This is a genomic window from Caballeronia telluris, from assembly GCF_001544495.1.
In the GTDB taxonomy this organism is placed as follows: Bacteria; Pseudomonadota; Gammaproteobacteria; order Burkholderiales; family Burkholderiaceae; genus Caballeronia; species Caballeronia telluris.
The window spans coordinates 1-111,791 of record NZ_FCNZ02000019.1; the positions used below are offsets into that span (position 1 = coordinate 1).

Annotated in this window: 107 protein-coding genes and 3 pseudogenes (1 of these 110 running past the window's edge); 51 read left to right on the forward strand and 59 right to left on the reverse strand. The window is 64.4% G+C overall.

Translation table 11 applies throughout. From position 1 onward, the window contains the following. Nucleotides 1-135, reverse strand: a pseudogene (locus AWB66_RS34460) (IS256 family transposase); the annotation flags it as partial. A gap of 119 nt (nt 136-254) precedes the next feature. On the opposite strand from AWB66_RS34460, the gene AWB66_RS34985 reads away from it, so the two are divergent. Continuing rightward, a complete protein-coding gene (locus AWB66_RS34985) occupies nt 255-422 on the forward strand; it encodes a putative Na+/H+ antiporter (protein WP_407642306.1) in 168 nt (55 codons plus the stop codon). A gap of 458 nt (nt 423-880) precedes the next feature. Here the strand turns inward: AWB66_RS34985 and AWB66_RS22920 are convergent, their stop codons facing one another. From AWB66_RS22920 to AWB66_RS35280, 9 genes and pseudogenes are all read right to left on the reverse strand, one after another. Next, a complete protein-coding gene (locus tag AWB66_RS22920) occupies nt 881-2,161 on the reverse strand; it encodes a hypothetical protein (RefSeq protein ID WP_087632355.1) in 1,281 nt (426 codons plus the stop codon). A gap of 147 nt (nt 2,162-2,308) precedes the next feature. Beyond that, a complete protein-coding gene (locus tag AWB66_RS22915) occupies nt 2,309-2,836 on the reverse strand; it encodes a hypothetical protein (RefSeq protein ID WP_087632356.1) in 528 nt (175 codons plus the stop codon). 25 nt (nt 2,837-2,861) lie between these two features. Continuing rightward, complete coding sequence (locus AWB66_RS22910) at nt 2,862-3,806, reverse strand: CsgG/HfaB family protein (RefSeq protein WP_087632357.1); 945 nt, start codon at nt 3,804-3,806, stop codon at nt 2,862-2,864. Between the two features lie 17 nt (nt 3,807-3,823). Then, on the reverse strand, nt 3,824-4,258 hold the full coding sequence (locus AWB66_RS22905; protein WP_235021196.1) for a curli assembly protein CsgF: 435 nt from the start codon (nt 4,256-4,258) through the stop codon (nt 3,824-3,826). Between the two features lie 40 nt (nt 4,259-4,298). Continuing rightward, nucleotides 4,299-4,961 (reverse strand): CsgE family curli-type amyloid fiber assembly protein, encoded by a 663-nt coding sequence (locus AWB66_RS22900; protein ID WP_087632359.1) that lies wholly within the window; start codon nt 4,959-4,961, stop codon nt 4,299-4,301. 306 nt (nt 4,962-5,267) lie between these two features. Then, a complete protein-coding gene (locus tag AWB66_RS22895) occupies nt 5,268-7,673 on the reverse strand; it encodes an ATP-binding protein (RefSeq protein ID WP_087632360.1) in 2,406 nt (801 codons plus the stop codon). Between the two features lie 155 nt (nt 7,674-7,828). Beyond that, nucleotides 7,829-7,999 (reverse strand): annotated as a pseudogene (locus AWB66_RS22890) (tyrosine-type recombinase/integrase); the annotation flags it as partial. 169 nt (nt 8,000-8,168) lie between these two features. Further along, nucleotides 8,169-8,372 (reverse strand): cold-shock protein, encoded by a 204-nt coding sequence (locus AWB66_RS22885; RefSeq protein WP_087632361.1) that lies wholly within the window; start codon nt 8,370-8,372, stop codon nt 8,169-8,171. 383 nt (nt 8,373-8,755) lie between these two features. Beyond that, nucleotides 8,756-8,851, reverse strand: coding sequence for a hypothetical protein (locus AWB66_RS35280; protein WP_456151190.1), 96 nt, complete (start codon nt 8,849-8,851; stop codon nt 8,756-8,758). A 310-nt stretch (nt 8,852-9,161) separates the two neighbouring features. On the opposite strand from AWB66_RS35280, the gene AWB66_RS22880 reads away from it, so the two are divergent. Beyond that, complete coding sequence (locus AWB66_RS22880; protein WP_087632362.1) at nt 9,162-9,656, forward strand: YciE/YciF ferroxidase family protein; 495 nt, start codon at nt 9,162-9,164, stop codon at nt 9,654-9,656. A gap of 79 nt (nt 9,657-9,735) precedes the next feature. Beyond that, nucleotides 9,736-10,245, forward strand: coding sequence for a ferritin-like domain-containing protein (locus tag AWB66_RS22875; protein ID WP_087632404.1), 510 nt, complete (start codon nt 9,736-9,738; stop codon nt 10,243-10,245). Between the two features lie 525 nt (nt 10,246-10,770). Here the strand turns inward: AWB66_RS22875 and AWB66_RS22870 are convergent. Both AWB66_RS22870 and AWB66_RS22865 read right to left on the reverse strand, forming a co-directional pair. Next, nucleotides 10,771-11,691 (reverse strand): annotated as a pseudogene (locus tag AWB66_RS22870) (IS30 family transposase). A 305-nt stretch (nt 11,692-11,996) separates the two neighbouring features. Next, a complete protein-coding gene (locus AWB66_RS22865; RefSeq protein WP_087632363.1) occupies nt 11,997-12,482 on the reverse strand; it encodes a hypothetical protein in 486 nt (161 codons plus the stop codon). Nucleotides 12,483-12,709: 227 nt separating this feature from the next. Here AWB66_RS22865 and AWB66_RS34450 point away from each other — a divergent pair, with 227 nt between their 5' ends. Continuing rightward, nucleotides 12,710-12,988: a heavy metal-binding domain-containing protein gene (locus tag AWB66_RS34450; protein WP_235021197.1), complete on the forward strand. Its 279-nt coding sequence runs from the start codon at nt 12,710-12,712 to the stop codon at nt 12,986-12,988. Between the two features lie 219 nt (nt 12,989-13,207). Here the strand turns inward: AWB66_RS34450 and AWB66_RS22855 are convergent, their stop codons facing one another. After that, the gene (locus AWB66_RS22855; RefSeq protein WP_062640976.1) at nt 13,208-14,113 is read right to left on the reverse strand and encodes a LysR family transcriptional regulator; all 906 of its coding nucleotides are present in this window, start codon (nt 14,111-14,113) and stop codon (nt 13,208-13,210) included. Nucleotides 14,114-14,258: 145 nt separating this feature from the next. Here AWB66_RS22855 and AWB66_RS22850 point away from each other — a divergent pair, with 145 nt between their 5' ends. Genes AWB66_RS22850 through AWB66_RS22840 form a run of 3 tightly spaced genes read left to right on the forward strand, consistent with a single transcriptional unit; the run spans nt 14,259 to nt 18,084 of the window. Beyond that, nucleotides 14,259-15,689 carry a M20 family metallopeptidase gene (locus AWB66_RS22850; protein ID WP_087632405.1) on the forward strand — a complete coding sequence of 477 codons (1,431 nt, stop codon included), beginning with the start codon at nt 14,259-14,261 and terminating at the stop codon, nt 15,687-15,689. Further along, nucleotides 15,679-16,971, forward strand: a complete 1,293-nt coding sequence (locus AWB66_RS22845) for an MFS transporter (RefSeq protein WP_087632364.1) — start codon at nt 15,679-15,681, stop codon at nt 16,969-16,971. The genes AWB66_RS22850 and AWB66_RS22845 overlap by 11 nt, the downstream gene beginning before the upstream one ends. Nucleotides 16,972-17,004: 33 nt before the next feature. Further along, entirely contained in the window at nt 17,005-18,084 is a 1,080-nt protein-coding gene (locus AWB66_RS22840; RefSeq protein WP_087632365.1) for a serine hydrolase domain-containing protein, read from the forward strand. Between the two features lie 127 nt (nt 18,085-18,211). Here AWB66_RS22840 and AWB66_RS22835 read toward each other — a convergent pair whose 3' ends face one another. The 5 genes from AWB66_RS22835 to AWB66_RS22815 form a co-directional block, all read right to left on the reverse strand. Beyond that, entirely contained in the window at nt 18,212-19,420 is a 1,209-nt protein-coding gene (locus AWB66_RS22835; RefSeq protein ID WP_235021198.1) for a CaiB/BaiF CoA transferase family protein, read from the reverse strand. 1 nt (nt 19,421) lies between these two features. Further along, the gene (locus tag AWB66_RS22830) at nt 19,422-20,204 is read right to left on the reverse strand and encodes an enoyl-CoA hydratase/isomerase family protein (protein ID WP_087632367.1); all 783 of its coding nucleotides are present in this window, start codon (nt 20,202-20,204) and stop codon (nt 19,422-19,424) included. Nucleotides 20,205-20,217: 13 nt separating this feature from the next. Next, nucleotides 20,218-21,507, reverse strand: coding sequence for an MFS transporter (locus AWB66_RS22825; protein WP_087632368.1), 1,290 nt, complete (start codon nt 21,505-21,507; stop codon nt 20,218-20,220). A 180-nt stretch (nt 21,508-21,687) separates the two neighbouring features. Beyond that, on the reverse strand, nt 21,688-24,696 hold the full coding sequence (locus tag AWB66_RS22820; RefSeq protein WP_087632369.1) for an FAD-binding and (Fe-S)-binding domain-containing protein: 3,009 nt from the start codon (nt 24,694-24,696) through the stop codon (nt 21,688-21,690). Between the two features lie 4 nt (nt 24,697-24,700). Next, a complete protein-coding gene (locus AWB66_RS22815; RefSeq protein ID WP_087632370.1) occupies nt 24,701-25,921 on the reverse strand; it encodes a pyridoxal-phosphate-dependent aminotransferase family protein in 1,221 nt (406 codons plus the stop codon). A 158-nt stretch (nt 25,922-26,079) separates the two neighbouring features. Here AWB66_RS22815 and AWB66_RS22810 point away from each other — a divergent pair, with 158 nt between their 5' ends. From AWB66_RS22810 to AWB66_RS22800, 3 genes are all read left to right on the forward strand, one after another. Further along, nucleotides 26,080-26,808, forward strand: coding sequence for a GntR family transcriptional regulator (locus AWB66_RS22810; RefSeq protein ID WP_087632371.1), 729 nt, complete (start codon nt 26,080-26,082; stop codon nt 26,806-26,808). 37 nt (nt 26,809-26,845) lie between these two features. Beyond that, complete coding sequence (locus AWB66_RS22805) at nt 26,846-27,751, forward strand: ATP adenylyltransferase family protein (RefSeq protein WP_087632372.1); 906 nt, start codon at nt 26,846-26,848, stop codon at nt 27,749-27,751. 71 nt (nt 27,752-27,822) lie between these two features. Beyond that, a complete protein-coding gene (locus AWB66_RS22800) occupies nt 27,823-28,851 on the forward strand; it encodes a S1C family serine protease (protein WP_087632373.1) in 1,029 nt (342 codons plus the stop codon). Here the strand turns inward: AWB66_RS22800 and AWB66_RS22795 are convergent. Beyond that, nucleotides 28,848-29,090 carry a hypothetical protein gene (locus AWB66_RS22795; protein ID WP_125469769.1) on the reverse strand — a complete coding sequence of 81 codons (243 nt, stop codon included), beginning with the start codon at nt 29,088-29,090 and terminating at the stop codon, nt 28,848-28,850. The two genes, AWB66_RS22800 and AWB66_RS22795, sit on opposite strands and share 4 nt — an antisense overlap. A 336-nt stretch (nt 29,091-29,426) precedes the next feature. Here AWB66_RS22795 and AWB66_RS33505 point away from each other — a divergent pair, with 336 nt between their 5' ends. Continuing rightward, nucleotides 29,427-29,612: a hypothetical protein gene (locus tag AWB66_RS33505; RefSeq protein ID WP_087632375.1), complete on the forward strand. Its 186-nt coding sequence runs from the start codon at nt 29,427-29,429 to the stop codon at nt 29,610-29,612. Here AWB66_RS33505 and AWB66_RS22785 read toward each other — a convergent pair. Then, nucleotides 29,601-29,975 carry a hypothetical protein gene (locus tag AWB66_RS22785; protein ID WP_087632376.1) on the reverse strand — a complete coding sequence of 125 codons (375 nt, stop codon included), beginning with the start codon at nt 29,973-29,975 and terminating at the stop codon, nt 29,601-29,603. The genes AWB66_RS33505 and AWB66_RS22785 overlap by 12 nt on opposite strands. A 265-nt stretch (nt 29,976-30,240) precedes the next feature. Between AWB66_RS22785 and AWB66_RS22780 the strand changes: the two genes are divergently transcribed. Beyond that, nucleotides 30,241-30,699 (forward strand): hypothetical protein, encoded by a 459-nt coding sequence (locus AWB66_RS22780; protein WP_087632406.1) that lies wholly within the window; start codon nt 30,241-30,243, stop codon nt 30,697-30,699. Between the two features lie 18 nt (nt 30,700-30,717). Here the strand turns inward: AWB66_RS22780 and AWB66_RS33500 are convergent, their stop codons facing one another. Next, entirely contained in the window at nt 30,718-30,939 is a 222-nt protein-coding gene (locus tag AWB66_RS33500) for a hypothetical protein (protein ID WP_143328356.1), read from the reverse strand. Nucleotides 30,940-31,367: 428 nt separating this feature from the next. Here AWB66_RS33500 and AWB66_RS22770 point away from each other — a divergent pair, with 428 nt between their 5' ends. Continuing rightward, complete coding sequence (locus AWB66_RS22770; protein ID WP_087632378.1) at nt 31,368-32,291, forward strand: DMT family transporter; 924 nt, start codon at nt 31,368-31,370, stop codon at nt 32,289-32,291. A 30-nt stretch (nt 32,292-32,321) separates the two neighbouring features. Further along, on the forward strand, nt 32,322-32,546 hold the full coding sequence (locus tag AWB66_RS22765; protein ID WP_087632379.1) for a hypothetical protein: 225 nt from the start codon (nt 32,322-32,324) through the stop codon (nt 32,544-32,546). Nucleotides 32,547-32,561: 15 nt separating this feature from the next. Here the strand turns inward: AWB66_RS22765 and AWB66_RS22760 are convergent, their stop codons facing one another. Then, nucleotides 32,562-32,846 carry an XRE family transcriptional regulator gene (locus AWB66_RS22760; RefSeq protein WP_200819042.1) on the reverse strand — a complete coding sequence of 95 codons (285 nt, stop codon included), beginning with the start codon at nt 32,844-32,846 and terminating at the stop codon, nt 32,562-32,564. 530 nt (nt 32,847-33,376) lie between these two features. Here AWB66_RS22760 and AWB66_RS22755 point away from each other — a divergent pair. Next, nucleotides 33,377-33,958: a phasin family protein gene (locus AWB66_RS22755; protein WP_087632380.1), complete on the forward strand. Its 582-nt coding sequence runs from the start codon at nt 33,377-33,379 to the stop codon at nt 33,956-33,958. 67 nt (nt 33,959-34,025) lie between these two features. Here AWB66_RS22755 and AWB66_RS22750 read toward each other — a convergent pair whose 3' ends face one another. Continuing rightward, nucleotides 34,026-34,379, reverse strand: a complete 354-nt coding sequence (locus AWB66_RS22750) for a DOPA 4,5-dioxygenase family protein (RefSeq protein ID WP_087632381.1) — start codon at nt 34,377-34,379, stop codon at nt 34,026-34,028. Between the two features lie 176 nt (nt 34,380-34,555). Between AWB66_RS22750 and AWB66_RS22745 the strand changes: the two genes are divergently transcribed. Further along, complete coding sequence (locus AWB66_RS22745; protein WP_087632382.1) at nt 34,556-35,395, forward strand: transporter substrate-binding domain-containing protein; 840 nt, start codon at nt 34,556-34,558, stop codon at nt 35,393-35,395. A gap of 31 nt (nt 35,396-35,426) precedes the next feature. Here the strand turns inward: AWB66_RS22745 and AWB66_RS22740 are convergent, their stop codons facing one another. Beyond that, nucleotides 35,427-36,851, reverse strand: coding sequence for a cytochrome P450 (locus AWB66_RS22740; protein WP_087632383.1), 1,425 nt, complete (start codon nt 36,849-36,851; stop codon nt 35,427-35,429). 275 nt (nt 36,852-37,126) lie between these two features. Here AWB66_RS22740 and AWB66_RS22735 point away from each other — a divergent pair, with 275 nt between their 5' ends. The 6 genes from AWB66_RS22735 to AWB66_RS22710 all read left to right on the forward strand — a co-directional run bounded on the left by AWB66_RS22735 (nt 37,127) and on the right by AWB66_RS22710 (nt 42,375). Continuing rightward, nucleotides 37,127-37,354 carry a DUF6900 domain-containing protein gene (locus AWB66_RS22735; RefSeq protein ID WP_087632384.1) on the forward strand — a complete coding sequence of 76 codons (228 nt, stop codon included), beginning with the start codon at nt 37,127-37,129 and terminating at the stop codon, nt 37,352-37,354. 294 nt (nt 37,355-37,648) lie between these two features. Next, nucleotides 37,649-37,888 carry a hypothetical protein gene (locus AWB66_RS22730; RefSeq protein WP_087632385.1) on the forward strand — a complete coding sequence of 80 codons (240 nt, stop codon included), beginning with the start codon at nt 37,649-37,651 and terminating at the stop codon, nt 37,886-37,888. A gap of 82 nt (nt 37,889-37,970) precedes the next feature. Beyond that, nucleotides 37,971-40,298 carry an ATP-dependent DNA helicase gene (locus AWB66_RS22725; RefSeq protein ID WP_087632386.1) on the forward strand — a complete coding sequence of 776 codons (2,328 nt, stop codon included), beginning with the start codon at nt 37,971-37,973 and terminating at the stop codon, nt 40,296-40,298. 81 nt (nt 40,299-40,379) lie between these two features. Then, on the forward strand, nt 40,380-40,871 hold the full coding sequence (locus tag AWB66_RS22720; protein WP_087632387.1) for a hemerythrin domain-containing protein: 492 nt from the start codon (nt 40,380-40,382) through the stop codon (nt 40,869-40,871). 45 nt (nt 40,872-40,916) lie between these two features. Further along, nucleotides 40,917-41,522, forward strand: coding sequence for a recombinase family protein (locus AWB66_RS22715; RefSeq protein ID WP_087632388.1), 606 nt, complete (start codon nt 40,917-40,919; stop codon nt 41,520-41,522). Nucleotides 41,523-41,637: 115 nt separating this feature from the next. Further along, nucleotides 41,638-42,375: a 2OG-Fe(II) oxygenase gene (locus AWB66_RS22710; RefSeq protein ID WP_087632389.1), complete on the forward strand. Its 738-nt coding sequence runs from the start codon at nt 41,638-41,640 to the stop codon at nt 42,373-42,375. A 6-nt stretch (nt 42,376-42,381) separates the two neighbouring features. Here the strand turns inward: AWB66_RS22710 and ribA (AWB66_RS22705) are convergent, their stop codons facing one another. Then, nucleotides 42,382-43,068 carry a GTP cyclohydrolase II gene (ribA, locus tag AWB66_RS22705; RefSeq protein ID WP_087632390.1) on the reverse strand — a complete coding sequence of 229 codons (687 nt, stop codon included), beginning with the start codon at nt 43,066-43,068 and terminating at the stop codon, nt 42,382-42,384. A gap of 229 nt (nt 43,069-43,297) precedes the next feature. On the opposite strand from ribA (AWB66_RS22705), the gene AWB66_RS22700 reads away from it, so the two are divergent. Further along, a complete protein-coding gene (locus tag AWB66_RS22700) occupies nt 43,298-44,917 on the forward strand; it encodes an ABC transporter substrate-binding protein (RefSeq protein WP_087632391.1) in 1,620 nt (539 codons plus the stop codon). Nucleotide 44,918: 1 nt separating this feature from the next. Here the strand turns inward: AWB66_RS22700 and AWB66_RS22695 are convergent, their stop codons facing one another. The 3 genes from AWB66_RS22695 to AWB66_RS22685 all read right to left on the reverse strand — a co-directional run bounded on the left by AWB66_RS22695 (nt 44,919) and on the right by AWB66_RS22685 (nt 47,268). Beyond that, complete coding sequence (locus tag AWB66_RS22695; protein ID WP_268811159.1) at nt 44,919-45,716, reverse strand: NADPH-dependent F420 reductase; 798 nt, start codon at nt 45,714-45,716, stop codon at nt 44,919-44,921. A gap of 74 nt (nt 45,717-45,790) precedes the next feature. Then, nucleotides 45,791-46,549 (reverse strand): ATP-binding cassette domain-containing protein, encoded by a 759-nt coding sequence (locus AWB66_RS22690; protein ID WP_087632393.1) that lies wholly within the window; start codon nt 46,547-46,549, stop codon nt 45,791-45,793. Beyond that, nucleotides 46,546-47,268: a hypothetical protein gene (locus tag AWB66_RS22685; protein WP_087632394.1), complete on the reverse strand. Its 723-nt coding sequence runs from the start codon at nt 47,266-47,268 to the stop codon at nt 46,546-46,548. Before AWB66_RS22685 ends, AWB66_RS22690 begins: the two co-directional genes overlap by 4 nt. A gap of 446 nt (nt 47,269-47,714) precedes the next feature. On the opposite strand from AWB66_RS22685, the gene ahpC (AWB66_RS22680) reads away from it, so the two are divergent. The 3 genes from ahpC (AWB66_RS22680) to AWB66_RS22670 all read left to right on the forward strand — a co-directional run bounded on the left by ahpC (AWB66_RS22680) (nt 47,715) and on the right by AWB66_RS22670 (nt 50,613). Beyond that, nucleotides 47,715-48,278, forward strand: coding sequence for an alkyl hydroperoxide reductase subunit C (ahpC, locus tag AWB66_RS22680; RefSeq protein WP_087632395.1), 564 nt, complete (start codon nt 47,715-47,717; stop codon nt 48,276-48,278). An 85-nt stretch (nt 48,279-48,363) separates the two neighbouring features. Further along, nucleotides 48,364-49,947: an alkyl hydroperoxide reductase subunit F gene (gene ahpF / locus AWB66_RS22675; protein ID WP_087632396.1), complete on the forward strand. Its 1,584-nt coding sequence runs from the start codon at nt 48,364-48,366 to the stop codon at nt 49,945-49,947. A gap of 420 nt (nt 49,948-50,367) precedes the next feature. Further along, complete coding sequence (locus AWB66_RS22670; RefSeq protein WP_125469771.1) at nt 50,368-50,613, forward strand: hypothetical protein; 246 nt, start codon at nt 50,368-50,370, stop codon at nt 50,611-50,613. Between the two features lie 7 nt (nt 50,614-50,620). Here AWB66_RS22670 and AWB66_RS22665 read toward each other — a convergent pair whose 3' ends face one another. The 3 genes from AWB66_RS22665 to AWB66_RS22655 form a co-directional block, all read right to left on the reverse strand. Continuing rightward, entirely contained in the window at nt 50,621-52,237 is a 1,617-nt protein-coding gene (locus AWB66_RS22665; RefSeq protein WP_087632398.1) for an alkaline phosphatase D family protein, read from the reverse strand. Nucleotides 52,238-52,309: 72 nt separating this feature from the next. Further along, nucleotides 52,310-53,563: a sensor histidine kinase gene (locus AWB66_RS22660; RefSeq protein ID WP_087632408.1), complete on the reverse strand. Its 1,254-nt coding sequence runs from the start codon at nt 53,561-53,563 to the stop codon at nt 52,310-52,312. Between the two features lie 183 nt (nt 53,564-53,746). Beyond that, nucleotides 53,747-54,700, reverse strand: coding sequence for a LysR family transcriptional regulator (locus AWB66_RS22655; protein ID WP_087632399.1), 954 nt, complete (start codon nt 54,698-54,700; stop codon nt 53,747-53,749). Nucleotides 54,701-54,809: 109 nt separating this feature from the next. Between AWB66_RS22655 and AWB66_RS22650 the strand changes: the two genes are divergently transcribed. After that, nucleotides 54,810-55,730, forward strand: a complete 921-nt coding sequence (locus AWB66_RS22650) for a dihydrodipicolinate synthase family protein (RefSeq protein WP_087632400.1) — start codon at nt 54,810-54,812, stop codon at nt 55,728-55,730. A gap of 97 nt (nt 55,731-55,827) precedes the next feature. Here the strand turns inward: AWB66_RS22650 and AWB66_RS22645 are convergent, their stop codons facing one another. Continuing rightward, nucleotides 55,828-57,363 (reverse strand): sensor domain-containing diguanylate cyclase, encoded by a 1,536-nt coding sequence (locus AWB66_RS22645; RefSeq protein ID WP_087632401.1) that lies wholly within the window; start codon nt 57,361-57,363, stop codon nt 55,828-55,830. Between the two features lie 432 nt (nt 57,364-57,795). Between AWB66_RS22645 and AWB66_RS33755 the strand changes: the two genes are divergently transcribed. Both AWB66_RS33755 and AWB66_RS22635 read left to right on the forward strand, forming a co-directional pair. Then, nucleotides 57,796-59,640: a zinc ribbon domain-containing protein gene (locus AWB66_RS33755; protein WP_159462930.1), complete on the forward strand. Its 1,845-nt coding sequence runs from the start codon at nt 57,796-57,798 to the stop codon at nt 59,638-59,640. 159 nt (nt 59,641-59,799) lie between these two features. Next, nucleotides 59,800-60,918, forward strand: a complete 1,119-nt coding sequence (locus AWB66_RS22635; RefSeq protein ID WP_235021199.1) for a TAXI family TRAP transporter solute-binding subunit — start codon at nt 59,800-59,802, stop codon at nt 60,916-60,918. A 25-nt stretch (nt 60,919-60,943) separates the two neighbouring features. On the opposite strand, the gene pdxR (AWB66_RS22630) is transcribed toward AWB66_RS22635, so the two are convergent. Continuing rightward, complete coding sequence (gene pdxR / locus AWB66_RS22630) at nt 60,944-62,074, reverse strand: MocR-like pyridoxine biosynthesis transcription factor PdxR (RefSeq protein WP_407642308.1); 1,131 nt, start codon at nt 62,072-62,074, stop codon at nt 60,944-60,946. A gap of 10 nt (nt 62,075-62,084) precedes the next feature. On the opposite strand from pdxR (AWB66_RS22630), the gene pdxR (AWB66_RS22625) reads away from it, so the two are divergent. After that, a complete protein-coding gene (gene pdxR, locus AWB66_RS22625; protein ID WP_407642308.1) occupies nt 62,085-63,215 on the forward strand; it encodes a MocR-like pyridoxine biosynthesis transcription factor PdxR in 1,131 nt (376 codons plus the stop codon). Between the two features lie 25 nt (nt 63,216-63,240). On the opposite strand, the gene AWB66_RS22620 is transcribed toward pdxR (AWB66_RS22625), so the two are convergent. After that, entirely contained in the window at nt 63,241-64,359 is a 1,119-nt protein-coding gene (locus tag AWB66_RS22620; protein WP_235021199.1) for a TAXI family TRAP transporter solute-binding subunit, read from the reverse strand. Nucleotides 64,360-64,518: 159 nt separating this feature from the next. Next, complete coding sequence (locus AWB66_RS33750; RefSeq protein WP_159462930.1) at nt 64,519-66,363, reverse strand: zinc ribbon domain-containing protein; 1,845 nt, start codon at nt 66,361-66,363, stop codon at nt 64,519-64,521. Nucleotides 66,364-66,795: 432 nt separating this feature from the next. Here AWB66_RS33750 and AWB66_RS22610 point away from each other — a divergent pair, with 432 nt between their 5' ends. Next, nucleotides 66,796-68,331: a sensor domain-containing diguanylate cyclase gene (locus tag AWB66_RS22610; RefSeq protein ID WP_087632401.1), complete on the forward strand. Its 1,536-nt coding sequence runs from the start codon at nt 66,796-66,798 to the stop codon at nt 68,329-68,331. Between the two features lie 97 nt (nt 68,332-68,428). Here the strand turns inward: AWB66_RS22610 and AWB66_RS22605 are convergent, their stop codons facing one another. Beyond that, nucleotides 68,429-69,349 (reverse strand): dihydrodipicolinate synthase family protein, encoded by a 921-nt coding sequence (locus tag AWB66_RS22605; protein WP_087632400.1) that lies wholly within the window; start codon nt 69,347-69,349, stop codon nt 68,429-68,431. 109 nt (nt 69,350-69,458) lie between these two features. Here AWB66_RS22605 and AWB66_RS22600 point away from each other — a divergent pair, with 109 nt between their 5' ends. The 3 genes from AWB66_RS22600 (at nt 69,459) to AWB66_RS22590 (ending at nt 73,538) form a co-directional block, all read left to right on the forward strand. Beyond that, the gene (locus tag AWB66_RS22600) at nt 69,459-70,412 is read left to right on the forward strand and encodes a LysR family transcriptional regulator (protein ID WP_087632399.1); all 954 of its coding nucleotides are present in this window, start codon (nt 69,459-69,461) and stop codon (nt 70,410-70,412) included. Nucleotides 70,413-70,595: 183 nt separating this feature from the next. Further along, complete coding sequence (locus AWB66_RS22595) at nt 70,596-71,849, forward strand: sensor histidine kinase (protein WP_087632408.1); 1,254 nt, start codon at nt 70,596-70,598, stop codon at nt 71,847-71,849. A gap of 72 nt (nt 71,850-71,921) precedes the next feature. Beyond that, a complete protein-coding gene (locus AWB66_RS22590) occupies nt 71,922-73,538 on the forward strand; it encodes an alkaline phosphatase D family protein (RefSeq protein ID WP_087632398.1) in 1,617 nt (538 codons plus the stop codon). 7 nt (nt 73,539-73,545) lie between these two features. Here the strand turns inward: AWB66_RS22590 and AWB66_RS22585 are convergent, their stop codons facing one another. The 3 genes from AWB66_RS22585 to ahpC (AWB66_RS22575) all read right to left on the reverse strand — a co-directional run bounded on the left by AWB66_RS22585 (nt 73,546) and on the right by ahpC (AWB66_RS22575) (nt 76,444). After that, complete coding sequence (locus tag AWB66_RS22585; protein WP_125469771.1) at nt 73,546-73,791, reverse strand: hypothetical protein; 246 nt, start codon at nt 73,789-73,791, stop codon at nt 73,546-73,548. A 420-nt stretch (nt 73,792-74,211) separates the two neighbouring features. After that, a complete protein-coding gene (gene ahpF / locus AWB66_RS22580) occupies nt 74,212-75,795 on the reverse strand; it encodes an alkyl hydroperoxide reductase subunit F (RefSeq protein ID WP_087632396.1) in 1,584 nt (527 codons plus the stop codon). 85 nt (nt 75,796-75,880) lie between these two features. Beyond that, nucleotides 75,881-76,444 carry an alkyl hydroperoxide reductase subunit C gene (ahpC, locus tag AWB66_RS22575; protein ID WP_087632395.1) on the reverse strand — a complete coding sequence of 188 codons (564 nt, stop codon included), beginning with the start codon at nt 76,442-76,444 and terminating at the stop codon, nt 75,881-75,883. Nucleotides 76,445-76,890: 446 nt separating this feature from the next. Between ahpC (AWB66_RS22575) and AWB66_RS22570 the strand changes: the two genes are divergently transcribed. From AWB66_RS22570 to AWB66_RS22560, 3 genes are all read left to right on the forward strand, one after another. Then, nucleotides 76,891-77,613 (forward strand): hypothetical protein, encoded by a 723-nt coding sequence (locus tag AWB66_RS22570; protein WP_087632394.1) that lies wholly within the window; start codon nt 76,891-76,893, stop codon nt 77,611-77,613. Continuing rightward, the gene (locus AWB66_RS22565; protein ID WP_087632393.1) at nt 77,610-78,368 is read left to right on the forward strand and encodes an ATP-binding cassette domain-containing protein; all 759 of its coding nucleotides are present in this window, start codon (nt 77,610-77,612) and stop codon (nt 78,366-78,368) included. The genes AWB66_RS22570 and AWB66_RS22565 overlap by 4 nt, the downstream gene beginning before the upstream one ends. 74 nt (nt 78,369-78,442) lie before the next feature. Further along, nucleotides 78,443-79,240, forward strand: a complete 798-nt coding sequence (locus AWB66_RS22560) for an NADPH-dependent F420 reductase (protein ID WP_268811159.1) — start codon at nt 78,443-78,445, stop codon at nt 79,238-79,240. A 1-nt stretch (nt 79,241) separates the two neighbouring features. Here AWB66_RS22560 and AWB66_RS22555 read toward each other — a convergent pair whose 3' ends face one another. After that, a complete protein-coding gene (locus AWB66_RS22555) occupies nt 79,242-80,861 on the reverse strand; it encodes an ABC transporter substrate-binding protein (RefSeq protein ID WP_087632391.1) in 1,620 nt (539 codons plus the stop codon). 229 nt (nt 80,862-81,090) lie between these two features. Here AWB66_RS22555 and ribA (AWB66_RS22550) point away from each other — a divergent pair, with 229 nt between their 5' ends. Further along, nucleotides 81,091-81,777: a GTP cyclohydrolase II gene (gene ribA, locus AWB66_RS22550; protein WP_087632390.1), complete on the forward strand. Its 687-nt coding sequence runs from the start codon at nt 81,091-81,093 to the stop codon at nt 81,775-81,777. Between the two features lie 6 nt (nt 81,778-81,783). Here the strand turns inward: ribA (AWB66_RS22550) and AWB66_RS22545 are convergent, their stop codons facing one another. The 6 genes from AWB66_RS22545 to AWB66_RS22520 form a co-directional block, all read right to left on the reverse strand. Continuing rightward, nucleotides 81,784-82,521, reverse strand: coding sequence for a 2OG-Fe(II) oxygenase (locus AWB66_RS22545; protein WP_087632389.1), 738 nt, complete (start codon nt 82,519-82,521; stop codon nt 81,784-81,786). Nucleotides 82,522-82,636: 115 nt separating this feature from the next. Next, nucleotides 82,637-83,242: a recombinase family protein gene (locus AWB66_RS22540; protein ID WP_087632388.1), complete on the reverse strand. Its 606-nt coding sequence runs from the start codon at nt 83,240-83,242 to the stop codon at nt 82,637-82,639. 45 nt (nt 83,243-83,287) lie between these two features. Continuing rightward, entirely contained in the window at nt 83,288-83,779 is a 492-nt protein-coding gene (locus AWB66_RS22535; RefSeq protein ID WP_087632387.1) for a hemerythrin domain-containing protein, read from the reverse strand. 81 nt (nt 83,780-83,860) lie between these two features. Further along, nucleotides 83,861-86,188, reverse strand: coding sequence for an ATP-dependent DNA helicase (locus tag AWB66_RS22530; RefSeq protein ID WP_087632386.1), 2,328 nt, complete (start codon nt 86,186-86,188; stop codon nt 83,861-83,863). A gap of 82 nt (nt 86,189-86,270) precedes the next feature. Beyond that, the gene (locus tag AWB66_RS22525; protein ID WP_087632385.1) at nt 86,271-86,510 is read right to left on the reverse strand and encodes a hypothetical protein; all 240 of its coding nucleotides are present in this window, start codon (nt 86,508-86,510) and stop codon (nt 86,271-86,273) included. Between the two features lie 294 nt (nt 86,511-86,804). Further along, complete coding sequence (locus tag AWB66_RS22520; RefSeq protein WP_087632384.1) at nt 86,805-87,032, reverse strand: DUF6900 domain-containing protein; 228 nt, start codon at nt 87,030-87,032, stop codon at nt 86,805-86,807. A 275-nt stretch (nt 87,033-87,307) separates the two neighbouring features. On the opposite strand from AWB66_RS22520, the gene AWB66_RS22515 reads away from it, so the two are divergent. Then, a complete protein-coding gene (locus tag AWB66_RS22515) occupies nt 87,308-88,732 on the forward strand; it encodes a cytochrome P450 (protein WP_087632383.1) in 1,425 nt (474 codons plus the stop codon). A 31-nt stretch (nt 88,733-88,763) separates the two neighbouring features. Here AWB66_RS22515 and AWB66_RS22510 read toward each other — a convergent pair whose 3' ends face one another. Continuing rightward, the gene (locus tag AWB66_RS22510) at nt 88,764-89,603 is read right to left on the reverse strand and encodes a transporter substrate-binding domain-containing protein (RefSeq protein ID WP_087632382.1); all 840 of its coding nucleotides are present in this window, start codon (nt 89,601-89,603) and stop codon (nt 88,764-88,766) included. 176 nt (nt 89,604-89,779) lie between these two features. On the opposite strand from AWB66_RS22510, the gene AWB66_RS22505 reads away from it, so the two are divergent. Continuing rightward, a complete protein-coding gene (locus AWB66_RS22505; protein WP_087632381.1) occupies nt 89,780-90,133 on the forward strand; it encodes a DOPA 4,5-dioxygenase family protein in 354 nt (117 codons plus the stop codon). A 67-nt stretch (nt 90,134-90,200) separates the two neighbouring features. On the opposite strand, the gene AWB66_RS22500 is transcribed toward AWB66_RS22505, so the two are convergent. After that, nucleotides 90,201-90,782 carry a phasin family protein gene (locus AWB66_RS22500; RefSeq protein WP_087632380.1) on the reverse strand — a complete coding sequence of 194 codons (582 nt, stop codon included), beginning with the start codon at nt 90,780-90,782 and terminating at the stop codon, nt 90,201-90,203. 530 nt (nt 90,783-91,312) lie between these two features. Between AWB66_RS22500 and AWB66_RS22495 the strand changes: the two genes are divergently transcribed. Then, nucleotides 91,313-91,597: an XRE family transcriptional regulator gene (locus AWB66_RS22495; RefSeq protein WP_200819042.1), complete on the forward strand. Its 285-nt coding sequence runs from the start codon at nt 91,313-91,315 to the stop codon at nt 91,595-91,597. A 15-nt stretch (nt 91,598-91,612) separates the two neighbouring features. Here AWB66_RS22495 and AWB66_RS22490 read toward each other — a convergent pair whose 3' ends face one another. Both AWB66_RS22490 and AWB66_RS22485 read right to left on the reverse strand, forming a co-directional pair. Continuing rightward, entirely contained in the window at nt 91,613-91,837 is a 225-nt protein-coding gene (locus tag AWB66_RS22490) for a hypothetical protein (protein ID WP_087632379.1), read from the reverse strand. 30 nt (nt 91,838-91,867) lie between these two features. Beyond that, nucleotides 91,868-92,791 carry a DMT family transporter gene (locus AWB66_RS22485; RefSeq protein WP_087632378.1) on the reverse strand — a complete coding sequence of 308 codons (924 nt, stop codon included), beginning with the start codon at nt 92,789-92,791 and terminating at the stop codon, nt 91,868-91,870. A gap of 428 nt (nt 92,792-93,219) precedes the next feature. On the opposite strand from AWB66_RS22485, the gene AWB66_RS33495 reads away from it, so the two are divergent. Then, a complete protein-coding gene (locus AWB66_RS33495) occupies nt 93,220-93,441 on the forward strand; it encodes a hypothetical protein (RefSeq protein ID WP_143328356.1) in 222 nt (73 codons plus the stop codon). A gap of 18 nt (nt 93,442-93,459) precedes the next feature. On the opposite strand, the gene AWB66_RS22475 is transcribed toward AWB66_RS33495, so the two are convergent. Continuing rightward, on the reverse strand, nt 93,460-93,918 hold the full coding sequence (locus tag AWB66_RS22475) for a hypothetical protein (RefSeq protein ID WP_087632406.1): 459 nt from the start codon (nt 93,916-93,918) through the stop codon (nt 93,460-93,462). A gap of 265 nt (nt 93,919-94,183) precedes the next feature. On the opposite strand from AWB66_RS22475, the gene AWB66_RS22470 reads away from it, so the two are divergent. Next, nucleotides 94,184-94,558 carry a hypothetical protein gene (locus AWB66_RS22470; RefSeq protein WP_087632376.1) on the forward strand — a complete coding sequence of 125 codons (375 nt, stop codon included), beginning with the start codon at nt 94,184-94,186 and terminating at the stop codon, nt 94,556-94,558. On the opposite strand, the gene AWB66_RS33490 is transcribed toward AWB66_RS22470, so the two are convergent. Then, nucleotides 94,547-94,732, reverse strand: coding sequence for a hypothetical protein (locus AWB66_RS33490; protein WP_087632375.1), 186 nt, complete (start codon nt 94,730-94,732; stop codon nt 94,547-94,549). The genes AWB66_RS22470 and AWB66_RS33490 overlap by 12 nt on opposite strands. Before the next feature lie 336 nt (nt 94,733-95,068). On the opposite strand from AWB66_RS33490, the gene AWB66_RS22460 reads away from it, so the two are divergent. After that, nucleotides 95,069-95,311, forward strand: a complete 243-nt coding sequence (locus AWB66_RS22460; protein WP_125469769.1) for a hypothetical protein — start codon at nt 95,069-95,071, stop codon at nt 95,309-95,311. Here AWB66_RS22460 and AWB66_RS22455 read toward each other — a convergent pair. The 3 genes from AWB66_RS22455 to AWB66_RS22445 all read right to left on the reverse strand — a co-directional run bounded on the left by AWB66_RS22455 (nt 95,308) and on the right by AWB66_RS22445 (nt 98,079). Then, nucleotides 95,308-96,336 (reverse strand): S1C family serine protease, encoded by a 1,029-nt coding sequence (locus tag AWB66_RS22455; RefSeq protein ID WP_087632373.1) that lies wholly within the window; start codon nt 96,334-96,336, stop codon nt 95,308-95,310. The genes AWB66_RS22460 and AWB66_RS22455 overlap by 4 nt on opposite strands. Before the next feature lie 71 nt (nt 96,337-96,407). Then, the gene (locus AWB66_RS22450; RefSeq protein ID WP_087632372.1) at nt 96,408-97,313 is read right to left on the reverse strand and encodes an ATP adenylyltransferase family protein; all 906 of its coding nucleotides are present in this window, start codon (nt 97,311-97,313) and stop codon (nt 96,408-96,410) included. A 37-nt stretch (nt 97,314-97,350) separates the two neighbouring features. After that, nucleotides 97,351-98,079, reverse strand: a complete 729-nt coding sequence (locus tag AWB66_RS22445) for a GntR family transcriptional regulator (protein WP_087632371.1) — start codon at nt 98,077-98,079, stop codon at nt 97,351-97,353. 158 nt (nt 98,080-98,237) lie between these two features. Between AWB66_RS22445 and AWB66_RS22440 the strand changes: the two genes are divergently transcribed. The 5 genes from AWB66_RS22440 (at nt 98,238) to AWB66_RS22420 (ending at nt 105,947) form a co-directional block, all read left to right on the forward strand. After that, nucleotides 98,238-99,458: a pyridoxal-phosphate-dependent aminotransferase family protein gene (locus AWB66_RS22440; RefSeq protein ID WP_087632370.1), complete on the forward strand. Its 1,221-nt coding sequence runs from the start codon at nt 98,238-98,240 to the stop codon at nt 99,456-99,458. 4 nt (nt 99,459-99,462) lie between these two features. Continuing rightward, complete coding sequence (locus AWB66_RS22435; RefSeq protein WP_087632369.1) at nt 99,463-102,471, forward strand: FAD-binding and (Fe-S)-binding domain-containing protein; 3,009 nt, start codon at nt 99,463-99,465, stop codon at nt 102,469-102,471. Nucleotides 102,472-102,651: 180 nt separating this feature from the next. Then, nucleotides 102,652-103,941: an MFS transporter gene (locus AWB66_RS22430; protein ID WP_087632368.1), complete on the forward strand. Its 1,290-nt coding sequence runs from the start codon at nt 102,652-102,654 to the stop codon at nt 103,939-103,941. Between the two features lie 13 nt (nt 103,942-103,954). Next, a complete protein-coding gene (locus AWB66_RS22425) occupies nt 103,955-104,737 on the forward strand; it encodes an enoyl-CoA hydratase/isomerase family protein (RefSeq protein ID WP_087632367.1) in 783 nt (260 codons plus the stop codon). Between the two features lies 1 nt (nt 104,738). Next, nucleotides 104,739-105,947 carry a CaiB/BaiF CoA transferase family protein gene (locus AWB66_RS22420; RefSeq protein WP_235021198.1) on the forward strand — a complete coding sequence of 403 codons (1,209 nt, stop codon included), beginning with the start codon at nt 104,739-104,741 and terminating at the stop codon, nt 105,945-105,947. Nucleotides 105,948-106,074: 127 nt separating this feature from the next. Here the strand turns inward: AWB66_RS22420 and AWB66_RS22415 are convergent, their stop codons facing one another. Genes AWB66_RS22415 through AWB66_RS22405 form a run of 3 tightly spaced genes read right to left on the reverse strand, consistent with a single transcriptional unit; the run spans nt 106,075 to nt 109,900 of the window. Further along, nucleotides 106,075-107,154 (reverse strand): serine hydrolase domain-containing protein, encoded by a 1,080-nt coding sequence (locus AWB66_RS22415; protein WP_087632365.1) that lies wholly within the window; start codon nt 107,152-107,154, stop codon nt 106,075-106,077. A 33-nt stretch (nt 107,155-107,187) separates the two neighbouring features. Then, nucleotides 107,188-108,480, reverse strand: coding sequence for an MFS transporter (locus tag AWB66_RS22410; RefSeq protein ID WP_087632364.1), 1,293 nt, complete (start codon nt 108,478-108,480; stop codon nt 107,188-107,190). Beyond that, the gene (locus AWB66_RS22405) at nt 108,470-109,900 is read right to left on the reverse strand and encodes a M20 family metallopeptidase (protein ID WP_087632405.1); all 1,431 of its coding nucleotides are present in this window, start codon (nt 109,898-109,900) and stop codon (nt 108,470-108,472) included. Before AWB66_RS22405 ends, AWB66_RS22410 begins: the two co-directional genes overlap by 11 nt. A 145-nt stretch (nt 109,901-110,045) precedes the next feature. Between AWB66_RS22405 and AWB66_RS22400 the strand changes: the two genes are divergently transcribed. Further along, a complete protein-coding gene (locus AWB66_RS22400; protein WP_062640976.1) occupies nt 110,046-110,951 on the forward strand; it encodes a LysR family transcriptional regulator in 906 nt (301 codons plus the stop codon). 219 nt (nt 110,952-111,170) lie between these two features. Here AWB66_RS22400 and AWB66_RS34445 read toward each other — a convergent pair whose 3' ends face one another. Further along, entirely contained in the window at nt 111,171-111,449 is a 279-nt protein-coding gene (locus AWB66_RS34445) for a heavy metal-binding domain-containing protein (RefSeq protein ID WP_235021197.1), read from the reverse strand. 227 nt (nt 111,450-111,676) lie between these two features. Here AWB66_RS34445 and AWB66_RS22390 point away from each other — a divergent pair, with 227 nt between their 5' ends. Next, nucleotides 111,677-111,791 carry the beginning of a hypothetical protein gene (locus AWB66_RS22390; protein WP_087632363.1) on the forward strand. It continues 371 nt past the right edge of the window, so the window shows 115 of its 486 coding nt (coding positions 1-115); it begins with the start codon at nt 111,677-111,679; its stop codon lies beyond the right edge, outside the window.

The window sequence follows — 111,791 nt, forward strand, 5'->3', positions numbered from 1 at the left end:
CCAGACCTGATTCGCCCAGGACCGACTTAGCATCCTTGCCCTGCACTTGGGCATAAATTGGTCGATCAACTCATCGGGAAACAGCTTCGGTGCCTTCGGGTTCTTGCTCTTCTTTGTCACGGTTGCTTCGGTCATAGAATGTTATTTCCGTTATCGTCTCATGACCTCTGCACACAGAAAATCTGACAGGCTCACGCCCGGTTCGGCCCGCGATGGTTCACGTCCCCGCCTGACAGCGCCGCCGACACAGCCAGATGACGAACGTCGTTATGTGGCTCTCTCGCTTCTTGCCACTGCGCGCAGAGGTTGCCGTGGTTTGGTTCTCGCTGTTTGCCATTCCGCTGCTGAGCTCCTTGCTACCGAACCGGCACGCAATGACGCTCGGGGCGCTTCTCTTGCGAGACAGACTGTCCGCCGCTTAGGTACTCGAACGCTTCAAGTACTTCGGACTCGCATTGCTCTTCGTGAACGTGTCAATCGGCGGCGTCATGACGGCGTAAGCCCCCGGACGCTACTGGTAGTTTGTCACCTCAAGCGACCATCCCGCAGTCCGCTGCGGAAATTGAACCGAACGACGGGATAGTTTTGCCGTGAGCTTCAATGTCGATCTACGAGGCAAGCTCGTTGTCGCAGGGCCACAGGTGCGACGGATGAACGAGAAGACAAGCACCGCTGCATAGCCAGACGGGTACGCATTCGATGTAGTACGCAGCATAGCCTTAAGCACCGAACTGGTTGAATTGGCGGAGGGCGCAGTCTTGAGATCGCACGATTGGACAGTCAATCGCCGCAGGAAAAAGGCGCAACTGACGATGAGCAAACGGGGCGGTGAGCGGGCTGAAAGACCGTTCACCACCCTGATGATGTCGCGCCGTCGAGCTTAGTGCTGTGCGATCGTTGCCTTGTTCGCGACGCCGACTTGCGTCACGGCCGCCGAGTTGCCATAGCCGGCTTGCGTCAGCGACGCGGTGTTACCGAGGCCAGCCTGTGCGATCAGCCCGACATTGCCCGCGCCGCTTTGCGAAGCGGTGGCGATGTTGCCGAGGCCGCCCTGAACGAGCGTCAGCTCTTCACGCGAACCCGTCTGCGATGCGCTCACCGAGTTCAGTTCGCCGATTTGCGTCGACAGCAGCGACGACTCCACCGCGGCCTGTTGCGACAGGTCTGCGTTGTTGTTGTTGCCGATCTGCAGTGCGTTCACGGTGTTGTAGCCACCGAAGCGTTGCGCGACCGAAGCGGTGTTTTCGCTGCCGCTCTGGATCACCGTCGTGTGGTCGTTGGCTTCATACAGTTGGTCGACATAGACCTTGTTGAACGCCGCGCCGCTCTGAACGACGTTGGTCGTTTCGTTTTGCGCGTTGATCTGGTGGACGCTCACGAGGTTCGGCAGGCTCGCGCCGCTCTGGTCGATGCTTGTGTGATTGCCGCCGCCGTTGGTCGACGAGACGTTCGCGATCTCGGCGCCGTCCTGCTTGATCGACACCGTGTCGGCGAGTTCGCTGCTTTGCTGCACCGAAGCGTCCGTGCCGCCGCCCGTCTGCGTGATGGTCGTCTTGTTGAAGCCGCCGCCGTTGGTATTGACCACGGCCTTGTCGTTGCCACGGTCTTGCGAGATTTGCACGTTGTTGCCGATCGTGCTGGTCTGCGTCACCGTGGCGTCGCCTCCATTGATCTTGCCGTAGGCCTTGTTCATGCCCTGATCGATGTTGACGATGTTGCTCGACGCGCCGGTCTGGGTGATCTTCGCCTTGCTGTTCGAACCGTTCTGGTTGATCGAGTCGTTGTCGAACGAGGACGTGGTTTGCGACACGCTGGCCGTCGAATTGCTGCCCGACTGCGAGATGCGGGTTTGCTCGGCATAGGCACCGTCTTGCGTCACCGTCGCGTTCAGGTTCGAATTGTTGCCGACGCCGTTCTGCTTGATGTCGGTCTTGTTGAACGCGCCGGTCGTCGACGTGACCGTGGCGGTCGCGCCATTGGCCGTTTGCTGCACCTTCACGTCGTCATAGCTGGACGCTTGCTGGTCGACCTTCGCCGTGTTGCCGTTGCCGAACTGCGCGACGCTCGCGCGCTCGCCCACCGAGTAGCTGTCCGCTGCGAATGCCGACGTCGATGCCAGTGCTGCCAGACCCATAGCGATGATGATTGCCTTGACTTTCATTTTTGTACGCCTCGTTGATTTGATATTGGAATACTTCGATTGATTACCGCTTACGGATGACAGCCCCCGCTGCCATGCCGGCCCACTCCACTGCGAACTGCCCCGCACCTGCGGTCTCGAAACTTTGCTGCCCTGGTCTCCTCCCACCTACTTCATCAATACCGAAGCTCGCGCGCCGTTGCCGGTCTGCGTGACCGACAGGCCGGCGCCGTTGCGGCTCTGCAGGATGGTGACCGAGTCGTTGGTGCCGAGCTGCGTCACCCGCGATGACATCGACGAACCGATCTGCGTGACCGTTGCTGCGTTGCCGCTGCCGCTCTGCACGGTGACCGAGCGATTGCTCGTGCCCGCCTGGTAGCCGCCGTACTGGTTGCCGCTGCCGCTTTGCGAAAGCGCCATCCAGTTGTCCGTTCCTGTTTGCGCCATGACGGCCGCGTTGGCGACGCCCGCCTGATTCGCCATCAGCCCGTTGTGCCCGGATTGCACGGCGGTCAGGCGGTTTTCCGCGCCGGCCTGCTTGACTCTCGCGACTTGCGTCGCGCCGCCGAAGCCCGGCTCCGACGGACCGAAGTCCGAAACCGGCGACAGGTCCGCGGCGAACACCGCGAGCGACACGCTCACGACCGCGCCGAGCGCCGCGCCAAGCGCGAGCTTCGGGATACGCGGAGTTTTCATGCTGGTCTCCTCCTGTTCGATTGGCTCAACCGCTCACGCCGCTGCCAACGGCCTTGGGCGGATCGACCTTGGCCGGGTCGTAGGGCGGATTCACCGCTTCCATCGTCTGCGCGTAGCCCTGGTTTTCCTGCAGATAGCGCTGCATCGTCGGGTCGTACCAGTCCTTCATGTCCTTGAGCGACCAGGTCTGGTTAGCCACACCCTGCACGATCAGGTGCACGAGCGCGGATTCGATCGCCTCGTTCACGCACAACTGCTGCGGCTCGTTGCGCGTCATTCCGATCTCGGCCTGCAGCAAATCCTTGAAGCCGATGAAGCGGTACACGCCGGTGTCGATCTGGATCGAATAGATGGTCTTGGTCGTCGAGACGCTGTTGAGGATCGTGCCGTTGCGGATATCCACGGCGCGCAGGTTCACCGTCACCTGATCGACGCGATACTGCTGCGACGCCGAGATCCCCAGATACGCGATGCCCGCTCCGCCCGTGCGGATATTTGAGTCGTAGCCGACGATGCCGCCTTCGAGCACGATGCTCGCGGGCGCCAGCGCGCCGATCTGCGGGATCACGCGGTTCTTGTCGTCGGGCGTCTCCAGTGCGCGCATGATCTTGCGTTCGGTCAGCAGGTCCTGAAGGTTCTCGCGTTCGACCGGCGTGAACCAGCCGGAATCGCGCATCGCCTTGACAAGGAACGAGGCGCCGCCCTGCGTCACCTGCGACGAGAACGAACTGTCTGGCGACGGCTTGTACTGGCCGGTCAGGTCGCGAAAGCCGTACACGGCGGCGGTGATCCTGCCCTTGGGCGGCGGCAGGTGCGTGAGGTCCCGCGTGACGCGCGTCGGCGGCGTGAGCGTCGCGTTGCCGGCCGAGGCCATCGGCTGGGTCACGCAACCCGTGAGCAGCATCGTCGAGAAGACCATTGCAGCCAGAGTCGTGCGCATGGCGGTGGTTTTCGCGGCATTCTTGTTCATTTCGTATTGCTCTCGCGTTACTGGCCGTTGCCGACGATGAAAGTGGTCGATGCGCCCGTGGTCTTGTCGGTCGTCGTGACTTGCAGGTTGTTGCCCGAGACCTGCGTGATCGAAATCGAGAAGTTGCCCGTGTTGATCGTGCCCGGATGCAGCGTGCCGTCGGTGCCGACGATCGAACTCGAAATCGACGACGCGACGCGCGAGAGGATCGCCTGCTGCAACTGCGTGTTGAACTGGTCGAGCGTGGACTGGCCGCTCGTGCCGAGTCCGCTCGTCGCCGGGTCCTTGTACTTGTTCTGCGCGTTCGCCTCGTTAAGCAGGTTCGGCCCGTTCAGCGGGTTGCCGCCGAAGTTCGGATTGATCGGCTCGTAAACGAGCGCGGTGGAGTGAGCGGCGACAATCTGAATCGAGAGCGCGCAGGCGAGCGCCGCGCGTTTGACAAGCGCATTCATTTTCATCGTGATTCCCCGTAGCTGGCCGTGTTGCGTTTTATTAGAGTTCGTCCGTCGCCATGTCGGCGTCGCGGAACAGCAGGCGCGTCAGGTCCGCCTGCATGACGTTCTGGAACGCCACCTGCGCCGCGCCTTCCGCGACGGGCCGCACGTTGGAACGGGCGATCGGCAGGAACGCCTGAAACACGCGGCGCTGGCCGTATTCCACCCAGACCAGACTGCCGTAGCGCGCGGAAGGCCGCTCGTGCACCGAGACGATGTAGCGCTCGGAGAGCGGAATCGCGCTCCAGGCCTGCGCGAACCAGTTATAGAAATCCTGGCCCGCGAGCGTGACGGTGTCGGTGGTGACGACACCGCCGAGCGTGGCGTCGAGCGGCTGCTGATTGTTGACGTCCGCGGCGCGGGCGCGCGGCGCGCCGGCGAGCGTTTCGCTCTTGTCAAGCGAGGACGCCGCGTTCAGCGTGCCGCGCGGCGTGAGCGGCGCGCCATTGGCAGCGGGTAGCGGTCCGGTCTTGTTGACCGGGCTTGGGGTCGGCGTGCTCGGCAGCGAGATGAGCGGCTGAGCCTGGTTGGCGACATCGACATGAATGGCCGGCGGCGTCTCCGCGTCTTGCGCCCATGCACTCGTGACGACGGTCGATGCTGCGATGCACACCGCGATGGCCGGCCCTTTGAAGGGCTGATTGTTTTTTTCCCGCTGCATGACTTCCCCGTATGCCCGTGGTCGCTTTGGTGCTGCCTTTGGGCTTGTTCTATTTGTATGACGGGACGAATTTTGCGTAATAAACTGTAACTGTTATGTTGTATGTCCCACATAAAACTGAGGAAGTGCCGAACTTCGAGATGGCGTTCGCCAGGTAACGTCCGAGCAAGGATGCAGGCGAATGACGCTTCTTGGCCGGTTGCCGAAGTTCGCAGTTTGACCGCCGGACATTAGAGGCCACCGCGGAACGGCAAACCACAATGCGCTGCGCACCATCGGCAGGCACCGGTCCGAACGCTAGCCCAGCTATTTCTTTGGCGACGCGATTTCGCCCAAAACCCCAAGCAGCGATTTGAAGTCAAGTGGCTTGACAAAGTGATGATCGAAGCCAGCAGCCAGTGCTTTCTCTTTATCTTGCGGCAAGCCATATCCGGTGACTGCAACCAGGACCACCTTCGCCGTTTCAGCTCTGTTGCGAAGCATGCCGGCCAACTCATAGCCGTCAATATCCGGCAGGCCAACATCGAGCAGGCAGACGTCCGGGCGCCAACGTTCGACTACCTCAAGAGCCGTTGTCGCGTCGGAAGCGTACTGTACGTCGTTGCCCGCGGTTTCGACCAGCATCCCTAGCGCCTCCGCCGCGTCCGCATTATCGTCAACGATCAGCATCTTCAATTCGGCGAGCGAAGACGACTCGCCGGCCGTTGGGTGCTCGGCCCGATAAAGGCCCGCATGCGTGACTTCGAGGTAGGGCAGGCAGACGACGAACGTGCTGCCAAGCCCAGGGCCCGCGCTCCACGCATAGACAGAACCGCCATGTGCCGTTACAAGACTTCGCACCAGCGCCAAACCGATTCCCAGTCCGCCCTGTGACCGGTCGGCGCTGCGCTCTGCCTGTGAAAACAATTCAAACGCATGAGCGGTGACGTCGGGGGTCATGCCAATCCCGTTGTCTGACACGACCAGCTTAACGTTCCCGCTCTCGATGCGCACTGTGAAATCGATCGTTCCTCCCTCCGGCGTGTATTTTGCGGCGTTGATAAGCAGATTGGCCAGCACTTGAATCAAGCGCTTCTCGTCTCCGCGCACCAGCGCGGCGCCGGGTGAAGTATGGAGCGAAAAGCGGTGCTTTTTCCGCTCAATGATGGGTCGCACCTGCTCAATGGCATCCGCTGCCGCTCGATTCAGGTCCAACACCTCGAATTCATATTGCACTAAGCCTTGCGTGACGCGTGAAACATCAAGAAGATCCTCGATCAGGCTCGCCATGTGTTTCGCCTGACGGGCGATGATGGCGCTCGCCTTGCTCACCCGCGGTTCGTCGTTGGGGAACACCCTGATTAGATCGGCCGCCGATGCAATGGGAGCAAGCGGGTTGCGTAGCTCGTGAGAAAGCATCGCCAGGAATTCGTCCTTGCGTTTTGCGGCAACCAGCAATTCCTCCTCGGCCGCTATCCGTTCGGTGATGTCCAACTGGGCGACGACCGCGCCCGTGATCTCGCCGTTTTCGTCCCGGATCGGTGCACCGCTGCTTAAGAGAACTCGCCGGACCGGCGGTTCGTCGAAACTCTCGATCTCGAGTAAATCACCGACTGCCTCTTCCCCGCGAAGGGCTCTTGCTGTCGTCCAATCGGCAAGCTCCAGGGCGTGTCCGTGCCGCGTCGAGTGGTCCGCCCAGCGAGCCCTCCAACTACCGAGATCAGCGAGAGTCGTTCGGGTCGGGTGATGTTGGCCCCACAACTGCGCAAACATTCGGTTCTCGCGCTCGATCGCACCGTTGCGGTCGCTGACGACAATCCCGACGGGCACCACCTCGAGAAGTGCATCGAGACGGCGAGTGGCGGCCTCTGCCAGCAGCGCCGCCGCCCGGGCGCCGCGTTCGCTTCGTTTGCGTCGCTGATCAGCGTTTCGCTGCTCGGTGATATCCGAAAACAGGATGGCCACTTGGTTCGGTCTAGACGGGTCCAGGCGAAATGCGTGCACGTTGTACCAACGGTCGAGCATCGCCGCTTCGTTCTGGAAATGCGCCGGCATGCCCGTTCGCGCGACTTCGCCGTAGGTCTCGAACCAGTGCTTTTCATGATGAGGCGCCAGTTCCAGCATGGTTCGTCCGGTTGCTTTGACCAAGCCGGTTTGCGCCTCGAACGCCGGATTCACGGTGAGAAACCGATAGTCAGCAGCCGTTCCGTCCTCGTGGAATAGCATCTCAATGATGCAAAAGCCTTGATTGATTTGCTCAAACAACGTGCGATACCGAAGTTCGCTGTCAGGAAGCGTCGCGGAAGACGCGATTTCTGCAGCCGCCTTGCACGCGGTGACGGTCTGGCGGACGCAGACGAGTTCACCGCTTTCATCATGCACCGGCGCATGCTCCACTCTCCAACTGCACTTTGCCTCGGTCAGCGCGGCGTGTTCGCCATACTCGGCGGTCAGAATGACGCAGTCCGGTGTTCCGCTCGCCACGACGAGTGCAATTGAGCCTCGTAACGCTTCCCGCGTCGATTCGCATCCAACAAGCGCTAGCTCAGAAAGATCATAGAGACTGACGCCGACGACCGGTCTCGCCTCGACGGAAAACGCATGCGAGAAAGCGTCACTGACTGCAAGCACGATTGCATCGGGACCAGTCGATAGAAGCATGCATGCAGCGGGGGAGGCACGAAACGCGTTCTTGTAGACAGATAGAGATGGCACTTCGTCAGCTTCGCTCATGTCATTGGGGGAAAGACCGTTGGTGGTTGGCTGATGCAATCGCGCTGAAATCTTGCAGCGTCGATACCGGCCCGTTTTTCAGCAATATGCGATCCTCGAACGCAGCCGATAACTGGCTCGAAACGTCGTCGCAAGCGAGGGGAGATTACTCCGCTTCATCTGCGTAAGCGCGCCGCCGCGTCGAGCATGCGTCGGCGTTCAGCGCGAACATAGATGGAGGTCGTTTGCAAGGATGCATGGCCAAGAATGGCCTGCACGACATCGGTTGGCATCTCACGCGCCGCCGCACGCGTGCCGAACGTACGTCGGAAAGCATGCGCCGAGACGTGTCAGGAATCTTGTGTGCTGAGGCCGGTTAGAATCTAAGTGATGGCGCTGGTGAAGCGCTCGCTATTGGTGCTGTCGGCGCCTCCCGGAGGCGGACTTCCGAGCCTCCTCTCTGCTCTGCTGACGCCCCGACGGCATTCGATCGAGGCGCCTTGACGCAAGACTCGCCTACGCCGGCTTGATGTTCGACGCTTGCTTGCCCTTGGGACCCATCTTCTCTTCGTAGCTCACCTTTTGCCCTTCTGCGAGCGTCTTGAACCCCTCCGAACGGATCTCCGAGAAGTGCGCAAACAAGTCATCGCCGCCCGCGTCCGGCGTGATGAAACCAAAACCCTTTGCATCGTTGAACCACTTGACCGTACCGGTTGCCATTTTGATTGACCCTGAAAGTTAAAGACGGCGCCGCCCTCGCGAACGCCCGGCCCTATCTTGACTGGCCGCAGCCGGCAACGCAATTGATTGGTTTTCGGTGGCTCCCGTCACGTGGGTCGTCTGTTGCGCCTTCTTAACGCAGTCAAGCCTGATGAAGGACCCACGACTGCCGCCCCTTCCCTCTCGCTCGAAAACGTGCGACAGACGCCGCAACGCGGGGATCAGACTGGAATCCGGCAACGAAATCGGCGTGCTGGGTAGGGAAACGAGGATAGGCAGAGCATTGCTCTCTGTCCCGCTTAGCGAATGCTTCAGAAAAGTGAGCTCGCGAGCGCGCGTACCCCGGGACCGGAAAGGTCGCCTGCCGAAAGCTCGCATCGGATTCAAGCTTGATCGAGGCGCCATTTTTCCTCACCCGCCGCGCCATCGAGCGCGATAGCGTTCTGATGCAGCGCGCAGAAGAGGAGCGTGCCGTCGATGGCGAGCGGCGTGACTTCATCGGTCGTTTCGACCCCGGATCATTCTGGCCTTTTATTCGACGGTGCGAAAACGCCACGCTTCACCCAGGTCGTGGATACCGCCCTTGCCGATCTCACGAGCGTTACGTAGCGAGTGGCGGCCTGCGTGTTGCGTTATGCGCGCTAGTCGAAGGTGAATTAAGAAACCGCTTCATCCATCGCAAGCCGAGACTTGCCGAGCTGTTCCAACAGACGCAGGTACGGACGCGGCACATTCGTTGCGTAAGAGCCTGTGCCGCGTCGGCGCCCTATCGACCAACCTGGAGAAATCATGCCCACTAAAACACTGAATGACCTTTTCATCCACGCGCTTTCCGACGTCTATAGCGCGGAAAAGCAGTTGACTAAGGCGTTGCCGAAACTGGCGAGAGCGGCGACCAGCCCAGAGCTAGCTGCGGCATTCACTACCCACCTCGAGGAAACGCAAGGCCAGATCGAACGGATCGACCAAGTTGTCGAAGCTTCTCAAATCAGACTGAAACGCGTGAAGTGCGTTGCAATGGAGGGCCTCGTCGAGGAGGGGCAGGAGCAAATTGAAGAGATTGAAAAAGGTCCCATTTTGGACGCGGCGCTGATTGCCGCCGCTCAAAAGGTCGAACACTATGAAATTGCGACCTATGGGACGTTAGCCACCTTAGCGAAGAAGCTCGGATACACGGAGGGCATGAAGTTGCTGCTCGAGACGCTACAGGAAGAAAAGGCGACCGACGAGAAGCTCACCATGCTCGCCAAGCAAGAGCTTTCTCAGGAAGAGGTAGGCAAGTAAGGGCATCGGCGCCGCACGGCCCTCAGGCCGGAGAAGCGACGCATTGCGCACGTAGAGACTTGACGATGGGAGTATGACCATGACTGATCCGAAGGAGCACCTCCTTGACTGGCTGCGGGATGCCCATGCGATGGAGCAGCAAGCAGAGCAGATGTTGCGCGCACAGTCCGGGCGGCTCGAACACTATCCGGAACTCAAGGCGCGAATTGATCAGCACCTGGAAGAGACGCTTGGTCAGCAAAAACTTGTGGCCCAGTGTATCGAGCGGTTGGGCGGCAGCACATCGACTATCAAGGATTTGGCTGCAAAAGCTATGGCGTTTGGACAGGCTGCCGGTGGAATGACAATGTCGGACGAGGTTGTTAAGGGCGCAATATCCAGCTATGTTTTTGAAAATCTCGAGATTGCTTCGTACACGTCGCTGATCGCGGCGGCAGAGGCAAACGGGGACTACGAGACAAAGTCAGCCTGCGAGCAGATCTTGCCTCAAGAAGTTGCGATGGCGCAGTGGCTCCTGGAGCATCTTCCCCAGGTAACGCAAAGGTATCTTGCGCTCGCCGCGACGCCCGGCGCGGAAGCAAAAAAATAGCGGGCTAGAAACTCGCGTCCACGATGTCGTCGCAACGAGTCGTAGTTCAGCAGGGGCAAACGTCTTACGCCGTCCCGTCTACGGGGCGGCGCTCTTCTGGGCCCAGTAGCAATGTAAGCACGGTGTCGCATCGGAGAGGAGGCGGAGCTAGTTGATCGGCACGCATTCGATTCTCACCGACTGGACCCCTTGGACGCTTAGCATAATTTCAGCGAATGTGCGGACGGCCGAGGCTTCCGCCTTTCCAACAAAGGTTAGCCTGTTGGTCGTTTCAGTGAGACATGTCAGGAAGCGCAAACTGCAGTACGCCGCAATCTGTCTGACTGTGTCTTGAGGCAACGCCTCGGATGAACGACATACGATCGTGATTTCGAAAGTCCGCATCGCAGCTCCGCTCAAATCGCCTCGACTATGGCGGGAATAAGTTCAGTGCAATCCGCGGGCCGTGAGCGCATTTTGTCAAGTGCGCGGCTGCAAGGACAAGGTTAGACGTGGGCGGTTTCAAACTGAAGTGCAACACGAGGTTCAGTGTTTAGCGCTTTGTGATTGGCTGGCTGAGGAAAGTGTCGCAGCGAAGACCACGAATGGCGAATGGAATGCGTGAGTTGCGCGCGGCCGGCTGTTCAAGCTGTCGGCGATAGCATCGAGTTCGTCCTGACTTAGACTGAGAGGTCAGAGTCTTTGGGGAGGTACTGGCGCAGCAATCGGTTGGTGTTCTCGCAAGTGCCGCTACCGCGGGCTGTCCGGGTCGCAGAAATACAGGCGCACGCCAGTGGCTGCAGTGAGTTCTTGATGCCGCGACATTTCTTTGCCCTGGTCGTAGGTAAAGGTTTGTCGCAAGGGCGCAGCAATCGAGTTGAGTTTGGCAGGGAAACCCGCCAGCGCTGAAGTGGCGGTGGCGTCTTCCATCTTGGCGAGCAACATCAGGCGGCTGGTCCGTTCGACCAGAACACCAACGGACGATTGATTGCCGGCGCCTTTGATGAAGTCGCTTTCCCAGTGGCTGCAGCAGGCGGTCGTCGATTTCGGGGTGGGCGCACGTGAATACTGACCATGTAGGGAACCTGCCCGCTCCGGTCCGTGCCGCGCGCGCGGGACATGCGGGTGCTATGGCCGTGGCGCAGGCAGGCAATCAACTGGCGGCGTAGTTCGCCGCGTGGCTGCGCGTAAATGGCCGTGTAGATGGTTTCGTGTGAAACCTGCTGGGTCGGGTCAGTCGGGTACATACGCTTGTATGTGCCCGATATCTGCTGGCGCGACCATTTCCTATCGAGCGGGGTGGGACGATGCGCCCGCAGACGTGCCGACGAATGGACGCGCGGCTGCCACGAGCACGTTGCGCTTGCTGCTTTGCCATTCGCCCGCATCTGAGAGCGATTAAGGTTCACGGGAGACTCCCAGTCAATGCACATCGCTCGTAGGATCGACGATGCCCGCCAAGCGCATTCCAGTCACGACGCACCTTTGCCTTTCAGTGCTTCTATCGGTATGCCGGGAGACCGCCCCGCGAGACGCTCGAATTCGCTCGGATCGTGACTGGAAAAGACCGCGACATCGCGGGCGGAAACGTCGTTGCACAGTGCACGCAGCCGTACCTGATTGCGTCGGCGCGCATCGCCGTCCTTGTCCCCCCCGTCATGAGAATAGCAGCGACGCGCAATCGACGCGCCTGCACTCGTAAGATACGGCACAGTCTCTGCATACGCATTCGCCGGCTATTTTACCGACGGAGATATCATGGCTTTCCAGCTTTAAAACCTGCGTGAAACCGCAGCGCCGACGGCAAACCTGGTCTTCGCGTCGTGGATTTTCTTACAATACTCGGCCAGAAGTTCGTTAGCGCATTCGACCGATATCGAGCGCCGGTCGCGGAATACCGGCGCCTTTGTGCCACGAACGCTATGCAACAAGAACTGAAGATTACGTAGCAGCTTTGAGATAGATTCACTGGCATCAGCTATTTCGAGACTTTGCCGCATGACGTATGTAAATGGGGTTGCCCGATAATACAAGTTGAGCCGTCGCAGTGGTAGCTTCTTTCCGATCCCTCTGAAGCATCGATGCCTGCCGCGGATCAAAGGAGGCACGATACAGTTCATAAGCCGCGAGTAAAAGCGGTGGTAGGCCACAAATAGCGTAAAGAATCTCATGGTCCGCAGGTCGACGTCGAGGCGCATCAGCACCGGCGTGGCCGCCGCCGCGATCAGGCCGACCGCGATGGCGTCGCCGTACCTCACAACGTCCTAGAGATCAAGCATGTCGAGTGGGATGCGGACATTCTCGAGTTCGTCGCCATTGGCACGGTCGTGGTCCATAACATGACACCAAGGGCTTCAGGGCCCACGACGGCGGTCCTTCCACCTCGGACCTACCAGGTCAGGATTTCTACACGCTGCTGAATTCCGGCTACCGGCCCATCGAACTGGTGATGGGCAGTTGCGTGTACCACGTCGCACACCGCGGCATGAAGGCGTTTAATCAGGCCGGTCGCAACGCGGAACTGGAGCAGTTCACCCAAGCGATTTACAGCGCGCGCGAACTGGCAATCGAGCGCATGCAGATCGAAGCGCAGACCGCCAAGGCCGGAGGCGTGATCGGCACGATGATCCATGAAAAGTCGCACCGCTGGGAAAGTCACGCGATCGAATTCTTCGCAATTGGCACGGCGGTTGCGCCGCTGAATGTCGAAATCGAGGCCAAGGAAATTCCGGCGCCGACCCTTGTGCTATCCGTGAACGACTGATCCAGCGAGTGGCATAACCGTGAACAAAAGGCAAAAGAATGGGATCACCTCTGATTAAGACTACGCTGAACAAGTATCGAATTTCGGACGCGGCCACATTGCCATAAGGCTTTGGGGGCACGAAAAAGACCTACTGTAAGCGTGAAACCCCGGCCGCACCAATCACGTCGAGACACTTTGAAGACATCGGTGGTTCCCGTCTTTCGATCGCGCGCCGCTTCAGTCGATCAGCGCCGGTTCGTGAATCGCGCGCGTGAGCAGCGACAAAAACGCTTCCACCGCCTGCGGCAAGGTGCGACCGGCCATCGTCTGGACCTGGAGGGTGCGCTGATGCAGTTCGACGTTGCTGATCGGAATGGCGGCAAGCCCGTCCGATTCCAGCCGCCCGCGCACCGTCAGATAACCCGTGAGCGTCACCGCGTCTGTGCGCTGCACGAAGCTCTGCAACGCGGCGTGATAGTTGCTCGTGAACGCGGGTTCGAAGATGAGACCTTCGAGGCTGCACGCGATATCGAATAACTGCCGGATCGTGACGCCCTCGCCGGACATCGCCAGCGGCCACGCGGTGAGATCGGCGAGCGTCACGGACTCGCGCGCGGCAAGCGGATGCCCGCGCCGCATCAGCGCGAAGATCGGCGCGCGCTGCGAATGAACCACCGTCACGTCCTTCTCCGGCGCGAGGCTGAAGCACACCGCGATATCGGACGCGCCCTCGCGCACCCGCTGCGTCGCGACCGACGGCGCCATCACGTCGAGCTGAAAATGCGCGGCCGGATGCGTGTCCAGAAAGCGCGCGAACACCTGTGGCAGGAAATCGCGCGCGACGCCCTCCGAACTCGCAACGCGTATCGTCGCGCGCCCGTCCGCCGTCAGCCCGCGAATCTCGCCGGTCACGCGCTCGTTTTCGAGCAGGCTGCGCCGCGCATGCGCGGCAAGCAGGCGCCCCGCTTCGCTCAATACCATCCCGCGCGGACGCCGCTCGAAAAGCGGCGTACCCAGTTCGTCCTCCAGCTTTGCGATCTGCCGGCTCAACGCCGACACCGCCACAAAAAGCTTCTCGGATGCCCGCGACAGCGACCCGCTCTGAGCCACTTCGAGGAAATAACGCAGCGCGGTGCTTTGCATGTTGATGGCTTCTCCGGTTTGCCTTTTCGGCAACGATATCTGCCAAATATTGTGATTGTCCACAAATATCGGCGACAGCAAGATCGGCGCAACGCTTTTGATTCGAACCCTGCGCGCCACCGCGCGCGCCGCACCGGAGAACGATGTGACACGTGAGTCGGCCATTCAAAACGCGGCGAATCGCTATGATTCCGGCCGCTTTCTCGAAGACCTCGCGCGGCGCGTCGCGTTGCGCACGGAGAGTCAGGAGGCGGACAGCGGCGCGCTGCTGCGCGCCTATCTCGACGACGAAATCGCGCCCGCGCTCGTGCGTCTCGGCTTTCGATGCCGCGTCGTCGAGAATCCGCAGGCGGGCGCGGGGCCGTTCCTGGTCGCGCATCGCCATGAATCCGACGATCTGCCGACCGTGCTGACCTACGGTCACGGCGACGTCGTGCGCGGCTACGACGCGCAGTGGAACGACGGACTCTCGCCGTGGCGCGTGACGGTCGACGGCGACCGCTGGTACGGACGCGGCACCGCCGACAACAAGGGCCAGCACGGCATCAACCTCGCCGCGCTCGCCGCCGTGCTCGAAGCGCGCGGCGGCCGGCTCGGCTTCAATCTCAAGATGCTGTTCGAGACCGGCGAGGAAGTCGGCTCGCCGGGGCTGCACGCGCTCGGCGCGCAACTGCGCGACGAGCTCGCCGCCGATGTGCTGATCGCCTCCGACGGCCCGCGGCTCGCCGCCAAGCGCCCGACGCTCTTTCTCGGCTCGCGCGGCGTCGTGAACTTCCGGCTCGACGTGCGGCTGCGCGAAGGCGGCCATCATTCGGGCAACTGGGGCGGTCTGCTGCGCAATCCGGGCGTGGTGCTCGCGAACGCGATCGCGTCGATGGTGGATGCGAACGGCCGCATTCTCGTCGACGGGCTGCGTCCGCCGCCCGTGCCCCCGGCCGTGCGCCGCGCGCTCGCGGATATCGAAGTGGGCGGCAACCCGGGCGAACCTGCGATCGACACGGATTACGGCGAACCCGGCCTCACGCCGACCGAGCGCGTATTCGGCTGGAACAATCTCGAAGTGCTGGCGTTTCGCACGGGCAATCCGGAGAAGCCCGTCAACGCGATTCCGCCGCATGCGTACGCGCACATGCAGATCCGCTTTGTCGTCGGCACGGACTGGGAAGCGCTCGAAGCGCTCGTGCGGCGCCATCTCGATGCGCACGGTTTTCACATGATCGAAGTCGATGTCGAGCGCGGCAGTCCCGCGACGCGCGTCGATCCCGAGAACGCGTGGGTGCAATGGGCGCGGCAGTCCTTGCGGGAGACCACCGGCCAGGAGCCCGTGCTGCTGCCGAATCTCGGCGGCACGCTGCCGAACGACGTCTTCGCCGACATCCTCGGCATGCCGACGCTCTGGGTGCCGCACTCCTACCCCGGCTGCTCGCAGCACGCGCCGAACGAGCATCTGCTCGGTTCCGTCGCGCGCGAAGGGCTCTGCATGATGGCGGGCCTCTTCTGGGATCTCGGCGACGCCCGCGGCTTGCCGACCAAAGCCATCGCGACGATCGCGAAGGAGCACAGCCATGAGCACTGACTTCGCCGCCGAAGGGCGCTCAGGCGCAACCAGCGCGGGTCATACAAGCATGTCGCGGCTGATTCTCGCGACTTCGATCGGCAATGCGCTCGAGTTTTACGACCTGGTCGTCTACGGCTATTTCGCCTCGACGCTCTCGCACCTGTTCTTCCCGACGAGCGACCGCACCGTCTCGCTGCTGCTCACGCTCGGCACGTTCGCGCTGTCGTATCTCGCGCGGCCGGTGGGCGCCTTCGTGCTCGGCTCATACAGCGACCGCCGCGGCCGCAAGGCATCGCTTACGCTCTCGATCGCGATGATGACGATCGGCACCGGCATGGTCGCGCTGATGCCGACCTACGCGACCATCGGCATCCTCGCGCCGATCGGCATCTTTTTGTCGCGGCTGTTGCAGGGCTTCTCGGCGGGCGGCGAGTTCGGCAGTTCGACGGCGTTTTTGATCGAACATGCGCCCAAGCGCAGCGGGTTCATGTCGAGCTGGCAGTTCGCGAGCCAGGGCGCGAGCACGCTGCTCGCCTCCGCGTTCGGCGCGGTGCTGACCGGCATGCTCACGCAGCCGCAACTCGAAAGCTGGGGCTGGCGCATTCCGTTCCTGTTCGGCATGCTGATCGGGCCGATCGGGCTCTACATCCGCCGTCATATCGACGAGACGCCCGAGTTCGAACGCACCGAACGCTCCGCTTCGCCGATCCGCGAAGTGCTCGCGACGCAAAAGGAGCGCCTGTTGGTGTCGATCGGCTCGCTCGTGCTGACCACGACCGCGAACTACATGCTGCTCTACATGCCGACTTACGCCGCGCGCCAGCTCGGGCTCGCCCCTTCATATGGCTTCATCGCGACGCTCGTCGCGGGCTTCATCGTGATGGTGCTGACGCCGTTCGTCGGCCACTGGTCGGACAAGGTCGGCAGGACGCGCATCATGCTCGGCGCGGGCACGCTTTTCTTCCTCACGATCTATCCGGCGTTCATGTTCATGAACGCGCATCCCTCGCTCGCGACGCTGCTCGCCGCCGTGATCTGGGTGGCCGTGCTGAAGGCGACCTACTTCGCGCCGATTCCCGCGCTGATGTCGGACCTGTTCCCGACGCGCACGCGCACGACCGGCATGGCGGTCGGCTACAACATCGGCACGACGGTGTTCGGCGGCTTCACGCCGCTCGCGGTGGCGTCGCTGATCGCCGCGACGGGCAACAATCTGGCGCCGGGCTTTTATCTGATGCTCGCGGCGGTTATCAGTCTCTTCACGCTCGTGTGGGCGCGCCGGCGCCTGAACGCGCACTGAATTTCGCACTGGATTTAAAAGGAATCGCAAGACATGCAACACGACGATCTGCAACGCGCGGTGCAATTCGCAATCGATCATGAAACGACGTGGGATCGCAGTGTCGACGGCGTGTTCGGCGTGCATCCGAACGACCCGCCGCCGTGGAACCGCCTGCTCGGCCCGGTGCACGACCGCGGACCGGTGTCGGGGACGATCGCGGTCGACGGACGCGTGCTCGCGTCATGGGGTGAGCCGGATCGCGCGGACCTGACCTTCAGCATCGCGAAGACTTATCTTGCGCTGCTCGCAGGCGTCGCGCACGATCGCGGCTTGCTGCCCGACGTCGACGAACCGATTTGCCGGCGCGTGCCCGGCATCGGTTTCGACGACGAACACAACGCAAGCGTGACGTGGGCGCAGATACTTCAGCAGACGAGCGAATGGCAAGGCGCGTGCTTCGGCCTGCCGGATCAGGCCGACCACTATCGCGCGGTCACGTTCGGCGAGCCGCCCGCCGGCAGGAAGGGCGACTTGCGCAAGCTGCGCACGCCCGGCACGTACTGGGAATACAACGACGTGCGGATCAATCAGTTGTCGCTGGCGCTCTTGCATTTGTTCCGCCGGCCGCTGCCCGAGGTGTTTCGCGAGGCGATTATGCGTCCGGTGGGCGCGAGCGAAGACTGGCAGTGGGTGGGATATGACCATGCGTGGGTCGAGATCGACGGACGGCGCGTGCAGTCCGTGCCGGGTGGGACGCATTGGGGCGGCGGTCTTTCGATCAGCGCGAACGATCAGGCGAAGGTCGCGCAGATGCTGCTCGACGATGGCATGGCGAACGGCCGGCGGGTTCTGTCGAGCGAGTGGCTCGCGCGCATGCGCACGCCCTGCGCGATCGCGCCGTTCTACGGCTACCTCGTCTGGCTCAATCACGAGCGACGCGTGTTTCCGAGCGTGCCCGCTTCGAGCTGGTTCGCGATCGGCGCGGGCGGTTCGTTCATGTGGATCGAGCCCGAGCGGCGGATGACGCTCATCGTTCGGTGGCTCAATCCTGAGCATGCCGATGCGTTCTTTGGGCTCGTGTTGGATGCGGCTGACGCTCGTGGTCGGGAGGCGGTCGGGTACGCCGCCTGATGTTTCTCTGCTTCTATGGAACTTGTATTCGCCCGGACAGCGCATTGCTAATAGACCGACGCGAAAGCAAGTTCCACAGAAGCGCAAGCGCATCGGTCCAATCCTGCCGAAAGCGCCAGGCCTCCCCTCACCCTTCCAGAATCGCCCCCTCTTCCTTCAACGCCCGAATGCGCGCTTCGCTGAACCCATACTCGGCGAGCACTTCCGACGTATGCTGCCCCAAGAGCGGCGCAGGCCGCGACGACTCCGCGCGTCCCTCGGAGAAATGAATCGGCAGCCCGATCCCGCGCATGCGCCCCGCGAGCGGATGCTCCGTCTGAACGATCATCCCGCGCGCGATCGCCTGCTCGTGCGCGGCGGCTTCCGGCACTTCGAGCACCGGTCCCGAAGGCAAGCCGATCGCATCGAACGACGCGAGCCACTCCGCCGTCGTGCGCTCGACGAGCCGTGCCGTCAGGATATCGACCAGCGCGCCGCGGTGCTTCAGGCGCCCCGCGTTGGTCTGGAAGCGCTCATCGTCGGCAAGCCCCGGAATCTCCAGCACGCCGACGAGCCGCTCGTAGTTGCTCTGGTTCGCAGCACCAATGTTCACCCAGCCGTCGCGCGTGCGAAACGCCTGATACGGCGCGCTCGTCGGGTTCGCGGAACCGGCCTTCGGCAGCACCGTGCCATCGGCGAAGTAGTTGGCGAACGCCCAGTACATCTGCTGCAGACCCGCTTCGAAGAGCGACGTGTCGACCATCTGCCCGAGCCCCGTCTTCTGCTTGCCCGCGTAGGCCGCGCAGATACCAAGCGCGGCAAGGATGCCCGCGTTGATGTCGGTGACGGGCGAGCCTGCCTTGATCGGCGCCTGTCCCGGTTCGCCGGTCATGCTCATGAGTCCGCTCATCCCCTGCGCGATCAAATCGAAGCCGCCCTTGTCGGCCATCGGTCCGCTGCGCCCGAACCCCGAGATCGCGCAATAGATGAGGCCGGGGTTGTCGCGCCTGAGCGCCTCGTAGCCCATGCCGAGCTTTTCCATCGTGCCGCGACGGTAGTTCTCGGTGACGACATCCGCGGTCGCGAGCATCTTGCGCAGCACTTCGCGCCCGCCCTCGGTCTTGAGATTGAGCGCGATACCGCGCTTGTTGCGATTGACGATCAGGAACGACGCCGATTCGCCGCCTTCGAGGATCGGCGCAAAGCGGCGGCAGTCGTCGCCGCCGGGGACCTTCTCGACCTTGATGACGTCGGCGCCCATGTCGGCGAGCATCATGCCGCAGATGGGCCCCGACATGATGTGCGCCAGCTCGACGACCTTCATGCCGGCAAGCGGTCCTTGTGCGTGGTGGGTCATGTCAGCGTCCCTTGAATTGCGGCTTCACCTTGTCGAGGAAAGCCTGATAGCCTGCGCGAAAATCCTCGGTGCCATAGCAGGCAAAGCCTTCGTCGCGTTCCTCGGGCGAGAGCGGCGCCGGGTCCATCACGCGTCTGACGAACTGCTTGTGCCAGCGCGCGACGAGCGGCGCGCCATCCGCGATGCGGCGTGCGGTCTCGTAGGTCTCGGCGGTGACCTGATCGTCGGGCACGATGCGCGTGACGAGCCGCTTCTCGAACGCTTCGCGCGCATCGAACACGCGGCCTTCCAGCAGAATCTCCAGCGCGACCGCCGGTCCCGCAAGACGCACGAGTCCTTCGATCTCCGCATGCGCCATCACGAGCCCGAGGTTCTTGATGGGCACGCCGAAGCGGCTCGATTCGCCGCAGATGCGCAAATCGCACATCGCCGCGATCTCGAGCCCGCCGCCCACGCAGATGCCGTGAATCATCGCGACGAGCGGATGCCGGCAGTCCTTCAGCGCGCTGAGCGTGCGGTGCATGATCGCGCCGTACTCGCGCGCCTGCTCGACATTCGCGCGGTCGGTGCGGAATTCGGCGATGTCGTTGCCCGGCGAAAACGCTTTCTCGCCTGCGCCGCGCAGCACGATGCAGCGCAGCGAGTCGTCGGCGGAGAGCGTTTCGATGGCATCGCCGAGTGCGCGCCACAGGGGTTTCGTCATCGCGTTCAGCTTCTCCGGCCGGTCGATGACGACGGTCGCGATGGTCTCCTCGCGTTCTATCGTGATGGATGCGTCAGCCACGTTCACTCTCCGTTCAAACAAACTTGCGCGCGTCGCGGGCCGCCGCTTCGCCGCCCTCGACTTCGAGCGCGCGATCCGGGCGCATCGTGAACGAGAGCACGATGCCCGCCGCCATCAGCACCATCGAGACGGTGAACGGCAGGTTCCAGTTGCCCGTGCGGTCGATGAGAAAGCCGCCCATCACCGGGCTGATGATCGCCGCGAGCGCGGAGCCCGAATTCATGATGCCGCTCGCGGTGCCCGCGTGCTTCGGCGCGATGTCCATCGGCACGGCCCACATCGGTCCGATCGTCATCTCGTTGAAGAAGAACCCGCCGGACAGGCACAGCGCCGCCATCGTGATCGAGATGTCGGACACGAGCATGATCGGTGCGAGCGAGAGCAGCGTGAGCAGCATGCACACGCCGACCATCACGTTGCGCGCGAGACGCAGGTTGCCGCTCTTGCGCAGGATGCGGTCGGTGATCGAGCCGCCGAGCCAGTCGCCAAGCACGCCCGCGAAGAACACGCCCGACGCGAAGAGCGCCGACTTGCCGAGCTGCATGTGATAGTTGTGCAGGAAGTACTGCGGAATCCAGCCGAGGAAAAGCCACAACACCCAGCCATAGCAGAAGTACACGGCGGTGACGGGCGCCATGCGTCCGAGCAGCGCGCGCCACGGCACGGGCAGCCGCTCCTTGATGCCGGAATAGTTCGAGAGCGTCGCGCACTCTGGCTCGGTGATCTTCGGATGCTCGCGCGGATTGTCGCGGAAGTACCAGATCCAGGCCACTGCCCACAGGAAGCTCACGATGCCCGTGATGATGAACGCGCCGCGCCAGCTCGTCGCGACCATCAGCCAGACGATGAGCGGCGGCGCCACCGCATTGCCGATGCGCGATGCCGCGTGCGTCGTGCCTTGCGCGAAGCCGCGCTGGTCGGCGGGAACCCAGTTGGACATGGCGCGCGTCGCGGTCGGGAACGTGGCGCCTTCGCCGAGGCCGAGCAAGAGGCGCGCGACGATCAGCGAGACGAAGCCGCCCGCCATGCCCGTCATGACCGTGGCGCCGGCCCAGATGACCGCGCAGACGGCGAGCGTGCGGTGCGGACCGAAGCGGTCGCCGACCCAGCCGCCGATGATCTGGAACACGAGATACGGATAGGCGAACGCGGAGAACACGAAGCCGATCTCCGTGTGCGACAGGTGCAGCTCCGAGGCGAATGCGCTCGCAGCGGTACTGACATTGACTCGATCGACATACGTGATGAAATACATCGCGCATAGCAGCAACAGAACGCGCGTCGTGGCTCGACGGAACATCATCGTCTCCTTGGGGCTGCGTGTTTCGCAGGCGCATGCGTGCGCCCGAAGCGGACTGCTCGTGTTGTGTTGTCTTTAACCGGATGCGGTCATTGCATCCGGCGTGCGATGGTCCGGATTCTCGGTTTGCGCGGTCGTGTCATGGCTTGTCTCCTGTCTTCTGTGCTGCTGGTTTTGGTCGATTCAATCTGCCAGCGCCGCGGCCAGCACCTGCGCCACATGCAGCGCATGCTTTTGCGTACCGTCGGCGATCTGATGCCTGCAACTCGTGCCATCGGCGACGATCACCGCGTCGCCCGCTGCGCGAACCGCCGGCAGCAGGGACAGTTCCGCCATCGCCTTCGATGCCTCGACATGCTCCGCCTCGTAGCCGAAGCTGCCCGCCATCCCGCAACACGACGATTCGACCACCGACACGTCGAGCCCCGGAATCCAGCCGAGCACCGTCTGCACGGGATGAAACGCGTCCAACGCTTTCTGATGGCAATGTCCGTGGACGAGCGCCTTCGGCGTGTCGAGCGGCTTAAGCGAGAGACGCATACGGGCCGCCGCCGTCTCGCGCACGAGGAATTCCTCGAAGAGAAACGACGACTTCGACAGGCGCACGGCTTCATCGCCATAACCGAAGCCTAAGAATTCGTCGCGCAGCGTCAGCAGGCACGACGGCTCCAGCCCGACGATCGGCACGCCGCGCTCGACGAACGGCATGAGCGCGTCGAGCGTGCGGCGTGCTTCCGCCTTCGCTTCGTCGACGAGTCCTGCGGCCAGAAACGTGCGCCCGCAGCAGAGCGGCTGTTCGTTCGGCATCCTATTGAAATGCACCGCGTAGCCGGCCGCTTCGAGCACGCGTTTAGCCGCGCGCGCGTTGTCCGGTTCGATGCAGTTGTTGAACGTATCGACGAAGAGCAGCACTTCCTTCGTGCCGGCGGGCGGCGTCTCCGGCTGTACCGCGCGTTCGAGGAACGACCGTGTGAAGCGCGGAAACGAGCGCTCCGCGGCGAGACCGAGCCGCTTCTTGAGCCACGGCATCTTGTCGATCGCGCCGAAGAGCGACGGCATGCGGCTCGCATACGGCGCATAGCGCGGCAGGAACGCGATGAGCCGCTCGCGCACGCGCAGACCGTGGCGGGCCGTCCAGGCCGCGCGCGCTTCGATCTTGATGCGCGCCATGTCGACGCCCGTCGGACAGTCGCGCTTGCAGCCCTTGCACGACACGCACAGGTCGAGCACGTCCTTGACGTCCTGGCTCGCGAGTCCGTCTTCGCTGAGCTGGCCGGACAACGCGAGCCGCAGCGTGTTCGCGCGGCCGCGCGTCACGTGCTGTTCGTCCTTCGTGATGCGATAGCTCGGGCACATCGTGCCGGCGTCGAACTTGCGGCAATGGCCGTTGTTGTTGCACATCTCGACAGCCTTCGCGAGCCCGCTGCTCAGGTCGCCACCGGAACCGGGGCCGCCTTCTTGGCCCGTCAGCGGATCGCGCGTGACGTTCCATGCCGACCAGTCGAGTTGCGTCTTCAATGCGCGCTCGCGATACGTCGGCGGGAAACGGAAGTACGCTGCGTCGTCCATCTTCGGCGGATTCACGATGCGATCCGGGCTCATGCGATTGTCCGGATCGAAGAGCGCCTTGATGTCGCGAAACGCTTCGTTGATGCGCGGACCGTATTGCCACGCAACCCATTCGCCGCGGCACAGGCCGTCGCCGTGTTCGCCCGAATACGCGCCCTTGTATTCGCGCACCATCGCCGCCGCTTCTTCCGCGATCGCGCGCATCTTCTGCGCGCCGTCGCGGCGCATGTCGAGAATCGGCCGCACGTGCAGCGTGCCGACGCTCGCGTGCGCATACCACGTCCCTTCCGTGCGATGCCTGCGAAACACCTCGGTCAGCCGCCCCGTGTATTCCGCGAGATGTTCGAGCGGCACGGCGCAGTCTTCGATGAAGGACACCGGCTTGCCGTCGCCCTTCATGCTCATCATGATGTTCAGACCCGCCTTGCGCACTTCCCAGAGCGCCTTCTGCGGCGCCGCGTCGGGCATCTCGACCACCGATCCGGGCAGGCCGAGATCGCCCATCAATTCGACGAGCTGCGCGAGCTTCGCCGCCTGCGTGGTCTTGTCCGCGCCCGCGAACTCCACGAGCAGCACCGCCTGCGGCTCGCCGACCAGCGCCTTCTCGATGACCGGACGAAACGCGGGATTGCCCATCGACAGGTCGATCATCGTGCGATCGACCAGTTCGACCGCGACCGGCCCGAGCTTCACGATGTGCTGCGTCATGTCCATCGCGTCGTGGAAGGTCGGGAAGTTCACGACGCCGAGCGTCTTGTGCGCGGGCAGCGGCGCGAGCTTGAGCGTGAGCTGCCGGCTGAACGCGAGCGTGCCTTCCGATCCGACCAGCAAGTTCGCGAGGTTCGGCTCGTCGCCGGCGCTGAATGGCAGCGGGCTCTGGCAATCGAAGAGGTCGATGTTGTAGCCCGCCACGCGCCGCAAGACTTTTGGCACGCGCTCGCGAATCTCGTCGCGCTCGCGCTGTGCAATCCGCGCGACGCCTTCGACGAGCGCGCGCGTGCGGGCATCGGCGGCCATCTGCGAGAGCGCGGCGAAGCGCGCCTCGTGACCGTCGGCGAGCACGGCGTCGATCGCCTCGACGTTGTGCACCATGATCCCGTATTCCATCGAGCGCGAGCCGCACGAATTGTTGCCCGCCATCCCGCCGATCGTGCATTGCGCGCTCGTCGACACATCGACCGGGAACCACAGCCCATGCGGCTTCAGCCACGCATTGAGGTGATCGAGCACGACGCCCGGTTCGACCGTCACCGTCTGCGCGTCCTTGTCGAAGTGGACGATGTTGTTGAGCCACTTGCTCGTATCGACGACGAGCGCCTCGCCGACCGTCTGTCCGCACTGGCTCGTGCCCGCGCCGCGTGCGAGCACGGCGGTCCGGCTGTCGCGGGCGATGTCGAGCGCGAGCTTGAGATCGTCCTGGTCCTTCGGCACCACGACGCCGAGCGGCATGATCTGATAGATCGACGCATCGGTGGCGTAGCGGCCGCGCGCGGCGCGCTCGAACAGCACGTCGCCCTTCAACTCCTTGTGCAGGCGCGCGGCGAGCGGCGTGAGCGCGGCACGCGCGGACGCGGGCAGCAAGTGAATCGGCTTGACGAGCGCTTCGGAGGTTCGGGTCAGCATGGCGTCAGGCGGCGGCCTTCAACTGAGGCTTGGCGGCGTGGCTCGTCAGATAGTCCATCGCGGCGGCCACGCCGCTGCCTTCGAGCTTCACGCCCGCGAGCTTCAGGCCCATCTCGCAGCCGGCGAGCGTCGCCATCAGCGTGAGGTCGTTGCAGTCGCCGAGATGCCCGATCCGGAACATGCGCCCTTTCAGCTTGCCGAGCCCGGTGCCGAGCGACATGTCGAAATGTTCGTAGATCAGCTTGCGCACCGCATCGGCATCGACGCCTTCGGGCGTCATCACGCCCGTCAGCACCGGCGAATACACCGACGGGTCCGCGCACTGGATCGGCAGGCCCCACGCGTTCACCGCCGCGCGGCAGGCCGCCGCGAGCCGCTGATGGCGCGCGAAGACTTGTTCGAGCCCTTCGTCGAGGATCATGTCGAGCGCTTCGGAAAGGCCATACAGCAGGTTCGTGCTCGGCGTGTACGGCCAGTAGCCCTGCTTGTTCATCTCGATGATCTCGTCCCAGCCCCAGAACGCGCGCGGCAGCGTGGCGGTTTCGCTCGCCTTGATCGCCTTCTGCGACACCGCGTTGAAGCTGATCCCCGGCGGCAGCATCAGGCCTTTCTGCGAGCCGGACACGGTCACGTCGACGCCCCATTCGTCATGGCGGTAGTCAGCGGAAGCGAGGCCGGAAATCGTATCGACGAGCAAGAGCGCCGGATGCCCCGCCGCATCGATCGCGCGGCGCACGGCGGCGATCTCCGAGGTGACGCCCGTCGACGTCTCGTTGTGCACGACGCACACGGCCTTGATCGCGTAACCGCGGTCTTCGCGCAAACGTGCTTCGATCATGTCCGGCTGCACCCCGCGCCGCCATCCTTCGATGCCGGGCAACCCGAGGAATTCGGGCTTCAGGCCGAGGTTCTCGGCCATTTTCTTCCAGAGCGTCGCGAAGTGGCCGGTCTCGTACATCAAAACCGTATCGCCCGGCGAAAGCGTGTTGGCGAGCGCCGCTTCCCACGCGCCCGTGCCCGACGCAGGATAGATCACGACCGGCTGCGTCGTCTTGAAGATCTTTTTGATGCCGTCCAGCACCTTCAGCCCGAGCGCGCCGAACTCCGGACCGCGATGGTCGATTGTCGGATAGCTCATCGCGCGCAGGATGCGGTCGGGCACCGGGCTCGGCCCGGGAATCTGCAGGAAATGGCGTCCGGCGGGATGGAAATCGAGCTTGAGCATGGCGCGCGTCCTTTTGGAATTTTGCATGCAAAATACTCTAACGCACCGATGGTCGCGCGCAAAGCCGTTTTGCTTAGGGGAAAACCCCGCCGCAGCAATCGCCGATGTACGCGTGCGGCAGTGCGGTAAAATTGCGAAAAAGAAGCCTGGAGTATTGAATGCAAAATGCTGACCTGCCCGAAGCGCAGTTCGAACTGGCCTTGCCGAAAGTCGAACGCCAGCGGCTGCACGACACGGTCGTCGACCATCTGCGCACGTTCATCGTCGAGGGACGGCTCGCCCCCGGCGTGAAGCTCAACGAGCGCAAGCTGTGCGAAACGCTTGGCATCTCGCGCACGCCGCTGCGCGAGGCGCTGAAGGTGCTGGCCGCCGAAGGGCTGATCGACATCTCGCCGAACAAGGGCGCGTCGGTCTCGCAGATGAGCGAAGCCGAGATTCGCGAAACCTTCGAATTGATGAGCGGACTGGAAGCGTTTTCTGGCGAACTCGCCTGCGAGCGGATCACGGCCACGGAGATCGCCGAGATCAAGGCGCTGCACTACGCGATGCTCGCGTGCCGCCAGCAGAACGACCTGTCCGGCTACTACGCGCGCAATCAGGCGATCCACGACAAGATCAACGAAGCCGCGCGCAATTCGGCCTTGCGGCAAACATACGTGTCGATCAACCGGCGGCTGCAGGCGCTGCGTTTTCGCTCGAACTTCCAGACGCCGAAGTGGGACAGCGCGATCCGCGATCACGAAGAGATGATCCAGGCGCTCGATTCGCGCGACGGCCGCCGCATGGCGACGATCCTGCGCGCGCATCTGCTTTCCAAGCGCGATGCGGTGCTGGCCGAGCGCACCTTGACGACGGTGCGTCCGGCGCCCAATGTCAACGAGCCGTGAATCGAACGCGCGCCGTCGCGGGTGTTACGCTTGACGGATGACGCTGCCCTTCCCCGAACCCGGCTCGCTGTGGCCCGCGATCCTGCGGCAGTCGCGCCGCGCGCTCGACTGCGGCGCGCTGCGCCCGATTGACACGGTCCAGGCGACGATCGACGACGCAGGCATGACGTTTCTCGTGCGACAGGTGTCGAGCGTCGCGCGCAAGGACGAGGACCGCGCGCGGCGCGAGTCCGCGCCGCCGGGCACGGTGCGCGTGAATCCTTTCTTGCCGTGCGACGATGATCTGGTCGTCGCGGATATCGGCGACAGTCACATTCTTCTGCTCAACAAGTTCAACGTGATCGACCAGCATTTGCTCGTCGTCACGCGCCGCTTCGAGCCGCAATCCGCGCTGATCGATCTTGCGGACTTCACGGCGTTGTTCGCGTGCCTCGATCAATTCGACGGACTCGGTTTCTACAACGGCGGCCCCGAAGCGGGCGCGAGCCAGCCGCACAAGCATTTGCAGATCGTGCCGCTGCCGCTCGGGCGGCCCGGTCCAGCGCTGCCGGTCGAACCGCTCGTCGCGGCTGCGCGTCTGCGCGATGGAACCGGTGTCGTGCCGGGCCTGCCGTTCGCCCACGCGTTCGGCCGCTTCGACGTGTCGCGCGGCATGAATGCGCCCGCGACGGCGCACAGTGCGTGGGCGTGCTATCGCGCGCTGCTGGACGCGGCGGGCGTGCCGCCCGTGGACGTCGACGGCAAGGCGCATCAGTCGGCGCCGTACAACCTGCTCGTCGCGCGCGACTGGATGCTGCTCGTGCCGCGCTCCGTCGCGACGGTCGACGGCATCGCGGTCAACGCGCTCGGCTATGCGGGCTCGCTCTTCGTGCGCGACGAAGCGCAGATGCGCACCGCCGAGCGGCTCGGACCGATGAAAGTGCTCGCTCGCGCGGGGCGATGAACCGTCGCCGCTATCTTGAAAACAACTCGTCCGCCCCGCATGTCGGTGTCCAATTATTCCGGAGCCCCACCATGGGAAGCCGTCCCCGTTTCATCGACGATCTGTCGCGGGGCGCGCCGGACGCAGCCGAACCGCTTGCGCTTGGCGACCACGCACTCCTCGACGCCTACTCCCGCACGGTCATCGGCGCGCTGGCACGCGTGCAGCAGGCGGTGGCCTTCATCTCCGTCGAACGACGCCTGCCCGGCGACGCGAACGGCCGCGGCGCGCGCGGCGGCACGGGCTCCGGCTTCATCTTCACGCCGGACGGCTATCTGCTGACCAACAGCCACGTCGTGCACGGCGCGACGCATATCCGCGTGACGCTCGCGGACGGCGCCACGTTCGATGCCGATCTCGTCGGCGAAGACCCCGACAGCGATCTCGCCGTGCTGCGCATCGGCTCGCCGGAGCCGCTGCCGCATGTGGAACTCGGCGATTCGTCGCGGCTTTCGGTCGGCCAGATCGCGATTGCCGTCGGCAATCCGCTCGGGCTCGCGCAGACGGTCACGACGGGCGTCGTCTCCGCGCTCGGGCGGTCTTTGCGTTCGACCTCGGGCCGCATGATTCCCGACGTGATCCAGACCGACGCCGCGCTCAACCCGGGCAACTCGGGCGGGCCGCTCATCAATTCCGCCGGCCAGGTGATCGGCGTGAACACGGCGGTGATCCAGGGCGCGCAGGCGATCTGCTTCGCCATCGCGATCGATACGGCCAAGTGGGTCATCATGCAGATCTTCGCGCATGGCCGCGTGCGGCGCGCGTACATCGGCGTGGCGGGCACGACCGTGCCGGTCTCACGGCGCGTGCAGCGCTATTTCGAACTGAACTCGACGAGCGGCGTGCACGTGATGGAACTCGTCAAAGGCAGTCCGGCCGCACTCGGCGGGCTGCGCAACGACGACCGCATCGTCGCCATCGACGGCCTCACGGTCGACAGCGTCGATGCGTTGCAGCGTGCGCTCGACGGATCGCGGATCGGCCGCGCGGTGAACATCACCGTGCTGCGCGGCGCGCAAAAGCTCGACCTCGTCGTGACGCCCGTCGAGCAAAACGCCTAGCCGCGCGGCCGGTCGGACGGTTCGGCCAGCTTCGCGAGCAACGCGGCCGCGTGACGGACCACGGTCTCGGTTGCATCGGGCGACTTCATCAGCGCATGGATGCGCTTTCGCCAGTATTCGGGCTGCATGACGGGACTGTGCGCCGCCACGCCACGGCGACGCCTCGGCATGCGCTCGAGTTCCGCGATCATCCGTTCGATATGCACGAGTTCCTGCTGCTGAAACGCTTCCGAACTCACGGTCTCCTCCTCGCCGCTTGCGTTCAACGGTCACGCGCATCGGTTTCGGTTTCTTGTTGGTAGTCGCGCCGGGCCGTTCCGCATGATTGCGATGCGCGAATGCCGGCCCATGCATTAAACGGACGAGGCATCGGTTTTATTCCCTGATCGCGGCGCATCCGCGTACGGTGTCACGCCGAAGACGACGCGTTCCCGTGGGCAGCCGCATCCGTATGATCGTTTTGTGTGCGCTAACAGCCGGTTGCGCCCGCGATGCTGCGGCTTAATCCAGTGCAAGCACACCGCGACTGCGTGCCATCGGTCGACGGTGCAGAAGGCCCTGGAAAAAGGATCGCCATGCCGAATCAGACAGACTGCCCGTCGTCGACGCGTGAAGCGTTTCGCTGCACCGGCCCGCAATTCGATGCGATCGTTCGGTTTGCCGAGGAACGCGGACTGGAACATCAGCCATTGCAGTTCGTGGTCGCGCAGTGGTGCCGCCTGCAGCGGTCTTCGTCGTGGACGCCTCATTCATTGCCCTGACAGCACGCGCTGTTTAAGCACCCAGATGGCGGTCGGCACCGCGTAGTAGCCGCTCACGTTTCCGGTGACGAGCTTGCCGGTCAGTTGAATGCGCGAGTTCTCGGCAGGCGTCGTATCGACGATCTGCACGACGTCGATCGAGCTTTGCTGCTTCTGGCCTGCCGCGGTGCCGGGCGAATTCACGCAGATGGGACTCGCGAGCGAGAGTACCCAGACGGATTTGGCCGAGGCTTCGGCGGCGCGCGCGGCCTGGCGCGTGGCGGTGCCCTCGAGCGTGACGACGTCGCCATCGGAATAACAGGGGGCCGCTGAAGCAGAAGCCGTCAGCAGCAAGAGTGCATAAGCGCAGGCCTTCGCTGTCATTCCAACCTCGCGTCGATGCGATGGGGGCTGAGGACGTCTTCATGCAGCTTAAGTGATCGGGCCCTCCCCCGCAACCCGGCGCAGCCCTTGCCCGCTCCGCAACTCACATCCACGACATCGACGATTGTCCGCCCTCGGGAATGCCGGTTGCTTTCGTTCCTCTGACGAAAGACGGCGCATGAGCGCAAGAGACACCGACGCGCCGTATCGGACCGGCCACCGACAGGCCCGGCCGCGCCGTCGCAATCGACGTGGGAGGTCGATGATGAATCAGGTCATAGTGGGTGTATTTGCATCGTATCGGGATGGACACGAGGCTTTACGCGCGTTGCAACTGGCGGGACTCAGGCGCGACGACGCCCAGCTGTATCGCGCGGGACAGCCAGGCGCGCCGCAGATCGACGAGGAGTGCCTGCCGACGACGGATGCGCATCGCGAGGATGAAGCGGAATACGCCGCTCATGGCGAGCACCAGGGCGTGGTCGGCGGCCGGAACCGCTTTACGGCGGCGAGTGCCAGGCTACCCGAGCCGCTGCCGGGAAACGACGATACCGCGCCTGTGGAATACCGCGGACGCACGCTGCTCGTGATCCGCCTGAGTGATGAAATCAAGCCCGGCGCGGTGGGCGAAATGCTGCACGAACACGGCGCCATCGCCGTGAAGGACGCCTCGGGCCACTGGCGCTTCTCGCCCTATCGCGGCGGATCAAGAACGCCGCGATAACCGGCGTGGCCCGCACGATCAGTGATAGCCGGGGCCGCGCTTGACGGCTTCGAGCGGGCGCGCGTCGCTGCTCGTGTCCGGCGCCTCGTGCGTTTTTTCCTGCGACCCGGCGTCTGCTTCGGCTTCCGCCGCGGCGAGGCGCATCGCCTCGTGGGTCGCGACGGCACGCAATGCCCTGCAATGCGCTGCATGCCTCATGTCCGCCAGCATGCGCACCACCTGACGCGTCCTCGTTCTCATCGCTGCCTCCTGCAACAAGCGTCCGACATCCTGAGAAATCACTTTAAGTGTAGGTCGCAAATAGCCGAACGCAAAGCCTCTTCGCGAAATAGCAACGGCTTGCGAATCGCGCTGGTCAATGTACTTCCGATCCCGACCACCCTGGTCTGACGATAGCGGCGCGCGACAGCGGCCGTCGGTGCGCGGGTTCACGCTGCGGTCCGCGCGTGTGTTCGCTGCGGCACACCGGAGCGCATGCCGCTTTGCGCCACCGCCCGCCGCGCCTTGCCTCGCGCACTGGATCACCGGAGAATCGCGTTGACGATGCGCCGCTCGTCCGTAAAATGAACCATTTGGTTAAATCGGACGCGCGGGGCGCGTCCATGCCGGCGATCGGTAGTCGCCATGCAGGATGCTTCGCGGGGAGAAAGCAGAGTGACGGACACGACATGGCAGCACTAGGAGAAGGCCGCGCGCGATATCGCATCGATTCGCAAGGGCCCGGCGCCGGCATCGCCATCATGATTCTGACCACGGCGGCGTTCGCGGCGAGCGATTCCACCGTGAAGCTGATCGGCGTCGCAGTGCCGCTTCTCGCGCTGCTCTGGGTGCGCTATCTGTTCCAGATGATCGTGCTCGGCGTGTGGCTCACGAAGCGCGGCGCCTTCGGGCTCTTTCGCACGGCGAACGTGAAGCTGCAATGCCTGCGCGCGGTCCTGCTGCTCACGAATTCCGCCTGCACGTTCGCGGGGCTGAGGCATCTTCCGCTGCCGGTGACCACCTCGCTCGCGATGCTCGCGCCGCTCATCTCCACCCTGCTCGCCGCGACGCTCCTGAAGGACAACGTGCCGCGTAGCAAATGGGCGATGGTCGTGCTCGGTTTCATCGGCATGCTGCTCGTCGTGCGGCCGGGCGGCAGCGCGTTTAGCTGGACGGTGATTTTTCCGATCGCGGCGGCGACGACCTTTGCGTGCTTCCAGGTGTTGTCGAGCCATCTGTCGCGCACCGAGGATGCGATCACGACGAACTTCCTGACCGCGCTGGTCGCGACCATCGTGCTGTGCGTGCTCGTCTGGATGGACCAGGCCGAGACGCTGCCCGCGCTCGGGCAAGTGCGCATCGGAAGCTGGGCGCTCGTCGTCCTGATGGCGTCGATGGCGACGCTCGGTCAACTGCTGATGCTGCAGGCGCTGCGCCGCACGCCGCTTTCCGTGCTGACGCCGTTCGGTTATGCGCAGCTCGCGTTCGCGTCACTGTTCAGTTGGGCGTTCTTCGGCCAGGCGCCCGACCTCTGGATGTCGATCGGCATGGCCGTGATCGCCGCGAGCGGCATCGGCACGGTGCTGCTGCACGGACGCACGCCGGCGCCCTAGCCGCGCGCGTTTCTCTCGAAGGAGCGTCACATGGACACGCGTTCGATACTCGGCATGCTGCACGCGCAAGAAGCCCTGTTGGTTTCCATCGTCCGGTCGATGCCGCCGGACGTGCGCGACCGCATCGTCGGCGACTTCCACGAGCAGGCCGCGATCGCCGAAACGTCGCATCTGGCGACGAGCGAGCGCGAAACGAGCGACGCCTTCAAGGCGCATGTGAGACGGCTGTCGAACGTGCTCGCGTCGCTGTCCTAGCGAAACGTTACGGCGTTACGGCGCCGCCTGCGATGCTGTCGATTGGCCGGTACAAAGCCAGTGCACGTCGACGTCGAGCGTGCGCGCGATGCGCGTGAAGGCGGCGAGCGGTGGAACCGTGATGCCGCGCCGCCAGAACTGCACGTCGTGTTCGCTCACGTCGAGCCAGTTCGCCGCTTTCGCGGAACTGACGCCGGCCTTCTGAAGGGTTCTGTCGAGGCGCGCGGCAATGGCGCGCCGGAGTGCGTTGTCCTCGTGACTGCGTTCGAGGTGTCCAATGGTTTGGGTATATCGCCCCATGTGCTTCAAGTCTCTCGATTTATATTTTTCACATTGAGCGCTGCGTTTTGCAGCGTCAATGAAATGCTAACTGCCGACGATGACTTCGTCGTGACACAGATTAAATCCTACTAATTACACTTTCTGCGCGTTTTTACGTGCCTTTCTGCGCTTGCTGCAATGCATGAATTTTCGAGATCCGAGCTGTAGCTGTCAACTGTAAAAATAATTTCTAACGATTTTGGCGGTAGGTGTTTACTCGCATTCTTATCGGTTTGCCGACGCACGCCGAATGGCTATCCGGGGAATCCCTGAAATCAGCGCCAAAGACCGTCCAGCAAGGGAAATATGACGAACGACCGTTAATTAATAATCGGCTTCATTCATTTCTGGCGTTCCCTATCAAACTGCCCCGATGCCGGTCAAGCGGGAAAAACGCAGTTGACACACATCGATTAATCCCTAGAATTGATTCCTTCGTTGCGTCGCAACAAACGGCGTGGCAGATCACACTACAAATAGGCCGATATTTTTAACTGGAGAGTTCACAGATGAGCAGTCTTGCCCCGGAACAAATTGTTGCCTCTCAGAAAGCGGGCTTCGACACGCTGTACGGTCTCGCCGCCAAAACGTTCGAAGGTTTTGAAAAGCTGGTCGGACTGAATGTGCAGGCCGTTCATACGTCGCTTGCAGAAAGCCAGGAACTGGTGGGCAAGGCGCTGTCGGTTCGCGATCCGCAGGAATTCCTCGCGTTGCAGACGGGCCAGTCGCAGGCGAGCGTCGAGCGCGTGCAGGCTTACTGGCGCGATGTGTATGCCGTCGTGAACGAAACGCGCAGCGCCTTCGCGTCCGCGGCCGAAGCGCAACTGAAGAAGTCGCAGGACGACGCGCAGTCGTACGTCGAAAACCTCGCGAAGAATGCGCCGGCTGGCAGCGAAGCGGTCGTGACGGCGTGGAAGTCGGCGTTCGGCGCGGCAACGGAATCGGCGAACACGGCTTACGAGGCCGCCAAGAAGGCCGCGAAGCAAGTGGTCGAAGCCGCCGAAACCAATGCGAACGCCAGCGCCGAAGCAGCCAGCAAGGGTGCGACGCAAGTGGTCGCAGCGGGCAAGGCCGCCAGCGCGAAGAAGTAAGCGCGGGCAGTCGCCAGTCGTGAAAAGAGCGAGCCGCCTGGCTCGCTTTTTTCTTTGGCGCGGCCGTTCACGGACCGAGGTTCTTCAGCACGAGTTCGTGCGAGCGCCCGATCCACACCGCGGCATCGCGATGATCGCGCAAGGCATCGCCGGTATTGGGGTGCAGGAAAACATCGAGCAGACCGTGATTGAGCGTCAGCCATTCGACGATCTCTGCGAAGCGCGCGGGCTCGAACGCCATCTGATACGACCACATCGGATGCGGGCCGACCGGCCGCTCGTGAAAGCGCCCCATCGTGAGCCTGCCCGCAAAGCGTGCTTCGATCGTTTCGCGAAGCCGCCACGCGGCATCGCGGCTTGCGGCATCGAAGTAGACATGCGCGTGCCAGCTGCTGATCGCCGATGTGTCTGTCGGGGTCATCGTGAGTCCTCTTTGCGTGCGATGTCAGGCCGCGTGCTGCGTCCCCGAACCGATTCTAACGACGCGCGCCCGCACATCGCCCGGTTTTTTTCGGCGCCGCGTTTCGTGAGATAGTCGGAGCCTGCCGGACCGTCCGGCGGACACAAATCCTCTCCTCCCTCACGTTCAGACGACGCATGAAACCATCGAAGCTCTCGTTGCGATCCAGTGCAGTTGCGTTGAGCCTGTGCAGTGCACTCGGCACACTCGGCGCGCTCTCGTACGCGCCGGCGGCGCACGCCGACACCATCGACGACATCGAAAAGCGCGGCGTGCTGCGCGTGGCCGTCCCGCAGGATTTCGCGCCGTTCGGCTCGGTCGGTCCGAGCATGCAGGTCGAAGGGCTCGACATCGACGTCGCCGCGCTGCTCGCGAAGAAGATGGGCGCGAAGCTCGAACTCGTGCCCGTCACGAGCGCGAACCGCATTCCGTATCTGCAAACGAAGAAGGTCGATCTCGTGATCTCGACGCTCGGCAAGGACGCCGAGCGCGACAAGGTGATCGACTTCTCGCAGCCCTACTCGCCGTATAACAACAGCGTGTTCGGCCCGGCGAGCCTCAAGGTGAACGGCCCAGCGGATCTCGCGGGCAAGACGGTCGGCGTGGCGCGCGGCACGTTCCAGGACCTGCTGCTCACGAAGAGCGTGCCTCCGACCGCGGTCGTCAAGCGTTACGACGACAACAACGGCATGATCGCCGCCTACGTGTCGGGACAGGTGCCGCTCATCGGCACCGGCGACTTCGTCGCGACCAAGCTCGCCACGCTGATGCCCGCCGACGCGCCGAACAAGCCGGTGCTCAAGTACGTGATCCATGAATCGTCGTGCCGCGTCGGGCTCAACAAGAGCGAGCCGAAGCTCATGACGCGCGTGAACGGCATCCTGACCGACGCCAAGAAGAACGGAGAGCTGAACGCCATCGTGCAAAAGTGGCTGCATGTGCCGCTGCCGCAGCAGATGGCGCAGACCTTCGACTGACCTCGAGCGCTGAATATTCCCGGATATTCGATTACGCGCGCGGTTTGAGGTCGATCGGCATCCTGCTCGGCACCATCGTGAAGGCGGAGACTTCCTTGATCGTCGCGGGATCGACGGCCAGCGCGATCTCGAAGTTCGCGGCCAGCATCGACAGCACCAGCCTCATTTCGACGTTCGCAAGATGACGGCCCGGACAGACGCGCGGGCCGCCGCCGAACGTCAGGAACGCGCGCGGCTCGTGCGCGCCCCGCGATTCGTCGTGACGATGCATCCAGCGGTCGGGATCGAACGCCTGCGGCTTGGCGAAGTTCGACGCATCGAGCATCGCCGGCCGCGTGAGAAAAAAGAGCCGCATGCCCGCCGGAATCGCGACGCCGCCGAGGCACACGTCCTCGAGCGGCTCGAACGTCTGGATCGCGGCGACCGGGCGCAGCCGGTTCGCTTCGTTACAGACGGCCTCGCAGAGATCGAGACCCTTGAGCGCGCCGTAGTCCGGACAGACCGCCGACGCCCCGAGCACCGCGCGCGCATGGTCCGCGAGGCGCTGCTGCAGGGCCGCGTCGCCGCTGAGGTACATGAGCGCCCAGTTGATCGTGTTGGCGGTGGTGTCCTCGCCGGCCACGAGCAGCGTAAGCACGTTGGCGGCAATCTGCTGGTCGGTGGTGGCCGAGCCGGGCGCATCGCGTGCCATGAGCATCGCTTCGAGCAGATCGTGCGGTTCGTCCCCCGGCGCCTGCTGCATGCGCTCGCGCGCGCGTCCGATCATCGCGTGGATGTAGCGGTGCACTTCGGTCATCGTGCGATCGAAGCGGCGGTCGCGCGGCAAGCGGACGTATCGCCAGTACGGGAATGGCGCGCTCACGCGACGCATGATCTCGGGCAGGATCAGCGCGAGGTGCTCCTGGATGACGCCGTGTTCCTGTTCGAGCGTGTTCGGATCTTCGCCAAATGCGAGCGCGCTCGTCACGTCGACGGTGTAGCGCTTGAGTTCCTCGGTCATCTCAAGCGTGCGCCCTTCCGATGCCGCGCGTGTCAAACGCCGCTGCAAGCGCTCCGTGATCGCGGCGAGCGCGGGATAAAACGCCTTGATGTTCGGAATCGACAGCGCCTGCATCACGAGCCTGCGCTGCGGCTCCCACGCGGCGCCCTCGGCGGAAAAGAGGCCGTTCCCGCCGATTTCGGCCATCACGGATTCGATCGGCGAAAAGCGGCGATACAGATGCGGCCGTTCGCGCATGACGGTCTGAAAGAGGTCGGCCTGCGTCCAGACCGTGACCACCATCGGACCGAGCCGATAGCGATACGGCGAACCGTACTCGACCGCCCATCGCTCGAGCACGGTGTGCATCGTGCTCGGCGAAACCTGGAGCGAATTGCCGAGGAGCGGCAGCCCCGGCGGCCCGGGCAAATCGCTCACGTGCTTTAGGCAGGCATCGCCGAATCGCTGAACGTCCATCGTCCTTTCCTCACGTGCTGTACGCGTCCGCCGCGTACGCTCGCGCGGAGCGGCCGGCCTTCAACCAGCATAGAACATGCGGCCGAGGGGCGGCCCCGTCCTGTGTTCGGACGCGCGCATCGTGAACATTTTTGCAATTGAATATTCCACCCGACCACGCGTTTGCGCGGCATTCCACCACAGGTTGTTGCATCCCATGCTGCCTATTATCTAAGCAGTTCAAGCGAATCCGAAGCAAGAGCGGCGTCAGGTTCATTCGCACATGGGAGCAAGACATGAGCAACATCACCAACGACGAACGTTTCGAGTTACTGGAAATGATCGCGAGCGACGCACTCGGCATCACGAGTCTGGAAGCGACCGGCAAACTCACTGCCGACTTTTGCGTGATCGGCGTCGAACAGCTCGCGCGTGCGCTCGAGAGCGCGTATGACCTCGGACTCGTGACGGGTTATCGACTGGGCTCGCGGTCCGCATCGAACGACGCAGGTCTCGCGGCCTGACAGGCTCTCCAACGAAATCGAATTTAATTCGTCATCCGAACCTTCGAACCTCCTTGAGACGCATTCGACGCCTCTCCGTCTCCTGATTTAAGCACTTCTTGAAGCGCTGCCGAATCGATCCAGCCGGTCGCATCGATCATCCGTACACCCAAAAGAACATGGGCTTCATGGGGGATCAAATCTTATGGATCGGCACGTACACTGCCTTCACATTTCAGCTGGTCGAAAGCTCACCCCCGTCAGGCAAGGCCGATGAAGTGCATATTGAAACCCGATCAGATCAGGAGAAGCAACATGATGAAGAAGGTATGGATCTCCGTTAGTGCCGCACTCGTCACGGTGTTCGCGTCGTCCGTCTTTGCGAGCGGTTATGGACCGGCGCCGTTCTATGGTCCGTCGCAAGGCGCGCCGAGTTCTCAACGCGGGATGAGCGAGCAAACGATTGCGGCCGAGCAAGCCGGTCAGGGCAATGCGAGCGATGCGCGACTCGCGAAAGCCCAGCAAGCCGACGTGACCGCCGAAGCCCAGCAGTAAGCCGTTGCAGGAACGATGCGTCTGGCGGCAAGCGTCATCGCTGCCGGACGCGTCCTTAGCGCCCGATGCTAAACTACTGTACATGCATACAGTAGCCACACAACCGGATCCGCCCGTCTCGGACAACGCGCCGCGCTACGTCGTCGCGGTCCGCGCGCTGTGCGAATTCACAGCCAAGCGCGGCGACCTCGATCTGCGCTTCACTCCGTCGCCCACGGCACTCGAAGGTATCGCCGGACACGCGACGGTGACCGCCCGGCGGCCGGCGGATTATCAGACGGAGATTGCGCTCGGCGAGGTCTTCGGGCCGCTTCAGGTGCGCGGCCGTGCCGACGGCTACGATCCCGCCTCGAATCAGCTCGAAGAGATCAAGACCCATCGCGGCAAGCTCGATGCGATGCCCGACAATCACCGGCATCTGCACTGGGCGCAGGCGCGCGTCTATGGCTGGCTGCTGTGCAGCAAGCTGGGCCTCATGCAGATGCGCATCGCCCTCGTGTATTTCGACATCGCGAGCCAGAAGGAAACGGTCATCGTCGAGACGCACTCAGCCGACGCGTTGCGCGCGCATTTCGTCGAACAGTGCGAGCGTTTCATCGCGCGGGCCACGCAGGAAGTGCGGCATCGCGAGGCGCGCAACGCGGCGCTCGCCGCGCTCGCGTTTCCGCACGCGTCGTTCAGGCCGGGACAGCGCGCACTCGCTGAAGCCGTCTATCGCTGCGCGGTGAATCAGCGCTGCCTGATGGCGCAGGCGCCAACGGGCATCGGCAAGACCGTCGGTACGCTCTTTCCGCTGCTCAAGGCGTGGCCCGCGCAGCAGTTCGACAAGATTTTCTTCCTCACCGCGAAAAGCGCCGGGCGGCAACTCGCGCTGGACGCTTTGAAAACGCTGACGGAAGCGCCGGACCGCGCGCCGCTTCGCGTGCTCGAACTCACCGCGCGCGAGAAAGCCTGCGAGCATCCGGACCGTGCGTGCCACGGCGAATCGTGTCCGCTCGCGCGCGGCTTCTACGACCGCCTGCCCGACGCGCGCGCCGCCGCGCTGCAAGTCGCGAGCCTCGACAAGGCCGCGCTCCGCGAAGTCGCGCTCGCGCACGAAGTCTGCCCCTATTACCTGGGGCAGGAAATGTCGCGCTGGAGCGACGTGATCGTCGGCGACTACAACTACTATTTCGACACGAGCGCCATGCTGTACGCGCTCGCCGAAGCGAACCGCTGGCGCGTGAGCGTGCTCGTCGACGAGGCGCACAATCTCGTCGAACGCGCGCGCGGCATGTATTCGGCGACGCTCGATCAGGCTGTCTTCGACGCGATGCGCCGCACCGCGCCGCCCCCGCTCAAGCGCGCGCTCACGCGCGTCGCGCGAAGCTGGAAAGATTTGGCCGCGGGACAGACGGCCGATTACCTCGCGTTCACGGCGTTGCCGGCGGACTTCGTCGACACGCTGCAACGCGCGATCTCGCAGATGACCGACTTCCTCACCGAGCATCCCGACGCCTTCGCGCCCGAGACCCTGCGCTTCTATTTCGACGCGATGCATTTCGTGCGTATCGCCGAGCGCTTCGACACGCATTCGCTTTTCGACATCACGCTCGCTCCGCGCTTTCGCTTGACGACGCCGAACGCCGTGCTCTGCCTGCGCAACGTGATCCCGGCGCCGCATCTGAAGCCGCGCTTTGCGCGCGCGCATTCGGTCGCCCTCTTCTCCGCGACGCTCACGCCGGCGCACTTCTACAGCGACACGCTCGGCCTGCCGGAAACGAGCGCGCGCGTGGACGTCGATTCGCCGTTCGTCGCGGAGCAGTTGCAGGTGCGCGCCATCGCCGACGTCTCCACGCGTTATCGCGACCGCGCGCAATCGGTCGCGCAGGTGGTCGACCTGATCGCCGCGCAATATGCGCGCGCGCCCGGCAACTATCTGAGCTTCTTCAGCAGCTTCGACTATCTGGCGCAGGTGGCGGCCGCTTTCGCCGCGCGCCATCCGCACGTTCCGGTGTGGGAGCAGGCGCGCGCGATGAGCGAAGCCGACCAGCACGCGTTCCTCGCGCGCTTCGCGCCGGACGGCTGCGGCATCGGTTTCGCGGTGCTGGGCGGTGCGTTCGGCGAGGCCATCGACTTACCGGGGACGCGGCTCGTCGGCGCGTTCGTCGCGACGCTCGGGCTGCCGCAGCTCAATCCGGTCAACCAGCAGATGAAAGCGCGCATGCACGAGGCATTCGGCGCGGGCTACGACTACACGTATCTTTTCCCTGGCTTGCAAAAAGTCGTTCAGGCGGCGGGGCGCGTGATTCGCGGACCCGACGATCGCGGCGTGCTTTATCTGATCGACGATCGCTTTGCGCGGCCCGACGTACAAAGGCTCTTGCCGGCCTGGTGGCGCGTAGACGTGATGCGGCATTGCGACGCCTGAAACGCCGGGCCGCCGTACTGCCGGTCTCAAGCGCTGGCACCCGTATTGCTAGAGCTGTGCACCCACAACCGAGGTGCCATCATGACCACAGCAAAAGCCTCCGCGCAGGACGCACTCGCGATACTCGAAGCCGACCACCGCGCCATCGAACAACTTCTCGACGCCTTCGAGCGCGCACCGAAAGACGACCTCGAACGCAAGACGACGCTCGTTCAGCGCACCTGCGAACTTCTCACGATCCACGCGATGGTCGAGGAAGAACTGCTCTATCCCGGCGCGCGCGGCGTCCTGAAAGACGACGAAAAAGACGGGGTCGACGAGGCTTATGTCGAGCACTTTCTCGTCAAGACGCTGATCGACAAGTTCACCGAGCTTAAGGCCGGCGACGAGGGCTTCGATGCGACCTACAAGGTGCTCTCCGAGAACGTGAAGCATCACGTCGAGGAAGAAGAATCGACGCTCTTTCCGGAATTGCGCAGCGCCGGGATCGACTTGATGGCGCTCGGTGCGAAGATCGCGGCGCGTAAAGAAGCGCTGCAGAACAAGATCACCGAAGTCGCGACCGCTCACTGAGCGGGGCCGCGCGGGCCGCGAGGCCGAACCGGAGGAGCGCGATCGATGGCGTACATCGTGTACATGAACACCGGCGACGACGATACCGTGCGCGAGCGCGATCTCTTCGACATCGACGCCGCCGGTTTTCTCGTGGACATGAGCGGCGTGGTGGCCGACGCCTGCGGCATCGCCGCACCCGCCGCGGCCCGGCCCGCGTTGCAGCGCGTGCTGCGCCGCGTGACGGCCGGCGACACGATGCTGATCGCGCGGCTGCACTACCTCGGCAACAGTATCGGCGACGTCGTGAGCACGCTCAAGATGCTCGCGCATCGCGGCGTCGATGTCGTTTGTCTGGAGTACGGCCGCACCAGCCTGACCGCGAGCGGCAGCGACTCGCCGATGCGCGCGCTCGAAATCGCGGTCGAAGTGGAGCGTCTTGCGAAGCGGGCACGGGCGCTGGAGGCGGCGGCTGCGGCCAAGCGCCTGGGATTGCCGCAAGGCCGGCCCGCCTCGCTCACCGACAGCCAGCGCAACCAGGCGTTGCGCGCGCTCGCGGCTGGCAAGACCGTGACGGCGGTTGCGCAGACCTTCAACACATCGCGCCAGACGATCATCCGTTTGCGCAATGCGCACGCGCGCGAGCAATCCGACGCACCCGCCGGCCCCTGATCGGCCCGCGCGTCGAATGTCAGAGCAAGACACGGATGGTTCTCCCTGCGCGCCCGGATGCACACTGCATGCTTCGGAAGGCGATCAAGCCTCATGGGATCGACAGGAGCCATCGATGAAGGTGTGGGAAAACGCGGCGAAAGCCGCATCGGCGGCCGAGCGCGTGGCGGCGGTGGACTGGTCGCGTGTCGAGGACGAACTCGACCGGTTCGGCTGCGCGGTGGTCGAGCAACTGCTGACGCCGCAGGAATGCAAGGCGCTCGCCGCAAACTACGCACGCGACGACCTCTACCGCAGCCGCGTCGTGATGGAGCGACACGGCTTCGGGCGCGGCGAGTACAAGTATTTCGACTATCCGCTGCCGGAGACGGTCGAAGCGCTTCGCGGTGCCGCTTATCCGCATCTCGCGCCGGTCGCGAACCGCTGGAACGAAATCATGAAGATTGACGCGCGCTATCCGGCGCGGCACGGCGAATTCATCGAGCGTTGCCACCGCGCCGGTCAGACACGACCGACGCCGCTGATCCTGCAATACGAGGCAGGCGACTACAACTGCCTGCATCAGGACCTGTACGGCGAACACGTCTTTCCGATCCAGTTGGCGATCCTGCTCTCGCAACCCGGACGCGATTTCACCGGCGGCGAGTTCGTGCTGACCGAGCAGCGTCCGCGGATGCAGTCACGCGCGGAAGTCGTGCCGCTCTCGCAGGGCGACGCCGTGGTGTTCGCGGTGCATCATCGGCCCGTGACGGGCACGCGCGGCGCGTATCGCGTGAACATGCGGCATGGCGTGAGCCGGCTGCGCTCGGGGCACCGGCATACGCTTGGCATCATCTTTCATGATGCGCAGTGACGCGCGTTATTCGTTTTCGTCGAAGTAGTGACCGAAGCGCGCCTGCTTCGTCTTGATGTAGCGCTCGTTTTCCTCGCGCATCGGAATGGCGAGCGCGACGCGTTCGCACACCGGAATGTCGTGCTTGAGCAGCGTGTCGAACTTCGACGGATTGTTGCTCATCAGCCGCACCGACTTCACGTTCAGCGCCCGCAGGATCGCGGCGGCCGAGTCGTATTCGCGGGCGTCGTCGGGCAGACCCAGGTGCAGGTTCGCATCGACGGTATCGAGCCCCTGCTCCTGCAGCGCATACGCGCGGATCTTGTTCGCGAGGCCGATGCCCCGCCCTTCGTGGCCGCGCAGGTACAGCAGGATGCCGCGGTCTTCCGCCGCGATGTAGCGCAGCGCGAGGTCCAGTTGTTCGCCGCAGTCGCAGCGGTACGAGCCGAACACGTCGCCCGTGACGCATTCCGAATGCAGGCGCGTCAGCACCGATTCGCCGCCCCGCACGTCGCCCATCACGAACACGATGTGCTCGATGTCGGTGCGCTTCACGCGATAGACGTACGACGCGAACGTGCCGTAGCGCGTCGGAATCGTCGCGGTGGCGGCGAGTTCGACGTCTTCGTTGGGGGCGCACTGGCCGAAGCCCGCGTGGTCGGCCTGCGTGGGCTGCGCGTCTTGCACGGCTTGTGAATCGGAAGCGGTTTTCATAGTTGTTTCGGCGAGTCTCTGGCGGCAATTTGCGGCTGCCCGGGACGTCATGTTAAAGCCCCTCGGGAAAGTTTGCAGCTTTTCGCCCCGGTATGCAGGGTTTTTGCCGTTGTTTGGGGACAGGGTGCCGCGCGTCGGGGATCTAAAGCAGAAAGCATCGCTTCGTCCGAAATTCATCGCTTGGTAGAGTACGGGGCACCTTTTCAAACGACTCCAGCGAAGAAGAAAAATGATCCGTTCACGTTCCGTATCGCGGTTGAAGGCGCTCGGCGCCATTGCCCTGGCGTTCGCCGCCGCGCCTCATATGGCATCGGCCGCGAGCAAAACGCTCGTGTTCTGCTCCGAAGGCAGCCCCGCGGGCTTCGACTCCGCGCAATACACGACCAGCACCGATTTTGATGCGGGCGCCCATGCCGTCTACGATACGCTCGTCGAGTTCAGGCGCGGCTCGCTCGACCTCGTGCCGGGACTCGCCGAAAAGTGGGACGAAGCGCCCGACGCGAAGAGCTTCACGTTCCACTTGCGACACGGCGTCAAGTTCCAGTCGACACCGTATTTCAAGCCGACGCGCGATTTCAACGCCGACGACGTCGTCTTCACGTTCAAGCGCATGGTCGACCCGAACGAGCCGTTCCAGAAGGCGCATCCGGTCGGCTTCCCTTACCTGACCGACCTCGGCTACGACAAGAACATCGCATCGGTCGAAAAACTCGACGACTACACCGTGCGCTTCACGCTCAAGACGGCGGACGTCGTGTTCGTGCGCAACATCGCGATGGAATTCGCCTCGATCGTTTCCGCCGAATACGCGGCGCAACTGCTGAAGACCGGCAAGCCCGAGGACATCAATCAGAAGCCGGTCGGCACGGGCGCGTTCGTGTTCCGCGACTATCAGAAGGACGCGACGATCCGCTACGACGCGAACCCGACCTACTGGAACAAAAAGGACGTGCACATCGACAAGCTCGTCTTCTCGATCACGCCCGATGCCGCCGTGCGCATGCAGAAACTCGCGAGCGGCGAGTGCCAGTTGACGTCGTTCGCGCGTCCCGCCGACATCGCCGCCGCGAAAAAGGATCCGAAGCTCGCGGTGCTGTCGGGCGTCGGCTTCAACGTCGCGTATGTCGGCTACAACACGACGCACAAGCCGCTCGACAACGTGCTCGTGCGCCGGGCGCTCGACATGGCCGTCGACAAACAGGCGATCATCAAGAACGTCTACGAGGGCGCGGCGACGGTCGCGACGAATCCGATGCCGCCGTCGCAATGGTCGTACAACAAGGCGCTGAAGGACGCGCCCTACGACCCCGCGAAGGCGCGCGACCTGTTGAAGCAGGCCGGCTTCCCGGACGGCTTCTCGATCACGCTCTGGGCGATGCCGGTCCAGCGCGGCTACAACCCGAACGCGCGGCTGATGGCGCAGCTGATCCAGTCGGACTGGGCGAAGATCGGCGTGAAGGCGAAGATCGTCAGCTACGAATGGGCCGAGTACAACAAGCGCGCGAAGCAGGACGGCGAGCACGACGCGATCCTCTACGGCTGGCTCGGCGACAACGGCGACCCCGACAACTGGCTCGGCACGACGCTCGGCTGCGACGCCGTGCACGGCAGCAACATGGCGAAATGGTGCAACAAGCAGTTCGACGACCTGCTCGCGAAGGCGCGTCTCGTCACGGACCAGAGCGCGCGCACGAAGCTCTACGAGGAAGCGCAGGTCGTCTTCAAGGACCAGGTGCCGTACACGCCGATCGCGCACGCGAACGCCTATCAGCCGATTTCGAAGCGCGTGCACGGCTATCTGATCAGCCCGCTCGGCGGCCACCGTTTCGACGGCATCACGCTCGACTAGGTCACGCGGGGTTGTCGAAGTCGCCGGGGCTCCGGTCGGTTGCGCGCCACTCGGGCTTCCTGACCGGATCGGCCTGTTGCAGCGCGGCGCGCACGCCTTCGGCGTCGCGATCGGCGGTGTAGACGGGCGTCGCGGGCTGCTGGCGCCAGGAATCGTCGAGCGTGCCGGCGTCGACGGCATCGAACCCCACTTCGTCGACGAGCTTCATCACCACGGCCTTCGCCTTCGCGTCGTCGCCCGCCACCGGCAGCGCGATGCGCTTCGGCGTGCCGGCCGGCGTGCCCTTGTTGCGCAGGTGATCCGCGTAGATATTGTTGAACGCCTTCACGACTGGCCGCCCGATCTGCTCCTCGACCCAGCGGCTTTCCGTCGAACCCTTCTCGATGCCCGCGATGCGCCCGTCGCGCTGGCGCGGATAGTAATTGCCGGTGTCGATCACGACCGTGCTCGCCGGAACGCCCGCGAACAGGTCCTTCGGCAGGTTGGGCACCTTCGCCTCCGGAATCGTCACGACGATGACGTCCGCGTCCTTCACCACCTCTTTCAGTTCGGCCGACGTGGCGCCGGTTTCGCGCTCGACTTCGCCGAGCGTGCCCGGTCCGCGCGAGTTGCCGATCTTCACCTGATGCCCGCGTTCGACGAAACGCAGCGCCAGCACGCTGCCGATATTGCCCGCTCCGATGATGCCTATTTTCATTGCGACTCTCCGTTGGATTGCTCGGCGTCGCCGCGCGCGATGCGCGGCACCGGTGCGACTGATCTTACTGCCGGTGCCGTTTTCGAGCAGAACCCGGACCACGCCAAATCGGGGCCATCGTCATAGGTCGAGTTGCTCGCGTTTTTATATCGGAGTGGGCGGCTTGCAGCGCACTGTCATGCGGATGCGGACAGCGCACCGGATGCGGCATGATCGCGCGGTTCGTCGGTCACATAGCGGACAAAGGCCTGTTCCGCGCTGTCTGCGTGATTGAAGCGAATGAAGTCTGCGATGTTTTCAAATCGCTGCGCCACGCCGTCGTGAAGAAAATAGAAGAAGTCACAGTTCCGATTTATCTCCGCGATGTTATGGGTCGAAAATAGAATCGACCTCCCGCTTTTTGCGACATGCCGGAGCGTTCGCTGCATATAGATGCTGAACTCCGGATCGACGCCTGCAGTCGGTTCATCCAGGAGATACATCTCCGCGCGTAGCGCCATGAGCGTCAAAAAAACAAACCATTTCTTCTCGCCGTAACTGCAACCTGTCGCTTTCCGCTCGTAGAGGTCGGCAAATTTGTTCTGCTCTTTTAAACTCAAACTCGGCACGAGTTGCGTGAGATTTTGCGGATCATCACGTGAAAAATCTTGAACCAATTCGGCCATCTCACCGAGCTTCAATGCATTCGGTATGGTAATGACTTGCGTGAGATAGGCAAGGTCGCGCCGATTCGACCTCGACCATATGATTCCACTGTCTTGCTTCTTCAATCCGCAGACGACATCGAACAGCGTCGTTTTTCCCGCCCCGTTAGAACCCAGCAGCCCGACGATGCTCGATGGAGGTATGTCGAGATTCAAGCTTCTCAAGACGGGCCGTTCCTTATAAGAAAAATGCAAATCTTCTATTTTGATTGCCGGCACGTAGGCGCTCATCGGTTACTCCATTGCGGGTTAAGTCGCTGATGCGCCATACCCAAAAATCCGCACGCCATTAACAACAGTGCGTGAACTGAGACGGCGGGCAGCCACGCTAACGACATGGTCCCGGAAATCAATTGTCCTGCTAGCGCAAAGGGATTGATCATTTCCGCAGCGAGCCCAAAGTACTGGACGTCGCGCGAGGACAACCCCGCGACAACGCATATCGTGACGAAAATCGACAGTGAACTGCTTGCTGCTTGAAATGTGAGCGGCAGGGCCGCAACTACAATCGCGCCGAACATGAAAAGCACACAAACGCAAGCGTACAGCGAATAAAAACCGAGCAACTGAGTGAACGGCATCGGCATTAGGATAGCCGACGTCAAGGTTAGAAACGCAGCGCCATAGCCCAATGCCATGACTAACGAGGCCAGAAACTGAGCCAGGAGAAAACGATGTCGGCGATTCGGCTCGGTGAGAAAAGTTCGAACGAAACCGCTTTCTCGTCGTCCGACCAGGTAAAGACCAAAATTAAATACGGACGTTGTCAATGCGATATAGGCCAGACAGAGTCCGACGAGACGATGGAAGATTGTCTGGTCGACTTGGGTGTGCGGCGAGTTAGCAAACATCGCTATATAAGCTAACGGCGCGCCGAACGCCCAAAATACGCCGATAGGTTCACGCACCTGTTCCTTGATGAAAATCGTCGCGCTTTTTATCAGACTCATTAGATCGTCTTGGGCGGTTGATTGGGCAATTCAAGGTACACGCTGTAAGGATGATTAGTGTCACAATTTGTCTTCAAGGCAAGGGATTTCTAATTCGAAATAAACACTGAAATTATTGATTAACGAGCCGAGGGTATTTCGTGGCTTGGACCGAAGTTCCCGCCAAGACTCCGATATGAGAGCGTCCCTCTTACCGTTGGAATGACCTAAACCTCGGGAAAACGAAACCACGCGGTGCGCTCGAATCGCTTCGATCGAACGAGGCATCGCCCGTCCGCGACCGGGAGCGCGATAGATCTCTGGCTGCGATGATCCGCCCCAACGCCACGCCAAATCGGGGCCATAGCGATTTCGTATGACAACAATAAAATTAATTGATTTCCTCAAGTCGATAGTTAAAAGCATAATTCATTCACTTCTTCACCACCCCCACAAGGACCCACCGAATGCCGATCATCAACAGCCAAGTCAAGCCCTTCAAGGCCACCGCATACCACCACGGCGAGTTCGTGCCCGTCACGGATGAGAACTTCAAGGGCAAGTGGTCCGTCGTCGTGTTCTATCCGGCCGACTTCACGTTCGTCTGCCCGACCGAACTCGGCGATCTGGCCGACCGCTACGCTGAATTCCAGAAACTTGGCGTCGAGATTTACGGCGTGTCGACCGACACGCACTTCACCCACAAGGCGTGGCACGACACGTCGGACACGATCGGCAAGATCAAGTACCCGATGATCGGCGACCCGACGCTCACGATCTCGCGCAACTTCGACGTTCTGATCGAGGAAGAAGGCATGGCGCTGCGCGGCACCTTCGTGATCAACCCGGAAGGCGAGATCAAGCTGTGCGAAATCCACGACAACGGCATCGGCCGCGATGCGGGCGAGCTGCTGCGCAAGGTGCAGGCCGCGCAATACGTCGCGGCGCATCCGGGCGAAGTCTGCCCCGCGAAGTGGACGCCGGGCGCGGAAACGCTGACCCCGTCGCTCGATTTGATCGGCAAGATCTGAGCGCCACGCTGTAGCTAGTCATCGCACGACGCGGACCGGTTTCACGAGAGCCGGTCCGCTCATCTCACGCCAGGTCAGGAACGCCATGCTCGACGCCAATCTCAAGACTCAGTTGAAAGCCTATCTGCAAAAGGTCAGCCGGCCGATCGAAATCGTCGCGTCGCTCGACGACGGCGACAAGTCGCGCGAATTGCAGGCGCTGCTCGAAGAAATCGCCGCGTTGTCGGACCGTATCACGGTGATCGAAACGCATAGCGACGACGAGCGCAAACCGTCGTTTTCCATCGGCGAACCGGGCAAGGACGCGGGCATCCGCTTCGCCGGCATTCCGATGGGCCACGAATTCACGTCGCTCGTGCTGGCGCTGCTGCAAGTCGGCGGCCACCCGGTCAAGCTCGACGATGCCGTGATCGAACAGATCCGCAATCTCGACGGCGACTACACATTCGAAACCTACATCTCGCTCTCATGCCAGAACTGCCCGGAAGTCGTGCAGGCGCTGAACGTGATGAGCATCATCAATCCGCGTATCCGTCAGGTGACGATCGACGGCGCGCTCTTTCAGAGCGAAGTCGAAGCGCGCCAGATCATGGCCGTGCCGACCGTCTACATGAACGGCGAAGTGTTCGGCCAGGGCCGCACCGGCGTGAAGGAAATCCTCGCGAAGCTCGACAGCAACGCCGGCGCGCGCGCCGCGAAGGCACTCGAAACGAAGCCGGTGTTCGACATGCTGATCGTCGGCGGCGGGCCGGCGGGCGCAGCCGCGGCGATCTACGCGGCGCGCAAGGGCATCGCGACGGGCGTCGTCGCGGAACGCTTCGGCGGACAGGTGCTCGACACGCTTGCGATCGAGAACTTCGTCTCCGTGCAGGAAACCGAAGGACCGAAGTTCGCGACGGCGCTCGAACAGCACGTGACGAGCTACGACGTCGACATCATGGACGTGCAGCGCGCCGAAGCGCTGATCCCCGGCCGCATCAACGAAGTGCGTCTCGCGAACGGCGCGGTGCTCAAGGCGAAGACGGTCGTGCTCGCGACCGGCGCGCGCTGGCGCGAGATCAACGTGCCGGGTGAGCGCGAGTATCGCAATCGTGGCGTCGCGTATTGTCCGCACTGCGATGGGCCGCTCTTCAAGGGCAAGCGCGTCGCGGTGATCGGCGGCGGCAATTCGGGCGTGGAGGCCGCGATCGATCTGGCCGGCATCGTGAGCGCGGTGACGCTGATCGAGTTCGGCGCGGAACTGCGTGCCGACGCGGTGTTGCAGAAGAAGCTGAAGAGCCTCGCGAACGTGACGATCGTGACGCAAGCGCAGACCACCGAAATCACCGGCGACGGGAACAAAGTGAACGGGCTCGTGTACAAGGATCTGCGTTCGGGCGACACGAAGCGCGTCGATCTCGAAGGCGTGTTCGTGCAGATCGGACTCGTGCCGAATACGGAATGGCTCAAGGGCACGGTGGAACTGTCGCGCCACGGCGAGATCGTCGTCGACGCGAAGGGCGCGACGTCCGTGCCCGGCGTGTTCGCTGCCGGCGACGTCACGACCGTGCCGTTCAAGCAGATCGTGATCGCGGTGGGCGAAGGCGCGAAGGCGTCGCTTGGCGCGTTCGATCATCTGATCCGGCAGTCGGTCGAGGAAGAGGACCGGGTGGAGGAAGTGGTCGGTTGAAGGGTGACTGCTTTCGCCTGAGAGGCCGCGAACCTTTGGTTCGCGGCCTTTTTCTCGTTCCCCCCATCACGCGCCCTCCTCAAGAGGACTATGCGCATCCCGCCCGCCAACTTAAATTTCACCCACGCGCCTTAAGGTGCGTGCGGACCCAAAAAAGCAGATGGCAGGACGGCTTCATCAATCCTCGTCATCGCACGCACGGCACCGAATCGCGCAAGGCACACACAACCAACGCCGGCACGGCGCGCCACATCGCGCCAGGAACCGGCGTCCGACCGCTTTACGTCGATGCGCGCGGATAACCGGCAGCGGGATGTCTGCCGGCTATCACCGGGGCCGCCATCGAAACAGCGCGATATCCAGCCGGGCGAGGTCGCGGGCGACTGCCGTCGTATGACCGCGCACACGAAGGAGCTTCACATGAAAGCAAGACTGATGATCGCCGCAGCGGCCGCGCTGACGTTTGCCACGATGAACGCGAGCTACGCGCAGGAAGCACAGGACGACGCCATCGCCGCCGCTTTGCGCGAAGCCGCAGAAGCCGCGATGCCAGCCAGCGACGCCACGTCCTACGGGGCGACTCGACAGGGCGACGTCGTCTCGGCCGCGCGCCGGCAGCAGACGTGCGGCGTCGTCCCGCAATGCGACGTGCCCTTCGGACAATGAGCGTCGGTCACGCTTCGGGATTGAGCGTGACTTCCCAGAGCGACTTGCCGTCGAGATCGTGCAGCGACACGGTCATCGCGCGGCTCGCCGGATCGATTTTCGCGCGGCCGTAGTATTGCTGGCGCGCAGCCGGCGACTGGTTCTGCGGATTGTCCTTCGGCACGCTCACGTAGCGAAGCTCGGGGCCGAACGTGGTGTCGAGGTCATTCGGTCCGAACGTGCCCGCATTGATCGGCCCGCCGACGAATTCCCAGAACGGCTTGAACTCGGTGAACTTCGCCCGCGACGGATCGTAGTGCGTCGCCTGCGCGTAGTGGACGTCGGCCGTCACCCACACGACGTTCTCGATGTTCTCGCGCTTGATGAAGCGCAGGATTTCCGCGAGTTCCAGTTCGCGTCCCGACGGCGCGCCGTCGTCGGCATTCGCCCACGCTTCGTACGTGCCTTTCGGCACATCGGGATTCGCGTCGGGCACGACGAGCGAAATCGGCATGTCGCTCGCGATCACCTTCCAGGTCGCCCGCGAATTTTTCAGCGATGCCTTCAGCCACGCGGTCTGCTGCGGCCCGAGAAACGCAGACTCGTCATCGAGCCGCGTCTGCCGGTTCGGCGAATTCGGCCCGCGATACGAGCGCTCGTCGAGCATGAAGACGTCGAGCAGCGGCCCGAACTGGAAGCCGCGATACACCTGCTCGGGATCGAGCTGGTTGATGCGAAACGGGTTGTATTCGAACATCGCCTGCTTCGCGCGCGCCGCGAGCAGCGACGCCGCGCGCGTCGTGTAACGCTTCTCCGCCGCGCCGATTTGCTGGCCCGGATACCAGTTGTTGCGCACTTCGTGATCGTCCCATTGCACGAGGAACGGCACTTCCGCCATCAAGCGGCGCTTGTTCGCATCGAGCTGGTTGTAGGCGAACGCGCCGCGATAGTCGTCGAGCGTCTGTGCGACGTGCGACTTCGCTTCCGTCACGAGATTGGTCCACAGCGTGCCGTCGGGCAGCTTCACTTCGGACTGGATCGGGCCGTCGGCGTAAATCTGGTCGCCGGAATGGATGAAGAAATCGGGCGACTCGCGGCGCATCGCTTCGTACACCCGATAGCCGCCGAAGCGTTCGTTGATGCCCCAGCCCTGCCCCGCTTCGTCGCCGGAAAAGACGAACGTGACCGGCTTGGCCGGGCTCACGGCGGCGGTGCGCAGGCGGCCCGTCACCGGCTCGCTCAGCGCTTTTTCGTTGGCGAGGTCCTGAAAGCGCACGCGATAGTACAGATCGGCGCCCGGCGGAAGTCCGGTCAGATCGATCCGCGCGGTGAAGTCGCTGCTTTCGAGCGCGGCCGGGCCGATGCGCCGCTCGAAGGTCTGGAAGCGCTCGCTCGTCGAATACTCGACGATCATCCGCGACGGACGGTCCGCGCGGCTCCAGACGATGCCGCTCGTCGCGGTGACGTCGCCGCTCATGACGCCGCCCGGCAATTGCGGACGCAGCTTGTCGGCCGTCACGACCGCCGGCGCGACGCCCTGCGCAAGCACCTCGCCGATACGCGATCCGGCAAGCGCGAGGCCCGCGCCGCCAGCAAGGGTTTTGAGAAGAATACGGCGCGACGGCCTTTCGACACACTCTGACATGAGACGATTCCTCGGAAGATGGGGGATGTCACGAGGTTGTCGATGGTAGAGGCAAACAATGTCGGTTTTATTTCACGCCGCGCGGCGGGATGGGTCGGGGGGATTCGCGTCGCCGGCCACGTCGAGCGTCACCGGAAACACCACTTCGAACACGCTGCCGCTGCCCTTGAACGACTGGAAACGCAAGTCGCCCTTGAGCGCGCGCGACAGTTCCTTGACGATCGCGAGCCCGAGGCCGGTGCCGGGGATGTCGTCGGAGGCGGCGCGCTCGAACTCTTCGAAGACGCGCTCCTGATCGTCCGCGCCGATGCCGACGCCCGTGTCCGCTACCCGCAGCCGCCATCGTCCTTCGGCGACGGCGCTCATCGTCAGCGAGACTTCGCCCGACGACGTGTACTTGATCGCGTTCGACAGCAGGTTGTACGCGACCTGCTTGAGCTTCAGCCGGTTCGACGTGACCACGGAAAGGCCCGGGTCGATATGTCCGCTGAGCTTGAGACCCTTCGACTCGGTGGCGCTCCGGCTCGCCTGCATCAGTTCGTCGAAGAGGCCGGTGAGGTCTACCGGCTCGACGGTCAGGACCGCGTCGTCGTTGAGCACCTTCGAATACTCGACCATTTCGTCGACGAGCAGCGTCATGTCGGCGACCTGGCGGTTCGCGAGCGCGAGCGCCGCGTCCCTCTTCGCGGGCGCGCGGCCGGCCAGCTGCAGTGCGGTGGAGAACACGTTCAGGAAGTTGCGCAGGTCGTGGGCGACGCGCCGCGTCACCTGCATGCGCGATTCGTACAGATCGCCGATGAGCCGCTGGCGCAGCGTCAGTTCGTGATTCGCGCGTTCGAGCATGCCGGTGTATTCGTCGATCTTGCGATCGCGCTCGCCGACCGCCTCGCGGATCGACGCCAGCGTGACGAAGCTCACCACCTCGTCGGTCATCAGCCGCGCGCGTTCTTCGGCGTCGCGGGCGAACGCCGGATGCGCGTTCGCGTATTCGCCGATGGCCGCGAGCAGCACCTGGCGAAAGAGATCGAGCTCGCGCACCAGTTCGTCGATGCGGTAGCCCTGCTGCCAGCGCCACTGGCCGTGCTGCCGCGCATTGCGCTCGATCGCGCCTTCCTGTTCGCGCAGGTTGCGCCGTTCGAGCACGATGCAGATTTCCTCGAAGATGCTGGGCAGATGGTCCGCAAGCTGGCGATAGGTGAGCTGGTCCGAGTGTTCGACTTCCGCGTCGCCGAAGACGAGCTTCATCCACCGTTCGGTGAGCGCCGTCTGTTGTGCGCGCAGCGTGGCGACAAGTCCTTCCAGTTCATCGGCAGATGTGTCGCTCATGGCCGCTTCCGCTCGCTGTGGCGCCGCTGGCGCCTGTGGACGTTCGTCGATGTTCGCGCAGCGAATGCTGCCGCCGATCGCAATGGCCGAAGGCAGAAACTTCGGTCGCAGCACGTGTCGAAAGTATAGGCGCGTGCAGCGCACGGCCGGCCTAAAGTCGACTAATCCGGCTTAAACAGCTCCTTAATTGCCCGCAAGCTGTCTCGGCGCGCGGCTTTGCTCGCGAAGCAACTGCACGAACTGCTTCGCGGGCGGCGAGAGCACGCCGCCCTTGCGCGTCACGATCCCGAACGTCTGCGACTTCGACCTCAACCTGACTGGCAGGATGCGCAGCATCCCGTGGCGGGCGAACAGTGCCGCGACATCCGTCGGCAGGATCGAGACGAGATCCGCGCCCTCTTGCAGCAGCGCGACGGTGGCAAACGTGGACGCCGTGGAGATGCGGCTCGCGGGCGGGGCCACGCCCGCGAGGTCCATCTCGCGCGCGAGCAGCGCGTTCATCGGCATGGAACCCGGATACGTGACCCAGCGATGCCCCGCCAGATCCGCCAGCGTCACGACGTCTTCCGACAGCGGCGGATGATGCGGCGCCACGACCACCGAAAGCGGCTCGTCGTCGAGCGCCTGATAGTGATACTTCGACGGCTCCGCAGCCACGCTCGCGCGCCCGATCACGAGATCGAGGTGACCGTCGTCGAGCAGCGTGAGCATGCGCACGCTCGTGTCCTCGACGATCTCGATCGACAGTTCGGGATGGCTCGCATTGAGCGCGTTGACGATCGGCGCGACCACCTTAGGCACCGCGCCCATGATCGCGCCGACCGCGAGCCGCCCGCCCGTGCCCGAGCGGATCTGCGCGACTTCCTGGCAAAGCGACGCGAGGTCGGTCGCGAGCACGCGCGCGTGGCGGATCACGCAGCGGCCGAACTGGTTCGGGATCAGCCCGGTCTTCGCGCGCTCGAAGAGCGGCGCCTCCAGCATCGATTCCAGTTCCGCGAGCGCCTTGCTGGCCGCGGACTGCGTCATCGCCATCGCGCCCGCGGCCTTGTGCAGCGATTTGTGGTCGTCGAGCGCGATCAGCAACTGGAGCTGCTTCATCCGCAGGCGCGACATCAGCACGTCGGGCGTGTTTTTCATGAGGCGGGGTGAGTCGCAAAAGCGATCATGCGATGGAAAGGTTTCACTATACAGCCGCGCTTTTGCAGCCGTATAGTCGGCGCAGTACAACCCACAAGGAGACAGTCTCATGGCACAGCAGCCCTATCGCGGCGTGTTCCCGGTCGCGCCGACCATCTTCGACGACGCCGGCCGCCTCGACCTCGAAGGCCAGAAGCGCGCGATCGATTTCATGATCGACGCCGGATCGGACGGTCTGTGCATTCTCGCCAATTTCTCGGAGCAGTTCGCCCTCACCGACGACGAACGCAGCGCCGTCCAGAAGACCGTGCTGGAACACGTCGCGGGCCGCGTGCCGGTGATCGTCACGACGACGCACTTCAGCACCCACATCTGCGCCGCGCGCAGCCGCGTCGCGCAGGACGCGGGCGCCGCGATGGTGATGATCATGCCGCCGTACCACGGCGCGACGATCCGCGTCGGCGAGCGCGGCATCCGCGAGTTCTACGGCCAGGTGTCGGATGCGATCGACATCCCGATCATGATCCAGGACGCGCCCGTCGCCGGCACGCCGCTCTCGGCGCCGTTTCTCGCGAAGCTGGCGAAGGAAGTCGAGCATGTGTCGTATTTCAAGATCGAGACGGCGCAGGCGGCCTCGAAGCTGCGCGAGCTGATCGAACTGGGCGGCGACGCGATCGTCGGTCCGTGGGACGGCGAGGAAGCGATCACGCTGATCCCCGATTTCGATGCGGGCGCAACCGGTGCGATGACGGGCGGCGGGTATCCGGACGGCATCCGCCAGATCGTCGATGCGTACTTCGCCGGCGACGCCGAAAAAGCCGCCGACCTCTATCAGCAATGGCTGCCGCTCATCAACTACGAAAACCGCCAGTGCGGGCTCGCCGCGTGCAAGACGCTGATGAAGGAAGGCGGCGTCATCGGCTCCGACGCCGTGCGCCATCCGTTCGCGCCGATGCATCCCGCCGTGCGCGATGGCCTCTTGAAGGTCGCGCGCCGGCTCGATCCGCTGGTGCTGCGCTGGGGCAAATAAGCGGCGCCGGGCGGCGAAGGCGCCGCTCAGGCAAGCAGCGCGGGAGGCCGGCGAGGCGTGGCGCGTCTTCGACGTTCCTTGCGAACCCGGCAGCCCGTCACGCCACCTGAACGCCGAACACGCGATTGCGGCCCGTCTGCTTCGCGCGATACAGCGCCTCGTCGGCGGCGCGCAGGACGGCGGCGAGCGTCCGTCCGGGCTGGGCCGGCGCGTGTTCCCGCGCGTGCTCCGCGTGCCCGTCGGCCTGCCATGTCGCCACGCCGATGCTCACCGTGACCTTGTGCAATTCGCTTCCCGCATGCGCGATGCCGAGCGCCGCCACCGCGTGGCGCATCGTCTCCGCCTGCTGCAGCGCGCCTTCGCGGCCCGTGTGCGGCAGCACCACGACGAACTCTTCGCCGCCATAGCGCGCGGCCACATCGCCCGCACGCGAAAGGCGCCCCGCGATGCACTTCGCCACCACCGCGAGCACGTCGTCGCCGGCCTGATGGCCGTAGGTATCGTTGTAGTTCTTGAAGCGGTCGATATCGACAAAGAGGATGGAAAGCGGCTGGCCGCTGCGGTTCGCGCGGCGCCATTCGCGCTCCAGCAGTTCGTCGAGCGTGCGGCGGTTGGAAAGGCCCGTCAGGCTGTCGAGACGCGCGAGCATCATCAGCGCCGATTCGGCCCGCGCGCGCTGGCGCAGCGAATACGCGAACATCAGGTTCAGCACCGCGAACGCGAGCCCGAACGCGCCCATCACGATGCCGATGTGCCACGCGCGCGTGCGCCAGTTCGCGTAGATGTCGGTCTCGGCCGTCGCGATCTCCACGATCAGCGGCAGGCCCGGCAGATGCCGGTATGAATAGATGCGCTTCACGCCGTCGATCGACGCCACGTCCGGAAACTGCCCTTCCGCTGCCTGCGACATCTTCGTGAACGGCCCCGTGCCGCGCAGGTCGCGGCCGATCACCTGTTCGCTGTACGGCGAGCGCATCAGGAGCGTGCCGTCCTCGCGGATCAGCGCCATCGTGCCGTGCGGTCCGAGCGCGAGCCCGGCCATCAGGTGATGGAAATATTCCAGCTGCACGGCGATCACGACGATCCCGCTGAACGAGCCGTCCGGATTGTCGATGCGCCGCGAGAGCGCGATGCTCGGATCGAGCTGGCGCATGCGCGAGCGATACGGATGGCTGACATAGAGCCCGGCGTTGCGCGTCGCGACATGAGCCTGGAAGTAGTCGCGATCGGCGAAGTTGGCGGGCTCGGGCTCGCTCACGCGCGAATCCATGACGATGTCGCCGCGCGCATCGAGCACGAACACGGCGCCCAGATACTCGGCGTCCGCGGCACGGTCGAACAGATAGCCGCGCCGGATGTCCGGCGGCAAGGAAGCGAGCCGCGGATCGTGCACGCCGTCGACCACCGCCTGCAGCGACAGGTCATACAACTGGATGTTGCGGGCGATGTCGCGCTCGATGACGAGCATCGTGTTGCGCGCGGCGTCCTGCGCGCGGTCGAACGCGTCCTGGCGGGCGTCCCACAGGATCGCCCCGCAAATGGAAAACATCGCGATCAACAGCAGCGCGCCGCCTGCCAGCACCCAGCGAGGCGACACGAACAGGTGCGTTACGCGCTCGAACGGCTTGGGCATGGTGAATCGTCTGGGTTGGCGCTGACTTGCAATGTGGCCTTGTCTTTTTTTAGCTGGAAATTGGCGGTTCAAAGCCGCCCGTGGACGCTCAATATGTCAGAAACTGCGCACCGGAAGCAAGCGACCCGCTTTTCGATGCATCGGCAGCAATCGTTTCACGCGCCGCGCACGGCCGGACGCCGGTTTCGAATGCGGTGTCAAGTATCTGATTTGATGGTGTTCCTTAACCCGCGCCAGCCGGCTTGTAGGGGCGAACGGCGATTGACGCGCTTGATGAGTTGACACATATTTGACCTGTCGCTTCCCTATATCTGAGCATTCCCCGCATAGGGAGAACGAAGGATTGCTGCTCGCGAGACCTCGCCGCGTTGCGCGCGAAGTCCGCATGAATGGCGGCATGGAAACACGCACATGTCCTTCGAGGGATTCAGCATGACTACCCGTCTGACCTTTCCTGCATCGATGTTCTCCGTGGTTTGCCAGCGCTGCGGCAGCACGCTGCGCAAGAGCGCGGACAGTTGCCCGAACTGCGGCGCCGACCGCGCTGCCGCATTCGGCGAAGGGCGCGCCAAGGCACGCGGCGCGGAACAGGCGAAAGAGCGCGGCGGGCTGTTCAAGCCGGCAGGCGCGGCCGCAGCGGGAGCGGCCGCAGGACCGGCGCTCGCAGCGGCGGCGCCCGTCGCCGGCGCCGTGCCGCCATCGGTCGCGCGCACTCCCGAACCCGTTGCGCCCGCGTCTTCAAACGCGGCCTCCGGCGCGGCGTCGCCATCGCTGTCGAATTCCGCGCCGGGCTCACTTGAAGCCGATCCGGACGTTCTCCCCGACTCCGAAGGATGGAACCGCCGCAAGACGATGATCGCCAGCGTGTGCGCGCTGGCGCTGCTCGCGGGCGGCACCGCCTACCTGCTGCACGACGGCAGCGCCGTCGACGAGGATGCGCCGCCGAGCACCCAGCACAGCGCTTCCGGCGCGATCGACGCGAAGCCGGGCGGCCGCACGCAAACCGGCGCTCTGCCCGCGACGACGGCTACACCGGCGGTATCGGCGGCGATCGAGAGACGGCCTTCAGCCGACGACCGGCCGATGTCCATCGGCGATACCGTGCTGGCCGCGCGCCGCGCGATGGAGCAGCACGATCTGAGCGCCGCGCGCAACCGGCTGAAGAGCATTGCAACGGCGCAACAATCGAGGCCCGACGTGCAGCGCCTGAAAGACGATCTGGCGCAACGCGAACTGGAACGCGACGCCGCGCTGCAACTCGCGCGGGCATGCGAGAAGACATCGGCGTGGGCGTGCGTCCAGCAGAACGCGGGCGAGGCGCTCGCGCTCGACGGCAGCAATACCGAATCGCAGGCGATGCTCGAACGCGTCATCACGCACGCGGGCTGGCTCGCGGGAACGCCGCCGCTCGCCAAGAAGAAAGCGGCGCCGGACAACGCGGGCGCCGTGCCGCCCGCCGCGATTGTTCCGCCGGCCACGGCCGTCGCCGTGCAGCCCGCGACGCCGCCTGCCCATGTCGCCGCAGCGAAGCCGGCGGCCGCGACGACCCCGACGCCAGCGCAGACACCGCCGACCGCGACACCGCAGAAACAGGCGGTCGCCGCTGCGCGCGCACCCGCAGCGCCGCCAGCCGAGACGCACGCGACCACCACGCCGTCGCCCGCGCGCGAAAGCCGGCGTTCGTCCAGCTATGCGCGCAGCGCGCCGTCGTCGGCGATGGCCGATGTCACCGTGATTCCGGCGCCCGCCATCTCGCCGCCGCTCCTGCCGACCACGCCCGCCACGTCGACGACGACGGCCACGCGAAACACGCCGACCACGGCCGCGCACAACACGGCAATCGCCGCGACGACGACGCCGCCCACGACCGCGGAGCACGCCACGCCGGCCACGCCCGCGACGACGCGCAGTACCGTCCCCCCGACGACCGCGACCGCGACGACCACAGCCCCGAGCGCCGCGCCCTCATACGCCGCGCCTGCGCCCGCGCCTGCCGCGCGAGTCGCGACGGCGATTCCCTCGACCGCCGCCGTCGTGACGACGACCGCGCCGGCCAACACGATGACAACGACAGCGCCCGCCCCCGCGCCGATGCCCGCGACCGCCACCCGCACGGCCGCCGTCACGGGCAACACACCGGGCAGCACGGGCGCGACGGAGACCCGGCCCGCCCCGCGCGCGCCCCTTCCCGATGGCGAGAACGCCGACGAACTCGAACGTGCGATCAAGCAGTTCGGCTGGAGCGGCGGCGACTCGATGCCCAAGCCATCGCGCTGAGTCCAGCACACGGTCCCGATCGGTCCACGATCGCCGGACGCGCGGCCCGCCAGCGGCGCCGGTCCGGCAAGACGCGACTTCCCGCGCGGCGCGGCCGCCAGCGCGCGAGGTCGCCTGAGATTCGCAGCACCCGTCCAACTCCGATACAAAGGGTAAAACATGCACTCGTCGAAATTCATGCGCTGGGGATTCGCCTTCCTTGTCCTGTGCGGGCTTTACGGTGTCGAGACCCGCGCGCTCGCCGCCGACGTCCCGTACAAGATCGTGACCGGCCCCGAGCGCGGCACCTATATCCAGATCGGGCAGGATCTCTCGAAGATCGTCGCCGATCCTGTCGGCATCGACCTCGAAGTGCTCGCGTCGAAGGGGTCGGCGGAGAACGTCCAGCGCATGCGCTACGAGCCCAACGTGAAGTTCGCGCTGGTGCAGTCGGACGTGTATCAGGCGTATGTGGACATGGCGACCTCGGGCAACGCCGATGCCGGCAAGATCATCCAGCCGCTCAGGCTCATCATGCCGCTCTATGACGAGGAGATCTATTTCGTGGTGCGCGCGGACTCGCCGCTCAAGTACATCCACGAAATCAAGGACAAGAACATCAGCGTGGGGCTGATCGGCAGCGGCACGGCGCAGTCGTCGGCGACGCTCTATCGCCTGATGTTCGGCGAGCCGATTCCCGACCAGAACGCGCAGCACTACAGCAACGAAGATGCGCTCGCGAAGCTGATCGTGCGCAAGATCGACGTGGCGATCATCGTCGCGGGGCAGCCTGCGAAGCTCTTTCAGGACATGAATCCCGAATTGCTGCAACAGATCAAGCTGCTGCGCCTCGACCCGAGCGCGCCCGAAACCGCGCGCGCCAAGCAGACCTATTTCCCCGCGACGATCCGCACGTCGAGCTATCCGAACTGGATCCAGGAAGAAACGCCGACGCTCACGGTCAAGGCCTTCCTCGTCACCTACGATTACGGTCTGAAGGGCACGGTCGGCACGATGACGAAGTTCGCGGATTCGCTGTGCACGAACTTCGACAATCTCCAGGCGAACGGCCATCCGAAGTGGAAGCAGGTTCACCTCGAACTGCCGCCGCTCAGCCGCGGCTGGAAATACTATCCGCCGATCGAGAAGCACTTGCGCGCGTGCATCGCACGAAGGACGGCCGCCGCCGATGCGCCGCCCAAGCCCGAGCGCACCACGACACGCCGCGAGCCGGCGGCGCAGGCGGCGAGAAAGCCTGCCTGCACGGCGCAGGAAAAGGTGCTGATGCTCTGCGAGTGAGGCCGCTTGCGGCGCGAGCCCAACCTCAGCGTCTGAGGCCCGGCATCAGCGTCGCGAGACGGCGAAAACCGCCTTCGATCGCCTCGACGCTCGCGCCGCCGTAGCCGATCAGCACGCCCTGCTCGCGTCGTTCGCCCGCGTAGAAGGGGCCGATGCCGTACACGCCGATCGACGCATCGAGCGCGGCCTTCATCACGTCGTCTTCGTCCCACCCGGGCGCGAGCTGCGCGACGAGATGGATGCCGGCCGTCGCGGGCATCGGCTCGAACGCGTCGCCGAGTTCGTCAGTGAGGAGACCGATCAGCGCCGCGCGCCGCTTCGCGTACGCCTTGTGCATGCGCCGCAGATGTTTCGCGAATTCGCCGTTCAGCATGAAGGTGCCGAGCGCCGTCTGCGTGAGCATGCAGCTGTGCCAGTCGCCGGCGCGCTTGGCTGTCCAGAGCGGCTCGCGCAGCGACTCGGGCGGCACCACGTAGCCCATCCGCAAGTCCGGAAAGAGCGTCTTCGAAAACGTGCCGACATACGCGACGAGCCCCGCGCGGTCCAGGCTCTTCAGCGACTCCACGGGACGCCCCTCGAAGCGGAATTCGCCGTCGTAGTCGTCCTCGACGATCACCGCGCCGTGGCGCTTCGCCCACTCCAGCAACTCGACGCGGCGCGCCAGACTCATCGGCATGCCGAGCGGGAACTGGTGCGAAGGCGTCACGTAGACGAGCCGCGCGTGCTTCGGCAGCCGATCGACGATCAAGCCCTCGCGATCCACCGGCACATGCGCGAGTTTCGCGCCGAGCGCGGCGAAGAGCGCGCGCGCGGGCGGATAGCCCGGCTCCTCGACCGCGACGACATCGCCCGGCTGGATCACGACGCGCCCGACGAGATCGAGCGCCTGCTGCGCGCCCTGCGTCACGACGACGTCCTGCCAGTTGCACACCACCGCGCGGCTGAACGCCAGATAGCGCGAGACGCCGAGCCGCAGCTCCTGCTCGCCGCCCGGATCGCGATAGGCCGCCACGCCGCCGCCCGCGCGCTGCTGCGTCCTGAGCGCCTGATTGACGCAGCGGCGCCAGACGTCCCACGGAAAAAGGCGCTTGTCGGTCACGCCGCCCTTGAAATCGAAGTCGAGGCGGGCGTCGGCGGGCAGCATCGGGATTGCCATGCCGGCCGGCATGGCAATCCCGATGCTGCCCGCCGACGCCCGCCTCGACTTCGATTTCAAGGGCGGCGTGACCGACAAGCGCCTTTTTCCGTGGGACGTCTGGCGCCGCTGCGTCAATCAGGCGCTCAGGACGCAGCAGCGCGCGGGCGGCGGCGTGGCGGCCTATCGCGATCCGGGCGGCGAGCAGGAGCTGCGGCTCGGCGTCTCGCGCTATCTGGCGTTCAGCCGCGCGGTGGTGTGCAACTGGCAGGACGTCGTCGTGACGCAGGGCGCGCAGCAGGCGCTCGATCTCGTCGGGCGCGTCGTGATCCAGCCGGGCGATGTCGTCGCGGTCGAGGAGCCGGGCTATCCGCCCGCGCGCGCGCTCTTCGCCGCGCTCGGCGCGAAACTCGCGCATGTGCCGGTGGATCGCGAGGGCTTGATCGTCGATCGGCTGCCGAAGCACGCGCGGCTCGTCTACGTGACGCCTTCGCACCAGTTCCCGCTCGGCATGCCGATGAGTCTGGCGCGCCGCGTCGAGTTGCTGGAGTGGGCGAAGCGCCACGGCGCGGTGATCGTCGAGGACGACTACGACGGCGAATTCCGCTTCGAGGGGCGTCCCGTGGAGTCGCTGAAGAGCCTGGACCGCGCGGGGCTCGTCGCGTATGTCGGCACGTTTTCGAAGACGCTCTTTCCGGACTTGCGGATGGGCTACGTGGTGCCGCCCGAGTCGCTGCGCGAGCCGCTCTGGACAGCCAAGCGCGCCGGCGACTGGCACAGCTGCATGCTCACGCAGACGGCGCTCGGCACCTTCATGCTGAACGGCGAATTCGCGAAACATCTGCGGCGCATGCACAAGGCGTACGCGAAGCGGCGCGCGGCGCTGATCGGTCTCCTCACTGACGAACTCGGCGACGCGTTCGAGCCGATGCCCGCGACGGCCGGCATCCATCTCGTCGCGCAGCTCGCGCCCGGGTGGGACGAAGACGACGTGATGAAGGCCGCGCTCGATGCGTCGATCGGCGTGTACGGCATCGGCCCCTTCTACGCGGGCGAACGACGCGAGCAGGGCGTGCTGATCGGCTACGGCGGCGCGAGCGTCGAGGCGATCGAAGGCGGTTTTCGCCGTCTCGCGACGCTGATGCCGGGCCTCAGACGCTGAGGTTGGGCTCGCGCCGCAAGCGGCCTCACTCGCAGAGCATCAGCACCTTTTCCTGCGCCGTGCAGGCAGGCTTTCTCGCCGCCTGCGCCGCCGGCTCGCGGCGTGTCGTGGTGCGCTCGGGCTTGGGCGGCGCATCGGCGGCGGCCGTCCTTCGTGCGATGCACGCGCGCAAGTGCTTCTCGATCGGCGGATAGTATTTCCAGCCGCGGCTGAGCGGCGGCAGTTCGAGGTGAACCTGCTTCCACTTCGGATGGCCGTTCGCCTGGAGATTGTCGAAGTTCGTGCACAGCGAATCCGCGAACTTCGTCATCGTGCCGACCGTGCCCTTCAGACCGTAATCGTAGGTGACGAGGAAGGCCTTGACCGTGAGCGTCGGCGTTTCTTCCTGGATCCAGTTCGGATAGCTCGACGTGCGGATCGTCGCGGGGAAATAGGTCTGCTTGGCGCGCGCGGTTTCGGGCGCGCTCGGGTCGAGGCGCAGCAGCTTGATCTGTTGCAGCAATTCGGGATTCATGTCCTGAAAGAGCTTCGCAGGCTGCCCCGCGACGATGATCGCCACGTCGATCTTGCGCACGATCAGCTTCGCGAGCGCATCTTCGTTGCTGTAGTGCTGCGCGTTCTGGTCGGGAATCGGCTCGCCGAACATCAGGCGATAGAGCGTCGCCGACGACTGCGCCGTGCCGCTGCCGATCAGCCCCACGCTGATGTTCTTGTCCTTGATTTCGTGGATGTACTTGAGCGGCGAGTCCGCGCGCACCACGAAATAGATCTCCTCGTCATAGAGCGGCATGATGAGCCTGAGCGGCTGGATGATCTTGCCGGCATCGGCGTTGCCCGAGGTCGCCATGTCCACATACGCCTGATACACGTCCGACTGCACCAGCGCGAACTTCACGTTGGGCTCGTAGCGCATGCGCTGGACGTTCTCCGCCGACCCCTTCGACGCGAGCACTTCGAGGTCGATGCCGACAGGATCGGCGACGATCTTCGAGAGATCCTGCCCGATCTGGATATAGGTGCCGCGCTCGGGGCCGGTCACGATCTTGTACGGGACGTCGGCGGCGAGCGCGCGGGTCTCGACACCGTAAAGCCCGCACAGGACAAGGAAGGCGAATCCCCAGCGCATGAATTTCGACGAGTGCATGTTTTACCCTTTGTATCGGAGTTGGACGGGTGCTGCGAATCTCAGGCGACCTCGCGCGCTGGCGGCCGCGCCGCGCGGGAAGTCGCGTCTTGCCGGACCGGCGCCGCTGGCGGGCCGCGCGTCCGGCGATCGTGGACCGATCGGGACCGTGTGCTGGACTCAGCGCGATGGCTTGGGCATCGAGTCGCCGCCGCTCCAGCCGAACTGCTTGATCGCACGTTCGAGTTCGTCGGCGTTCTCGCCATCGGGAAGGGGCGCGCGCGGGGCGGGCCGGGTCTCCGTCGCGCCCGTGCTGCCCGGTGTGTTGCCCGTGACGGCGGCCGTGCGGGTGGCGGTCGCGGGCATCGGCGCGGGGGCGGGCGCTGTCGTTGTCATCGTGTTGGCCGGCGCGGTCGTCGTCACGACGGCGGCGGTCGAGGGAATCGCCGTCGCGACTCGCGCGGCAGGCGCGGGCGCAGGCGCGGCGTATGAGGGCGCGGCGCTCGGGGCTGTGGTCGTCGCGGTCGCGGTCGTCGGGGGGACGGTACTGCGCGTCGTCGCGGGCGTGGCCGGCGTGGCGTGCTCCGCGGTCGTGGGCGGCGTCGTCGTCGCGGCGATTGCCGTGTTGTGCGCGGCCGTGGTCGGCGTGTTTCGCGTGGCCGTCGTCGTCGACGTGGCGGGCGTGGTCGGCAGGAGCGGCGGCGAGATGGCGGGCGCCGGAATCACGGTGACATCGGCCATCGCCGACGACGGCGCGCTGCGCGCATAGCTGGACGAACGCCGGCTTTCGCGCGCGGGCGACGGCGTGGTGGTCGCGTGCGTCTCGGCTGGCGGCGCTGCGGGTGCGCGCGCAGCGGCGACCGCCTGTTTCTGCGGTGTCGCGGTCGGCGGTGTCTGCGCTGGCGTCGGGGTCGTCGCGGCCGCCGGCTTCGCTGCGGCGACATGGGCAGGCGGCGTCGCGGGCTGCACGGCGACGGCCGTGGCCGGCGGAACAATCGCGGCGGGCGGCACGGCGCCCGCGTTGTCCGGCGCCGCTTTCTTCTTGGCGAGCGGCGGCGTTCCCGCGAGCCAGCCCGCGTGCGTGATGACGCGTTCGAGCATCGCCTGCGATTCGGTATTGCTGCCGTCGAGCGCGAGCGCCTCGCCCGCGTTCTGCTGGACGCACGCCCACGCCGATGTCTTCTCGCATGCCCGCGCGAGTTGCAGCGCGGCGTCGCGTTCCAGTTCGCGTTGCGCCAGATCGTCTTTCAGGCGCTGCACGTCGGGCCTCGATTGTTGCGCCGTTGCAATGCTCTTCAGCCGGTTGCGCGCGGCGCTCAGATCGTGCTGCTCCATCGCGCGGCGCGCGGCCAGCACGGTATCGCCGATGGACATCGGCCGGTCGTCGGCTGAAGGCCGTCTCTCGATCGCCGCCGATACCGCCGGTGTAGCCGTCGTCGCGGGCAGAGCGCCGGTTTGCGTGCGGCCGCCCGGCTTCGCGTCGATCGCGCCGGAAGCGCTGTGCTGGGTGCTCGGCGGCGCATCCTCGTCGACGGCGCTGCCGTCGTGCAGCAGGTAGGCGGTGCCGCCCGCGAGCAGCGCCAGCGCGCACACGCTGGCGATCATCGTCTTGCGGCGGTTCCATCCTTCGGAGTCGGGGAGAACGTCCGGATCGGCTTCAAGTGAGCCCGGCGCGGAATTCGACAGCGATGGCGACGCCGCGCCGGAGGCCGCGTTTGAAGACGCGGGCGCAACGGGTTCGGGAGTGCGCGCGACCGATGGCGGCACGGCGCCGGCGACGGGCGCCGCCGCTGCGAGCGCCGGTCCTGCGGCCGCTCCCGCTGCGGCCGCGCCTGCCGGCTTGAACAGCCCGCCGCGCTCTTTCGCCTGTTCCGCGCCGCGTGCCTTGGCGCGCCCTTCGCCGAATGCGGCAGCGCGGTCGGCGCCGCAGTTCGGGCAACTGTCCGCGCTCTTGCGCAGCGTGCTGCCGCAGCGCTGGCAAACCACGGAGAACATCGATGCAGGAAAGGTCAGACGGGTAGTCATGCTGAATCCCTCGAAGGACATGTGCGTGTTTCCATGCCGCCATTCATGCGGACTTCGCGCGCAACGCGGCGAGGTCTCGCGAGCAGCAATCCTTCGTTCTCCCTATGCGGGGAATGCTCAGATATAGGGAAGCGACAGGTCAAATATGTGTCAACTCATCAAGCGCGTCAATCGCCGTTCGCCCCTACAAGCCGGCTGGCGCGGGTTAAGGAACACCATCAAATCAGATACTTGACACCGCATTCGAAACCGGCGTCCGGCCGTGCGCGGCGCGTGAAACGATTGCTGCCGATGCATCGAAAAGCGGGTCGCTTGCTTCCGGTGCGCAGTTTCTGACATATTGAGCGTCCACGGGCGGCTTTGAACCGCCAATTTCCAGCTAAAAAAAGACAAGGCCACATTGCAAGTCAGCGCCAACCCAGACGATTCACCATGCCCAAGCCGTTCGAGCGCGTAACGCACCTGTTCGTGTCGCCTCGCTGGGTGCTGGCAGGCGGCGCGCTGCTGTTGATCGCGATGTTTTCCATTTGCGGGGCGATCCTGTGGGACGCCCGCCAGGACGCGTTCGACCGCGCGCAGGACGCCGCGCGCAACACGATGCTCGTCATCGAGCGCGACATCGCCCGCAACATCCAGTTGTATGACCTGTCGCTGCAGGCGGTGGTCGACGGCGTGCACGATCCGCGGCTCGCTTCCTTGCCGCCGGACATCCGGCGCGGCTATCTGTTCGACCGTGCCGCGGACGCCGAGTATCTGGGCGCCGTGTTCGTGCTCGATGCGCGCGGCGACATCGTCATGGATTCGCGCGTGAGCGAGCCCGAGCCCGCCAACTTCGCCGATCGCGACTACTTCCAGGCTCATGTCGCGACGCGCAACGCCGGGCTCTATGTCAGCCATCCGTATCGCTCGCGCATGCGCCAGCTCGATCCGAGCATCGCGCTCTCGCGGCGCATCGACAATCCGGACGGCTCGTTCAGCGGGATCGTCGTGATCGCCGTGCAGCTGGAATATTTCCATCACCTGATGGCCGGGCTCGCGCTCGGACCGCACGGCACGATGGCGCTGATCCGCGAGGACGGCACGCTCCTGATGCGCTCGCCGTACAGCGAACAGGTGATCGGCCGCGACCTGCGCGGCACGGGGCCGTTCACGAAGATGTCGCAGGCAGCGGAAGGGCAGTTTCCGGACGTGGCGTCGATCGACGGCGTGAAGCGCATCTATTCATACCGGCATCTGCCGGGCCTGCCGCTGATCGTGGAGATCGCGACGGCCGAGACCGACATCTACGCGAACTGGCGCACGCGCGCGTGGCACATCGGCATCGTGATGGGCGCGTTCGGGCTCGCGTTCGCGGTGCTGAACCTGATGTTCGCGTATTCGCTGCGCCAGCGCGCGCGGGCCGAATCGGCGCTGATGATGCTCGCGCGTCTCGACAGCCTGACGGGCCTTTCCAACCGCCGCACGCTCGACGAACTGCTGGAGCGCGAATGGCGCCGCGCGAACCGCAGCGGCCAGCCGCTTTCCATCCTCTTTGTCGATATCGACCGCTTCAAGAACTACAACGATACCTACGGCCATCAGGCCGGCGACGACGTGCTCGCGGTGGTGGCGAAGTGCATCGCGGGGCGCCTTTCGCGTGCGGGCGATGTGGCCGCGCGCTATGGCGGCGAAGAGTTCGTCGTGGTGCTGCCGCACACGGGCCGCGAAGGCGCGCTGCAGCAGGCGGAGACGATGCGCCACGCGGTGGCGGCGCTCGGCATCGCGCATGCGGGAAGCGAATTGCACAAGGTCACGGTGAGCATCGGCGTGGCGACATGGCAGGCCGACGGGCACGCGGAGCACGCGCGGGAACACGCGCCGGCCCAGCCCGGACGGACGCTCGCCGCCGTCCTGCGCGCCGCCGACGAGGCGCTGTATCGCGCGAAGCAGACGGGCCGCAATCGCGTGTTCGGCGTTCAGGTGGCGTGACGGGCTGCCGGGTTCGCAAGGAACGTCGAAGACGCGCCACGCCTCGCCGGCCTCCCGCGCTGCTTGCCTGAGCGGCGCCTTCGCCGCCCGGCGCCGCTTATTTGCCCCAGCGCAGCACCAGCGGATCGAGCCGGCGCGCGACCTTCAAGAGGCCATCGCGCACGGCGGGATGCATCGGCGCGAACGGATGGCGCACGGCGTCGGAGCCGATGACGCCGCCTTCCTTCATCAGCGTCTTGCACGCGGCGAGCCCGCACTGGCGGTTTTCGTAGTTGATGAGCGGCAGCCATTGCTGATAGAGGTCGGCGGCTTTTTCGGCGTCGCCGGCGAAGTACGCATCGACGATCTGGCGGATGCCGTCCGGATACCCGCCGCCCGTCATCGCACCGGTTGCGCCCGCATCGAAATCGGGGATCAGCGTGATCGCTTCCTCGCCGTCCCACGGACCGACGATCGCGTCGCCGCCCAGTTCGATCAGCTCGCGCAGCTTCGAGGCCGCCTGCGCCGTCTCGATCTTGAAATACGACACATGCTCGACTTCCTTCGCCAGCTTCGCGAGAAACGGCGCCGAGAGCGGCGTGCCGGCGACGGGCGCGTCCTGGATCATGATCGGGATGTCGATCGCATCCGACACCTGGCCGTAGAACTCGCGGATGCCGCGCTCGCCGACGCGGATCGTCGCGCCGTGGTACGGCGGCATGATCATCACCATCGCGGCGCCCGCGTCCTGCGCGACGCGGCTGCGCGCGGCGCAGATGTGGGTGCTGAAGTGCGTCGTCGTGACGATCACCGGCACGCGGCCCGCGACGTGTTCCAGCACGGTCTTCTGGACGGCGCTGCGTTCGTCGTCGGTGAGGGCGAACTGCTCCGAGAAATTGGCGAGAATGCACAGACCGTCCGATCCGGCGTCGATCATGAAATCGATCGCGCGCTTCTGGCCTTCGAGGTCGAGGCGGCCGGCGTCGTCGAAGATGGTCGGCGCGACCGGGAACACGCCGCGATAGGGCTGCTGTGCCATGAGACTGTCTCCTTGTGGGTTGTACTGCGCCGACTATACGGCTGCAAAAGCGCGGCTGTATAGTGAAACCTTTCCATCGCATGATCGCTTTTGCGACTCACCCCGCCTCATGAAAAACACGCCCGACGTGCTGATGTCGCGCCTGCGGATGAAGCAGCTCCAGTTGCTGATCGCGCTCGACGACCACAAATCGCTGCACAAGGCCGCGGGCGCGATGGCGATGACGCAGTCCGCGGCCAGCAAGGCGCTCGCGGAACTGGAATCGATGCTGGAGGCGCCGCTCTTCGAGCGCGCGAAGACCGGGCTGATCCCGAACCAGTTCGGCCGCTGCGTGATCCGCCACGCGCGCGTGCTCGCGACCGACCTCGCGTCGCTTTGCCAGGAAGTCGCGCAGATCCGCTCGGGCACGGGCGGGCGGCTCGCGGTCGGCGCGATCATGGGCGCGGTGCCTAAGGTGGTCGCGCCGATCGTCAACGCGCTCAATGCGAGCCATCCCGAACTGTCGATCGAGATCGTCGAGGACACGAGCGTGCGCATGCTCACGCTGCTCGACGACGGTCACCTCGATCTCGTGATCGGGCGCGCGAGCGTGGCTGCGGAGCCGTCGAAGTATCACTATCAGGCGCTCGACGACGAGCCGCTTTCGGTGGTCGTGGCGCCGCATCATCCGCCGCTGTCGGAAGACGTCGTGACGCTGGCGGATCTGGCGGGGCATCGCTGGGTCACGTATCCGGGTTCCATGCCGATGAACGCGCTGCTCGCGCGCGAGATGGACCTCGCGGGCGTGGCCCCGCCCGCGAGCCGCATCTCCACGGCGTCCACGTTTGCCACCGTCGCGCTGCTGCAAGAGGGCGCGGATCTCGTCTCGATCCTGCCGACGGATGTCGCGGCACTGTTCGCCCGCCACGGGATGCTGCGCATCCTGCCAGTCAGGTTGAGGTCGAAGTCGCAGACGTTCGGGATCGTGACGCGCAAGGGCGGCGTGCTCTCGCCGCCCGCGAAGCAGTTCGTGCAGTTGCTTCGCGAGCAAAGCCGCGCGCCGAGACAGCTTGCGGGCAATTAAGGAGCTGTTTAAGCCGGATTAGTCGACTTTAGGCCGGCCGTGCGCTGCACGCGCCTATACTTTCGACACGTGCTGCGACCGAAGTTTCTGCCTTCGGCCATTGCGATCGGCGGCAGCATTCGCTGCGCGAACATCGACGAACGTCCACAGGCGCCAGCGGCGCCACAGCGAGCGGAAGCGGCCATGAGCGACACATCTGCCGATGAACTGGAAGGACTTGTCGCCACGCTGCGCGCACAACAGACGGCGCTCACCGAACGGTGGATGAAGCTCGTCTTCGGCGACGCGGAAGTCGAACACTCGGACCAGCTCACCTATCGCCAGCTTGCGGACCATCTGCCCAGCATCTTCGAGGAAATCTGCATCGTGCTCGAACGGCGCAACCTGCGCGAACAGGAAGGCGCGATCGAGCGCAATGCGCGGCAGCACGGCCAGTGGCGCTGGCAGCAGGGCTACCGCATCGACGAACTGGTGCGCGAGCTCGATCTCTTTCGCCAGGTGCTGCTCGCGGCCATCGGCGAATACGCGAACGCGCATCCGGCGTTCGCCCGCGACGCCGAAGAACGCGCGCGGCTGATGACCGACGAGGTGGTGAGCTTCGTCACGCTGGCGTCGATCCGCGAGGCGGTCGGCGAGCGCGATCGCAAGATCGACGAATACACCGGCATGCTCGAACGCGCGAATCACGAACTGACGCTGCGCCAGCGGCTCATCGGCGATCTGTACGAATCGCGCATGCAGGTGACGCGGCGCGTCGCCCACGACCTGCGCAACTTCCTGAACGTGTTCTCCACCGCACTGCAGCTGGCCGGCCGCGCGCCCGCGAAGAGGGACGCGGCGCTCGCGCTCGCGAACCGCCAGGTCGCCGACATGACGCTGCTCGTCGACGAAATGGTCGAGTATTCGAAGGTGCTCAACGACGACGCGGTCCTGACCGTCGAGCCGGTAGACCTCACCGGCCTCTTCGACGAACTGATGCAGGCGAGCCGGAGCGCCACCGAGTCGAAGGGTCTCAAGCTCAGCGGACATATCGACCCGGGCCTTTCCGTGGTCACGTCGAACCGGCTGAAGCTCAAGCAGGTCGCGTACAACCTGCTGTCGAACGCGATCAAGTACACGTCGTCGGGCGAAGTCTCGCTGACGATGAGCGCCGTCGCCGAAGGACGATGGCGGCTGCGGGTAGCGGACACGGGCGTCGGCATCGGCGCGGACGATCAGGAGCGCGTCTTCGAAGAGTTCGAGCGCGCCGCCTCCGACGACATCCCCGGCACCGGCCTCGGGCTCGCGATCGTCAAGGAACTGTCGCGCGCGCTCAAGGGCGACTTGCGTTTCCAGTCGTTCAAGGGCAGCGGCAGCGTGTTCGAAGTGGTGTTTCCGGTGACGCTCGACGTGGCCGGCGACGCGAATCCCCCCGACCCATCCCGCCGCGCGGCGTGAAATAAAACCGACATTGTTTGCCTCTACCATCGACAACCTCGTGACATCCCCCATCTTCCGAGGAATCGTCTCATGTCAGAGTGTGTCGAAAGGCCGTCGCGCCGTATTCTTCTCAAAACCCTTGCTGGCGGCGCGGGCCTCGCGCTTGCCGGATCGCGTATCGGCGAGGTGCTTGCGCAGGGCGTCGCGCCGGCGGTCGTGACGGCCGACAAGCTGCGTCCGCAATTGCCGGGCGGCGTCATGAGCGGCGACGTCACCGCGACGAGCGGCATCGTCTGGAGCCGCGCGGACCGTCCGTCGCGGATGATCGTCGAGTATTCGACGAGCGAGCGCTTCCAGACCTTCGAGCGGCGCATCGGCCCGGCCGCGCTCGAAAGCAGCGACTTCACCGCGCGGATCGATCTGACCGGACTTCCGCCGGGCGCCGATCTGTACTATCGCGTGCGCTTTCAGGACCTCGCCAACGAAAAAGCGCTGAGCGAGCCGGTGACGGGCCGCCTGCGCACCGCCGCCGTGAGCCCGGCCAAGCCGGTCACGTTCGTCTTTTCCGGCGACGAAGCGGGGCAGGGCTGGGGCATCAACGAACGCTTCGGCGGCTATCGGGTGTACGAAGCGATGCGCCGCGAGTCGCCCGATTTCTTCATCCATTCCGGCGACCAGATTTACGCCGACGGCCCGATCCAGTCCGAAGTGAAGCTGCCCGACGGCACGCTGTGGACCAATCTCGTGACGGAAGCGAAGTCGCACGTCGCACAGACGCTCGACGACTATCGCGGCGCGTTCGCCTACAACCAGCTCGATGCGAACAAGCGCCGCTTGATGGCGGAAGTGCCGTTCCTCGTGCAATGGGACGATCACGAAGTGCGCAACAACTGGTATCCGGGCCAGCAAATCGGCGCGGCGGAGAAGCGTTACACGACGCGCGCGGCGTCGCTGCTCGCGGCGCGCGCGAAGCAGGCGATGTTCGAATACAACCCGTTTCGCATCAACCAGCTCGATCCCGAGCAGGTGTATCGCGGCTTCCAGTTCGGGCCGCTGCTCGACGTCTTCATGCTCGACGAGCGCTCGTATCGCGGGCCGAATTCGCCGAACCGGCAGACGCGGCTCGATGACGAGTCTGCGTTTCTCGGGCCGCAGCAGACCGCGTGGCTGAAGGCATCGCTGAAAAATTCGCGGGCGACCTGGAAGGTGATCGCGAGCGACATGCCGATTTCGCTCGTCGTGCCCGACGCGAATCCCGATGTGCCGAAAGGCACGTACGAAGCGTGGGCGAATGCCGACGACGGCGCGCCGTCGGGACGCGAACTGGAACTCGCGGAAATCCTGCGCTTCATCAAGCGCGAGAACATCGAGAACGTCGTGTGGGTGACGGCCGACGTCCACTACGCGCAGGCGACGCACTACGATCCGTCGCGGGCGAAGTTCACCGAGTTCAAGCCGTTCTGGGAATTCGTCGGCGGGCCGATCAATGCGGGCACGTTCGGACCGAATGACCTCGACACCACGTTCGGCCCCGAGCTTCGCTACGTGAGCGTGCCGAAGGACAATCCGCAGAACCAGTCGCCGGCTGCGCGCCAGCAATACTACGGCCGCGCGAAAATCGATCCGGCGAGCCGCGCGATGACCGTGTCGCTGCACGATCTCGACGGCAAGTCGCTCTGGGAAGTCACGCTCAATCCCGAAGCGTGACCGACGCTCATTGTCCGAAGGGCACGTCGCATTGCGGGACGACGCCGCACGTCTGCTGCCGGCGCGCGGCCGAGACGACGTCGCCCTGTCGAGTCGCCCCGTAGGACGTGGCGTCGCTGGCTGGCATCGCGGCTTCTGCGGCTTCGCGCAAAGCGGCGGCGATGGCGTCGTCCTGTGCTTCCTGCGCGTAGCTCGCGTTCATCGTGGCAAACGTCAGCGCGGCCGCTGCGGCGATCATCAGTCTTGCTTTCATGTGAAGCTCCTTCGTGTGCGCGGTCATACGACGGCAGTCGCCCGCGACCTCGCCCGGCTGGATATCGCGCTGTTTCGATGGCGGCCCCGGTGATAGCCGGCAGACATCCCGCTGCCGGTTATCCGCGCGCATCGACGTAAAGCGGTCGGACGCCGGTTCCTGGCGCGATGTGGCGCGCCGTGCCGGCGTTGGTTGTGTGTGCCTTGCGCGATTCGGTGCCGTGCGTGCGATGACGAGGATTGATGAAGCCGTCCTGCCATCTGCTTTTTTGGGTCCGCACGCACCTTAAGGCGCGTGGGTGAAATTTAAGTTGGCGGGCGGGATGCGCATAGTCCTCTTGAGGAGGGCGCGTGATGGGGGGAACGAGAAAAAGGCCGCGAACCAAAGGTTCGCGGCCTCTCAGGCGAAAGCAGTCACCCTTCAACCGACCACTTCCTCCACCCGGTCCTCTTCCTCGACCGACTGCCGGATCAGATGATCGAACGCGCCAAGCGACGCCTTCGCGCCTTCGCCCACCGCGATCACGATCTGCTTGAACGGCACGGTCGTGACGTCGCCGGCAGCGAACACGCCGGGCACGGACGTCGCGCCCTTCGCGTCGACGACGATCTCGCCGTGGCGCGACAGTTCCACCGTGCCCTTGAGCCATTCCGTATTCGGCACGAGTCCGATCTGCACGAACACGCCTTCGAGATCGACGCGCTTCGTGTCGCCCGAACGCAGATCCTTGTACACGAGCCCGTTCACTTTGTTCCCGTCGCCGGTGATTTCGGTGGTCTGCGCTTGCGTCACGATCGTCACGTTCGCGAGGCTCTTCAGCTTCTTCTGCAACACCGCGTCGGCACGCAGTTCCGCGCCGAACTCGATCAGCGTCACCGCGCTCACGATGCCGGCCAGATCGATCGCGGCCTCCACGCCCGAATTGCCGCCGCCGATCACCGCGACGCGCTTGCCCTTGAAGAGCGGCCCATCGCAGTGCGGACAATACGCGACGCCACGATTGCGATACTCGCGCTCACCCGGCACGTTGATCTCGCGCCAGCGCGCGCCGGTCGCGAGCACGACCGTCTTCGCCTTGAGCACCGCGCCGTTCGCGAGACGCACTTCGTTGATGCGGCCGGGGATCAGCGCTTCGGCGCGCTGCACGTCCATGATGTCGACGTCGTAGCTCGTCACGTGCTGTTCGAGCGCCGTCGCGAACTTCGGTCCTTCGGTTTCCTGCACGGAGACGAAGTTCTCGATCGCAAGCGTGTCGAGCACCTGTCCGCCGAAGCGTTCCGCGACGACGCCCGTCGCGATGCCCTTGCGCGCCGCGTAGATCGCCGCGGCTGCGCCCGCCGGCCCGCCGCCGACGATCAGCATGTCGAACACCGGCTTCGTTTCGAGTGCCTTCGCGGCGCGCGCGCCGGCGTTGCTGTCGAGCTTCGCGAGGATTTCCTTCACGCCGGTGCGGCCCTGGCCGAACACTTCGCCGTTCATGTAGACGGTCGGCACGGCCATGATCTGGCGCGCTTCGACTTCGCTCTGAAAGAGCGCGCCGTCGATCGTCACCTGACGGATACGCGGATTGATGATGCTCATCACGTTCAGCGCCTGCACGACTTCCGGGCAGTTCTGGCATGAGAGCGAGATGTAGGTTTCGAATGTGTAGTCGCCGTCGAGATTGCGGATCTGTTCGATCACGGCATCGTCGAGCTTGACCGGGTGGCCGCCGACTTGCAGCAGCGCCAGCACGAGCGACGTGAATTCGTGGCCCATCGGAATGCCGGCGAAGCGGATGCCCGCGTCCTTGCCCGGTTCGCCGATGGAAAACGACGGTTTGCGCTCGTCGTCGCTATGCGTTTCGATCACCGTGATACGGTCCGACAACGCGGCGATTTCTTCGAGCAGCGCCTGCAATTCGCGCGACTTGTCGCCGTCGTCGAGCGACGCGACGATTTCGATCGGCCGGCTGACCTTTTGCAGATAGGCTTTCAACTGAGTCTTGAGATTGGCGTCGAGCATGGCGTTCCTGACCTGGCGTGAGATGAGCGGACCGGCTCTCGTGAAACCGGTCCGCGTCGTGCGATGACTAGCTACAGCGTGGCGCTCAGATCTTGCCGATCAAATCGAGCGACGGGGTCAGCGTTTCCGCGCCCGGCGTCCACTTCGCGGGGCAGACTTCGCCCGGATGCGCCGCGACGTATTGCGCGGCCTGCACCTTGCGCAGCAGCTCGCCCGCATCGCGGCCGATGCCGTTGTCGTGGATTTCGCACAGCTTGATCTCGCCTTCCGGGTTGATCACGAAGGTGCCGCGCAGCGCCATGCCTTCTTCCTCGATCAGAACGTCGAAGTTGCGCGAGATCGTGAGCGTCGGGTCGCCGATCATCGGGTACTTGATCTTGCCGATCGTGTCCGACGTGTCGTGCCACGCCTTGTGGGTGAAGTGCGTGTCGGTCGACACGCCGTAAATCTCGACGCCAAGTTTCTGGAATTCAGCGTAGCGGTCGGCCAGATCGCCGAGTTCGGTCGGGCAGACGAACGTGAAGTCGGCCGGATAGAACACGACGACGGACCACTTGCCCTTGAAGTTCTCATCCGTGACGGGCACGAACTCGCCGTGGTGGTATGCGGTGGCCTTGAAGGGCTTGACTTGGCTGTTGATGATCGGCATTCGGTGGGTCCTTGTGGGGGTGGTGAAGAAGTGAATGAATTATGCTTTTAACTATCGACTTGAGGAAATCAATTAATTTTATTGTTGTCATACGAAATCGCTATGGCCCCGATTTGGCGTGGCGTTGGGGCGGATCATCGCAGCCAGAGATCTATCGCGCTCCCGGTCGCGGACGGGCGATGCCTCGTTCGATCGAAGCGATTCGAGCGCACCGCGTGGTTTCGTTTTCCCGAGGTTTAGGTCATTCCAACGGTAAGAGGGACGCTCTCATATCGGAGTCTTGGCGGGAACTTCGGTCCAAGCCACGAAATACCCTCGGCTCGTTAATCAATAATTTCAGTGTTTATTTCGAATTAGAAATCCCTTGCCTTGAAGACAAATTGTGACACTAATCATCCTTACAGCGTGTACCTTGAATTGCCCAATCAACCGCCCAAGACGATCTAATGAGTCTGATAAAAAGCGCGACGATTTTCATCAAGGAACAGGTGCGTGAACCTATCGGCGTATTTTGGGCGTTCGGCGCGCCGTTAGCTTATATAGCGATGTTTGCTAACTCGCCGCACACCCAAGTCGACCAGACAATCTTCCATCGTCTCGTCGGACTCTGTCTGGCCTATATCGCATTGACAACGTCCGTATTTAATTTTGGTCTTTACCTGGTCGGACGACGAGAAAGCGGTTTCGTTCGAACTTTTCTCACCGAGCCGAATCGCCGACATCGTTTTCTCCTGGCTCAGTTTCTGGCCTCGTTAGTCATGGCATTGGGCTATGGCGCTGCGTTTCTAACCTTGACGTCGGCTATCCTAATGCCGATGCCGTTCACTCAGTTGCTCGGTTTTTATTCGCTGTACGCTTGCGTTTGTGTGCTTTTCATGTTCGGCGCGATTGTAGTTGCGGCCCTGCCGCTCACATTTCAAGCAGCAAGCAGTTCACTGTCGATTTTCGTCACGATATGCGTTGTCGCGGGGTTGTCCTCGCGCGACGTCCAGTACTTTGGGCTCGCTGCGGAAATGATCAATCCCTTTGCGCTAGCAGGACAATTGATTTCCGGGACCATGTCGTTAGCGTGGCTGCCCGCCGTCTCAGTTCACGCACTGTTGTTAATGGCGTGCGGATTTTTGGGTATGGCGCATCAGCGACTTAACCCGCAATGGAGTAACCGATGAGCGCCTACGTGCCGGCAATCAAAATAGAAGATTTGCATTTTTCTTATAAGGAACGGCCCGTCTTGAGAAGCTTGAATCTCGACATACCTCCATCGAGCATCGTCGGGCTGCTGGGTTCTAACGGGGCGGGAAAAACGACGCTGTTCGATGTCGTCTGCGGATTGAAGAAGCAAGACAGTGGAATCATATGGTCGAGGTCGAATCGGCGCGACCTTGCCTATCTCACGCAAGTCATTACCATACCGAATGCATTGAAGCTCGGTGAGATGGCCGAATTGGTTCAAGATTTTTCACGTGATGATCCGCAAAATCTCACGCAACTCGTGCCGAGTTTGAGTTTAAAAGAGCAGAACAAATTTGCCGACCTCTACGAGCGGAAAGCGACAGGTTGCAGTTACGGCGAGAAGAAATGGTTTGTTTTTTTGACGCTCATGGCGCTACGCGCGGAGATGTATCTCCTGGATGAACCGACTGCAGGCGTCGATCCGGAGTTCAGCATCTATATGCAGCGAACGCTCCGGCATGTCGCAAAAAGCGGGAGGTCGATTCTATTTTCGACCCATAACATCGCGGAGATAAATCGGAACTGTGACTTCTTCTATTTTCTTCACGACGGCGTGGCGCAGCGATTTGAAAACATCGCAGACTTCATTCGCTTCAATCACGCAGACAGCGCGGAACAGGCCTTTGTCCGCTATGTGACCGACGAACCGCGCGATCATGCCGCATCCGGTGCGCTGTCCGCATCCGCATGACAGTGCGCTGCAAGCCGCCCACTCCGATATAAAAACGCGAGCAACTCGACCTATGACGATGGCCCCGATTTGGCGTGGTCCGGGTTCTGCTCGAAAACGGCACCGGCAGTAAGATCAGTCGCACCGGTGCCGCGCATCGCGCGCGGCGACGCCGAGCAATCCAACGGAGAGTCGCAATGAAAATAGGCATCATCGGAGCGGGCAATATCGGCAGCGTGCTGGCGCTGCGTTTCGTCGAACGCGGGCATCAGGTGAAGATCGGCAACTCGCGCGGACCGGGCACGCTCGGCGAAGTCGAGCGCGAAACCGGCGCCACGTCGGCCGAACTGAAAGAGGTGGTGAAGGACGCGGACGTCATCGTCGTGACGATTCCGGAGGCGAAGGTGCCCAACCTGCCGAAGGACCTGTTCGCGGGCGTTCCGGCGAGCACGGTCGTGATCGACACCGGCAATTACTATCCGCGCCAGCGCGACGGGCGCATCGCGGGCATCGAGAAGGGTTCGACGGAAAGCCGCTGGGTCGAGGAGCAGATCGGGCGGCCAGTCGTGAAGGCGTTCAACAATATCTACGCGGATCACCTGCGCAACAAGGGCACGCCGGCCGGCACGCCGAAGCGCATCGCGCTGCCGGTGGCGGGCGACGACGCGAAGGCGAAGGCCGTGGTGATGAAGCTCGTCGACGAAGTGGGGTTCGATGCCGTCGACGCCGGCACGCTCGACGATTCCTGGCGCCAGCAGCCCGCGACGCCCGTCTACACCGCCGATCGCGACGCCGAAGGCGTGCGCGCCGCGCTGCAACAGGCCGATCCGGTCAGGAAGCCCGAGTGGCGCGCAACCGACCGGAGCCCCGGCGACTTCGACAACCCCGCGTGACCTAGTCGAGCGTGATGCCGTCGAAACGGTGGCCGCCGAGCGGGCTGATCAGATAGCCGTGCACGCGCTTCGAAATCGGCTGATAGGCGTTCGCGTGCGCGATCGGCGTGTACGGCACCTGGTCCTTGAAGACGACCTGCGCTTCCTCGTAGAGCTTCGTGCGCGCGCTCTGGTCCGTGACGAGACGCGCCTTCGCGAGCAGGTCGTCGAACTGCTTGTTGCACCATTTCGCCATGTTGCTGCCGTGCACGGCGTCGCAGCCGAGCGTCGTGCCGAGCCAGTTGTCGGGGTCGCCGTTGTCGCCGAGCCAGCCGTAGAGGATCGCGTCGTGCTCGCCGTCCTGCTTCGCGCGCTTGTTGTACTCGGCCCATTCGTAGCTGACGATCTTCGCCTTCACGCCGATCTTCGCCCAGTCCGACTGGATCAGCTGCGCCATCAGCCGCGCGTTCGGGTTGTAGCCGCGCTGGACCGGCATCGCCCAGAGCGTGATCGAGAAGCCGTCCGGGAAGCCGGCCTGCTTCAACAGGTCGCGCGCCTTCGCGGGGTCGTAGGGCGCGTCCTTCAGCGCCTTGTTGTACGACCATTGCGACGGCGGCATCGGATTCGTCGCGACCGTCGCCGCGCCCTCGTAGACGTTCTTGATGATCGCCTGTTTGTCGACGGCCATGTCGAGCGCCCGGCGCACGAGCACGTTGTCGAGCGGCTTGTGCGTCGTGTTGTAGCCGACATACGCGACGTTGAAGCCGACGCCCGACAGCACCGCGAGCTTCGGATCCTTTTTCGCGGCGGCGATGTCGGCGGGACGCGCGAACGACGTCAACTGGCACTCGCCGCTCGCGAGTTTCTGCATGCGCACGGCGGCATCGGGCGTGATCGAGAAGACGAGCTTGTCGATGTGCACGTCCTTTTTGTTCCAGTAGGTCGGGTTCGCGTCGTAGCGGATCGTCGCGTCCTTCTGATAGTCGCGGAACACGAACGCGCCCGTGCCGACCGGCTTCTGATTGATGTCCTCGGGCTTGCCGGTCTTCAGCAGTTGCGCCGCGTATTCGGCGGAAACGATCGAGGCGAATTCCATCGCGATGTTGCGCACGAACACGACGTCCGCCGTCTTGAGCGTGAAGCGCACGGTGTAGTCGTCGAGTTTTTCGACCGATGCGATGTTCTTGTCGTAGCCGAGGTCGGTCAGGTAAGGGAAGCCGACCGGATGCGCCTTCTGGAACGGCTCGTTCGGGTCGACCATGCGCTTGAACGTGAAGACGACGTCGTCGGCGTTGAAATCGCGCGTCGGCTTGAAATACGGTGTCGACTGGAACTTGACGCCGTGTCGCAAGTGGAACGTGAAGCTCTTCGCGTCGGGCGCTTCGTCCCACTTTTCGGCGAGTCCCGGCACGAGGTCGAGCGAGCCGCGCCTGAACTCGACGAGCGTATCGTAGACGGCATGGGCGCCCGCATCAAAATCGGTGCTGGTCGTGTATTGCGCGGAGTCGAAGCCCGCGGGGCTGCCTTCGGAGCAGAACACGAGCGTTTTGCTCGCGGCCGATGCCATATGAGGCGCGGCGGCGAACGCCAGGGCAATGGCGCCGAGCGCCTTCAACCGCGATACGGAACGTGAACGGATCATTTTTCTTCTTCGCTGGAGTCGTTTGAAAAGGTGCCCCGTACTCTACCAAGCGATGAATTTCGGACGAAGCGATGCTTTCTGCTTTAGATCCCCGACGCGCGGCACCCTGTCCCCAAACAACGGCAAAAACCCTGCATACCGGGGCGAAAAGCTGCAAACTTTCCCGAGGGGCTTTAACATGACGTCCCGGGCAGCCGCAAATTGCCGCCAGAGACTCGCCGAAACAACTATGAAAACCGCTTCCGATTCACAAGCCGTGCAAGACGCGCAGCCCACGCAGGCCGACCACGCGGGCTTCGGCCAGTGCGCCCCCAACGAAGACGTCGAACTCGCCGCCACCGCGACGATTCCGACGCGCTACGGCACGTTCGCGTCGTACGTCTATCGCGTGAAGCGCACCGACATCGAGCACATCGTGTTCGTGATGGGCGACGTGCGGGGCGGCGAATCGGTGCTGACGCGCCTGCATTCGGAATGCGTCACGGGCGACGTGTTCGGCTCGTACCGCTGCGACTGCGGCGAACAACTGGACCTCGCGCTGCGCTACATCGCGGCGGAAGACCGCGGCATCCTGCTGTACCTGCGCGGCCACGAAGGGCGGGGCATCGGCCTCGCGAACAAGATCCGCGCGTATGCGCTGCAGGAGCAGGGGCTCGATACCGTCGATGCGAACCTGCACCTGGGTCTGCCCGACGACGCCCGCGAATACGACTCGGCCGCCGCGATCCTGCGGGCGCTGAACGTGAAGTCGGTGCGGCTGATGAGCAACAATCCGTCGAAGTTCGACACGCTGCTCAAGCACGACATTCCGGTGTGCGAACGCGTCGCGCTCGCCATTCCGATGCGCGAGGAAAACGAGCGCTACATCAAGACGAAGCAGGCGCGCTTCGGTCACTACTTCGACGAAAACGAATAACGCGCGTCACTGCGCATCATGAAAGATGATGCCAAGCGTATGCCGGTGCCCCGAGCGCAGCCGGCTCACGCCATGCCGCATGTTCACGCGATACGCGCCGCGCGTGCCCGTCACGGGCCGATGATGCACCGCGAACACCACGGCGTCGCCCTGCGAGAGCGGCACGACTTCCGCGCGTGACTGCATCCGCGGACGCTGCTCGGTCAGCACGAACTCGCCGCCGGTGAAATCGCGTCCGGGTTGCGAGAGCAGGATCGCCAACTGGATCGGAAAGACGTGTTCGCCGTACAGGTCCTGATGCAGGCAGTTGTAGTCGCCTGCCTCGTATTGCAGGATCAGCGGCGTCGGTCGTGTCTGACCGGCGCGGTGGCAACGCTCGATGAATTCGCCGTGCCGCGCCGGATAGCGCGCGTCAATCTTCATGATTTCGTTCCAGCGGTTCGCGACCGGCGCGAGATGCGGATAAGCGGCACCGCGAAGCGCTTCGACCGTCTCCGGCAGCGGATAGTCGAAATACTTGTACTCGCCGCGCCCGAAGCCGTGTCGCTCCATCACGACGCGGCTGCGGTAGAGGTCGTCGCGTGCGTAGTTTGCGGCGAGCGCCTTGCATTCCTGCGGCGTCAGCAGTTGCTCGACCACCGCGCAGCCGAACCGGTCGAGTTCGTCCTCGACACGCGACCAGTCCACCGCCGCCACGCGCTCGGCCGCCGATGCGGCTTTCGCCGCGTTTTCCCACACCTTCATCGATGGCTCCTGTCGATCCCATGAGGCTTGATCGCCTTCCGAAGCATGCAGTGTGCATCCGGGCGCGCAGGGAGAACCATCCGTGTCTTGCTCTGACATTCGACGCGCGGGCCGATCAGGGGCCGGCGGGTGCGTCGGATTGCTCGCGCGCGTGCGCATTGCGCAAACGGATGATCGTCTGGCGCGATGTGTTGAAGGTCTGCGCAACCGCCGTCACGGTCTTGCCAGCCGCGAGCGCGCGCAACGCCTGGTTGCGCTGGCTGTCGGTGAGCGAGGCGGGCCGGCCTTGCGGCAATCCCAGGCGCTTGGCCGCAGCCGCCGCCTCCAGCGCCCGTGCCCGCTTCGCAAGACGCTCCACTTCGACCGCGATTTCGAGCGCGCGCATCGGCGAGTCGCTGCCGCTCGCGGTCAGGCTGGTGCGGCCGTACTCCAGACAAACGACATCGACGCCGCGATGCGCGAGCATCTTGAGCGTGCTCACGACGTCGCCGATACTGTTGCCGAGGTAGTGCAGCCGCGCGATCAGCATCGTGTCGCCGGCCGTCACGCGGCGCAGCACGCGCTGCAACGCGGGCCGGGCCGCGGCGGGTGCGGCGATGCCGCAGGCGTCGGCCACCACGCCGCTCATGTCCACGAGAAAACCGGCGGCGTCGATGTCGAAGAGATCGCGCTCGCGCACGGTATCGTCGTCGCCGGTGTTCATGTACACGATGTACGCCATCGATCGCGCTCCTCCGGTTCGGCCTCGCGGCCCGCGCGGCCCCGCTCAGTGAGCGGTCGCGACTTCGGTGATCTTGTTCTGCAGCGCTTCTTTACGCGCCGCGATCTTCGCACCGAGCGCCATCAAGTCGATCCCGGCGCTGCGCAATTCCGGAAAGAGCGTCGATTCTTCTTCCTCGACGTGATGCTTCACGTTCTCGGAGAGCACCTTGTAGGTCGCATCGAAGCCCTCGTCGCCGGCCTTAAGCTCGGTGAACTTGTCGATCAGCGTCTTGACGAGAAAGTGCTCGACATAAGCCTCGTCGACCCCGTCTTTTTCGTCGTCTTTCAGGACGCCGCGCGCGCCGGGATAGAGCAGTTCTTCCTCGACCATCGCGTGGATCGTGAGAAGTTCGCAGGTGCGCTGAACGAGCGTCGTCTTGCGTTCGAGGTCGTCTTTCGGTGCGCGCTCGAAGGCGTCGAGAAGTTGTTCGATGGCGCGGTGGTCGGCTTCGAGTATCGCGAGTGCGTCCTGCGCGGAGGCTTTTGCTGTGGTCATGATGGCACCTCGGTTGTGGGTGCACAGCTCTAGCAATACGGGTGCCAGCGCTTGAGACCGGCAGTACGGCGGCCCGGCGTTTCAGGCGTCGCAATGCCGCATCACGTCTACGCGCCACCAGGCCGGCAAGAGCCTTTGTACGTCGGGCCGCGCAAAGCGATCGTCGATCAGATAAAGCACGCCGCGATCGTCGGGTCCGCGAATCACGCGCCCCGCCGCCTGAACGACTTTTTGCAAGCCAGGGAAAAGATACGTGTAGTCGTAGCCCGCGCCGAATGCCTCGTGCATGCGCGCTTTCATCTGCTGGTTGACCGGATTGAGCTGCGGCAGCCCGAGCGTCGCGACGAACGCGCCGACGAGCCGCGTCCCCGGTAAGTCGATGGCCTCGCCGAACGCACCGCCCAGCACCGCGAAACCGATGCCGCAGCCGTCCGGCGCGAAGCGCGCGAGGAACGCGTGCTGGTCGGCTTCGCTCATCGCGCGCGCCTGCTCCCACACCGGAACGTGCGGATGGCGCGCGGCGAAAGCGGCCGCCACCTGCGCCAGATAGTCGAAGCTGCTGAAGAAGCTCAGATAGTTGCCGGGCGCGCGCGCATATTGCGCGGCGATCAGGTCGACCACCTGCGCGACCGATTGCGCGCGGTCGCGATAACGCGTGGAGACGTCGGCGATGGCGCGCACCTGCAACTGCTCCGCGACGAACGGCGAATCGACGTCCACGCGCGCGCTCGTTTCCGGCAGGCCGAGCGTGTCGCTGTAGAAGTGCGCCGGCGTGAGCGTCGCGGAGAAGAGGGCGACCGAATGCGCGCGCGCAAAGCGCGGCTTCAGATGCGGCGCCGGGATCACGTTGCGCAGGCAGAGCACGGCGTTCGGCGTCGTCAAGCGAAAGCGCGGAGCGAGCGTGATGTCGAAAAGCGAATGCGTGTCGAAGCGCTCGGCGATACGCACGAAATGCATCGCGTCGAAATAGAAGCGCAGGGTCTCGGGCGCGAAGGCGTCGGGATGCTCGGTGAGGAAGTCGGTCATCTGCGAGATCGCGCGTTGCAGCGTGTCGACGAAGTCCGCCGGCAACGCCGTGAACGCGAGGTAATCGGCCGTCTGTCCCGCGGCCAAATCTTTCCAGCTTCGCGCGACGCGCGTGAGCGCGCGCTTGAGCGGGGGCGGCGCGGTGCGGCGCATCGCGTCGAAGACAGCCTGATCGAGCGTCGCCGAATACATGCCGCGCGCGCGTTCGACGAGATTGTGCGCCTCGTCGACGAGCACGCTCACGCGCCAGCGGTTCGCTTCGGCGAGCGCGTACAGCATGGCGCTCGTGTCGAAATAGTAGTTGTAGTCGCCGACGATCACGTCGCTCCAGCGCGACATTTCCTGCCCCAGGTAATAGGGGCAGACTTCGTGCGCGAGCGCGACTTCGCGGAGCGCGGCCTTGTCGAGGCTCGCGACTTGCAGCGCGGCGGCGCGCGCGTCGGGCAGGCGGTCGTAGAAGCCGCGCGCGAGCGGACACGATTCGCCGTGGCACGCACGGTCCGGATGCTCGCAGGCTTTCTCGCGCGCGGTGAGTTCGAGCACGCGAAGCGGCGCGCGGTCCGGCGCTTCCGTCAGCGTTTTCAAAGCGTCCAGCGCGAGTTGCCGCCCGGCGCTTTTCGCGGTGAGGAAGAAAATCTTGTCGAACTGCTGCGCGGGCCACGCCTTGAGCAGCGGAAAGAGCGTACCGACGGTCTTGCCGATGCCCGTTGGCGCCTGCGCCATCAGGCAGCGCTGATTCACCGCGCAGCGATAGACGGCTTCAGCGAGTGCGCGCTGTCCCGGCCTGAACGACGCGTGCGGAAACGCGAGCGCGGCGAGCGCCGCGTTGCGCGCCTCGCGATGCCGCACTTCCTGCGTGGCCCGCGCGATGAAACGCTCGCACTGTTCGACGAAATGCGCGCGCAACGCGTCGGCTGAGTGCGTCTCGACGATGACCGTTTCCTTCTGGCTCGCGATGTCGAAATACACGAGGGCGATGCGCATCTGCATGAGGCCCAGCTTGCTGCACAGCAGCCAGCCATAGACGCGCGCCTGCGCCCAGTGCAGATGCCGGTGATTGTCGGGCATCGCATCGAGCTTGCCGCGATGGGTCTTGATCTCTTCGAGCTGATTCGAGGCGGGATCGTAGCCGTCGGCACGGCCGCGCACCTGAAGCGGCCCGAAGACCTCGCCGAGCGCAATCTCCGTCTGATAATCCGCCGGCCGCCGGGCGGTCACCGTCGCGTGTCCGGCGATACCTTCGAGTGCCGTGGGCGACGGAGTGAAGCGCAGATCGAGGTCGCCGCGCTTGGCTGTGAATTCGCACAGCGCGCGGACCGCGACGACGTAGCGCGGCGCGTTGTCCGAGACGGGCGGATCCGGTTGTGTGGCTACTGTATGCATGTACAGTAGTTTAGCATCGGGCGCTAAGGACGCGTCCGGCAGCGATGACGCTTGCCGCCAGACGCATCGTTCCTGCAACGGCTTACTGCTGGGCTTCGGCGGTCACGTCGGCTTGCTGGGCTTTCGCGAGTCGCGCATCGCTCGCATTGCCCTGACCGGCTTGCTCGGCCGCAATCGTTTGCTCGCTCATCCCGCGTTGAGAACTCGGCGCGCCTTGCGACGGACCATAGAACGGCGCCGGTCCATAACCGCTCGCAAAGACGGACGACGCGAACACCGTGACGAGTGCGGCACTAACGGAGATCCATACCTTCTTCATCATGTTGCTTCTCCTGATCTGATCGGGTTTCAATATGCACTTCATCGGCCTTGCCTGACGGGGGTGAGCTTTCGACCAGCTGAAATGTGAAGGCAGTGTACGTGCCGATCCATAAGATTTGATCCCCCATGAAGCCCATGTTCTTTTGGGTGTACGGATGATCGATGCGACCGGCTGGATCGATTCGGCAGCGCTTCAAGAAGTGCTTAAATCAGGAGACGGAGAGGCGTCGAATGCGTCTCAAGGAGGTTCGAAGGTTCGGATGACGAATTAAATTCGATTTCGTTGGAGAGCCTGTCAGGCCGCGAGACCTGCGTCGTTCGATGCGGACCGCGAGCCCAGTCGATAACCCGTCACGAGTCCGAGGTCATACGCGCTCTCGAGCGCACGCGCGAGCTGTTCGACGCCGATCACGCAAAAGTCGGCAGTGAGTTTGCCGGTCGCTTCCAGACTCGTGATGCCGAGTGCGTCGCTCGCGATCATTTCCAGTAACTCGAAACGTTCGTCGTTGGTGATGTTGCTCATGTCTTGCTCCCATGTGCGAATGAACCTGACGCCGCTCTTGCTTCGGATTCGCTTGAACTGCTTAGATAATAGGCAGCATGGGATGCAACAACCTGTGGTGGAATGCCGCGCAAACGCGTGGTCGGGTGGAATATTCAATTGCAAAAATGTTCACGATGCGCGCGTCCGAACACAGGACGGGGCCGCCCCTCGGCCGCATGTTCTATGCTGGTTGAAGGCCGGCCGCTCCGCGCGAGCGTACGCGGCGGACGCGTACAGCACGTGAGGAAAGGACGATGGACGTTCAGCGATTCGGCGATGCCTGCCTAAAGCACGTGAGCGATTTGCCCGGGCCGCCGGGGCTGCCGCTCCTCGGCAATTCGCTCCAGGTTTCGCCGAGCACGATGCACACCGTGCTCGAGCGATGGGCGGTCGAGTACGGTTCGCCGTATCGCTATCGGCTCGGTCCGATGGTGGTCACGGTCTGGACGCAGGCCGACCTCTTTCAGACCGTCATGCGCGAACGGCCGCATCTGTATCGCCGCTTTTCGCCGATCGAATCCGTGATGGCCGAAATCGGCGGGAACGGCCTCTTTTCCGCCGAGGGCGCCGCGTGGGAGCCGCAGCGCAGGCTCGTGATGCAGGCGCTGTCGATTCCGAACATCAAGGCGTTTTATCCCGCGCTCGCCGCGATCACGGAGCGCTTGCAGCGGCGTTTGACACGCGCGGCATCGGAAGGGCGCACGCTTGAGATGACCGAGGAACTCAAGCGCTACACCGTCGACGTGACGAGCGCGCTCGCATTTGGCGAAGATCCGAACACGCTCGAACAGGAACACGGCGTCATCCAGGAGCACCTCGCGCTGATCCTGCCCGAGATCATGCGTCGCGTGAGCGCGCCATTCCCGTACTGGCGATACGTCCGCTTGCCGCGCGACCGCCGCTTCGATCGCACGATGACCGAAGTGCACCGCTACATCCACGCGATGATCGGACGCGCGCGCGAGCGCATGCAGCAGGCGCCGGGGGACGAACCGCACGATCTGCTCGAAGCGATGCTCATGGCACGCGATGCGCCCGGCTCGGCCACCACCGACCAGCAGATTGCCGCCAACGTGCTTACGCTGCTCGTGGCCGGCGAGGACACCACCGCCAACACGATCAACTGGGCGCTCATGTACCTCAGCGGCGACGCGGCCCTGCAGCAGCGCCTCGCGGACCATGCGCGCGCGGTGCTCGGGGCGTCGGCGGTCTGTCCGGACTACGGCGCGCTCAAGGGTCTCGATCTCTGCGAGGCCGTCTGTAACGAAGCGAACCGGCTGCGCCCGGTCGCCGCGATCCAGACGTTCGAGCCGCTCGAGGACGTGTGCCTCGGCGGCGTCGCGATTCCGGCGGGCATGCGGCTCTTTTTTCTCACGCGGCCGGCGATGCTCGATGCGTCGAACTTCGCCAAGCCGCAGGCGTTCGATCCCGACCGCTGGATGCATCGTCACGACGAATCGCGGGGCGCGCACGAGCCGCGCGCGTTCCTGACGTTCGGCGGCGGCCCGCGCGTCTGTCCGGGCCGTCATCTTGCGAACGTCGAAATGAGGCTGGTGCTGTCGATGCTGGCCGCGAACTTCGAGATCGCGCTGGCCGTCGATCCCGCGACGATCAAGGAAGTCTCCGCCTTCACGATGGTGCCGAGCAGGATGCCGATCGACCTCAAACCGCGCGCGTAATCGAATATCCGGGAATATTCAGCGCTCGAGGTCAGTCGAAGGTCTGCGCCATCTGCTGCGGCAGCGGCACATGCAGCCACTTTTGCACGATGGCGTTCAGCTCTCCGTTCTTCTTGGCGTCGGTCAGGATGCCGTTCACGCGCGTCATGAGCTTCGGCTCGCTCTTGTTGAGCCCGACGCGGCACGACGATTCATGGATCACGTACTTGAGCACCGGCTTGTTCGGCGCGTCGGCGGGCATCAGCGTGGCGAGCTTGGTCGCGACGAAGTCGCCGGTGCCGATGAGCGGCACCTGTCCCGACACGTAGGCGGCGATCATGCCGTTGTTGTCGTCGTAACGCTTGACGACCGCGGTCGGAGGCACGCTCTTCGTGAGCAGCAGGTCCTGGAACGTGCCGCGCGCCACGCCGACCGTCTTGCCCGCGAGATCCGCTGGGCCGTTCACCTTGAGGCTCGCCGGGCCGAACACGCTGTTGTTATACGGCGAGTAGGGCTGCGAGAAGTCGATCACCTTGTCGCGCTCGGCGTCCTTGCCGAGCGTCGAGATCACGAGATCGACCTTCTTCGTTTGCAGATACGGAATGCGGTTCGCGCTCGTGACGGGCACGAGTTCGAGCTTCGCGCCCATCTTCTTCGCGAGCAGCGCGGCGACGTCGATGTCGAGCCCTTCGACCTGCATGCTCGGACCGACCGAGCCGAACGGCGCGAAATCCTGCGGGACGGCCACGCGCAGCACGCCGCGCTTTTCGATGTCGTCGATGGTGTCGGCGTGCGCCGCCGGCGCGTACGAGAGCGCGCCGAGTGTGCCGAGTGCACTGCACAGGCTCAACGCAACTGCACTGGATCGCAACGAGAGCTTCGATGGTTTCATGCGTCGTCTGAACGTGAGGGAGGAGAGGATTTGTGTCCGCCGGACGGTCCGGCAGGCTCCGACTATCTCACGAAACGCGGCGCCGAAAAAAACCGGGCGATGTGCGGGCGCGCGTCGTTAGAATCGGTTCGGGGACGCAGCACGCGGCCTGACATCGCACGCAAAGAGGACTCACGATGACCCCGACAGACACATCGGCGATCAGCAGCTGGCACGCGCATGTCTACTTCGATGCCGCAAGCCGCGATGCCGCGTGGCGGCTTCGCGAAACGATCGAAGCACGCTTTGCGGGCAGGCTCACGATGGGGCGCTTTCACGAGCGGCCGGTCGGCCCGCATCCGATGTGGTCGTATCAGATGGCGTTCGAGCCCGCGCGCTTCGCAGAGATCGTCGAATGGCTGACGCTCAATCACGGTCTGCTCGATGTTTTCCTGCACCCCAATACCGGCGATGCCTTGCGCGATCATCGCGATGCCGCGGTGTGGATCGGGCGCTCGCACGAACTCGTGCTGAAGAACCTCGGTCCGTGAACGGCCGCGCCAAAGAAAAAAGCGAGCCAGGCGGCTCGCTCTTTTCACGACTGGCGACTGCCCGCGCTTACTTCTTCGCGCTGGCGGCCTTGCCCGCTGCGACCACTTGCGTCGCACCCTTGCTGGCTGCTTCGGCGCTGGCGTTCGCATTGGTTTCGGCGGCTTCGACCACTTGCTTCGCGGCCTTCTTGGCGGCCTCGTAAGCCGTGTTCGCCGATTCCGTTGCCGCGCCGAACGCCGACTTCCACGCCGTCACGACCGCTTCGCTGCCAGCCGGCGCATTCTTCGCGAGGTTTTCGACGTACGACTGCGCGTCGTCCTGCGACTTCTTCAGTTGCGCTTCGGCCGCGGACGCGAAGGCGCTGCGCGTTTCGTTCACGACGGCATACACATCGCGCCAGTAAGCCTGCACGCGCTCGACGCTCGCCTGCGACTGGCCCGTCTGCAACGCGAGGAATTCCTGCGGATCGCGAACCGACAGCGCCTTGCCCACCAGTTCCTGGCTTTCTGCAAGCGACGTATGAACGGCCTGCACATTCAGTCCGACCAGCTTTTCAAAACCTTCGAACGTTTTGGCGGCGAGACCGTACAGCGTGTCGAAGCCCGCTTTCTGAGAGGCAACAATTTGTTCCGGGGCAAGACTGCTCATCTGTGAACTCTCCAGTTAAAAATATCGGCCTATTTGTAGTGTGATCTGCCACGCCGTTTGTTGCGACGCAACGAAGGAATCAATTCTAGGGATTAATCGATGTGTGTCAACTGCGTTTTTCCCGCTTGACCGGCATCGGGGCAGTTTGATAGGGAACGCCAGAAATGAATGAAGCCGATTATTAATTAACGGTCGTTCGTCATATTTCCCTTGCTGGACGGTCTTTGGCGCTGATTTCAGGGATTCCCCGGATAGCCATTCGGCGTGCGTCGGCAAACCGATAAGAATGCGAGTAAACACCTACCGCCAAAATCGTTAGAAATTATTTTTACAGTTGACAGCTACAGCTCGGATCTCGAAAATTCATGCATTGCAGCAAGCGCAGAAAGGCACGTAAAAACGCGCAGAAAGTGTAATTAGTAGGATTTAATCTGTGTCACGACGAAGTCATCGTCGGCAGTTAGCATTTCATTGACGCTGCAAAACGCAGCGCTCAATGTGAAAAATATAAATCGAGAGACTTGAAGCACATGGGGCGATATACCCAAACCATTGGACACCTCGAACGCAGTCACGAGGACAACGCACTCCGGCGCGCCATTGCCGCGCGCCTCGACAGAACCCTTCAGAAGGCCGGCGTCAGTTCCGCGAAAGCGGCGAACTGGCTCGACGTGAGCGAACACGACGTGCAGTTCTGGCGGCGCGGCATCACGGTTCCACCGCTCGCCGCCTTCACGCGCATCGCGCGCACGCTCGACGTCGACGTGCACTGGCTTTGTACCGGCCAATCGACAGCATCGCAGGCGGCGCCGTAACGCCGTAACGTTTCGCTAGGACAGCGACGCGAGCACGTTCGACAGCCGTCTCACATGCGCCTTGAAGGCGTCGCTCGTTTCGCGCTCGCTCGTCGCCAGATGCGACGTTTCGGCGATCGCGGCCTGCTCGTGGAAGTCGCCGACGATGCGGTCGCGCACGTCCGGCGGCATCGACCGGACGATGGAAACCAACAGGGCTTCTTGCGCGTGCAGCATGCCGAGTATCGAACGCGTGTCCATGTGACGCTCCTTCGAGAGAAACGCGCGCGGCTAGGGCGCCGGCGTGCGTCCGTGCAGCAGCACCGTGCCGATGCCGCTCGCGGCGATCACGGCCATGCCGATCGACATCCAGAGGTCGGGCGCCTGGCCGAAGAACGCCCAACTGAACAGTGACGCGAACGCGAGCTGCGCATAACCGAACGGCGTCAGCACGGAAAGCGGCGTGCGGCGCAGCGCCTGCAGCATCAGCAGTTGACCGAGCGTCGCCATCGACGCCATCAGGACGACGAGCGCCCAGCTTCCGATGCGCACTTGCCCGAGCGCGGGCAGCGTCTCGGCCTGGTCCATCCAGACGAGCACGCACAGCACGATGGTCGCGACCAGCGCGGTCAGGAAGTTCGTCGTGATCGCATCCTCGGTGCGCGACAGATGGCTCGACAACACCTGGAAGCACGCAAAGGTCGTCGCCGCCGCGATCGGAAAAATCACCGTCCAGCTAAACGCGCTGCCGCCCGGCCGCACGACGAGCAGCATGCCGATGAAACCGAGCACGACCATCGCCCATTTGCTACGCGGCACGTTGTCCTTCAGGAGCGTCGCGGCGAGCAGGGTGGAGATGAGCGGCGCGAGCATCGCGAGCGAGGTGGTCACCGGCAGCGGAAGATGCCTCAGCCCCGCGAACGTGCAGGCGGAATTCGTGAGCAGCAGGACCGCGCGCAGGCATTGCAGCTTCACGTTCGCCGTGCGAAAGAGCCCGAAGGCGCCGCGCTTCGTGAGCCACACGCCGAGCACGATCATCTGGAACAGATAGCGCACCCAGAGCAGCGCGAGAAGCGGCACTGCGACGCCGATCAGCTTCACGGTGGAATCGCTCGCCGCGAACGCCGCCGTGGTCAGAATCATGATGGCGATGCCGGCGCCGGGCCCTTGCGAATCGATGCGATATCGCGCGCGGCCTTCTCCTAGTGCTGCCATGTCGTGTCCGTCACTCTGCTTTCTCCCCGCGAAGCATCCTGCATGGCGACTACCGATCGCCGGCATGGACGCGCCCCGCGCGTCCGATTTAACCAAATGGTTCATTTTACGGACGAGCGGCGCATCGTCAACGCGATTCTCCGGTGATCCAGTGCGCGAGGCAAGGCGCGGCGGGCGGTGGCGCAAAGCGGCATGCGCTCCGGTGTGCCGCAGCGAACACACGCGCGGACCGCAGCGTGAACCCGCGCACCGACGGCCGCTGTCGCGCGCCGCTATCGTCAGACCAGGGTGGTCGGGATCGGAAGTACATTGACCAGCGCGATTCGCAAGCCGTTGCTATTTCGCGAAGAGGCTTTGCGTTCGGCTATTTGCGACCTACACTTAAAGTGATTTCTCAGGATGTCGGACGCTTGTTGCAGGAGGCAGCGATGAGAACGAGGACGCGTCAGGTGGTGCGCATGCTGGCGGACATGAGGCATGCAGCGCATTGCAGGGCATTGCGTGCCGTCGCGACCCACGAGGCGATGCGCCTCGCCGCGGCGGAAGCCGAAGCAGACGCCGGGTCGCAGGAAAAAACGCACGAGGCGCCGGACACGAGCAGCGACGCGCGCCCGCTCGAAGCCGTCAAGCGCGGCCCCGGCTATCACTGATCGTGCGGGCCACGCCGGTTATCGCGGCGTTCTTGATCCGCCGCGATAGGGCGAGAAGCGCCAGTGGCCCGAGGCGTCCTTCACGGCGATGGCGCCGTGTTCGTGCAGCATTTCGCCCACCGCGCCGGGCTTGATTTCATCACTCAGGCGGATCACGAGCAGCGTGCGTCCGCGGTATTCCACAGGCGCGGTATCGTCGTTTCCCGGCAGCGGCTCGGGTAGCCTGGCACTCGCCGCCGTAAAGCGGTTCCGGCCGCCGACCACGCCCTGGTGCTCGCCATGAGCGGCGTATTCCGCTTCATCCTCGCGATGCGCATCCGTCGTCGGCAGGCACTCCTCGTCGATCTGCGGCGCGCCTGGCTGTCCCGCGCGATACAGCTGGGCGTCGTCGCGCCTGAGTCCCGCCAGTTGCAACGCGCGTAAAGCCTCGTGTCCATCCCGATACGATGCAAATACACCCACTATGACCTGATTCATCATCGACCTCCCACGTCGATTGCGACGGCGCGGCCGGGCCTGTCGGTGGCCGGTCCGATACGGCGCGTCGGTGTCTCTTGCGCTCATGCGCCGTCTTTCGTCAGAGGAACGAAAGCAACCGGCATTCCCGAGGGCGGACAATCGTCGATGTCGTGGATGTGAGTTGCGGAGCGGGCAAGGGCTGCGCCGGGTTGCGGGGGAGGGCCCGATCACTTAAGCTGCATGAAGACGTCCTCAGCCCCCATCGCATCGACGCGAGGTTGGAATGACAGCGAAGGCCTGCGCTTATGCACTCTTGCTGCTGACGGCTTCTGCTTCAGCGGCCCCCTGTTATTCCGATGGCGACGTCGTCACGCTCGAGGGCACCGCCACGCGCCAGGCCGCGCGCGCCGCCGAAGCCTCGGCCAAATCCGTCTGGGTACTCTCGCTCGCGAGTCCCATCTGCGTGAATTCGCCCGGCACCGCGGCAGGCCAGAAGCAGCAAAGCTCGATCGACGTCGTGCAGATCGTCGATACGACGCCTGCCGAGAACTCGCGCATTCAACTGACCGGCAAGCTCGTCACCGGAAACGTGAGCGGCTACTACGCGGTGCCGACCGCCATCTGGGTGCTTAAACAGCGCGTGCTGTCAGGGCAATGAATGAGGCGTCCACGACGAAGACCGCTGCAGGCGGCACCACTGCGCGACCACGAACTGCAATGGCTGATGTTCCAGTCCGCGTTCCTCGGCAAACCGAACGATCGCATCGAATTGCGGGCCGGTGCAGCGAAACGCTTCACGCGTCGACGACGGGCAGTCTGTCTGATTCGGCATGGCGATCCTTTTTCCAGGGCCTTCTGCACCGTCGACCGATGGCACGCAGTCGCGGTGTGCTTGCACTGGATTAAGCCGCAGCATCGCGGGCGCAACCGGCTGTTAGCGCACACAAAACGATCATACGGATGCGGCTGCCCACGGGAACGCGTCGTCTTCGGCGTGACACCGTACGCGGATGCGCCGCGATCAGGGAATAAAACCGATGCCTCGTCCGTTTAATGCATGGGCCGGCATTCGCGCATCGCAATCATGCGGAACGGCCCGGCGCGACTACCAACAAGAAACCGAAACCGATGCGCGTGACCGTTGAACGCAAGCGGCGAGGAGGAGACCGTGAGTTCGGAAGCGTTTCAGCAGCAGGAACTCGTGCATATCGAACGGATGATCGCGGAACTCGAGCGCATGCCGAGGCGTCGCCGTGGCGTGGCGGCGCACAGTCCCGTCATGCAGCCCGAATACTGGCGAAAGCGCATCCATGCGCTGATGAAGTCGCCCGATGCAACCGAGACCGTGGTCCGTCACGCGGCCGCGTTGCTCGCGAAGCTGGCCGAACCGTCCGACCGGCCGCGCGGCTAGGCGTTTTGCTCGACGGGCGTCACGACGAGGTCGAGCTTTTGCGCGCCGCGCAGCACGGTGATGTTCACCGCGCGGCCGATCCGCGATCCGTCGAGCGCACGCTGCAACGCATCGACGCTGTCGACCGTGAGGCCGTCGATGGCGACGATGCGGTCGTCGTTGCGCAGCCCGCCGAGTGCGGCCGGACTGCCTTTGACGAGTTCCATCACGTGCACGCCGCTCGTCGAGTTCAGTTCGAAATAGCGCTGCACGCGCCGTGAGACCGGCACGGTCGTGCCCGCCACGCCGATGTACGCGCGCCGCACGCGGCCATGCGCGAAGATCTGCATGATGACCCACTTGGCCGTATCGATCGCGATGGCGAAGCAGATCGCCTGCGCGCCCTGGATCACCGCCGTGTTCACGCCGATCACCTGGCCGGCGGAATTGATGAGCGGCCCGCCCGAGTTGCCCGGGTTGAGCGCGGCGTCGGTCTGGATCACGTCGGGAATCATGCGGCCCGAGGTCGAACGCAAAGACCGCCCGAGCGCGGAGACGACGCCCGTCGTGACCGTCTGCGCGAGCCCGAGCGGATTGCCGACGGCAATCGCGATCTGGCCGACCGAAAGCCGCGACGAATCGCCGAGTTCCACATGCGGCAGCGGCTCCGGCGAGCCGATGCGCAGCACGGCGAGATCGCTGTCGGGGTCTTCGCCGACGAGATCGGCATCGAACGTGGCGCCGTCCGCGAGCGTCACGCGGATATGCGTCGCGCCGTGCACGACGTGGCTGTTGGTCAGCAGATAGCCGTCCGGCGTGAAGATGAAGCCGGAGCCCGTGCCGCCGCGCGCGCCGCGGCCGTTCGCGTCGCCGGGCAGGCGTCGTTCGACGGAGATGAAGGCCACCGCCTGCTGCACGCGTGCCAGCGCGCCGATGACCGTGCGGGAGTAGGCGTCGAGGAGTGCGTGGTCGCCAAGCGCAAGCGGTTCGGCTGCGTCCGGCGCGCCCCGCGACAGATCGTCGATGAAACGGGGACGGCTTCCCATGGTGGGGCTCCGGAATAATTGGACACCGACATGCGGGGCGGACGAGTTGTTTTCAAGATAGCGGCGACGGTTCATCGCCCCGCGCGAGCGAGCACTTTCATCGGTCCGAGCCGCTCGGCGGTGCGCATCTGCGCTTCGTCGCGCACGAAGAGCGAGCCCGCATAGCCGAGCGCGTTGACCGCGATGCCGTCGACCGTCGCGACGGAGCGCGGCACGAGCAGCATCCAGTCGCGCGCGACGAGCAGGTTGTACGGCGCCGACTGATGCGCCTTGCCGTCGACGTCCACGGGCGGCACGCCCGCCGCGTCCAGCAGCGCGCGATAGCACGCCCACGCACTGTGCGCCGTCGCGGGCGCATTCATGCCGCGCGACACGTCGAAGCGGCCGAACGCGTGGGCGAACGGCAGGCCCGGCACGACACCGGTTCCATCGCGCAGACGCGCAGCCGCGACGAGCGGTTCGACCGGCAGCGCTGGACCGGGCCGCCCGAGCGGCAGCGGCACGATCTGCAAATGCTTGTGCGGCTGGCTCGCGCCCGCTTCGGGGCCGCCGTTGTAGAAACCGAGTCCGTCGAATTGATCGAGGCACGCGAACAACGCCGTGAAGTCCGCAAGATCGATCAGCGCGGATTGCGGCTCGAAGCGGCGCGTGACGACGAGCAAATGCTGGTCGATCACGTTGAACTTGTTGAGCAGAAGAATGTGACTGTCGCCGATATCCGCGACGACCAGATCATCGTCGCACGGCAAGAAAGGATTCACGCGCACCGTGCCCGGCGGCGCGGACTCGCGCCGCGCGCGGTCCTCGTCCTTGCGCGCGACGCTCGACACCTGTCGCACGAGAAACGTCATGCCTGCGTCGTCGATCGTCGCCTGGACCGTGTCAATCGGGCGCAGCGCGCCGCAGTCGAGCGCGCGGCGCGACTGCCGCAGGATCGCGGGCCACAGCGAGCCGGGTTCGGGGAAGGGCAGCGTCATCCGTCAAGCGTAACACCCGCGACGGCGCGCGTTCGATTCACGGCTCGTTGACATTGGGCGCCGGACGCACCGTCGTCAAGGTGCGCTCGGCCAGCACCGCATCGCGCTTGGAAAGCAGATGCGCGCGCAGGATCGTCGCCATGCGGCGGCCGTCGCGCGAATCGAGCGCCTGGATCATCTCTTCGTGATCGCGGATCGCGCTGTCCCACTTCGGCGTCTGGAAGTTCGAGCGAAAACGCAGCGCCTGCAGCCGCCGGTTGATCGACACGTATGTTTGCCGCAAGGCCGAATTGCGCGCGGCTTCGTTGATCTTGTCGTGGATCGCCTGATTGCGCGCGTAGTAGCCGGACAGGTCGTTCTGCTGGCGGCACGCGAGCATCGCGTAGTGCAGCGCCTTGATCTCGGCGATCTCCGTGGCCGTGATCCGCTCGCAGGCGAGTTCGCCAGAAAACGCTTCCAGTCCGCTCATCAATTCGAAGGTTTCGCGAATCTCGGCTTCGCTCATCTGCGAGACCGACGCGCCCTTGTTCGGCGAGATGTCGATCAGCCCTTCGGCGGCCAGCACCTTCAGCGCCTCGCGCAGCGGCGTGCGCGAGATGCCAAGCGTTTCGCACAGCTTGCGCTCGTTGAGCTTCACGCCGGGGGCGAGCCGTCCCTCGACGATGAACGTGCGCAGATGGTCGACGACCGTGTCGTGCAGCCGCTGGCGTTCGACTTTCGGCAAGGCCAGTTCGAACTGCGCTTCGGGCAGGTCAGCATTTTGCATTCAATACTCCAGGCTTCTTTTTCGCAATTTTACCGCACTGCCGCACGCGTACATCGGCGATTGCTGCGGCGGGGTTTTCCCCTAAGCAAAACGGCTTTGCGCGCGACCATCGGTGCGTTAGAGTATTTTGCATGCAAAATTCCAAAAGGACGCGCGCCATGCTCAAGCTCGATTTCCATCCCGCCGGACGCCATTTCCTGCAGATTCCCGGGCCGAGCCCGGTGCCCGACCGCATCCTGCGCGCGATGAGCTATCCGACAATCGACCATCGCGGTCCGGAGTTCGGCGCGCTCGGGCTGAAGGTGCTGGACGGCATCAAAAAGATCTTCAAGACGACGCAGCCGGTCGTGATCTATCCTGCGTCGGGCACGGGCGCGTGGGAAGCGGCGCTCGCCAACACGCTTTCGCCGGGCGATACGGTTTTGATGTACGAGACCGGCCACTTCGCGACGCTCTGGAAGAAAATGGCCGAGAACCTCGGCCTGAAGCCCGAATTCCTCGGGTTGCCCGGCATCGAAGGATGGCGGCGCGGGGTGCAGCCGGACATGATCGAAGCACGTTTGCGCGAAGACCGCGGTTACGCGATCAAGGCCGTGTGCGTCGTGCACAACGAGACGTCGACGGGCGTCACCTCGGAGATCGCCGCCGTGCGCCGCGCGATCGATGCGGCGGGGCATCCGGCGCTCTTGCTCGTCGATACGATTTCCGGCCTCGCTTCCGCTGACTACCGCCATGACGAATGGGGCGTCGACGTGACCGTGTCCGGCTCGCAGAAAGGCCTGATGCTGCCGCCGGGGATCAGCTTCAACGCGGTGTCGCAGAAGGCGATCAAGGCGAGCGAAACCGCCACGCTGCCGCGCGCGTTCTGGGGCTGGGACGAGATCATCGAGATGAACAAGCAGGGCTACTGGCCGTACACGCCGAGCACGAACCTGCTGTATGGCCTTTCCGAAGCGCTCGACATGATCCTCGACGAAGGGCTCGAACAAGTCTTCGCGCGCCATCAGCGGCTCGCGGCGGCCTGCCGCGCGGCGGTGAACGCGTGGGGCCTGCCGATCCAGTGCGCGGACCCGTCGGTGTATTCGCCGGTGCTGACGGGCGTGATGACGCCCGAAGGCGTCGATGCCGATGCGGTGCGCAAGCTGATCTACGAACATTTCGACATGTCGCTCGGCACCGGGCTCGGCAAGCTGAAAGGGCGCATGTTCCGGATCGGGCATCTCGGCGACTGCAACGACCTCACGCTGATGGCGACGCTCGCCGGCTGCGAGATGGGCCTGAAGCTCGCGGGCGTGAAGCTCGAAGGCAGCGGCGTGGCCGCCGCGATGGACTATCTGACGAGCCACGCCGCCAAGCCTCAGTTGAAGGCCGCCGCCTGACGCCATGCTGACCCGAACCTCCGAAGCGCTCGTCAAGCCGATTCACTTGCTGCCCGCGTCCGCGCGTGCCGCGCTCACGCCGCTCGCCGCGCGCCTGCACAAGGAGTTGAAGGGCGACGTGCTGTTCGAGCGCGCCGCGCGCGGCCGCTACGCCACCGATGCGTCGATCTATCAGATCATGCCGCTCGGCGTCGTGGTGCCGAAGGACCAGGACGATCTCAAGCTCGCGCTCGACATCGCCCGCGACAGCCGGACCGCCGTGCTCGCACGCGGCGCGGGCACGAGCCAGTGCGGACAGACGGTCGGCGAGGCGCTCGTCGTCGATACGAGCAAGTGGCTCAACAACATCGTCCACTTCGACAAGGACGCGCAGACGGTGACGGTCGAACCGGGCGTCGTGCTCGATCACCTCAATGCGTGGCTGAAGCCGCATGGGCTGTGGTTCCCGGTCGATGTGTCGACGAGCGCGCAATGCACGATCGGCGGGATGGCGGGCAACAATTCGTGCGGCTCGCGCTCGATGGAATACGGGATCATGGTGCACAACGTCGAGGCGATCGACGCCGTGCTCGCCGACGGTCACGAGGCGCGCTTCGCCGCGCTCTCGCAGATGGCCGCCGATGCCCGCACGCGCGCGCTCGTCGAAGGCGTCGCGCGGATTGCACAGCGCGAGCGCGACGAGATTCGCGAGCGCGTGCCAAAAGTCTTGCGGCGCGTGGCGGGCTACAACATCGACCTCTTCGATTGCCAGAGCCCGCTGCCATTCAGCGCCGGCGACGAGCCGAACCTCGCGAACTTGCTGGTCGGATCGGAAGGCACGCTCGCGTTCAGCCGGCAGCTCACGCTCAAGCTCGCGCCGCTGCCCGCGCACAAGACGCTCGGCGTCGTGAACTTCCCGACCTTCCACGACGCGATGGACATGACGCAGCACATCGTGAAGCTCGGGCCGGTCGCGGTCGAACTGGTCGATCGCACGATGATCGACCTGTCGATGGGCAATCCCGCGTTTCGTCCGGTCATCGAGAAGGCGCTGGTCGGCGAGCCGCAGGCGGTGCTGCTCGTGGAGTTCGCGGGCGCGGACAAGACCACGCAGGCGGCGAAGCTCGCGCAGCTCGTCGAATTGATGGGCGATCTCGGCCTGCCCGGATCGGTGGTCGAGATGCCCGACGCGGCGCCGCAGAAGGCGCTCTGGGAAGTGCGCAAGGCGGGTCTGAACATCATGATGAGCATGAAGGGCGACGGCAAGCCGGTGTCCTTCATCGAAGACTGCGCCGTGCCGCTCGAACATCTCGCGGAATACACGGGGCGGCTGACCGAGGTGTTTCGCAGGCATCGCACGGAAGGGACGTGGTATGCGCACGCGAGCGTCGGCACGCTGCACGTGCGGCCGATTCTCGACATGCGCCGCGACGGCGCGCAGAAGATGCGCGCGATCGCGGAAGAAGCGGCGGCGATGGTGCGCGAATACAAGGGCGCGTATTCGGGCGAACACGGCGACGGCCTGTGCCGCGGCGAATGGGTTGCGTGGCAATACGGTCCGCGCATCAACGAAGCGTTTCGCGACATCAAGGCGCTCTTCGATCCGGACAATCGCATGAGCCCGGATCGCATCGTGAATCCGCCGAAGATGGACGACGCAGCGTACTTCCGTTTCCCGCCGACGTATCGCGAGCGCGCATTGAAGACGCAACTCGACTGGTCGGCATGGAACGTCACGCGCGATCCGCTGACGGGCCAAGAAGGCGGCCCCGGTTCCGGTGGCGACCTGAGCAGCGGGCTCGCGAAGGCTGTCGAGATGTGCAACAACAACGGCCATTGCCGCAAGTTCGACGCCGGCACGATGTGCCCGAGCTATCGCATCACGAAGGACGAACAGCACGTGACGCGCGGCCGCGCGAACACGCTGCGGCTCGCGTTGTCCGGCCAGCTCAGCGAAGACGGACTCGCGAGCCAGGACGTCAAGGACGTGCTCGACCTGTGCGTGTCGTGCAAGGGCTGCAAGCGCGACTGTCCGACGGGCGTCGACATGGCGCGCATCAAGATCGAAGCGCGCGCGGCCTGGACGGCCCGCCACGGTCTGCGCGTGCGCGAGCGGCTCATCGCGTTCCTGCCGCGCTATGCGCCGTATGCGAGCCGCATGCCGTCGCTCTTCGGCGCGATCGACAAGATGCCGTGGCTCAAGAAGCGGCTCGGTCTCGCCGCGGAGCGCTCGTTTCCGCGCTTCACACGGTCGTTCCTCGAACGCGCGGTACAGCCGGAGACGCCGCCCGCCGGCACGAAGGAAGTGCTGCTCTTCGTCGATACGTTCAACAACTGCATCGAACCGGACAACGCGCGCGCGGCTAAACGCGTGCTCGAAGCGGCCGGCTACGCGGTGCATTTCAATAGGATGCCGAACGAACAGCCGCTCTGCTGCGGGCGCACGTTTCTGGCCGCAGGACTCGTCGACGAAGCGAAGGCGGAAGCACGCCGCACGCTCGACGCGCTCATGCCGTTCGTCGAGCGCGGCGTGCCGATCGTCGGGCTGGAGCCGTCGTGCCTGCTGACGCTGCGCGACGAATTCTTAGGCTTCGGTTATGGCGATGAAGCCGTGCGCCTGTCGAAGTCGTCGTTTCTCTTCGAGGAATTCCTCGTGCGCGAGACGGCGGCGGCCCGTATGCGTCTCTCGCTTAAGCCGCTCGACACGCCGAAGGCGCTCGTCCACGGACATTGCCATCAGAAAGCGTTGGACGCGTTTCATCCCGTGCAGACGGTGCTCGGCTGGATTCCGGGGCTCGACGTGTCGGTGGTCGAATCGTCGTGTTGCGGGATGGCGGGCAGCTTCGGCTACGAGGCGGAGCATGTCGAGGCATCGAAGGCGATGGCGGAACTGTCCCTGCTGCCGGCGGTTCGCGCAGCGGGCGACGCGGTGATCGTCGCCGATGGCACGAGTTGCAGGCATCAGATCGCCGACGGTACGCAAAAGCATGCGCTGCATGTGGCGCAGGTGCTGGCCGCGGCGCTGGCAGATTGAATCGACCAAAACCAGCAGCACAGAAGACAGGAGACAAGCCATGACACGACCGCGCAAACCGAGAATCCGGACCATCGCACGCCGGATGCAATGACCGCATCCGGTTAAAGACAACACAACACGAGCAGTCCGCTTCGGGCGCACGCATGCGCCTGCGAAACACGCAGCCCCAAGGAGACGATGATGTTCCGTCGAGCCACGACGCGCGTTCTGTTGCTGCTATGCGCGATGTATTTCATCACGTATGTCGATCGAGTCAATGTCAGTACCGCTGCGAGCGCATTCGCCTCGGAGCTGCACCTGTCGCACACGGAGATCGGCTTCGTGTTCTCCGCGTTCGCCTATCCGTATCTCGTGTTCCAGATCATCGGCGGCTGGGTCGGCGACCGCTTCGGTCCGCACCGCACGCTCGCCGTCTGCGCGGTCATCTGGGCCGGCGCCACGGTCATGACGGGCATGGCGGGCGGCTTCGTCTCGCTGATCGTCGCGCGCCTCTTGCTCGGCCTCGGCGAAGGCGCCACGTTCCCGACCGCGACGCGCGCCATGTCCAACTGGGTTCCCGCCGACCAGCGCGGCTTCGCGCAAGGCACGACGCACGCGGCATCGCGCATCGGCAATGCGGTGGCGCCGCCGCTCATCGTCTGGCTGATGGTCGCGACGAGCTGGCGCGGCGCGTTCATCATCACGGGCATCGTGAGCTTCCTGTGGGCAGTGGCCTGGATCTGGTACTTCCGCGACAATCCGCGCGAGCATCCGAAGATCACCGAGCCAGAGTGCGCGACGCTCTCGAACTATTCCGGCATCAAGGAGCGGCTGCCCGTGCCGTGGCGCGCGCTGCTCGGACGCATGGCGCCCGTCACCGCCGTGTACTTCTGCTATGGCTGGGTGTTGTGGCTTTTCCTCGGCTGGATTCCGCAGTACTTCCTGCACAACTATCACATGCAGCTCGGCAAGTCGGCGCTCTTCGCGTCGGGCGTGTTCTTCGCGGGCGTGCTTGGCGACTGGCTCGGCGGCTCGATCACCGACCGCATCCTGCGCAAGAGCGGCAACCTGCGTCTCGCGCGCAACGTGATGGTCGGCGTGTGCATGCTGCTCACGCTGCTCTCGCTCGCACCGATCATGCTCGTGTCCGACATCTCGATCACGATGGCGGCGCTGTGCCTGTCCGGCGGGTTCTTCTTCAACGAGATGACGATCGGACCGATGTGGGCCGTGCCGATGGACATCGCGCCGAAGCACGCGGGCACCGCGAGCGGCATCATGAATTCGGGCTCCGCGCTCGCGGCGATCATCAGCCCGGTGATGGGCGGCTTTCTCATCGACCGCACGGGCAACTGGAACCTGCCGTTCACCGTCTCGATGGTGCTGATGGCGGCGGGCATCGTGCTCTCGTTCACGATGCGCCCGGATCGCGCGCTCGAAGTCGAGGGCGGCGAAGCGGCGGCCCGCGACGCGCGCAAGTTTGTTTGAACGGAGAGTGAACGTGGCTGACGCATCCATCACGATAGAACGCGAGGAGACCATCGCGACCGTCGTCATCGACCGGCCGGAGAAGCTGAACGCGATGACGAAACCCCTGTGGCGCGCACTCGGCGATGCCATCGAAACGCTCTCCGCCGACGACTCGCTGCGCTGCATCGTGCTGCGCGGCGCAGGCGAGAAAGCGTTTTCGCCGGGCAACGACATCGCCGAATTCCGCACCGACCGCGCGAATGTCGAGCAGGCGCGCGAGTACGGCGCGATCATGCACCGCACGCTCAGCGCGCTGAAGGACTGCCGGCATCCGCTCGTCGCGATGATTCACGGCATCTGCGTGGGCGGCGGGCTCGAGATCGCGGCGATGTGCGATTTGCGCATCTGCGGCGAATCGAGCCGCTTCGGCGTGCCCATCAAGAACCTCGGGCTCGTGATGGCGCATGCGGAGATCGAAGGACTCGTGCGTCTTGCGGGACCGGCGGTCGCGCTGGAGATTCTGCTGGAAGGCCGCGTGTTCGATGCGCGCGAAGCGTTCGAGAAGCGGCTCGTCACGCGCATCGTGCCCGACGATCAGGTCACCGCCGAGACCTACGAGACCGCACGCCGCATCGCGGATGGCGCGCCGCTCGTCGCGCGCTGGCACAAGCAGTTCGTCAGACGCGTGATGGACCCGGCGCCGCTCTCGCCCGAGGAACGCGACGAAGGCTTTGCCTGCTATGGCACCGAGGATTTTCGCGCAGGCTATCAGGCTTTCCTCGACAAGGTGAAGCCGCAATTCAAGGGACGCTGACATGACCCACCACGCACAAGGACCGCTTGCCGGCATGAAGGTCGTCGAGCTGGCGCACATCATGTCGGGGCCCATCTGCGGCATGATGCTCGCCGACATGGGCGCCGACGTCATCAAGGTCGAGAAGGTCCCCGGCGGCGACGACTGCCGCCGCTTTGCGCCGATCCTCGAAGGCGGCGAATCGGCGTCGTTCCTGATCGTCAATCGCAACAAGCGCGGTATCGCGCTCAATCTCAAGACCGAGGGCGGGCGCGAAGTGCTGCGCAAGATGCTCGCGACCGCGGATGTCGTCACCGAGAACTACCGTCGCGGCACGATGGAAAAGCTCGGCATGGGCTACGAGGCGCTCAGGCGCGACAACCCCGGCCTCATCTATTGCGCGATCTCGGGGTTCGGGCGCAGCGGACCGATGGCCGACAAGGGCGGCTTCGATTTGATCGCGCAGGGGATGAGCGGACTCATGAGCATGACCGGCGAACCGGGACAGGCGCCGATCAAGGCAGGCTCGCCCGTCACCGACATCAACGCGGGCATCCTTGCCGCGCTTGGTATCTGCGCGGCCTACGCGGGCAAGCAGAAGACGGGGCTCGGGCAGATGGTCGACACGTCGCTCTTCGAAGCGGGTCTGCAGCAGATGTACTGGGCGTTCGCCAACTACTTCGCCGATGGCACGGTGCTGCCGAAGGCCGGTTCCGCGAACCCGACGAGCGCGCCGTATCAGGCGTTTCGCACGCGCGACGGCTGGGTGAACATTGGTGCTGCGAACCAGAGCAACTACGAGCGGCTCGTCGGCGTGCTGGAGATTCCGGGGCTTGCCGACGATGAGCGCTTCCAGACCAACGCGGGGCGCCTGAAGCACCGCGGCGCGCTGGTCGATATCCTGACGGCACGGCTCGTCGAGCGCACGACGGCGGAGTGGCTCGCGTCGTTCGATGCGATCGGCTTGCCTTCGGGACCGGTGCTCGAAGTGCCGGAAGCCGCCGCGCACGAGCAGGCGATCGCGCGCGGGATGATCGTTCAGACGGAGCATCCGCTCGCGGGGCGCATGCGCGGGATCGGGCTGCCGATTCATTTCTCCGAGGGACGCGCGGAGTCGTCGCGGCCTGCGCCGCTCTTGGGGCAGCATACGTCGGAAGTGCTCGCCGAGTATGGGTTCAGCGAAGCGCGCATTCGGGCGTTGAAGGAAGAGGGGGCGATTCTGGAAGGGTGAGGGGAGGCCTGGCGCTTTCGGCAGGATTGGACCGATGCGCTTGCGCTTCTGTGGAACTTGCTTTCGCGTCGGTCTATTAGCAATGCGCTGTCCGGGCGAATACAAGTTCCATAGAAGCAGAGAAACATCAGGCGGCGTACCCGACCGCCTCCCGACCACGAGCGTCAGCCGCATCCAACACGAGCCCAAAGAACGCATCGGCATGCTCAGGATTGAGCCACCGAACGATGAGCGTCATCCGCCGCTCGGGCTCGATCCACATGAACGAACCGCCCGCGCCGATCGCGAACCAGCTCGAAGCGGGCACGCTCGGAAACACGCGTCGCTCGTGATTGAGCCAGACGAGGTAGCCGTAGAACGGCGCGATCGCGCAGGGCGTGCGCATGCGCGCGAGCCACTCGCTCGACAGAACCCGCCGGCCGTTCGCCATGCCATCGTCGAGCAGCATCTGCGCGACCTTCGCCTGATCGTTCGCGCTGATCGAAAGACCGCCGCCCCAATGCGTCCCACCCGGCACGGACTGCACGCGCCGTCCGTCGATCTCGACCCACGCATGGTCATATCCCACCCACTGCCAGTCTTCGCTCGCGCCCACCGGACGCATAATCGCCTCGCGAAACACCTCGGGCAGCGGCCGGCGGAACAAATGCAAGAGCGCCAGCGACAACTGATTGATCCGCACGTCGTTGTATTCCCAGTACGTGCCGGGCGTGCGCAGCTTGCGCAAGTCGCCCTTCCTGCCGGCGGGCGGCTCGCCGAACGTGACCGCGCGATAGTGGTCGGCCTGATCCGGCAGGCCGAAGCACGCGCCTTGCCATTCGCTCGTCTGCTGAAGTATCTGCGCCCACGTCACGCTTGCGTTGTGTTCGTCGTCGAAACCGATGCCGGGCACGCGCCGGCAAATCGGTTCGTCGACGTCGGGCAGCAAGCCGCGATCGTGCGCGACGCCTGCGAGCAGCGCAAGATAAGTCTTCGCGATGCTGAAGGTCAGGTCCGCGCGATCCGGCTCACCCCATGACGCGAGCACGCGTCCGTCGACCGCGATCGTCCCCGACACCGGTCCGCGGTCGTGCACCGGGCCGAGCAGGCGGTTCCACGGCGGCGGGTCGTTCGGATGCACGCCGAACACGCCGTCGACACTGCGATCCCACGTCGTTTCATGATCGATTGCGAATTGCACCGCGCGTTGCAGATCGTCGTGTTGCATGTCTTGCGATTCCTTTTAAATCCAGTGCGAAATTCAGTGCGCGTTCAGGCGCCGGCGCGCCCACACGAGCGTGAAGAGACTGATAACCGCCGCGAGCATCAGATAAAAGCCCGGCGCCAGATTGTTGCCCGTCGCGGCGATCAGCGACGCCACCGCGAGCGGCGTGAAGCCGCCGAACACCGTCGTGCCGATGTTGTAGCCGACCGCCATGCCGGTCGTGCGCGTGCGCGTCGGGAACAGGTCCGACATCAGCGCGGGAATCGGCGCGAAGTAGGTCGCCTTCAGCACGGCCACCCAGATCACGGCGGCGAGCAGCGTCGCGAGCGAGGGATGCGCGTTCATGAACATGAACGCCGGATAGATCGTGAGGAAGAAAAGCGTGCCCGCGCCGAGCATGATGCGCGTCCTGCCGACCTTGTCCGACCAGTGGCCGACGAACGGCGTCAGCACCATCACGATGAAGCCCGCGACGAGCGTCGCGATGAAGCCATATGAAGGGGCGAGCCCGAGCTGGCGCGCGGCGTAAGTCGGCATGTAGAGCAGCATGTAGTTCGCGGTCGTGGTCAGCACGAGCGAGCCGATCGACACCAACAGGCGCTCCTTTTGCGTCGCGAGCACTTCGCGGATCGGCGAAGCGGAGCGTTCGGTGCGTTCGAACTCGGGCGTCTCGTCGATATGACGGCGGATGTAGAGCCCGATCGGCCCGATCAGCATGCCGAACAGGAACGGAATGCGCCAGCCCCAGCTTTCGAGTTGCGGCTGCGTGAGCATGCCGGTCAGCACCGCGCCGAACGCGGAGGCGAGCAGCGTGCTCGCGCCCTGGCTCGCGAACTGCCAGCTCGACATGAACCCGCTGCGCTTGGGCGCATGTTCGATCAAAAACGCCGTCGAACTGCCGAACTCGCCGCCCGCCGAGAAGCCCTGCAACAGCCGCGACAAAAAGATGCCGATCGGCGCGAGGATGCCGATGGTCGCGTAGGTCGGCATCAGCGCGACCATGCCGGTGCCGATCGTCATCATCGCGATCGAGAGCGTAAGCGATGCCTTGCGGCCGCGGCGGTCGCTGTATGAGCCGAGCACGAAGGCGCCCACCGGCCGCGCGAGATACGACAGCGCGAACGTGCCGAGCGTGAGCAGCAGCGAGACGGTGCGGTCGCTCGTCGGGAAGAACAGGTGCGAGAGCGTCGAGGCGAAATAGCCGTAGACGACCAGGTCGTAAAACTCGAGCGCATTGCCGATCGAAGTCGCGAGAATCAGCCGCGACATGCTTGTATGACCCGCGCTGGTTGCGCCTGAGCGCCCTTCGGCGGCGAAGTCAGTGCTCATGGCTGTGCTCCTTCGCGATCGTCGCGATGGCTTTGGTCGGCAAGCCGCGGGCGTCGCCGAGATCCCAGAAGAGGCCCGCCATCATGCAGAGCCCTTCGCGCGCGACGGAACCGAGCAGATGCTCGTTCGGCGCGTGCTGCGAGCAGCCGGGGTAGGAGTGCGGCACCCAGAGCGTCGGCATGCCGAGGATGTCGGCGAAGACGTCGTTCGGCAGCGTGCCGCCGAGATTCGGCAGCAGCACGGGCTCCTGGCCGGTGGTCTCCCGCAAGGACTGCCGCGCCCATTGCACCCACGCGTTCTCGGGATCGACGCGCGTCGCGGGACTGCCGCGCTCGACATCGACTTCGATCATGTGAAAACCGTGCGCATCGAGATGGCGCCGCACGAGCGCTTCGAGCGCTTCCCAGTCCGTGCCGACGACAAAGCGGATCTGCATGTGCGCGTACGCATGCGGCGGAATCGCGTTGACGGGCTTCTCCGGATTGCCCGTGCGAAACGCCAGCACTTCGAGATTGTTCCAGCCGAATACGCGCTCGGTCGGCGTGAGGCCGGGTTCGCCGTAATCCGTGTCGATCGCAGGTTCGCCCGGGTTGCCGCCCACTTCGATATCCGCGAGCGCGCGGCGCACGGCCGGGGGCACGGGCGGCGGACGCAGCCCGTCGACGAGAATGCGGCCGTTCGCATCCACCATCGACGCGATCGCGTTCGCGAGCACCACGCCCGGATTGCGCAGCAGACCGCCCCAGTTGCCCGAATGATGGCCGCCTTCGCGCAGCCGCACGTCGAGCCGGAAGTTCACGACGCCGCGCGAGCCGAGAAAGAGCGTCGGGCGCTTGGCGGCGAGCCGCGGGCCGTCGGAGGCGATCAGCACATCGGCGGCGAGCTCGTCGCGCAGTTGCGCGCCGAGCGCGTGCAGCCCCGGCGAGCCGACTTCCTCGCCGGTCTCGAACAGCATCTTGAGATTGAAGCCGAGCCGGCCGCCGCGCGCTTCGAGCACGGCGGCGAGCGCGGCGAGGTTGATGCCGTGCTGGCCCTTGTTGTCGGCGGTGCCGCGTCCGTACCAGCGGTCGCCGTCGACCGTCACGCGCCACGGCGAGAGTCCGTCGTTCCACTGCGCGTCGTAGCCGCGCACGACGTCGCCGTGACCGTAGGTCAGCACGGTCGGCAGATCGTCGGATTCATGGCGATGCGCGACCAGGAACGGCCCCGCGCCCGCCTGCGGATTCTCGACGACGCGGCATCGAAAGCCGAGACGCACGAGCGCGGGCGCGATTTCGTCGTCGAGATAGGCGCGCAGCAGCGCGCCGCTGTCCGCCTCCTGACTCTCCGTGCGCAACGCGACGCGCCGCGCGAGGTCTTCGAGAAAGCGGCCGGAATCATAGCGATTCGCCGCGTTTTGAATGGCCGACTCACGTGTCACATCGTTCTCCGGTGCGGCGCGCGCGGTGGCGCGCAGGGTTCGAATCAAAAGCGTTGCGCCGATCTTGCTGTCGCCGATATTTGTGGACAATCACAATATTTGGCAGATATCGTTGCCGAAAAGGCAAACCGGAGAAGCCATCAACATGCAAAGCACCGCGCTGCGTTATTTCCTCGAAGTGGCTCAGAGCGGGTCGCTGTCGCGGGCATCCGAGAAGCTTTTTGTGGCGGTGTCGGCGTTGAGCCGGCAGATCGCAAAGCTGGAGGACGAACTGGGTACGCCGCTTTTCGAGCGGCGTCCGCGCGGGATGGTATTGAGCGAAGCGGGGCGCCTGCTTGCCGCGCATGCGCGGCGCAGCCTGCTCGAAAACGAGCGCGTGACCGGCGAGATTCGCGGGCTGACGGCGGACGGGCGCGCGACGATACGCGTTGCGAGTTCGGAGGGCGTCGCGCGCGATTTCCTGCCACAGGTGTTCGCGCGCTTTCTGGACACGCATCCGGCCGCGCATTTTCAGCTCGACGTGATGGCGCCGTCGGTCGCGACGCAGCGGGTGCGCGAGGGCGCGTCCGATATCGCGGTGTGCTTCAGCCTCGCGCCGGAGAAGGACGTGACGGTGGTTCATTCGCAGCGCGCGCCGATCTTCGCGCTGATGCGGCGCGGGCATCCGCTTGCCGCGCGCGAGTCCGTGACGCTCGCCGATCTCACCGCGTGGCCGCTGGCGATGTCCGGCGAGGGCGTCACGATCCGGCAGTTATTCGATATCGCGTGCAGCCTCGAAGGTCTCATCTTCGAACCCGCGTTCACGAGCAACTATCACGCCGCGTTGCAGAGCTTCGTGCAGCGCACAGACGCGGTGACGCTCACGGGTTATCTGACGGTGCGCGGGCGGCTGGAATCGGACGGGCTTGCCGCCATTCCGATCAGCAACGTCGAACTGCATCAGCGCACCCTCCAGGTCCAGACGATGGCCGGTCGCACCTTGCCGCAGGCGGTGGAAGCGTTTTTGTCGCTGCTCACGCGCGCGATTCACGAACCGGCGCTGATCGACTGAAGCGGCGCGCGATCGAAAGACGGGAACCACCGATGTCTTCAAAGTGTCTCGACGTGATTGGTGCGGCCGGGGTTTCACGCTTACAGTAGGTCTTTTTCGTGCCCCCAAAGCCTTATGGCAATGTGGCCGCGTCCGAAATTCGATACTTGTTCAGCGTAGTCTTAATCAGAGGTGATCCCATTCTTTTGCCTTTTGTTCACGGTTATGCCACTCGCTGGATCAGTCGTTCACGGATAGCACAAGGGTCGGCGCCGGAATTTCCTTGGCCTCGATTTCGACATTCAGCGGCGCAACCGCCGTGCCAATTGCGAAGAATTCGATCGCGTGACTTTCCCAGCGGTGCGACTTTTCATGGATCATCGTGCCGATCACGCCTCCGGCCTTGGCGGTCTGCGCTTCGATCTGCATGCGCTCGATTGCCAGTTCGCGCGCGCTGTAAATCGCTTGGGTGAACTGCTCCAGTTCCGCGTTGCGACCGGCCTGATTAAACGCCTTCATGCCGCGGTGTGCGACGTGGTACACGCAACTGCCCATCACCAGTTCGATGGGCCGGTAGCCGGAATTCAGCAGCGTGTAGAAATCCTGACCTGGTAGGTCCGAGGTGGAAGGACCGCCGTCGTGGGCCCTGAAGCCCTTGGTGTCATGTTATGGACCACGACCGTGCCAATGGCGACGAACTCGAGAATGTCCGCATCCCACTCGACATGCTTGATCTCTAGGACGTTGTGAGGTACGGCGACGCCATCGCGGTCGGCCTGATCGCGGCGGCGGCCACGCCGGTGCTGATGCGCCTCGACGTCGACCTGCGGACCATGAGATTCTTTACGCTATTTGTGGCCT

Coding starts and splice junctions, on each gene's coding strand:
- AWB66_RS22825 (WP_087632368.1), bottom strand. CDS start 21,507: ATGATGTTCCGTCGAGCCACGACGCGCGTTCTGTTGCTGCTATGCGCG.
- AWB66_RS22915 (WP_087632356.1), bottom strand. CDS start 2,836: ATGAAAACTCCGCGTATCCCGAAGCTCGCGCTTGGCGCGGCGCTCGGC.
- AWB66_RS22540 (WP_087632388.1), bottom strand. CDS start 83,242: ATGGCGTACATCGTGTACATGAACACCGGCGACGACGATACCGTGCGC.
- AWB66_RS22435 (WP_087632369.1), top strand. CDS start 99,463: ATGCTGACCCGAACCTCCGAAGCGCTCGTCAAGCCGATTCACTTGCTG.
- AWB66_RS22485 (WP_087632378.1), bottom strand. CDS start 92,791: ATGGCAGCACTAGGAGAAGGCCGCGCGCGATATCGCATCGATTCGCAA.
- AWB66_RS22400 (WP_062640976.1), top strand. CDS start 110,046: ATGCAAAGCACCGCGCTGCGTTATTTCCTCGAAGTGGCTCAGAGCGGG.
- AWB66_RS22845 (WP_087632364.1), top strand. CDS start 15,679: ATGAGCACTGACTTCGCCGCCGAAGGGCGCTCAGGCGCAACCAGCGCG.
- ahpF (WP_087632396.1), top strand. CDS start 48,364: ATGCTCGACGCCAATCTCAAGACTCAGTTGAAAGCCTATCTGCAAAAG.
- AWB66_RS33755 (WP_159462930.1), top strand. CDS start 57,796: ATGACTACCCGTCTGACCTTTCCTGCATCGATGTTCTCCGTGGTTTGC.
- AWB66_RS22835 (WP_235021198.1), bottom strand. CDS start 19,420: ATGACCCACCACGCACAAGGACCGCTTGCCGGCATGAAGGTCGTCGAG.
- AWB66_RS22720 (WP_087632387.1), top strand. CDS start 40,380: ATGACCACAGCAAAAGCCTCCGCGCAGGACGCACTCGCGATACTCGAA.
- AWB66_RS22785 (WP_087632376.1), bottom strand. CDS start 29,975: ATGACAGCGAAGGCCTGCGCTTATGCACTCTTGCTGCTGACGGCTTCT.
- AWB66_RS22660 (WP_087632408.1), bottom strand. CDS start 53,563: ATGAGCGACACATCTGCCGATGAACTGGAAGGACTTGTCGCCACGCTG.
- AWB66_RS22875 (WP_087632404.1), top strand. CDS start 9,736: ATGACTGATCCGAAGGAGCACCTCCTTGACTGGCTGCGGGATGCCCAT.
- AWB66_RS22780 (WP_087632406.1), top strand. CDS start 30,241: ATGAATCAGGTCATAGTGGGTGTATTTGCATCGTATCGGGATGGACAC.
- AWB66_RS22610 (WP_087632401.1), top strand. CDS start 66,796: ATGCCCAAGCCGTTCGAGCGCGTAACGCACCTGTTCGTGTCGCCTCGC.
- AWB66_RS22500 (WP_087632380.1), bottom strand. CDS start 90,782: ATGAGCAGTCTTGCCCCGGAACAAATTGTTGCCTCTCAGAAAGCGGGC.
- AWB66_RS33750 (WP_159462930.1), bottom strand. CDS start 66,363: ATGACTACCCGTCTGACCTTTCCTGCATCGATGTTCTCCGTGGTTTGC.
- AWB66_RS33500 (WP_143328356.1), bottom strand. CDS start 30,939: ATGAGAACGAGGACGCGTCAGGTGGTGCGCATGCTGGCGGACATGAGG.
- AWB66_RS22530 (WP_087632386.1), bottom strand. CDS start 86,188: ATGCATACAGTAGCCACACAACCGGATCCGCCCGTCTCGGACAACGCG.
- ahpC (WP_087632395.1), top strand. CDS start 47,715: ATGCCGATCATCAACAGCCAAGTCAAGCCCTTCAAGGCCACCGCATAC.
- AWB66_RS22645 (WP_087632401.1), bottom strand. CDS start 57,363: ATGCCCAAGCCGTTCGAGCGCGTAACGCACCTGTTCGTGTCGCCTCGC.
- AWB66_RS22600 (WP_087632399.1), top strand. CDS start 69,459: ATGAAAAACACGCCCGACGTGCTGATGTCGCGCCTGCGGATGAAGCAG.
- AWB66_RS22700 (WP_087632391.1), top strand. CDS start 43,298: ATGATCCGTTCACGTTCCGTATCGCGGTTGAAGGCGCTCGGCGCCATT.
- AWB66_RS22810 (WP_087632371.1), top strand. CDS start 26,080: ATGCAAAATGCTGACCTGCCCGAAGCGCAGTTCGAACTGGCCTTGCCG.
- ahpC (WP_087632395.1), bottom strand. CDS start 76,444: ATGCCGATCATCAACAGCCAAGTCAAGCCCTTCAAGGCCACCGCATAC.
- AWB66_RS22595 (WP_087632408.1), top strand. CDS start 70,596: ATGAGCGACACATCTGCCGATGAACTGGAAGGACTTGTCGCCACGCTG.
- AWB66_RS22760 (WP_200819042.1), bottom strand. CDS start 32,846: ATGGGGCGATATACCCAAACCATTGGACACCTCGAACGCAGTCACGAG.
- AWB66_RS22450 (WP_087632372.1), bottom strand. CDS start 97,313: ATGACGCTGCCCTTCCCCGAACCCGGCTCGCTGTGGCCCGCGATCCTG.
- AWB66_RS22765 (WP_087632379.1), top strand. CDS start 32,322: ATGGACACGCGTTCGATACTCGGCATGCTGCACGCGCAAGAAGCCCTG.
- AWB66_RS22515 (WP_087632383.1), top strand. CDS start 87,308: ATGGACGTTCAGCGATTCGGCGATGCCTGCCTAAAGCACGTGAGCGAT.
- AWB66_RS22805 (WP_087632372.1), top strand. CDS start 26,846: ATGACGCTGCCCTTCCCCGAACCCGGCTCGCTGTGGCCCGCGATCCTG.
- AWB66_RS22605 (WP_087632400.1), bottom strand. CDS start 69,349: ATGGCACAGCAGCCCTATCGCGGCGTGTTCCCGGTCGCGCCGACCATC.
- AWB66_RS22905 (WP_235021196.1), bottom strand. CDS start 4,258: ATGAATGCGCTTGTCAAACGCGCGGCGCTCGCCTGCGCGCTCTCGATT.
- AWB66_RS22750 (WP_087632381.1), bottom strand. CDS start 34,379: ATGACCCCGACAGACACATCGGCGATCAGCAGCTGGCACGCGCATGTC.
- AWB66_RS34985 (WP_407642306.1), top strand. CDS start 255: ATGACGAACGTCGTTATGTGGCTCTCTCGCTTCTTGCCACTGCGCGCA.
- AWB66_RS22710 (WP_087632389.1), top strand. CDS start 41,638: ATGAAGGTGTGGGAAAACGCGGCGAAAGCCGCATCGGCGGCCGAGCGC.
- ahpF (WP_087632396.1), bottom strand. CDS start 75,795: ATGCTCGACGCCAATCTCAAGACTCAGTTGAAAGCCTATCTGCAAAAG.
- AWB66_RS22555 (WP_087632391.1), bottom strand. CDS start 80,861: ATGATCCGTTCACGTTCCGTATCGCGGTTGAAGGCGCTCGGCGCCATT.
- AWB66_RS22520 (WP_087632384.1), bottom strand. CDS start 87,032: ATGAGCAACATCACCAACGACGAACGTTTCGAGTTACTGGAAATGATC.
- AWB66_RS22410 (WP_087632364.1), bottom strand. CDS start 108,480: ATGAGCACTGACTTCGCCGCCGAAGGGCGCTCAGGCGCAACCAGCGCG.
- AWB66_RS22670 (WP_125469771.1), top strand. CDS start 50,368: ATGAAAGCAAGACTGATGATCGCCGCAGCGGCCGCGCTGACGTTTGCC.
- pdxR (WP_407642308.1), bottom strand. CDS start 62,074: ATGGCAATCCCGATGCTGCCCGCCGACGCCCGCCTCGACTTCGATTTC.
- AWB66_RS33495 (WP_143328356.1), top strand. CDS start 93,220: ATGAGAACGAGGACGCGTCAGGTGGTGCGCATGCTGGCGGACATGAGG.
- ribA (WP_087632390.1), top strand. CDS start 81,091: ATGAAAACCGCTTCCGATTCACAAGCCGTGCAAGACGCGCAGCCCACG.
- AWB66_RS22755 (WP_087632380.1), top strand. CDS start 33,377: ATGAGCAGTCTTGCCCCGGAACAAATTGTTGCCTCTCAGAAAGCGGGC.
- AWB66_RS22855 (WP_062640976.1), bottom strand. CDS start 14,113: ATGCAAAGCACCGCGCTGCGTTATTTCCTCGAAGTGGCTCAGAGCGGG.
- AWB66_RS22730 (WP_087632385.1), top strand. CDS start 37,649: ATGATGAAGAAGGTATGGATCTCCGTTAGTGCCGCACTCGTCACGGTG.
- AWB66_RS22745 (WP_087632382.1), top strand. CDS start 34,556: ATGAAACCATCGAAGCTCTCGTTGCGATCCAGTGCAGTTGCGTTGAGC.
- AWB66_RS22585 (WP_125469771.1), bottom strand. CDS start 73,791: ATGAAAGCAAGACTGATGATCGCCGCAGCGGCCGCGCTGACGTTTGCC.
- AWB66_RS22565 (WP_087632393.1), top strand. CDS start 77,610: ATGAGCGCCTACGTGCCGGCAATCAAAATAGAAGATTTGCATTTTTCT.
- AWB66_RS22900 (WP_087632359.1), bottom strand. CDS start 4,961: ATGCAGCGGGAAAAAAACAATCAGCCCTTCAAAGGGCCGGCCATCGCG.
- AWB66_RS22800 (WP_087632373.1), top strand. CDS start 27,823: ATGGGAAGCCGTCCCCGTTTCATCGACGATCTGTCGCGGGGCGCGCCG.
- AWB66_RS22920 (WP_087632355.1), bottom strand. CDS start 2,161: ATGAAAGTCAAGGCAATCATCATCGCTATGGGTCTGGCAGCACTGGCA.
- AWB66_RS22495 (WP_200819042.1), top strand. CDS start 91,313: ATGGGGCGATATACCCAAACCATTGGACACCTCGAACGCAGTCACGAG.
- AWB66_RS22420 (WP_235021198.1), top strand. CDS start 104,739: ATGACCCACCACGCACAAGGACCGCTTGCCGGCATGAAGGTCGTCGAG.
- AWB66_RS22430 (WP_087632368.1), top strand. CDS start 102,652: ATGATGTTCCGTCGAGCCACGACGCGCGTTCTGTTGCTGCTATGCGCG.
- AWB66_RS22440 (WP_087632370.1), top strand. CDS start 98,238: ATGCTCAAGCTCGATTTCCATCCCGCCGGACGCCATTTCCTGCAGATT.
- AWB66_RS22535 (WP_087632387.1), bottom strand. CDS start 83,779: ATGACCACAGCAAAAGCCTCCGCGCAGGACGCACTCGCGATACTCGAA.
- AWB66_RS22490 (WP_087632379.1), bottom strand. CDS start 91,837: ATGGACACGCGTTCGATACTCGGCATGCTGCACGCGCAAGAAGCCCTG.
- AWB66_RS22895 (WP_087632360.1), bottom strand. CDS start 7,673: ATGAGCGAAGCTGACGAAGTGCCATCTCTATCTGTCTACAAGAACGCG.
- AWB66_RS22715 (WP_087632388.1), top strand. CDS start 40,917: ATGGCGTACATCGTGTACATGAACACCGGCGACGACGATACCGTGCGC.
- AWB66_RS22685 (WP_087632394.1), bottom strand. CDS start 47,268: ATGAGTCTGATAAAAAGCGCGACGATTTTCATCAAGGAACAGGTGCGT.
- AWB66_RS22770 (WP_087632378.1), top strand. CDS start 31,368: ATGGCAGCACTAGGAGAAGGCCGCGCGCGATATCGCATCGATTCGCAA.
- AWB66_RS22815 (WP_087632370.1), bottom strand. CDS start 25,921: ATGCTCAAGCTCGATTTCCATCCCGCCGGACGCCATTTCCTGCAGATT.
- AWB66_RS22415 (WP_087632365.1), bottom strand. CDS start 107,154: ATGCAACACGACGATCTGCAACGCGCGGTGCAATTCGCAATCGATCAT.
- AWB66_RS22475 (WP_087632406.1), bottom strand. CDS start 93,918: ATGAATCAGGTCATAGTGGGTGTATTTGCATCGTATCGGGATGGACAC.
- AWB66_RS33490 (WP_087632375.1), bottom strand. CDS start 94,732: ATGCCGAATCAGACAGACTGCCCGTCGTCGACGCGTGAAGCGTTTCGC.
- AWB66_RS22820 (WP_087632369.1), bottom strand. CDS start 24,696: ATGCTGACCCGAACCTCCGAAGCGCTCGTCAAGCCGATTCACTTGCTG.
- AWB66_RS22570 (WP_087632394.1), top strand. CDS start 76,891: ATGAGTCTGATAAAAAGCGCGACGATTTTCATCAAGGAACAGGTGCGT.
- AWB66_RS33505 (WP_087632375.1), top strand. CDS start 29,427: ATGCCGAATCAGACAGACTGCCCGTCGTCGACGCGTGAAGCGTTTCGC.
- AWB66_RS22655 (WP_087632399.1), bottom strand. CDS start 54,700: ATGAAAAACACGCCCGACGTGCTGATGTCGCGCCTGCGGATGAAGCAG.
- AWB66_RS22455 (WP_087632373.1), bottom strand. CDS start 96,336: ATGGGAAGCCGTCCCCGTTTCATCGACGATCTGTCGCGGGGCGCGCCG.
- AWB66_RS22910 (WP_087632357.1), bottom strand. CDS start 3,806: ATGAACAAGAATGCCGCGAAAACCACCGCCATGCGCACGACTCTGGCT.
- AWB66_RS22665 (WP_087632398.1), bottom strand. CDS start 52,237: ATGTCAGAGTGTGTCGAAAGGCCGTCGCGCCGTATTCTTCTCAAAACC.
- AWB66_RS22735 (WP_087632384.1), top strand. CDS start 37,127: ATGAGCAACATCACCAACGACGAACGTTTCGAGTTACTGGAAATGATC.
- AWB66_RS22885 (WP_087632361.1), bottom strand. CDS start 8,372: ATGGCAACCGGTACGGTCAAGTGGTTCAACGATGCAAAGGGTTTTGGT.
- AWB66_RS22635 (WP_235021199.1), top strand. CDS start 59,800: ATGCACTCGTCGAAATTCATGCGCTGGGGATTCGCCTTCCTTGTCCTG.
- AWB66_RS22690 (WP_087632393.1), bottom strand. CDS start 46,549: ATGAGCGCCTACGTGCCGGCAATCAAAATAGAAGATTTGCATTTTTCT.
- AWB66_RS34450 (WP_235021197.1), top strand. CDS start 12,710: ATGAAGGCGTTTAATCAGGCCGGTCGCAACGCGGAACTGGAGCAGTTC.
- AWB66_RS22590 (WP_087632398.1), top strand. CDS start 71,922: ATGTCAGAGTGTGTCGAAAGGCCGTCGCGCCGTATTCTTCTCAAAACC.
- ribA (WP_087632390.1), bottom strand. CDS start 43,068: ATGAAAACCGCTTCCGATTCACAAGCCGTGCAAGACGCGCAGCCCACG.
- AWB66_RS22725 (WP_087632386.1), top strand. CDS start 37,971: ATGCATACAGTAGCCACACAACCGGATCCGCCCGTCTCGGACAACGCG.
- AWB66_RS34445 (WP_235021197.1), bottom strand. CDS start 111,449: ATGAAGGCGTTTAATCAGGCCGGTCGCAACGCGGAACTGGAGCAGTTC.
- AWB66_RS22525 (WP_087632385.1), bottom strand. CDS start 86,510: ATGATGAAGAAGGTATGGATCTCCGTTAGTGCCGCACTCGTCACGGTG.
- pdxR (WP_407642308.1), top strand. CDS start 62,085: ATGGCAATCCCGATGCTGCCCGCCGACGCCCGCCTCGACTTCGATTTC.
- AWB66_RS22740 (WP_087632383.1), bottom strand. CDS start 36,851: ATGGACGTTCAGCGATTCGGCGATGCCTGCCTAAAGCACGTGAGCGAT.
- AWB66_RS22505 (WP_087632381.1), top strand. CDS start 89,780: ATGACCCCGACAGACACATCGGCGATCAGCAGCTGGCACGCGCATGTC.
- AWB66_RS22880 (WP_087632362.1), top strand. CDS start 9,162: ATGCCCACTAAAACACTGAATGACCTTTTCATCCACGCGCTTTCCGAC.
- AWB66_RS22470 (WP_087632376.1), top strand. CDS start 94,184: ATGACAGCGAAGGCCTGCGCTTATGCACTCTTGCTGCTGACGGCTTCT.
- AWB66_RS22545 (WP_087632389.1), bottom strand. CDS start 82,521: ATGAAGGTGTGGGAAAACGCGGCGAAAGCCGCATCGGCGGCCGAGCGC.
- AWB66_RS22445 (WP_087632371.1), bottom strand. CDS start 98,079: ATGCAAAATGCTGACCTGCCCGAAGCGCAGTTCGAACTGGCCTTGCCG.
- AWB66_RS22650 (WP_087632400.1), top strand. CDS start 54,810: ATGGCACAGCAGCCCTATCGCGGCGTGTTCCCGGTCGCGCCGACCATC.
- AWB66_RS22840 (WP_087632365.1), top strand. CDS start 17,005: ATGCAACACGACGATCTGCAACGCGCGGTGCAATTCGCAATCGATCAT.
- AWB66_RS22510 (WP_087632382.1), bottom strand. CDS start 89,603: ATGAAACCATCGAAGCTCTCGTTGCGATCCAGTGCAGTTGCGTTGAGC.
- AWB66_RS22620 (WP_235021199.1), bottom strand. CDS start 64,359: ATGCACTCGTCGAAATTCATGCGCTGGGGATTCGCCTTCCTTGTCCTG.